At 43.7% G+C, this 115343-nt stretch carries 97 protein-coding genes and 6 pseudogenes (1 of these 103 running past the window's edge); 37 read left to right on the top strand and 66 right to left on the bottom strand.

The features are described from left to right. From thpR to BM122_RS04315, 7 genes are all read right to left on the bottom strand, one after another. A protein-coding gene (thpR, locus tag BM122_RS04345) for an RNA 2',3'-cyclic phosphodiesterase (RefSeq protein WP_083398332.1) crosses the window boundary here: on the bottom strand, positions 1-63 show its beginning. Its footprint begins 489 nt before the window's first position; the window shows 63 of its 552 coding nt (coding positions 1-63); its start codon is at positions 61-63; its stop codon lies beyond the left edge, outside the window. Continuing rightward, positions 56-553, bottom strand: coding sequence for a 2-C-methyl-D-erythritol 2,4-cyclodiphosphate synthase (ispF, locus tag BM122_RS04340; RefSeq protein WP_074903992.1), 498 nt, complete (start codon positions 551-553; stop codon positions 56-58). Before ispF ends, thpR begins: the two co-directional genes overlap by 8 nt. Next, positions 550-1254 carry a 2-C-methyl-D-erythritol 4-phosphate cytidylyltransferase gene (ispD, locus tag BM122_RS04335; protein WP_074903991.1) on the bottom strand — a complete coding sequence of 235 codons (705 nt, stop codon included), beginning with the start codon at positions 1252-1254 and terminating at the stop codon, positions 550-552. Before ispD ends, ispF begins: the two co-directional genes overlap by 4 nt. A 372-nt stretch (positions 1255-1626) precedes the next feature. Then, positions 1627-2964, bottom strand: a complete 1338-nt coding sequence (locus tag BM122_RS04330; RefSeq protein WP_074903988.1) for an ATP-binding protein — start codon at positions 2962-2964, stop codon at positions 1627-1629. Next, a complete protein-coding gene (locus BM122_RS04325; RefSeq protein WP_074903987.1) occupies positions 2961-3644 on the bottom strand; it encodes a response regulator transcription factor in 684 nt (227 codons plus the stop codon). The genes BM122_RS04330 and BM122_RS04325 overlap by 4 nt, the downstream gene beginning before the upstream one ends. 127 nt (positions 3645-3771) lie before the next feature. Continuing rightward, positions 3772-4056 (bottom strand): PepSY domain-containing protein, encoded by a 285-nt coding sequence (locus BM122_RS04320; RefSeq protein ID WP_074903985.1) that lies wholly within the window; start codon positions 4054-4056, stop codon positions 3772-3774. Between the two features lie 61 nt (positions 4057-4117). Further along, positions 4118-4456, bottom strand: coding sequence for a hypothetical protein (locus BM122_RS04315; protein ID WP_074903982.1), 339 nt, complete (start codon positions 4454-4456; stop codon positions 4118-4120). A gap of 467 nt (positions 4457-4923) precedes the next feature. On the opposite strand from BM122_RS04315, the gene BM122_RS04310 reads away from it, so the two are divergent. Both BM122_RS04310 and BM122_RS04305 read left to right on the top strand, forming a co-directional pair. Next, complete coding sequence (locus tag BM122_RS04310; RefSeq protein WP_074903980.1) at positions 4924-7419, top strand: 3-hydroxyacyl-CoA dehydrogenase/enoyl-CoA hydratase family protein; 2496 nt, start codon at positions 4924-4926, stop codon at positions 7417-7419. Positions 7420-7462: 43 nt separating this feature from the next. Then, entirely contained in the window at positions 7463-8662 is a 1200-nt protein-coding gene (locus BM122_RS04305) for an acetyl-CoA C-acyltransferase (RefSeq protein WP_074903978.1), read from the top strand. A gap of 161 nt (positions 8663-8823) precedes the next feature. Here BM122_RS04305 and BM122_RS23120 read toward each other — a convergent pair whose 3' ends face one another. After that, on the bottom strand, positions 8824-8997 hold the full coding sequence (locus BM122_RS23120; protein WP_177198044.1) for a hypothetical protein: 174 nt from the start codon (positions 8995-8997) through the stop codon (positions 8824-8826). A 43-nt stretch (positions 8998-9040) separates the two neighbouring features. Then, positions 9041-9202: a hypothetical protein gene (locus BM122_RS23115; RefSeq protein WP_177198043.1), complete on the bottom strand. Its 162-nt coding sequence runs from the start codon at positions 9200-9202 to the stop codon at positions 9041-9043. A 961-nt stretch (positions 9203-10163) separates the two neighbouring features. Here BM122_RS23115 and ettA point away from each other — a divergent pair. From ettA to BM122_RS04275, 6 genes are all read left to right on the top strand, one after another. Further along, positions 10164-11828, top strand: coding sequence for an energy-dependent translational throttle protein EttA (gene ettA, locus BM122_RS04300; RefSeq protein ID WP_074903976.1), 1665 nt, complete (start codon positions 10164-10166; stop codon positions 11826-11828). Positions 11829-12035: 207 nt separating this feature from the next. Continuing rightward, positions 12036-12818, top strand: a complete 783-nt coding sequence (locus tag BM122_RS04295) for an N-acyl homoserine lactonase family protein (RefSeq protein WP_074903974.1) — start codon at positions 12036-12038, stop codon at positions 12816-12818. Positions 12819-13072: 254 nt separating this feature from the next. Beyond that, positions 13073-14389 carry a 30S ribosomal protein S12 methylthiotransferase RimO gene (gene rimO, locus BM122_RS04290; RefSeq protein ID WP_074904045.1) on the top strand — a complete coding sequence of 439 codons (1317 nt, stop codon included), beginning with the start codon at positions 13073-13075 and terminating at the stop codon, positions 14387-14389. A 41-nt stretch (positions 14390-14430) separates the two neighbouring features. Beyond that, on the top strand, positions 14431-14889 hold the full coding sequence (locus BM122_RS04285) for a SixA phosphatase family protein (RefSeq protein ID WP_074903972.1): 459 nt from the start codon (positions 14431-14433) through the stop codon (positions 14887-14889). 26 nt (positions 14890-14915) lie between these two features. Next, positions 14916-15455 carry a pseudouridine synthase gene (locus tag BM122_RS04280; RefSeq protein WP_074903970.1) on the top strand — a complete coding sequence of 180 codons (540 nt, stop codon included), beginning with the start codon at positions 14916-14918 and terminating at the stop codon, positions 15453-15455. A 154-nt stretch (positions 15456-15609) separates the two neighbouring features. Continuing rightward, the gene (locus tag BM122_RS04275) at positions 15610-16800 is read left to right on the top strand and encodes a DesA family fatty acid desaturase (protein WP_074903968.1); all 1191 of its coding nucleotides are present in this window, start codon (positions 15610-15612) and stop codon (positions 16798-16800) included. A 100-nt stretch (positions 16801-16900) separates the two neighbouring features. On the opposite strand, the gene rng is transcribed toward BM122_RS04275, so the two are convergent. The 9 genes from rng to BM122_RS04230 all read right to left on the bottom strand — a co-directional run bounded on the left by rng (position 16901) and on the right by BM122_RS04230 (position 26615). Continuing rightward, positions 16901-18355 carry a ribonuclease G gene (gene rng, locus BM122_RS04270; RefSeq protein ID WP_074903967.1) on the bottom strand — a complete coding sequence of 485 codons (1455 nt, stop codon included), beginning with the start codon at positions 18353-18355 and terminating at the stop codon, positions 16901-16903. 34 nt (positions 18356-18389) lie between these two features. Continuing rightward, positions 18390-19013: a Maf family protein gene (locus BM122_RS04265; RefSeq protein ID WP_074903965.1), complete on the bottom strand. Its 624-nt coding sequence runs from the start codon at positions 19011-19013 to the stop codon at positions 18390-18392. A gap of 107 nt (positions 19014-19120) precedes the next feature. Further along, positions 19121-19588, bottom strand: coding sequence for a 23S rRNA (pseudouridine(1915)-N(3))-methyltransferase RlmH (rlmH, locus tag BM122_RS04260; RefSeq protein ID WP_074903963.1), 468 nt, complete (start codon positions 19586-19588; stop codon positions 19121-19123). A gap of 135 nt (positions 19589-19723) precedes the next feature. Next, positions 19724-20071, bottom strand: a complete 348-nt coding sequence (gene rsfS, locus BM122_RS04255; protein ID WP_074903961.1) for a ribosome silencing factor — start codon at positions 20069-20071, stop codon at positions 19724-19726. Further along, a complete protein-coding gene (gene nadD, locus BM122_RS04250; RefSeq protein WP_074903959.1) occupies positions 20058-20744 on the bottom strand; it encodes a nicotinate-nucleotide adenylyltransferase in 687 nt (228 codons plus the stop codon). The genes rsfS and nadD overlap by 14 nt, the downstream gene beginning before the upstream one ends. A gap of 76 nt (positions 20745-20820) precedes the next feature. Continuing rightward, a complete protein-coding gene (aceF, locus tag BM122_RS04245; RefSeq protein ID WP_074903957.1) occupies positions 20821-22203 on the bottom strand; it encodes a dihydrolipoyllysine-residue acetyltransferase in 1383 nt (460 codons plus the stop codon). 80 nt (positions 22204-22283) lie between these two features. Then, positions 22284-24941: a pyruvate dehydrogenase (acetyl-transferring), homodimeric type gene (aceE, locus tag BM122_RS04240; protein ID WP_074903955.1), complete on the bottom strand. Its 2658-nt coding sequence runs from the start codon at positions 24939-24941 to the stop codon at positions 22284-22286. A gap of 62 nt (positions 24942-25003) precedes the next feature. Beyond that, positions 25004-25861, bottom strand: coding sequence for a bifunctional methylenetetrahydrofolate dehydrogenase/methenyltetrahydrofolate cyclohydrolase FolD (gene folD / locus BM122_RS04235; protein ID WP_074903953.1), 858 nt, complete (start codon positions 25859-25861; stop codon positions 25004-25006). Between the two features lie 94 nt (positions 25862-25955). Beyond that, complete coding sequence (locus BM122_RS04230) at positions 25956-26615, bottom strand: hypothetical protein (RefSeq protein WP_074903951.1); 660 nt, start codon at positions 26613-26615, stop codon at positions 25956-25958. A 199-nt stretch (positions 26616-26814) separates the two neighbouring features. Between BM122_RS04230 and argS the strand changes: the two genes are divergently transcribed. The 3 genes from argS (at position 26815) to BM122_RS04215 (ending at position 29921) form a co-directional block, all read left to right on the top strand. Continuing rightward, positions 26815-28566 (top strand): arginine--tRNA ligase, encoded by a 1752-nt coding sequence (gene argS / locus BM122_RS04225; RefSeq protein ID WP_074903949.1) that lies wholly within the window; start codon positions 26815-26817, stop codon positions 28564-28566. 29 nt (positions 28567-28595) lie between these two features. Beyond that, entirely contained in the window at positions 28596-29207 is a 612-nt protein-coding gene (locus BM122_RS04220; protein WP_074903947.1) for an SPOR domain-containing protein, read from the top strand. A 72-nt stretch (positions 29208-29279) separates the two neighbouring features. After that, positions 29280-29921: a thiol:disulfide interchange protein DsbA/DsbL gene (locus BM122_RS04215; RefSeq protein ID WP_074903945.1), complete on the top strand. Its 642-nt coding sequence runs from the start codon at positions 29280-29282 to the stop codon at positions 29919-29921. A gap of 411 nt (positions 29922-30332) precedes the next feature. On the opposite strand, the gene BM122_RS04210 is transcribed toward BM122_RS04215, so the two are convergent. The 9 genes from BM122_RS04210 to ilvD form a co-directional block, all read right to left on the bottom strand. Then, entirely contained in the window at positions 30333-32477 is a 2145-nt protein-coding gene (locus tag BM122_RS04210; protein ID WP_371264891.1) for a RelA/SpoT family protein, read from the bottom strand. Between the two features lie 318 nt (positions 32478-32795). Next, a complete protein-coding gene (rpoZ, locus tag BM122_RS04205; protein ID WP_074903943.1) occupies positions 32796-32999 on the bottom strand; it encodes a DNA-directed RNA polymerase subunit omega in 204 nt (67 codons plus the stop codon). A 49-nt stretch (positions 33000-33048) separates the two neighbouring features. Continuing rightward, positions 33049-33654, bottom strand: coding sequence for a guanylate kinase (gmk, locus tag BM122_RS04200; RefSeq protein ID WP_074903941.1), 606 nt, complete (start codon positions 33652-33654; stop codon positions 33049-33051). A 59-nt stretch (positions 33655-33713) separates the two neighbouring features. Further along, positions 33714-33797, bottom strand: a complete 84-nt coding sequence (locus BM122_RS25860; protein WP_371264892.1) for a peptide-methionine (S)-S-oxide reductase — start codon at positions 33795-33797, stop codon at positions 33714-33716. Positions 33798-33970: 173 nt separating this feature from the next. Further along, a complete protein-coding gene (locus tag BM122_RS25855; protein WP_074903939.1) occupies positions 33971-34192 on the bottom strand; it encodes a peptide-methionine (S)-S-oxide reductase in 222 nt (73 codons plus the stop codon). Then, positions 34129-34281: a peptide-methionine (S)-S-oxide reductase gene (locus BM122_RS25850; RefSeq protein WP_083398331.1), complete on the bottom strand. Its 153-nt coding sequence runs from the start codon at positions 34279-34281 to the stop codon at positions 34129-34131. The genes BM122_RS25855 and BM122_RS25850 overlap by 64 nt, the downstream gene beginning before the upstream one ends. Before the next feature lie 166 nt (positions 34282-34447). Further along, positions 34448-34759, bottom strand: coding sequence for a c-type cytochrome (locus BM122_RS04180; protein WP_074903937.1), 312 nt, complete (start codon positions 34757-34759; stop codon positions 34448-34450). 21 nt (positions 34760-34780) lie between these two features. Beyond that, positions 34781-36850 (bottom strand): thioredoxin domain-containing protein, encoded by a 2070-nt coding sequence (locus tag BM122_RS04175; RefSeq protein WP_074903935.1) that lies wholly within the window; start codon positions 36848-36850, stop codon positions 34781-34783. A gap of 278 nt (positions 36851-37128) precedes the next feature. Further along, positions 37129-38802 (bottom strand): dihydroxy-acid dehydratase, encoded by a 1674-nt coding sequence (gene ilvD, locus BM122_RS04170; protein WP_074903933.1) that lies wholly within the window; start codon positions 38800-38802, stop codon positions 37129-37131. A 113-nt stretch (positions 38803-38915) separates the two neighbouring features. Here ilvD and lgt point away from each other — a divergent pair, with 113 nt between their 5' ends. From lgt to BM122_RS04145, 5 genes are all read left to right on the top strand, one after another. Further along, positions 38916-39731 carry a prolipoprotein diacylglyceryl transferase gene (gene lgt, locus BM122_RS04165; protein WP_074903931.1) on the top strand — a complete coding sequence of 272 codons (816 nt, stop codon included), beginning with the start codon at positions 38916-38918 and terminating at the stop codon, positions 39729-39731. A 669-nt stretch (positions 39732-40400) separates the two neighbouring features. Beyond that, a complete protein-coding gene (locus BM122_RS04160) occupies positions 40401-40748 on the top strand; it encodes a hypothetical protein (protein WP_074903930.1) in 348 nt (115 codons plus the stop codon). A gap of 26 nt (positions 40749-40774) precedes the next feature. Then, positions 40775-40993 carry a hypothetical protein gene (locus BM122_RS04155; protein WP_074903928.1) on the top strand — a complete coding sequence of 73 codons (219 nt, stop codon included), beginning with the start codon at positions 40775-40777 and terminating at the stop codon, positions 40991-40993. An 835-nt stretch (positions 40994-41828) separates the two neighbouring features. Then, positions 41829-42131 (top strand): sll1863 family stress response protein, encoded by a 303-nt coding sequence (locus tag BM122_RS04150; protein ID WP_074903926.1) that lies wholly within the window; start codon positions 41829-41831, stop codon positions 42129-42131. Positions 42132-42306: 175 nt separating this feature from the next. Next, entirely contained in the window at positions 42307-42615 is a 309-nt protein-coding gene (locus BM122_RS04145; protein WP_074903924.1) for a sll1863 family stress response protein, read from the top strand. Positions 42616-42830: 215 nt separating this feature from the next. Here the strand turns inward: BM122_RS04145 and BM122_RS04140 are convergent, their stop codons facing one another. Further along, positions 42831-43610: a Crp/Fnr family transcriptional regulator gene (locus BM122_RS04140; protein WP_083398330.1), complete on the bottom strand. Its 780-nt coding sequence runs from the start codon at positions 43608-43610 to the stop codon at positions 42831-42833. 618 nt (positions 43611-44228) lie between these two features. Between BM122_RS04140 and BM122_RS25845 the strand changes: the two genes are divergently transcribed. Then, a complete protein-coding gene (locus BM122_RS25845; RefSeq protein ID WP_074903922.1) occupies positions 44229-44444 on the top strand; it encodes a type II toxin-antitoxin system HicA family toxin in 216 nt (71 codons plus the stop codon). 68 nt (positions 44445-44512) lie between these two features. Here the strand turns inward: BM122_RS25845 and BM122_RS24815 are convergent, their stop codons facing one another. The 4 genes from BM122_RS24815 to BM122_RS04120 form a co-directional block, all read right to left on the bottom strand. Beyond that, on the bottom strand, positions 44513-44962 hold the full coding sequence (locus tag BM122_RS24815) for a kinase/pyrophosphorylase (protein WP_256211869.1): 450 nt from the start codon (positions 44960-44962) through the stop codon (positions 44513-44515). Positions 44963-44987: 25 nt separating this feature from the next. Beyond that, on the bottom strand, positions 44988-45242 hold the full coding sequence (locus BM122_RS24810; protein WP_256211868.1) for a kinase/pyrophosphorylase: 255 nt from the start codon (positions 45240-45242) through the stop codon (positions 44988-44990). A gap of 97 nt (positions 45243-45339) precedes the next feature. Next, positions 45340-47712, bottom strand: coding sequence for a phosphoenolpyruvate synthase (gene ppsA / locus BM122_RS04125; RefSeq protein WP_074904037.1), 2373 nt, complete (start codon positions 47710-47712; stop codon positions 45340-45342). A 247-nt stretch (positions 47713-47959) separates the two neighbouring features. Next, positions 47960-48985, bottom strand: coding sequence for a GlxA family transcriptional regulator (locus BM122_RS04120; RefSeq protein ID WP_074903920.1), 1026 nt, complete (start codon positions 48983-48985; stop codon positions 47960-47962). 156 nt (positions 48986-49141) lie between these two features. Between BM122_RS04120 and BM122_RS23995 the strand changes: the two genes are divergently transcribed. Beyond that, complete coding sequence (locus tag BM122_RS23995; protein ID WP_218151987.1) at positions 49142-49372, top strand: hypothetical protein; 231 nt, start codon at positions 49142-49144, stop codon at positions 49370-49372. A 7-nt stretch (positions 49373-49379) separates the two neighbouring features. Continuing rightward, positions 49380-49709 carry an OsmC family protein gene (locus tag BM122_RS23990; RefSeq protein WP_218151986.1) on the top strand — a complete coding sequence of 110 codons (330 nt, stop codon included), beginning with the start codon at positions 49380-49382 and terminating at the stop codon, positions 49707-49709. A gap of 205 nt (positions 49710-49914) precedes the next feature. Here BM122_RS23990 and BM122_RS04110 read toward each other — a convergent pair whose 3' ends face one another. The 8 genes from BM122_RS04110 to BM122_RS04075 all read right to left on the bottom strand — a co-directional run bounded on the left by BM122_RS04110 (position 49915) and on the right by BM122_RS04075 (position 60660). After that, the gene (locus BM122_RS04110) at positions 49915-50394 is read right to left on the bottom strand and encodes a hypothetical protein (RefSeq protein ID WP_256211867.1); all 480 of its coding nucleotides are present in this window, start codon (positions 50392-50394) and stop codon (positions 49915-49917) included. Positions 50395-50778: 384 nt separating this feature from the next. Beyond that, positions 50779-53355, bottom strand: coding sequence for a cyanophycin synthetase (cphA, locus tag BM122_RS04105; RefSeq protein WP_074903917.1), 2577 nt, complete (start codon positions 53353-53355; stop codon positions 50779-50781). An 11-nt stretch (positions 53356-53366) separates the two neighbouring features. Then, a complete protein-coding gene (locus BM122_RS04100) occupies positions 53367-55679 on the bottom strand; it encodes a cyanophycin synthetase (protein WP_074903915.1) in 2313 nt (770 codons plus the stop codon). A 614-nt stretch (positions 55680-56293) separates the two neighbouring features. Continuing rightward, entirely contained in the window at positions 56294-56764 is a 471-nt protein-coding gene (locus BM122_RS04095) for a cyanophycin metabolism-associated DUF1854 family protein (protein ID WP_074903912.1), read from the bottom strand. Continuing rightward, positions 56761-59058, bottom strand: a complete 2298-nt coding sequence (locus BM122_RS04090; protein ID WP_074904036.1) for a cyanophycin metabolism-associated ABC transporter — start codon at positions 59056-59058, stop codon at positions 56761-56763. Before BM122_RS04090 ends, BM122_RS04095 begins: the two co-directional genes overlap by 4 nt. Positions 59059-59345: 287 nt before the next feature. Further along, positions 59346-59732: a DUF3106 domain-containing protein gene (locus tag BM122_RS04085; RefSeq protein WP_074903910.1), complete on the bottom strand. Its 387-nt coding sequence runs from the start codon at positions 59730-59732 to the stop codon at positions 59346-59348. After that, positions 59711-60088 carry a DUF3619 family protein gene (locus BM122_RS04080; protein WP_074903908.1) on the bottom strand — a complete coding sequence of 126 codons (378 nt, stop codon included), beginning with the start codon at positions 60086-60088 and terminating at the stop codon, positions 59711-59713. Before BM122_RS04080 ends, BM122_RS04085 begins: the two co-directional genes overlap by 22 nt. Next, positions 60085-60660, bottom strand: a complete 576-nt coding sequence (locus BM122_RS04075; RefSeq protein WP_074903906.1) for an RNA polymerase sigma factor — start codon at positions 60658-60660, stop codon at positions 60085-60087. The genes BM122_RS04080 and BM122_RS04075 overlap by 4 nt, the downstream gene beginning before the upstream one ends. A gap of 239 nt (positions 60661-60899) precedes the next feature. On the opposite strand from BM122_RS04075, the gene BM122_RS04070 reads away from it, so the two are divergent. Beyond that, positions 60900-62012: an acyltransferase family protein gene (locus BM122_RS04070; RefSeq protein ID WP_074903904.1), complete on the top strand. Its 1113-nt coding sequence runs from the start codon at positions 60900-60902 to the stop codon at positions 62010-62012. Positions 62013-62032: 20 nt separating this feature from the next. Further along, a complete protein-coding gene (locus BM122_RS04065) occupies positions 62033-63043 on the top strand; it encodes a magnesium transporter (protein ID WP_074903902.1) in 1011 nt (336 codons plus the stop codon). 206 nt (positions 63044-63249) lie between these two features. On the opposite strand, the gene BM122_RS04060 is transcribed toward BM122_RS04065, so the two are convergent. Further along, the gene (locus BM122_RS04060; protein WP_256211865.1) at positions 63250-64272 is read right to left on the bottom strand and encodes a sodium:calcium antiporter; all 1023 of its coding nucleotides are present in this window, start codon (positions 64270-64272) and stop codon (positions 63250-63252) included. A gap of 302 nt (positions 64273-64574) precedes the next feature. On the opposite strand from BM122_RS04060, the gene BM122_RS04055 reads away from it, so the two are divergent. From BM122_RS04055 to BM122_RS04045, 3 genes are all read left to right on the top strand, one after another. Continuing rightward, the gene (locus BM122_RS04055) at positions 64575-64865 is read left to right on the top strand and encodes an HMA2 domain-containing protein (protein WP_074903900.1); all 291 of its coding nucleotides are present in this window, start codon (positions 64575-64577) and stop codon (positions 64863-64865) included. A 147-nt stretch (positions 64866-65012) separates the two neighbouring features. Then, positions 65013-65366 (top strand): DUF5132 domain-containing protein, encoded by a 354-nt coding sequence (locus tag BM122_RS04050; RefSeq protein WP_218151985.1) that lies wholly within the window; start codon positions 65013-65015, stop codon positions 65364-65366. A 4-nt stretch (positions 65367-65370) separates the two neighbouring features. After that, on the top strand, positions 65371-65871 hold the full coding sequence (locus BM122_RS04045) for an HMA2 domain-containing protein (protein ID WP_074903896.1): 501 nt from the start codon (positions 65371-65373) through the stop codon (positions 65869-65871). A gap of 102 nt (positions 65872-65973) precedes the next feature. Here BM122_RS04045 and metK read toward each other — a convergent pair whose 3' ends face one another. The 9 genes from metK to BM122_RS04000 form a co-directional block, all read right to left on the bottom strand. After that, positions 65974-67161 carry a methionine adenosyltransferase gene (metK, locus tag BM122_RS04040; RefSeq protein WP_074903894.1) on the bottom strand — a complete coding sequence of 396 codons (1188 nt, stop codon included), beginning with the start codon at positions 67159-67161 and terminating at the stop codon, positions 65974-65976. Beyond that, positions 67158-70355: a cation-translocating P-type ATPase gene (locus BM122_RS04035; RefSeq protein ID WP_143083308.1), complete on the bottom strand. Its 3198-nt coding sequence runs from the start codon at positions 70353-70355 to the stop codon at positions 67158-67160. The genes metK and BM122_RS04035 overlap by 4 nt, the downstream gene beginning before the upstream one ends. A 222-nt stretch (positions 70356-70577) precedes the next feature. Then, positions 70578-71387, bottom strand: a complete 810-nt coding sequence (locus BM122_RS04030) for an EcsC family protein (RefSeq protein WP_074903890.1) — start codon at positions 71385-71387, stop codon at positions 70578-70580. 199 nt (positions 71388-71586) lie between these two features. Further along, entirely contained in the window at positions 71587-72288 is a 702-nt protein-coding gene (gene phoU / locus BM122_RS04025) for a phosphate signaling complex protein PhoU (protein ID WP_074903888.1), read from the bottom strand. Positions 72289-72317: 29 nt separating this feature from the next. Beyond that, the gene (gene pstB / locus BM122_RS04020; RefSeq protein WP_083398328.1) at positions 72318-73217 is read right to left on the bottom strand and encodes a phosphate ABC transporter ATP-binding protein PstB; all 900 of its coding nucleotides are present in this window, start codon (positions 73215-73217) and stop codon (positions 72318-72320) included. Between the two features lie 23 nt (positions 73218-73240). Then, positions 73241-74539 (bottom strand): phosphate ABC transporter permease PstA, encoded by a 1299-nt coding sequence (pstA, locus tag BM122_RS04015; RefSeq protein ID WP_074903886.1) that lies wholly within the window; start codon positions 74537-74539, stop codon positions 73241-73243. After that, entirely contained in the window at positions 74532-75914 is a 1383-nt protein-coding gene (pstC, locus tag BM122_RS04010) for a phosphate ABC transporter permease subunit PstC (protein WP_074903884.1), read from the bottom strand. The genes pstA and pstC overlap by 8 nt, the downstream gene beginning before the upstream one ends. Before the next feature lie 60 nt (positions 75915-75974). Beyond that, positions 75975-77024, bottom strand: a complete 1050-nt coding sequence (locus BM122_RS04005) for a PstS family phosphate ABC transporter substrate-binding protein (RefSeq protein ID WP_074903883.1) — start codon at positions 77022-77024, stop codon at positions 75975-75977. A gap of 394 nt (positions 77025-77418) precedes the next feature. After that, the gene (locus tag BM122_RS04000) at positions 77419-78042 is read right to left on the bottom strand and encodes an Hsp20/alpha crystallin family protein (RefSeq protein ID WP_083398327.1); all 624 of its coding nucleotides are present in this window, start codon (positions 78040-78042) and stop codon (positions 77419-77421) included. Between the two features lie 1491 nt (positions 78043-79533). Here BM122_RS04000 and BM122_RS26520 point away from each other — a divergent pair. Next, positions 79534-80148 (top strand): annotated as a pseudogene (locus BM122_RS26520) (IS982 family transposase); the annotation flags it as partial. Positions 80149-80228: 80 nt separating this feature from the next. Here the strand turns inward: BM122_RS26520 and BM122_RS03990 are convergent. Next, complete coding sequence (locus BM122_RS03990; protein WP_074903881.1) at positions 80229-81557, bottom strand: PhoH family protein; 1329 nt, start codon at positions 81555-81557, stop codon at positions 80229-80231. Between the two features lie 844 nt (positions 81558-82401). On the opposite strand from BM122_RS03990, the pseudogene BM122_RS26515 reads away from it, so the two are divergent. Continuing rightward, positions 82402-82575 (top strand): annotated as a pseudogene (locus tag BM122_RS26515) (IS982 family transposase); the annotation flags it as partial. Between the two features lie 330 nt (positions 82576-82905). Here BM122_RS26515 and BM122_RS03985 read toward each other — a convergent pair. From BM122_RS03985 to BM122_RS03960, 6 genes and pseudogenes are all read right to left on the bottom strand, one after another. Next, complete coding sequence (locus BM122_RS03985) at positions 82906-83304, bottom strand: hypothetical protein (RefSeq protein WP_074903879.1); 399 nt, start codon at positions 83302-83304, stop codon at positions 82906-82908. Between the two features lie 676 nt (positions 83305-83980). Beyond that, positions 83981-84162 (bottom strand): annotated as a pseudogene (locus BM122_RS24805) (IS3 family transposase); the annotation flags it as partial. 16 nt (positions 84163-84178) lie between these two features. Continuing rightward, a pseudogene (locus BM122_RS03975) lies at positions 84179-84524 on the bottom strand (transposase); the annotation flags it as partial. Between the two features lie 341 nt (positions 84525-84865). Further along, positions 84866-86623 (bottom strand): bifunctional ornithine lipid synthase OlsF, encoded by a 1758-nt coding sequence (locus tag BM122_RS03970; RefSeq protein ID WP_074903875.1) that lies wholly within the window; start codon positions 86621-86623, stop codon positions 84866-84868. A gap of 155 nt (positions 86624-86778) precedes the next feature. Then, positions 86779-87543 (bottom strand): alpha/beta fold hydrolase, encoded by a 765-nt coding sequence (locus BM122_RS03965; protein ID WP_074903873.1) that lies wholly within the window; start codon positions 87541-87543, stop codon positions 86779-86781. Then, positions 87540-88568 carry a M14 family zinc carboxypeptidase gene (locus BM122_RS03960; RefSeq protein WP_074903870.1) on the bottom strand — a complete coding sequence of 343 codons (1029 nt, stop codon included), beginning with the start codon at positions 88566-88568 and terminating at the stop codon, positions 87540-87542. Before BM122_RS03960 ends, BM122_RS03965 begins: the two co-directional genes overlap by 4 nt. Before the next feature lie 394 nt (positions 88569-88962). Here BM122_RS03960 and BM122_RS03955 point away from each other — a divergent pair, with 394 nt between their 5' ends. After that, entirely contained in the window at positions 88963-89874 is a 912-nt protein-coding gene (locus BM122_RS03955; protein ID WP_143083306.1) for a patatin-like phospholipase family protein, read from the top strand. 59 nt (positions 89875-89933) lie between these two features. Here BM122_RS03955 and groL read toward each other — a convergent pair whose 3' ends face one another. Further along, positions 89934-91529 (bottom strand): chaperonin GroEL, encoded by a 1596-nt coding sequence (gene groL / locus BM122_RS03950; protein ID WP_074903868.1) that lies wholly within the window; start codon positions 91527-91529, stop codon positions 89934-89936. Positions 91530-91759: 230 nt separating this feature from the next. Then, positions 91760-92236 carry an Hsp20/alpha crystallin family protein gene (locus tag BM122_RS03945; RefSeq protein WP_083398324.1) on the bottom strand — a complete coding sequence of 159 codons (477 nt, stop codon included), beginning with the start codon at positions 92234-92236 and terminating at the stop codon, positions 91760-91762. Between the two features lie 554 nt (positions 92237-92790). On the opposite strand from BM122_RS03945, the gene BM122_RS03940 reads away from it, so the two are divergent. The 4 genes and pseudogenes from BM122_RS03940 to BM122_RS03925 all read left to right on the top strand — a co-directional run bounded on the left by BM122_RS03940 (position 92791) and on the right by BM122_RS03925 (position 96996). Beyond that, positions 92791-93777, top strand: coding sequence for a diacylglycerol/lipid kinase family protein (locus BM122_RS03940; RefSeq protein WP_074903867.1), 987 nt, complete (start codon positions 92791-92793; stop codon positions 93775-93777). Positions 93778-94221: 444 nt separating this feature from the next. Then, positions 94222-95063 (top strand): annotated as a pseudogene (locus BM122_RS25825) (GNAT family N-acetyltransferase). Further along, positions 95060-95986 carry a UDP-2,3-diacylglucosamine diphosphatase gene (locus BM122_RS03930; protein ID WP_083398323.1) on the top strand — a complete coding sequence of 309 codons (927 nt, stop codon included), beginning with the start codon at positions 95060-95062 and terminating at the stop codon, positions 95984-95986. Before BM122_RS25825 ends, BM122_RS03930 begins: the two are co-directional and overlap by 4 nt. Beyond that, positions 95983-96996 carry a glycosyltransferase family 4 protein gene (locus BM122_RS03925; RefSeq protein WP_074903865.1) on the top strand — a complete coding sequence of 338 codons (1014 nt, stop codon included), beginning with the start codon at positions 95983-95985 and terminating at the stop codon, positions 96994-96996. Before BM122_RS03930 ends, BM122_RS03925 begins: the two co-directional genes overlap by 4 nt. Positions 96997-97305: 309 nt before the next feature. Here BM122_RS03925 and BM122_RS23110 read toward each other — a convergent pair whose 3' ends face one another. Next, complete coding sequence (locus BM122_RS23110) at positions 97306-97473, bottom strand: hypothetical protein (protein ID WP_177198042.1); 168 nt, start codon at positions 97471-97473, stop codon at positions 97306-97308. Positions 97474-98252: 779 nt separating this feature from the next. Between BM122_RS23110 and BM122_RS23105 the strand changes: the two genes are divergently transcribed. From BM122_RS23105 to BM122_RS03905, 5 genes are all read left to right on the top strand, one after another. Then, positions 98253-98417: a hypothetical protein gene (locus tag BM122_RS23105; protein WP_177198041.1), complete on the top strand. Its 165-nt coding sequence runs from the start codon at positions 98253-98255 to the stop codon at positions 98415-98417. Between the two features lie 3 nt (positions 98418-98420). Further along, positions 98421-98693, top strand: coding sequence for a transposase (locus tag BM122_RS03920; RefSeq protein WP_074903863.1), 273 nt, complete (start codon positions 98421-98423; stop codon positions 98691-98693). A 244-nt stretch (positions 98694-98937) separates the two neighbouring features. Continuing rightward, positions 98938-100827, top strand: a complete 1890-nt coding sequence (locus BM122_RS03915; RefSeq protein ID WP_074903861.1) for a two-component system response regulator — start codon at positions 98938-98940, stop codon at positions 100825-100827. A gap of 43 nt (positions 100828-100870) precedes the next feature. Continuing rightward, positions 100871-105760, top strand: coding sequence for a HAMP domain-containing protein (locus tag BM122_RS03910; RefSeq protein ID WP_218151982.1), 4890 nt, complete (start codon positions 100871-100873; stop codon positions 105758-105760). Positions 105761-106348: 588 nt separating this feature from the next. Further along, positions 106349-106777 (top strand): rhodanese-like domain-containing protein, encoded by a 429-nt coding sequence (locus tag BM122_RS03905; RefSeq protein WP_074903858.1) that lies wholly within the window; start codon positions 106349-106351, stop codon positions 106775-106777. Positions 106778-106898: 121 nt separating this feature from the next. Here the strand turns inward: BM122_RS03905 and BM122_RS03900 are convergent, their stop codons facing one another. Both BM122_RS03900 and BM122_RS03895 read right to left on the bottom strand, forming a co-directional pair. Further along, positions 106899-107447: a glutathione peroxidase gene (locus tag BM122_RS03900; protein ID WP_074903856.1), complete on the bottom strand. Its 549-nt coding sequence runs from the start codon at positions 107445-107447 to the stop codon at positions 106899-106901. Positions 107448-107513: 66 nt separating this feature from the next. Beyond that, a complete protein-coding gene (locus tag BM122_RS03895) occupies positions 107514-109967 on the bottom strand; it encodes a Lon protease family protein (RefSeq protein WP_074903854.1) in 2454 nt (817 codons plus the stop codon). 551 nt (positions 109968-110518) lie between these two features. On the opposite strand from BM122_RS03895, the gene BM122_RS03890 reads away from it, so the two are divergent. Continuing rightward, positions 110519-111850, top strand: coding sequence for an MATE family efflux transporter (locus BM122_RS03890; RefSeq protein ID WP_074903851.1), 1332 nt, complete (start codon positions 110519-110521; stop codon positions 111848-111850). A gap of 96 nt (positions 111851-111946) precedes the next feature. Here BM122_RS03890 and BM122_RS03885 read toward each other — a convergent pair whose 3' ends face one another. The 4 genes and pseudogenes from BM122_RS03885 to BM122_RS03875 form a co-directional block, all read right to left on the bottom strand. Further along, positions 111947-113155, bottom strand: coding sequence for a Fic family protein (locus tag BM122_RS03885; protein ID WP_074903849.1), 1209 nt, complete (start codon positions 113153-113155; stop codon positions 111947-111949). A 435-nt stretch (positions 113156-113590) separates the two neighbouring features. Further along, on the bottom strand, positions 113591-114022 hold the full coding sequence (locus BM122_RS03880; protein ID WP_074903847.1) for a PGPGW domain-containing protein: 432 nt from the start codon (positions 114020-114022) through the stop codon (positions 113591-113593). Positions 114023-114228: 206 nt separating this feature from the next. Next, positions 114229-114378: a hypothetical protein gene (locus BM122_RS23100; RefSeq protein WP_177198040.1), complete on the bottom strand. Its 150-nt coding sequence runs from the start codon at positions 114376-114378 to the stop codon at positions 114229-114231. Positions 114379-114889: 511 nt separating this feature from the next. Next, positions 114890-115343: pseudogene (locus BM122_RS03875) on the bottom strand (transposase); the annotation flags it as partial.

Genomic DNA, 115343 nt, shown 5'->3' with positions numbered 1-115343 from the left:
ATCAGGCCAGACTGCAAAAAAAACTTTTATAGTCTCTTCGGGAGAAATATTTGCTTTAATCACAAATGTCGTCAGTTTTCGCGATCAAACAAATGGCTTCGGCCACAATCCCCTCACCCCGACCTACAAAGCCAAGCCTCTCCGCAGTTTTTGCCTTGATATTAATATCGCTGGTAGACATATCCAAATCCTGGGCAATGTTAGTCACCATTGCTAAGATATAAGGGGCCATTTTAGGTGCCTGAGCGATAATCGTTGCATCGATATTGATGACCCTGTAGCGCTTGCTGATCAACAAGCGTTGCACCTCACGTAATAGCACGCGGCTGTCAATATCTTTATAACGTGCATCCTTGTCGGAAAAATGCTGACCGATATCACCTAATGCAGCTGCACCAATTAATGCATCACACAGCGCATGCAGCAGAACATCTGCGTCAGAATGCCCCATCAGTCCTTTCTCGTAAGGAATCGCTACACCACCAATGATCAGATCACGACCTTCTACTAGTGGATGCACATCAAAACCCTGCCCAACTCTTATATTCTTCACTTTGTTTCCCTTTTTTGCAAAATAAGTTCGGCTAAGGCCAAATCTTGAGGATAAGTGACCTTGAAGTTATAAGCATCGCTCTGCACCAATCTGGGACGAAGACCTAAAGCTTCGATCGCGCTTGCATCATCCGTTATAGCGGCACTATTCACTTTACTCAGCGCATCCATTAACAAACCCAAGCGAAACATCTGCGGTGTTTGCGCTTGCCATAAGCCATTTCTGGATTTTGTACCCATCACACGTTGATTTGAATCAGCGCGTTTTAAGGTATCCGCAACTGGGATAGCCAATAAGCCGCCAACCTCGTCCAGTGCGAGTGTATCAATGAGTTGGTCAAGTTGAAAGATAGTCAGACAAGGACGTGCTGCATCATGTACAAGGATCCAATCATCATTACCGATAGATCCGTCTGCTTGCATTGCCTTCAATCCATTCAATACGCTGTCAGCACGCGTTGCCCCTCCACAATACTTCACGACCAATTTACCAGCAAAGGATGACCAATCGTAACAATTCCATTCATTATCATCCGGGGCGAGAATAACAAATACTCTAAAGATATGCGAGGAGTGGCACAAAGTATGTAAGGCATGATAAATCATTGGCTTATCCGCCAAAGACAAATACTGTTTTGGTAATTCATTATTCATGCGCGAGCCGCTGCCTGCAGCAGGAATCAATGCGATAAATCTAGGCATGCTTGGTTTTTCAACTGATTTAACTGGTTTAATGGGAATAAGGCTAGACGGTATTTAGGCTCTGTTTTTTCAGTTCAGAAATCAACAATACTTAATGCTGCGGATAGTTCATGGTATCTTATTATTCCATATCTACATCAAAACTGACTTTGTCGGCTTCACCTTGCCGTATTATTGATACTGTCTGCGACTCGCCTTCGTGTCATTTTTGATTTAGAAATGGAACTACTTGTTAAAGTATTTATGCGTAATTATCTCATATCCTTTCTTATCTGACGCCTTACAGCACACAGAATCCAGCAGACGAGCATTGCGCATCAATAAAAGATGCACAATTTAAGACTGAAATAGCCTGAATTGCAAGAATTTCTATTAACGCTTTATTCTGATGATAAAAGATGCTCCAATGTTCTTGCCCGGCTCGATAAATAAGACCCCATCGTATGCCTGAGCAATATCACGCACAATGGCTAAGCCAATGCCGTGGCCTGGCATCGCTTGATCAGCTCTGACTCCGCGTTCAGTGAGTCTGCCTATTTCTTCTTGCTTGATACCGGGGCCATCATCTTCTACTTTGAGCACGATATCATCGTGTGCGCACTGGGCTGATATGGTGACTGTCCGCCGACACCATTTGAAAGCGTTATCAATTAAATTCCCAAGCAATTCCATTAAATCGCCCTCATCCATTCTCAAACAAAACTCAGACCCAATTTCAATGATAATCTCCGGGCATTTCTCGTAATGAGCGCGATTAACTGTATTAACAATTTTCTCAACGACTGGGCGTAATGCAATTAACCTTGTTCCAGGCGAGCTGCCAGCTGTCGCAGCACGACGTAATTGATACTGAATAATACTATCCATTCGGTTGATCTGTTCATCGAGAACAGTTTGCATATTCTCTGAAAGCCTTTCGGTTCTGATTGTACCTCGTAGGATGGTCAAAGGTGTTTTAAGGCTGTGCGCTAAATCGGCTAGCGCATTGCGGTAACGCTTCTGATGTTTTCGTTCGTGTTGGATGAGCGAATTGATATTGTCGGTAAGGCGTTTTAATTCGACTGGATAGACTCCTTGTACACTTTCCTGCACGCCGGATTCAACGGCATTTAACTCAGATGAGACTTGACGCATCGGTCGAAGCCCCCAATGCAATGTTAGCGTCTGCATAATCAATAATAAGAATCCCATCACTCCCAACCAACCCCACAAGTCTGTACGATAGCTGTCTATTTGCGCCTCAAGCGACGTACTCTCCATGATCACATGAAAAATAAACGAATAGTCACCCCCATCTGTTTCCCAGGCTACAGCAAAACTATAGATAAAGTGTGGCTCATCATTAAGCGTGATCTGCTCGAATTTTTTCTCACCTTCTAATAGAGGAGCTCGTGATGGTATAGGAATACTCAAAGTAGAAAACGATTTCCAGACAAGGGTATTGGTATGATCCGTAATAAATGCATAAACGCCTGAATTGAGTTGCTCAAATTCAATCAGAGCTGGCAGTTCTTCTGGCATGGATACACTACCCTTCTCGTCAACTTCAACCTCTCCCATCAGCAGAAAAAGCTTGCCAAGCATCCGGTCTTGTAGTGCCCTTTGACCGCTGTCGTAAAAGGCTCGATCCAGCGTCAACGCAGTACCCACAATAAAGATAAAAAGTACTAATGAGGCACTGAATAAAATACGCTGATTGAGTGATTTCATGATGATGAGGATTTGATCGCAAAGCGATAACCACGTCCACGTAATGTTTCTATTGGGTTAAGCTTTCCGTCAGGATCAAGTTTACGGCGCAAGCGTCCAATCATAACCTCTAACACATTACTATCATGATTATCATCGTGGGAATAGAGATAATCAGTAAGGGTTTGTTTGGAAATGACCTCACCTTGATGACGCATTAAATGCTCCAGCAAGCGATATTCAAAAGTAGTCAGATCAACAATGTCATTACCTAATTTAACCGTTTGTTCGGCCGTATCCAGTGTAATAGGTCCAGACTTCAATGTTGTACTCGGTATGGCAGTTGCGCGGCGCAGAAGCGCCTTGAGTCTGGCCTGTAACTCTTCCATTTGAAATGGCTTGGCAAGATAATCATCCGCCCCCATCTCCAAACCTTTAACTTTATCTTGCCAGCTATTGCGTGCTGTAAGAATAAGTATGGGAAGCAAGCTTCCTCGCTTTCGTAAAGTAGCAATCACTTCAAGGCCAGATAAGCCAGGCAAGCCGATATCAATAATAGCTGCATCTAACGGATATTCACTTGCAATATACAAACCTTCCTCGCCGTTATCACAAGTATCGACCATATATCCATCTGCCTCCAGCTGCTGACTAATTTGCTTTTGCAGCTTGATTTCATCTTCAATAAGCAAGATTCGCATGATGTCAATCGGGTAGCTTAAATAGTCAGATATTGTGTTAAACCTAAAAATCTACAAACGTGATCATACATAGCTTATTTCACTCGATCATCTAGGTAGCCAGAATTGCATGGGAATGTTTTCTGTTCTAATGAGTAGCAATAACGGCGCCACTATTAGCATCTATGGTCACAATGCGCACAGTTCCTCTGTTACTTAAAATCTTGACACGATAACTATCAGGCACACGCTGAACAGATAGAAGACGGCCGGGAATATGCTGCTGTGCAATAGTAACTGCTTGCTGTTGGGAAATTTCCATGTGCTGATTGCTCGGTTGATAATAAAGAGAATCTTTCTGCGCAAGAGTAGCCGCAGGCATGATAAATAAAAAAAAAACAGCAATCACCAAGCAATATCGATAGGTCATCATTCTTTAATAGCTATAAGCCAGCCAATAGTAGAATAACGTTTTCTACTACCGGCCATGATGCTTAATAGCCTAACATAAAACGGGCATTTCCCGTGTTAATGCCAAAGAAAAAGTTTCTCGGTGCTACACCATAATAACTACCATAAACTGGTGGATAATAAGCAGGAGGATAGTAAGGTTGGTTGTAATAAATATTCCGTGTATTGTAATGATTATGATGGTGGTGGTGGCGATGATCATGATGATAATGGCGATAATGATCATGATGTTGGTGACGATGATGGTGGTGGTGGTGATGTCCTCTTCCAGCTTCAACCACGATGGGAATCACTAAAGCAATACTTAACAACATTCCAGATAATAATTTTATCGCTATGCCTGTTTTAGTTCTCGTTTTCATGTTACACCTCCTTAATTGTTTTTTTTATTGATCAGAATTTCTTCTGTTGATGATTACTTTATCCCGGGAATCATGAATACAAACTGAACAATTTAAAAAGAAATAAATAGGATGACAAATGCTTATACCTTAATTTTGCTTAAGGGCACCTCTAAAAATTCATATTTCGTCACAATACGTTGTTCGCAAAAACGTTTCCTCACATATCAATCATATGCAGTGCCAACATTTGTTGTTCTCGCCTCGTTTTGTTTAAAACTCTGAATTTTTAGAGGTGCCCTTAAGTAATTGACATCAATCTTTACAAAAATGAAACAACTCCCACTTGCTCTTTGAGGTTCATGCTTGTAATCTTTTGAGCAGAAAGCTTGAAATAGTCATCCAAATAGGATGTAATCAAGCAATTATGCAGAAATGTGCTGCATTAGCAGCTTCATCCAATAACCAGATCAGGCGGAGGGAGAAAATTGAGTAACTATCGCTTTATTGTACGCAAGGCCGCAGTGCTGGGAGCAGGAGTCATGGGAGCGCAGATTGCAGCGCATTTGGTAAACGCTAATATTGAAACACTTTTATTTGAGCTGCCTACTGAATCTGGCGATCCTAGTGCGCTTGCAACGAAAGCAATCGAAAAACTAAAAAAACTTGAGCCTGCTCCACTATCGGTAATTTCCAAAGCAGCTTGTATTCAGTCCGCCAATTATGATCAGCACCTCGGATTACTCACGGACTGTGATCTCGTCATCGAAGCGATCGCTGAGCGTATGGATTTGAAAACCGATCTGTATACCAAAGTTGCGCCTCATCTTGGTCCGCATACCATTTTTGCCAGCAATACATCCGGTCTATCGATCAATCAATTGGCGCAGGCTTTTCCTGAAGAATTACGTCATCACTTTTGCGGCATTCACTTTTTTAATCCCCCGCGTTATATGCATTTGGTCGAGATGATTCCTTGCAAGGAGAGCGATGCCGGAATACTTGATGATCTGGAAGCATTTTTAGTGACTTATCTGGGTAAGGGGGTCATTCGGGCGAAAGATACACCTAACTTTATCGCTAACCGTGTAGGTGTGTTCTCCATGCTGGCGATTATGCATCATGCAAAAGAATTTGGCTTAGGCTTTGATCTGGTTGACAAGTTGACGGGCCCCCTCATTGGGCGCCCCAAGAGTGCTACTTTCCGCACTGCGGATATCGTAGGTCTAGATATTCTCGCATATGTCATCAATACCATGCATAAAGCATTGAGCGATGATCCCTGGCATCGCTATTACATCATTCCCAACTGGTTACAGACCTTGATCGATCAAAGTGCACTCGGTCAGAAATCAGGAAAGGGAATCTATCGAAAAGTTAATAAAGAAATTCAGGTACTTGACCTAGCTACCAATACTTACCATCTTTCCGAAAGTACATTGGATAGTGATGTTGAATCGCTACTCAAGCAAAAGAATCCAGTTGAAAAATTTGCTGCTTTGCGACTCAGCGAGCATCCACAAGCTCAATTTTTGTGGGCAATACATCGTGATCTGTTACATTACTGCGCTTTTCATTTATCTGCAATTGCAGATAATGCGCGTGATCTCGATCTCGCGATTCGCTGGGGGTTTGGCTGGAATCAGGGGCCGTTTGAAATTTGGCAGACTGCTGGTTGGAACCAGATTACTGCCTGGATCAATGAAGATATCGCCGCTGGCAAAAGCATGAGCAACATTCCCCTTCCTGCCTGGGTACAAGAAGTAGGACAAAATGCGGCGCCAGGTGTACATACCACGCAAGGCTCCTACGCACCGGTAATACATGGGATGCAACCGCGATCAACATTGCCGGTATATCGCAGACAAGCATTTCCTGATCGCTTGGCGGGTGAAGAAAAGATATATGGTGAAACCATCTTTGAAACAAATGCAATACGCATGTGGCATACTGGAGATGAAATAGCGATTGTCAGCTTCAAGAGTAAGATGCATACGATTGATATCGAAGTACTCAATGGATTGCAGCGGGCAATCGAGGAAGCTGAGCGTCACTGGCGTGCGCTCGTGATTTGGCAAACCGAACCCCCTTTCTCGGCAGGTGCTAATCTGCAAAAAGCGACAGAGAAACCTAAAAGTGAGGAACCACCCTCCGCTTTTGATCAATTCGTGAAGAAAGTTAAGAAAACAGCTCAATCGACCATTCTGCAAGCCGCGCGAAGTCTGGATCTAGCAGATGCATTGATGGCTGGCAAACTCGCAGAAGTAGAAACGCTGATCACGCGCTTCCAGCAACTGTCGCAGCATCTCCGATACTGCATGATTCCAACGGTGGCGGCAGTCGATGGGCTTGCTTTAGGAGGAGGCTGTGAGTTTGCGATGCATTGCGATAGAACTGTTGCCACTTTGGAAAGCTATATCGGTCTGGTTGAGGCAGGCGTGGGCTTGCTACCGGCCGGCGGAGGATGTAAAGAACTGGCATTGAGAGCAGCACGAAATGCAATAGATGATGATCCTTTTCCCCAACTAAAACATTACTTCCAGATAGTCGGGATGGCTCAACTTGCAAAAAGCGCCGAGGAGGCAAAAAAACTGGGCTATTTGCTTCCGACTGATCCGATCATCATGAACCGTTTTGAACTTCTTCATGCAGCGAAAATACAAGCACTTGCGCTGGCAGAGTCAGGTTATCGTCCGCCTTTGATGCCGCGCGGAATTCCAGTAGCGGGATCTACTGGGATTGCGACATTCAAAGGAACATTAGTCAATATGCTAGAGGGGCACTTTATTTCTGAGCACGATTACCTGATCGGCAGCCAAATCGCTCATGTCATGTGTGGAGGCGATTTGACGCCGGGCAGTTTGGTAGATGAAGAGTGGTTTCTCAAGCTGGAGAGAAAAGCATTCATTGAATTGCTGGCAACAGAGAAAACTCAAGCGCGCATCGCGCACACCTTGAAAACAGGGAAACCACTCAGAAATTAGCCATCGTGATGAGATCCTTATTTAAAGATTGATGGAGAAAACCATGACCAAACAAACTCAGGATGCCTATATCGTCGCTGCTGTACGTACACCTGTTGGTAAAGCCCCACGCGGTATGTTTAAAAATATTCGCCCCGATGACATGCTTGTCCATGTTCTCCAAGCAGTATTGAAACAATGTGAAGGGCTTGATCCGGCTGCAATCGAAGATGTAATTGTTGGTTGTGCTATGCCGGAGGCGGAACAAGGAATCAATGTAGCACGTGTAGCATTGTTGCTGGCTGGATTGCCCAACAACGTGTCAGGCATGACAGTCAACCGCTTTTGTGCATCCGGGTTGCAGACAGTTGCATTGGCTGCAGACCGTATTCGCTTGGGGGAAGCGGACGTGATGATTGCAGGTGGCACTGAAAGCATGAGCATGATACCAATGATGGGCAATAAGGTTGCCCTGAATCCAGCTATGTTCATGCACGATGAAAATGTAGCCATTGCTTATGGAATGGGCATCACCGGCGAGAAAGTAGCGCAGCGGTGGAAAATCTCTCGGGAACAACAGGATGAGTTTGCGTTGACGAGCCACACACGAGCCTTAAAAGCAATTGAAACAGGCGAGTTCAAACAGGAGATTGCTCCCTACCCAATCGAAGAAAAAAGACCGGATTTAACTTCACACGAAGTCATAACTGTAAAATCTGTGAAAGACACTGATGAAGGACCTCGTGCCAATACCAGTTTAGAAGCGCTTGCGAAATTGAAATCAGTTTTTGCAGCCAACGGCTCGGTCACGGCAGGAAATAGTTCACAGATGTCTGATGGCGCAGGTGCAGTAGTACTCATGAGTGCCGCCGCATTACAACGCTTCAATTTAAAACCAATTGGAAGGTTTATTGGATACACGATAGCAGGCGTTCCACCTGAGATAATGGGAATTGGTCCAGTCAAGGCGATCCCTAAGGTATTGAAACAAGTGGGTATGAAACTGGATGATCTTGACTGGATTGAGCTGAATGAAGCATTTGCTGCACAAAGCCTCGCTGTTATCAATGAGTTAGGGCTGGATCGGGCCAAGGTAAATCCTCTAGGAGGAGCTATCGCACTTGGTCATCCACTTGGCGCAACAGGTGCAATCCGTGTCGCGACACTGCTGCATGGCTTACGCCGGCACCATCTGAAATACGGCATGATTACGATGTGTGTAGGCAGTGGAATGGGGGCAGCTGGGGTATTTGAAGCATTATAACTAGCCTGTGATTAGGCTACCGTTTCTTTGAGTCATTCCATTTCAAAATCAAACACGACGCGAAAGCGAGTCGCAGACAGGATAAATAATATGGCAAGGAGAAGCTGATAAAGTCAAGTTTGGTTTAAAAATGGAACAAAGAATCGAAGAAATTTATTTTTCTAATATGAGAACGTATTCATTTTTTGTAATTTTGCTTTTTTCTGAACGAATTCCACTTTATGAAAATATCCTCCCACAGCTTCCGCGACTCGCCGAAATTCAACAGCAGGAATATCTCGAGGAACAATAAATACTTGACTAGCACCTGATCTAAAATAAACCAGAACTCTCATAATATCTCTCCCTGTAGCTCGTTTTTTATTTATTTTATTTAATTTAATATTCCTCTTTGGGGAAAACTCCCCAAGTTTTCTTCTCATGGCCAAGATGAATGATGGCTTTTACCGTATTAACCGGGATTGAGTGAGCAGCACGTTCAGACACTATTTCTAAAAGGAATCTGATGACCTCAGACATGGCGGTTGGTAATTTACTCAAGTAGTTCACCCCATGATATATCACAATAATTCTTTATCTCAAGACCCACCTAAGTTTCTTGCTTGTTTTATTAGAGAATCAACGACCGAGCGTGAAATAAATTCAATAATAACCATATAGTAATTTTACTCATCAGGTGAATAGCTTTTTTCGTTAGAATTTCGTTGCAATAATCTGATCACTTATCAGTTCGATGTACACTGAGAGGTGAGATTGCTTGCTTTATGAGTTGAGTTGTTAAGCTAGCACATTTCTGATTAGCCATACTGTAATCGATAGATCTAAAAGATGTTCTCCTTGATCGAATTCAACCTTATCTCTATCAGCTGGTTCTGCACTCATAACATATCCTCATCTGGTAATCTTTTTTGTCTTGTGAAAACAGTGATATCTCGTGATCCAACTCAAATTGTTAAATATTAATGGTTAAAGATTAAATTAAAATTGGAAATGATTAAATACGTACAAACACGTAAGGATTAATCCTTATATGGCAAACTTTTTAACTGAGATCGGACCTGAGAAATCCGCATTAATATATAATTGATTTCATTGTTCTATTTATGGCTTTATCCAAAATTGGGAACATTTATGGTATTTGTGAATCTTAAGGCGATATTAGTATTAATATTGGCATCAGTCTCATGCAAGTCGGGAAAATAGCTCACAAAATCCTTGATAAAACATGATAATCAGCTACATATTCCAATGATTTCCTTTAGATCTTTCATAAATTGCAAGCCATTGAAAATCTAGATTTAATGGAGAGTAGCCAACAAACGCGTAATAATCAAATTAACTACCGTGAAATGGGCTGGTAAAATATACAATTTACCAGCTAGACGCGAAAGCAAAGTTCATTATTCGGTATCAGGCTAACCGGCAGCAACAAAAAAAGCCCAATTTTTAGAGTAACGATTAAATACAAGTTCCTAATCATCCATATCTTTTCTTACACTTTATGGCTCAATATGTTTTAACCATGAATCGTTTAAGCAAGGTTGTTCCACCGAAGCGCACGATTCTTAAAGATGTTTCACTCAGTTTCTTTCCCGGCGCAAAAATAGGATTGCTCGGCTTAAATGGCTCAGGTAAATCCACGTTATTAAAAATTATGGCTGGCGCAGACAAGGATTTTGAAGGTGAAATTACGCCAATGCCTCATCTCAAAATTGGGCATTTACCGCAGGAACCACAACTTAACCCGGAACAGACTGTACGTGAAGCCGTTCAGGAAGGGTTAGGTGATATATTCAGCGCTCAACAGAAATTGGAAGAAATTTACGCGGCTTATGCTGAACCGGATGCAGATTTTGATGCGCTGGCTGCAGAGCAGACACGGCTAGAAGCCATCATTGCAACGAGTGGGGCTGACACTGCCCAGCAAATGGAAGTAGCCGCTGATGCATTGCGTCTCCCTGAATGGGACGCTGTCATCAACAATCTTTCTGGTGGTGAGAAACGACGTGTAGCACTGTGCAGGCTGCTATTATCAAAACCGGACATGTTATTGCTTGATGAACCTACTAACCACCTTGATGCTGAATCTGTGGAGTGGTTGGAACAATTTCTGGTGCGTTTTCCTGGTACAGTAGTAGCTGTAACGCACGATCGCTACTTCCTGGACAATGCCGCCGAATGGATACTGGAACTCGATCGTGGTCAAGGCATTCCTTGGAAAGGCAATTATACAAGCTGGTTAGAGCAGAAAGAAGTCCGCCTCAAACAAGAGGAATCTTCTGAATCTGCCCGGCAGAAAGCGCTCAAAAAGGAACTGGAGTGGGTACGACAAAATCCTAAGGGACGGCAGTCCAAATCTAAAGCGCGGATTGCCCGTTTTGAAGAGCTCACCTCCCAGGAATATCAAAAGCGCAATGAAACACAAGAAATCTTTATTCCGGTGGCCGACAGACTCGGAAATGAAGCCATTGAATTTAATAACGTTTCCAAAGCATTCGGCGATCGATTGCTGATTGATAATTTGAGCTTTAAAATACCCCCTGGCGCAATTGTCGGTATCATTGGCCCCAATGGTGCAGGTAAATCAACGTTATTTCGCATGATTATCGGCCGCGAGCAACCTGATACGGGCAAAATCAATCTCGGCGAAACGGTCAAAATCGCTTATGTTGATCAGTCGCGTGATATCCTCGATAGCAATAAGACTGTCTTTGAAGCCGTATCAGATGGGAACGATATCCTCACAGTCGGTAAATATGAAACGCCATCTCGTGCTTATATTGGCCGCTTCAATTTCAAAGGGCCTGATCAGCAGAAAATGGTCGGACAGCTTTCAGGGGGGGAACGAGGACGCTTACATTTAGCCAAGACATTGATTTTTGGCGGAAACGTTTTGCTGCTTGACGAGCCATCCAATGATCTCGATGTAGAAACACTGCGGGCATTGGAAGATGCGCTGTTGGAATTTGCTGGCTGCGTGCTGGTTATTTCGCACGATCGCTGGTTTTTGGATCGTATTGCAACGCATATTCTGGCGTTTGAAGGCAATTCTCAAGTCACCTTCTATGCCGGTAATTATCAGGAATATGAAGCAGATAAACGCCAACGATTGGGTGAAGAAGGCGCAAAACCGAAACGGATCAGATATAAACCAATTACGCGCTAATAACGCCTTGAATAGGTGCCCTTACATGCCAATTGTTACATTAGACTGTACCCGCAATTTCGCTTATTTATCTGAATGTGGTTATAACCAAATTTCGTTTGCTCGTTTTCCGGGCTCAGGGTTCCGTCTACCTTGCGCTATATCTTCCTTGGCAACTTATTCTGAACTTTCTTGATTAACTCATTGGTCCAGGTTATTAGTAAGCATATGTCCCATGCGCTCAAAATCTGGACGTTACTCACCGGAAGCATACGCTATGAGAAAACCATTTCAACGCGTAATCGTGGCCAGGGGTGGTGGATTGAAGCACCTATTCTGGCTTATTTGATTGAAACATCCAATGGTCGCATCCTGTATGACGTAGGGTGCGACTATCGCAAATTGACCAACCCCGCTCTTCGTACACGCTATTTTGCTTCCATGTCCTCTTCTATAGAAACGCCCAGAATGCAAGCAGACCAACGTGTTCCCCATTATCTTGAACGACTAGGTTTAACGTCTTCCGATATTGATTTAGTATTTATCAGCCATTTACATTTCGATCATGCAGGCGGCTTGTGTGATCTGCCTGAATGCGAGGTTCACATCCATCGGGATGAGCTGACAGCAGCCAAGAGTGGGTTAGATAGCGGAGTATTTGCAGATGAGCTGGTTAAATCGGATCAGTGGTATTTACAAACAAGTGAATATGAAGTGGCGCCAGGAGTACAGGCTATTACTACGCCTGGTCACACTGCAGGGCACATGTCCCTGCTCATACGCTTGCCCAAAGGCCGCCCCGTCATTCTTTGCGGTGATGCGGCCGATCTGAATGAGAATTTATCCGATGAGATTGCACCTGGCTGCTGCTGGCAGGATAACGTTGAGCAGGCACTCGCTAGTATTCGCAAGCTTAAATCACTTGCTCTCATAGAGAATGCTCAGCTCTGGCCCAACCACGACCTTGCTTTTTTTAAAACTTTGCCTGAGTTTCCGCTATGGCGCGACTAATAACTCTGACCCCTATCATCACCTGTTTACCCACTCTTACCTTATAATTTTGCTCATGCTCGAATTACTTTATTATTCCATTTCCAAATCAAAAAGGACGCAAAGGTGGGCCGTAGACAGTATAAATAATACGGCAAGGCGAAGCCGGCAAAGTCAGTTTTGATTTAGAAATAGAATAAATTTTTATCTTTAATTATCCTGTTTTTTGTAACTTTAATCAGGTGATCTTCACCTTTAGCAAAAAATAAATGAATATGCATAATAAAATCCCACGCGTTGGTTTCGTTTCGCTTGGTTGCCCCAAGGCAACCGTTGATTCCGAGCGCATCCTGACGCGTCTGCGGACAGAAGGCTATCTTATTTCACCCAACTATGAAGATTCAGATTTAGTTGTGGTCAATACTTGTGGCTTTATCGACAGTGCCATTGCTGAATCGCTCGAGGCTATTGGCGAAGCGCTTACCGAAAACGGTAAAGTCATTGTTACTGGTTGTCTTGGCGCGAAAGGGGATATTGTGAAGCAAGCACATCCCAATGTACTGTCTGTCACAGGCCCGCAGGCAACTGATGAAGTCATGGAGGCCATTCATGCATATTTACCGAAATTGCACGATCCTTATGTTGATCTAGTACCCCCACAGGGGATAAGGCTGACACCTAAACATTATGCCTATGTAAAAATTTCCGAGGGCTGCAACCACCGCTGTACCTTCTGCATTATTCCCAGTATGCGTGGCAATCTGGTCAGCCGTCCAGTAGGTGATATCATGCAGGAAGCACAAAGCCTGGTGGATGCTGGTGTCAAGGAATTATTGGTTATTTCACAGGATACTAGCGCCTATGGGGTTGATCTGAAATACCGCAGTGGTTTCTGGAAAGGTAAATTTGTCAAATCGCGCATCACTGAACTTGTTCAAACTATGGGTGAATTGGGCGTATGGATACGCTTGCATTATGTCTATCCCTATCCTCATGTCGACGAGCTCATTCCGCTGATGGCAGAGGGCAAGATCGTTCCCTACCTGGATATCCCCTTTCAGCATGCAAATGCGCGTATTCTAAAGCTTATGAAACGCCCTGCGGATAGTGAGGATGTGCTTAGCCGTATCCAACAATGGCGCACGATTTGCCCTGATATCACGTTGCGCAGTACGTTTATCGTTGGTTTCCCGGGGGAGACAGAACAAGAATTTGAAGAACTAATGGATTTTCTTAAGGCAGCTCAACTGGATCGCGTCGGTGCGTTCATGTATTCTCCAGTTGACGGTGCAGTCGCCAATAGTTTACCCAATCCTATTCCACCCGAATTGCAGCAGGAACGTTTAGCACGTTTGATGGCGTTACAGGAAAAAATCAGCGCACAACGGCTTGCACAGAAAATAGGCAAAACTATCCAAGTGCTGATTGATGAGGCTGATAAGCAAGGTGCGGTTGCCCGCAGCCATGCGGATGCACCGGAAATCGATGGGCTGGTTTATATAGAGAATGGCCAGTCATTAAAACAGGGGGACGTCGTAACCGTACGCGTCACACATTCTGACGAACATGATCTTTGGGCGGAAATCATTTGATAGATCAGCATTAGCTGTTATCTTTGTTTAAGGAGAACAATTTGGAACTTATCCTATGGCGCCATGCGGAAGCAGAAGATGGATTTCCTGATGCCGCACGTAAACTGACTGAGAAAGGATTACAGCAGGCTCGCAATATGGCTAAATGGCTTAAACCAAGATTAATCAAGAACACGCGCATCCTGGTCAGTCCCGCAAACCGAACTCAGCAAACAGCTTTGGCACTGAGCAAAAATTTTGAAACCACACCGGAAGTAGGAACCAGTACTACTGCCGATAGAGTACTGGCCGCGGCTAACTGGCCTTACGAGGAAGGTATGATTCTGATAGTTGGTCATCAACCTACCTTGGGCAATGTTGCAGCTTCATTGATCTGCCCTAACCATACTGGTTTTAGCATCAAAAAAGGAGCAATCTGGTGGTTTAGCTATAAACAAAGTGCCGATACTGAAAATACCCTCTTGCGTGCCGTTATCTCTCCCGATATAGTGCAAGCATAACAATACATTTTCTCTGGAATTAAGACATGGCACACTTGATTCTTTTCAATAAGCCATACAGAGTAATTTGTCAATTTACACCTCAAGCTGGATATCAATCCTTAAAAGATTTTATTCCCATAGCTGATTTTTACCCAGCTGGAAGACTAGATGCTGATAGTGAAGGATTAGTCATACTCACTGATGCTGGAATATTACAGCGTAAAATGAGTGATCCCAGATTCAAGCAGCCAAAGAAATATTGGGTACAAGTAGAGGGTATACCCGATCAATCAGATCTCCAACCATTACGCGAAGGAATAATATTAAAATGTTATAGAACTCAACCTGCAAAAGTACGTCTAATACAACAACCATCTCATATTTGGTCACGAAACCCACCCATACGCTTTCGCAAAAATATCCCTACTTCTTGGTTAGAACTTATCCTTACCGAAGGCAAAAACAGGCAGGTACGTCATATGACAGCAGCGATCGGATTTCCTACCTTACGTTTAATTCGAATGACTATTGGCAAGTACACTCTGGCAAACCTTCCCCCAGGTAAGTGGAGGATTATTAAATAATTTTATACCACGATATCTAATGAAAAATTTCGTAAAAAAATCGCATAATTTCTGTAATAAATCGTCACGAAATATCTTGACTAACCTTATGCATCTCTTTAGATTGTATTATTCGACCACGCCCCGTTTTTAAAGGAGGAATAAAAGTAATATTATGGACATAGACATCGTTTCAGCATTATCGGGACTAATAGATTTACCGTGGTGGGGGTATATCGTTGTGACGCTAGTAATTACCCATATCACGATTGCATGCATCACCATTTATCTCCATCGGCATTCAGCTCACCGTGCATTAGATTTGCATCCTATCCCCAGCCATTTTTTTCGTTTCTGGCTTTGGTTGACTACCGGTATGGTTACTAAGGAATGGACCGCTATTCATCGCAAGCACCACGCAAAATGTGAAACTTTAGATGATCCACACAGCCCTCAAATTTTTGGAATTAAAAAAGTACTGACCGAAGGAGCCGAGCTTTACCGGTTAGAAGGAAAAAACAAAGAAACCTTGGAAAGATATGGGCACGGTACACCAGATGACTGGATAGAACGCAATATTTATAGCAGATTTAGCGCAAGTGGCGTTGGATTAATGCTAATTATCAATTTCATTCTATTTGGCCCTATTGGTATTACCATTTGGGCAATACAGATGATGTGGACACCTGTATTCGCTGCGGGAGTCATCAATGGCATTGGTCACTATTGGGGATATCGTAATTTCCAAGCAGAAGACGCCAGCCGTAATGTGTCTCCTTGGGGCATTTTGATTGGGGGAGAAGAATTACACAATAACCATCATGCCTACCCTACTTCAGCTAAACTATCCAATAAATGGTTTGAATTTGATATTGGCTGGTTATACATACGTATTCTAGAAATGATGGGATTAGCAACCGTCAAGAAAATTGCACCCAAGCTTAACATCAACAAAACCAAAACTCAGTGCGATTTCGATACCCTGCAAGCGGTGATTGCTCATCGTTATGAGGTGCTGGCGAAATATACCCAATCTCTCCAAGCAATGTTTAAGAAGGAAGTAGAGCATTTACGAGAAGTCGCTTCCCATCATGGGATAGATGGGAATACACTTAAACGTTGGGTATTGGCAGATGCGAAAACCTTGCAAGAAGAGGAACGTATTAAACTGAATCTAGTTTTAAGTAAAACCAAAAATCTTGATAAGCTTTATACAATGCGTGAAGAACTTGTAGCCATATGGCAACGCTCTACCGCTTCGAAAGATGAATTAGTTAGACAACTCGAAGATTGGTGTCATCGTGCAGAAGAAAGTGGAATTGAAGTCCTGGAAAAATTCTCACGTCGATTACGTTGCTATGCATAAATAAGCTATCACTCCCGGGCGAAGGCTTTGAGATTAATCTTACACCCTTTGCCCGGTAATCCTTGTAACGCAGCGACAATCTCAGCATTTATTCATATATTCAGATCAAAATAACATCATATTGCTCTTGTGTATAAGACGCCTCCACCTGCAAGCCAATAGGTTTTTCAATAAAATCAGCGAGTTGCGCCAAATTTTGTGATTCCTCATCCAAAAATAAATCGATCACCTGCTGCGAAGCAAGAATACGAAATTCATTAGCTTCAAATTGTCGTGACTCACGTAACAGTTCACGTAAGATTTCATAACAGATCGTTTGTGCTGTCCGGATTTGCCCTCGCCCGTGGCAAGTTGGGCATGGTTCACATAAAATATGAGCAAGGCTTTCACGCGTACGCTTCCTTGTCATCTCTACCAAACCTAAGGCAGAGAAACCATTGATCGTCATACGTGTCCTGTCCTTCATCAAAGCTTTGTTGAATTCTGCCAGCACTGCCTTTTTATGCTCTTCATCCTCCATGTCGATAAAATCGATGATTATAATGCCTCCTAAATTACGTAAACGAAGTTGTCTCGCTATGACTTGGGCTGCTTCCAAATTGGTCTTAAATATGGTGTCATTAAAATTACGCACACCAATGAAGCCACCCGTATTGACGTCCATGGTAGTTAGCGCTTCGGTCTGATCAATAATGACATAACCACCTGATTTGAGATCCACCCGCCGAGCAAGTGATCGTTCAATTTCTTCTTCGACACCATATAAATCGAAGAGGGGACGCTCCCCGGTATAATGATCGATTCTACTTGCAACATTGCTCATATAGTTTTGAGCAAAAATGATCAGCTTCAAGTAAGTTTCGCAGGAATCTACCAGAATGCGGTAAGTATCATCATCAACAAAATCGCGCAACATACGATGACTTAGATCTAAATCCTGATAAAGTAGAGCAGGAGCGCTAACTGTTAATGCTTTATTTTGAATATCATGCCAAAGCTTATGCAGGTACTCTATATCTGCATGCAGATCCGATTCGCTTGCTGCTTCGGCCATCGTTCGTATGATATAGCCTCCCTTGGCATCAACTGGAAGAATATGTTGCAGTTTCTCACGTAATAATTCACGTTCGACATTATCTTCAATACGCTGAGAAACACCAATATGAGATTCTTGCGGTAAATAAACAAGCATTCGCCCAGCAATACTGATTTGGGTAGAAAGTCTTGCTCCCTTTGTACCAATTGCATCTTTAATCACTTGAACGACAATATTATTCCCCTCGTGCAGCAATCTCTCAATGGGTTTATCCTCTGTACCATTTGAACTTAATTCCTTAATATCTCCTATATGGAGAAATGCGGCTCGTTCCATGCCAATGTCGATAAAAGCGGATTGCATACCTGGTAGGACACGGCTAACCCGACCACTATAAATATTACCAACAATTCCCAGGCTGCTCGCTCTCTCTATATGTAACTCCTGTACAACACCTTGCTCTATAACAGCAACACGTGTTTCCTGTGGGGTAACATTGACAAGAATTTCACTACTCATTTAGAAGGTATAGCTCAATCGATTTTCCTAGCTCTCAGGGAAACACTTTTATTCCGGACTCTTCCAGTAATTGGGCTGTCTCAAACAATGGTAGCCCCATGACCCCACTATAGCTACCAAAAATCTCAACAATAAAGGCTGCTGCCATACCTTGAATTGCATAAGCCCCTGCTTTATCAAAAGCCTCGCCACCTGCAATACATGCTTGAATTTCTCGTTTACCAATCTCACGAAAACGTACTGTAGTAATTGACAAACGATGCTTGATAGTACCCTGCAAATTCAGAGCAATAGCAGTCAAGACCTGATGCGTTCTGCCTGAAAGTGCAGTCAACATCTCCTCGGCATGAGTGGCATCCTTCGGCTTCCCGAAAATACATCCATCCAATGCAACGATCGTATCAGCCGCTAAGACAGGAAATAATGGCAACTTGCGCTGTATCAGACGTATCCTCCCTGCTTCCGCCTTGGCATGGGTAATACGATAAACATAATCAGTTGGAGATTCATCCAGAAGGGGTGTTTCATCAATATCAACAGCTCGAGATACTGTTTCTCGCATGAGCAACACACTATGTCTTACCCCAATTTGTTTCAGCAGTTCCCTTCTACGGGGGCTGCGCGAAGCTAGATAGATATAATGTCCAGCAAACGTCATGATGTTTAAAATTTATAGAGTAAGTGTTTTTTCAATTTATTCTTTAATAACTTCTTTTTAGACAGAGCCAGTAGACGCGTTACAACTTATAAACCCTCTACCGCAGGCTACATACGATGATAAGGATGCTGTCTGATAATTGATAAAGCTCGATAAAGTTGCTCTGCCAATAATACACGAACTAGACCATGGGGAAGTGTAAGCCTGGAAAGTGCCAGCATTTCATTAGCCATACTCTTGATATTGCGGTGTAATCCATCTGCACCCCCAATAATAAATACAACATCTTTACCATTTCTCATCCAATCAATCAGTGTCTCAGCTAACTGAATGGTAGTGAACTGTTTACCTCGCTCATCCATGACAACAATGTAACAAGCCGAGGGCATTGCTGCCTGAATACGTTCGCTTTCGGCAAATAACAACTGTTCATTTTGCTTACTGCCCCGTTTATCTGGTTTAATTTCGATCAGATGAATGGGTATTTCCCTTGGCATACGCTGGGTATATTCCATAAAGCCAGAAGCTACCCAAGCGGGCATTTTATTTCCTACGGCCAAGATATAGAGTTTCATTATTTATTCCATTTCTAAATCAAAACTGACTTTGTCGGCTTCACCTTGCCGTATTATTGATACTGTCTGCGGCTCGCCTTTGGGTCATTTTTGATTTGGAAATGGAATTAGATACGCTTGCTCTCCCATATTACCTCAAAGAATTTTTTTCTTGACTGCACTGGATTCTGCCCATAACGATTCCAGATCGTAGTATTCACGGATGGTAGGCTGCATGATATGCACCACGATATCGCCTAAATCTACCAATAACCATTCTCCAGCTTGCTCGCCTTCGATACTATAGACTTTACCTCCTGCAGCTTTCACTTTTTCCTGCACATGATGAGCTAATGCTTTGGTCTGGCGTGTTGAAGTTCCGCTAGCAATGATCATATAGTCAAATAATGAGGTAATTCTTCCTGCTTCCAATACAAGAATATTTTGTGCTTTCAAATCTTCTAATGCAGCAATGACTATCCTTAATAGCTCATCTGTTTTCATTTTTCCTCGTGTAAACATGATGTGTGCCAATGTAATTCAGTACATTATCGGGAAGCAGATAACGTGCACTTTTTTCTGCTGCGATATAGGCTCTGATGGTTGTCGAAGAAATATCCAATAATGTGGTCACTGCTGTAAAAACAAATCCAGATGATACACGCTTCAAGGCGTTTACATCATCTGTCCAGCGATCTAAGCATGCATCCTGTAACTTTGGTGGTAAGCACGCGTGATTCACAAAAGAAATATGACCTGGACGATTGACAATTACCAAATGACTTAATTCAAATAACTCACGCCAAAGATGCCAATTTGGCAGTTTCAGAAATGCATCTACTCCTATAATAAAACAGAATGCCGCCTTTTTTCCTTTGAATTCATCTCTTAATTCACGCAGTGATTCTACACTATAGCTTTCTCCAGAACGCCTGAGCTCCCGATCATCCAGAAAGAATTTTTTGTTATCACGAATAGCTTCATAAAGCATGGTTTTACGGTGATGCTGCGAAGCAATAGGTTCATTGCGCAAACGTGGATACCCTGCAGGAAGAAAACGAATTTCATCCAGTTGTAAAATTTCAATAAGCTCTTCTGCAACCCTTAAATGTCCAAAATGGACTGGATCAAATGTCCCTCCATAAATTCCAATTAGGGAAAACGTTTCATCAGACATCGCTTAAGAAGTGATTCAGAGGAGGAGATATTAAGAGATATGTGCTGCTAGCTGAATAATGCTATATCAGAAACTGTCAAAATAAAGCAAGGCGCATATCCGCCAATATACTCGCCAAATGTGAAGTAAAACGTGCAGCTGATGCCCCATCAATCACTCTATGATCATAAGATAGCGACAGAGGAAGAATCAGACGAGGAAGGAACTCGCCATTACGATAAATTGGCTTCAAGCTCGCCCTTGAGACTCCCAGGATGGCAACTTCAGGAGCATTGATAATAGGCGTAAAGGCCGTGCCACCTATCCCGCCAAGACTAGAAATAGTAAAACTAGCCCCTTGCATGTCAGTCGGTTTTAATTTTCCTTCTCGCGCAACTGAAGAAAGTTTCCCTAACTCATCAGCTATCGCAATCACACCTTTCTGATCAGCATCCCGAATAACAGGCACGACAAGACCATTGGGTGTATCTACCGCAAATCCTAGATGATAATAGCGTTTGAGTACCAGAAAGGATTCTTCGTTACGCCTATCCAAGGAGGCGTTAAACTCCGGATATTTTTTTAATGCTGCAGTCACAGCTTTCATGAGAAAAGCAAGTATGGTTAGCTTGATCCCATTCTCCTGCTGCCTTTCATTATATTCCTTTCTGAGCGCTTCTAGATCGGTAATATCAGCCTCGTCGAACTGGGTCACGTGTGGAATCATGACCCAATTACGGTGCAGATTAGCAGCTGAAATTTGCTTAATGCGAGTTAACGGCTTTAATTCAATTGGCCCGAATTTCGCAAAATCGACCTGAGGCCATGGTAATAAATCAAGTCTACCACCCAAACTCGATGTTTGTGATTTCATTAACTCTCGTTTGACAAAAGCCTGGATATCTTCCTTAAGTATCCGCTGTTTTGGACCACTGCCAACTATTTTGCTTAAATCTACACCCAATTCCCTGGCAAAACGTCTAACTGATGGACCAGCATGGGACTTAGCCGCAGTAGTAAGATTGGACTGATTCACTTCAGCATACTGTGCAGGCAACTGTAATGGCTTGCTTGAGTAGGTTTCTTGACTTGGAGCAGACATTTCTACTACGGTTTCAGGCTTAGCGCTCACAGTCTTGCGATCCGTTGCTGTTTCTTCAGGAATGGCTCCAGGAGTAATCGTTCTACTCTCTTCTTCAGAAATAGTTTCAGTAGCAGTTGCCTTATTCTCTTCTTCGGCAGAAACTTCCATGACAAGGATTTCTGAGCCTTCAGATACCTTATCACCTACTTTGACAGTAATTTCCTTGACAGTACCGGAATGAGGTGAAGGAACTTCAATTGTGGCCTTATCTGATTCCAACGTGATAAGCGAATCTTCTGCCTTGAGTTTATCCCCAACATTGACAAGAACTTCTACCACCGGCACATCCTTAAAGTCGCCAATATCTGGAATCCTTACCTTTTTGATCTCACTCACGCCCTATCCTCAATCTACATTTAATCTATCAAAGAATAACAAAAGACCACAATACTGTAGACAATCAATACACACGCTGTCTATTGCATAACGGGATCTGGTTTATCCGGATTGATGCCGAACGCCTTGATTGCCTGAGCAACTTGTTCTGCTGGAACCTTACCTTCTTCTGACAGAACATTCAATGCTGCAACGGTAATGTAATAGCGATCCACTTCAAAAAAATGTCTGAGTTTTTCGCGCGTGTCAGAACGCCCAAATCCATCCGTACCCAGCACACAATAGCGTCCTGGTATGAATGCTCGTATCTGATCCGCATAAATCTTCATGTAATCAGTTGCAGCCACCACAGGCCCTTCACGATCTTTCAGACAACTTTCTACATAGGGCACTCTAGCAGATTCATTCGGGTGCAGCATATTCCAGCGCACAATACTCAACGCCTCACGCCGCAATTCAGTAAAGCTGGTGACACTCCAGATATCTGCAACAACACCATAGTCCTTTTGTAAAATGTCTGCTGCCGCAATCACTTCCCGTAATATCGTCCCCGAACCAAGCAACTGGATACGTGCACCTTTATTATTTTTATTACCTTCACGCAGCAAATAAATTCCTTTCAATATTCCTTGCTCAACTCCTTTAGGAAGATCAGGCTGAGCGTAATTTTCATTCATCACAGTAATATAGTAAAACACATCTTCCTGCTCTTGATACATACGCCGTAAGCCATCCTGGACAATTACCGCCAGTTCATAGCCATAAGTAGGATCATAGGATATGCAGTTTGGAATAGTAGAAGCAGCAAGGTGACTATGGCCGTCTTCATGTTGCAGACCTTCGCCGTTTAATGTGGTCCGCCCAGCTGTTCCACCTAGCAGAAAACCACGGCAGCGCATATCGCCCGCAGCCCAAATAAGATCTCCCACACGCTGAAAACCAAACATGGAATAAAAAATATAAAAAGGAATCATCTGCACATGATGGGTGCTATATGCAGTGGCTGCTGCAATCCAGGAAGACATAGCTCCAGCTTCGTTGATACCTTCCTGGAGAATTTGACCGTGCTTATCTTCTTTGTAAAACATAAGCTGATCAGCATCCTCGGGGATATAGAGTTGCCCTACTGATGACCAGATACCGAGCTGACGGAACATTCCTTCCATACCAAACGTCCGTGACTCATCCGCGACGATAGGCACAATATGCTTACCGATATTTTTATCTTTAGTCAGAATATTAAGAATACGCACAAATGCCATAGTAGTAGAAGATTCTCTTCCTTCACCACCACCTTTGAGTAAGGTTTCGAATGCTGACAAAGAGGGTATTTGCAAGGCTTTTGCCTTCCGTTGACGATGATGTAAAAATCCACCCAAGGCTTTACGTCGACCTTGCATATAAGTAAATTCCGGCGAATCCTTATCAAATTTAAGATAGGGAATCTCGTCGATCTTATCATCCAGGACGGGTAAACCAAATCGATCACGAAACGCCTTGAGTGAGGTCGTTCCCATTTTCTTCTGCTGATGAGTGATGTTTTGCGCCTCACCTGACTCACCCATTCCATACCCCTTGACAGTCTTGGCAAGTATTACGGTAGGTTGCCCTTTATGTTTGACTGCAGCTGCATAAGCAGCATACACCTTGTACGGATCATGCCCACCCCGATTTAGTCGCCAAATATCATCGTCTGACATATTAGCAACCATTTCGAGTAACTCAGGGTATTTACCAAAAAAATGCTTTCTGACATAAGCCCCGTCTCGGGCTTTGAAAGTCTGGTATTCTCCGTCCACACATTCCATCATACGTTGTTGGAGAAGCCCTTTGATATCTTTTGCCAGAAGAGGATCCCAGTAAGAACCCCAAATGACTTTGATAACATTCCAGCCCGCACCTCTAAATGTTGCCTCCAATTCCTGTATGATCTTGCCATTGCCCCTGACAGGGCCATCCAAGCGCTGGAGATTGCAGTTCACTATAAAAATCAAGTTATCAAGTTTTTCACGTGAAGCAAGTGAAATGGCTCCCAGCGACTCAGGCTCGTCCATTTCACCATCACCTGTAAGAGCCCAAACTTTACGCCCCTCGGTATTAGCTAATTGGCGACTACCTAAGTATTTCATAAAGCGTGCCTGATAAATCGCCATATGTGGCCCCAATCCCATTGATACGGTTGGGAATTTCCAGAAATCCGGCATCAGCCATGGGTGTGGGTAGGATGACAGGCCTTTACCACCTATTTCCTGACGAAAATTATCAAGATACTCCTCAGTTAATACTCCCAGCAAAAATGCATAGGCATAAATTCCAGGCGATGAATGTCCCTGAACATAAACGAGATCAGCCCCCTTCTCCTCACTCGCTGCTCGCCAGAAATGATTGTAACCAACATCATATAAGGTTGCCGCTGAGGCGAAACTGGCGATATGCCCTCCCACGTTGGTATTTCGATTGGCGCGAGCGACCATCGCCATCGCATTCCAGCGTACATAAGAACGAATACGATGCTCTATGGCGTGATCACCAGGCGAACGCTCCTCTTTACCCACCGGAATTGTGTTGATATAAGCTGTATTAGCACTATAAGGAAGGTATGCGCCAGAACGCCGCGCTTTTTCAACTAATTTCTCCAATAAGTAATGTGCGCGCTCCGCTCCTTCATTGGTAAGAACAGACTCCAATGCCTCCAGCCATTCCTGTGTTTCCTGTGGATCAATATCTTGTGAATTCATATTGAGTAGCAGCTCCCGTATTTCAGTTTGGAAATAATATACTGGTCAATTTTAGACAAAAATTACATAGCCGCCCTAGCGCGCTCAGCCGCTTCAATGGTATTACTCATTAACATGGTAATCGTCATAGGTCCAACTCCTCCAGGAACAGGTGTAATATAGCCGGCTTTTTCCTTTATCGAAGTAAAATCCACATCACCGCATAGTGTCCCATCGTCCATACGGTTAATCCCAACATCAATCACAGTTGCGCCTGACTTGACCATTTCAGCAGTAATCATACGTGACTTCCCGGTGGCCACTACTAAAATATCTGCGTTCCGAGTATGTTCAGCCAAGTTTCTTGTTTTAGAACTACAAATGGTGACGGTCGCTCCTTTCTCCAGAAGCATCAATGACATTGGCTTACCCACAATATTACTGCGCCCCACAACGACTGCATGCTGTCCCTCGATTAATACATCGCGTTCTTTTAACATCATCATGACACCATAAGGTGTACAAGGAAAAAATAAAGCATTGCCAGTTACGAGTGCCCCGACGTTGCAAGGATGGAATCCATCCACATCTTTTTCAATCGCGATAGCAGCAATGATTCGATGACTTTCAAAGTGTAGCGGCAAAGGTAGTTGCACTAAAATTCCATGAATTTCAGGATTTGCATTTAATGCATGGATCTGCTGAAGCACGGTCTCTTGAGACGTTTTACCAGGAAAATTGTAAACCTCAGAGTGAATTCCTGAATCTCTACAGGCTTTGGCCTTATTACGCACGTAAATACCAGAAGCTGGATCATCGCCTATTAAAATAACAGCCAAACCAGGCTGCATCCCCTCTTTTGCAAGATTCTCAGCACGTATTTTTAATTCTGCACGGATTTTACTCGCTATGGCATTGCCATCAATGATATCAGCACTCATTACTTTGCAAGAAATAGGCTAAATTGAATAATTGTACAAAAAAGATCTTTTTAGATTCCAACTATGATTACCACAAGCACCACAACTGAATTTTTTATGCAGCAGGGGGTATTTCTGGATGTTTTCTTTTCTTGAATTTAATACGATAAATCAGTAGTCCAATTAAAGATACTGAAGCCACAAAAAGAAATGCGGTCAGCAAACCAAAAGCTAAAATAAAAATATCACTACTTTCAGGCAAAAAAATGGTGACAAACCATACCCCAGCAAAGCCCGTCAATAATCCACCAAATAATATGATTTTTTTTCCAAGATCATAATGCCGCCATAAAGAACCAGAAACTCCAATCTCATCAACATAATGATCAAAAATCTCAGCCAGACTCTCATCTCCAGGCTGCGATTCACGACCAATTGCTATCGCCAAAGCATCATCCCCATCTTCCAGTTTAGATATTTTTTTTAGAAAATCCACTTGTTTTTGTGCTCGCTTAGGTTTGATACCATCCTTAATCATCATTGAGCATAACGTTGAGAATGCTTTCTCACGAGCTATTTCTGTAAAATCATGCTTTTCATAGAACTGCCACATCACGCCAACCAGATAAAGCTGGATTGTCATCTCCTTGAATTGAGGAGCAAAATCATAACGTTTACTTTTGATATGCGCGATCTGTTCATCCAGCACTACTTTTGCATGCTGAATACAATCATCTAGTGTTACTGCTTCTTGATTGACTATTGAATCATTCATGCTTATAACCTTTATTTTTCCGAGCAAAATTTACAACCCTATACATTATAACCTGCTAGCGAACACTAAACCCAGAAAATACGAGACAAGCAAATTAAATATAATACTTATTGCACCTAGGGTATAAACCACTAATGCGATAGACTTAGCTTATCTCTTCCTCGTTATAATAACGCCTTATTAAATTGATTTTCTCATCATGACAGTATCAACTCAATGTAATTATAAAATCCATCTCTCCCAATTACTGCTTCTGGCAACCCAAAAGATTCTTCCTCAAAACTACGAAATTAATATTGAATTAGCGCGCCCCAAGCAAGCTAATCATGGCGATTATTCAAGTAATCTGGCAATGCAATTAACCAGGTATTTGCACAAAAACCCACGTGAAATCGCAACAGCACTTATTGATGCATTACCTGATTCACCTTATTTAGAAAAAGCTGAAATTGCAGGCAATGGATTTATCAATCTCTTCTTGAAAATTTCAGCAAAACAGCAGTTTTTATCCGGTGTGCTACTACAGGGCGATAAATTTGGCCATAATAATTCAGGAAAAGGAAAAAAAATTCAAATTGAGTTTGTTTCTGCCAATCCTACTGGGCCTCTACATGTTGGGCATGGCCGTGGCGCAGCCTATGGTGCCAGCTTGGCAAACATTATGGTGGCTAATGGTTATTCTGTCACTCGAGAGTATTATGTTAATGATGCGGGTAGACAGATGGATATATTAGCACTCTCAACCTGGCTACGTTACCTTGAGCTCTGCGGGTATACCTTCCCTTTCCCAGAAAATGCTTATCAGGGCAGATATGTAGCTGACATGGCCAAGTTAATTCATGAGGCGCATGGTAATCGCTATGTACACCAAGCTAATTCGATTCTGCAGGAACTCATCCAAATTGAAACAAGACTTGATGCTGATGAGCGTTTAGACAAGTTGATTGCTATCGCAAAACATACGTTAGGAGAAGATTACGCTTATATTCACAATTTTGTGCTGACTGAACAATTGGGTGATGGTCGCAATGATTTAATGGAATTTGGCGTGGAGTTTGATACCTGGTTTTCAGAACAATCGCTGTATGATAACGGCATGGTAATGCGTGCTATTCAATTACTTGATGAAAAAAATACTTTGTATAAGCAAGACGGTGCTACTTGGTTTCGCTCTACTTATTTTGGGGATGAAAAAGACCGTGTAGTACAACGCGAAAATGGGCAATACACTTATTTTGCTTCCGATATAGCCTATCATCTTAACAAATATGAACGTCATTTTGCCCATATCATCAATGTGTGGGGAGCAGATCATCATGGTTATATTGCGCGAGTAAAAGGCGCAATCCAAGCATTGGCACTTGATCCCGACAAACTTGAGATTGCTCTGGTTCAATTTGCTGTGCTCTATCGGAATGGCAAAAAAGTTTCTATGTCTACACGCTCTGGAGAATTTGTTTCACTACGAGAATTACGTCAAGAAGTTGGTAATGATGCGGCACGGTTCTTTTATGTATTACGTAAAAGTGATCAACATTTGGACTTTGACTTGGATCTTGCAAAATCACAATCCACTGATAATCCGGTATATTACGTTCAATATGCTCATGCACGCATAAATAGTGTACTCACTCAATGGGGGGAAAATGAAAACACACTCTCGACTACGGATACCGATTTGTTGACGAGCCAGCCGGAGCTGATGCTTCTACAAAAATTGATCGATTACCCGGATATAGTGGAAGCAGCAGGAAGGGAACGCGCTCCTCACCTGATTGCTTTTTATCTAAAGGAATTAGCTAGCGAATTCCATAGTTATTATAATTCGACTCGTTTTCTCGTGTTAGAAGAAACGCTTAAATTGGCGAGACTGGCATTAATTGCAGCAATTAAGCAAGTTCTGGCAAATGGGTTGAAATTATTAGGCGTAACCGCTCCCAGCAAAATGTAATACAAATCATATATAGTATAGGAATTTTCATGAGCAGAGACTATAAATCCAAGGGTATGGCAACCGCAAAAAGCAGTGGTTCACTTATTCTAGGACTCTTTATCGGCTATGCGCTTGGCATAGCAAGTGCAATAGGCGTATGGGCATTCATCAATCAAGCTCCAAGCCCGTTCCTAACTGAAGAAAAATCAGCCAAAACCAAGTCTCAAGAAAGTATTGCCAAAAATTCACAAAATGGTAGCACTCACAAGGAAACTGAGCAATTCAGTGCAAACAAGCCTCGTTTTGATTTCTATAATATACTTCCAGGTATAGATGAGCCTTCAGCCGAAGAGCCATTCAATCAAGGGAAGCGGCAATCACCATCTGCCGTAATAAATGACGCGGGTTCGGCAAGTGATTATTTCCTACAGATTGGCTCGTATAAAAATCCAGGTGATGCGGAAAGAATGAAAGCAGAACTGGCATTACTCGGTGTAATTGCTTCTGTTCAAACAGCAGAATCTTCTGATAAAGGTACGCGATATAGAGTACGTATAGGTCCTTATGCAAAAATTACCGAAATTGATCAAATACGAAGTTCATTACAAGAAAATGGAATAGAAGCCAGCTTTGTCAGAGTTCCTAAGAAAACACCATAACCATCATGATTCAGTAAATTTTATTACTGGATAGCCGTTAGCTAAACAATTTATAAAAGAGCATAATAAAATATGAATAAATTATTTAAATTTTTCCTAGTATTCATTGCCCTCAGTCTCTCAGGGATATTGCTTGCGCATGCAGAAATCATTGAAGGGCGCGATTATATTATTCTCGCAAATCCTCAGCCAACCGAAGATCAGCGAAGCATTGAGGTCATTGAGTTTTTCTGGTATGGCTGCCCGCATTGCTATGAATTACATCCACATATCGATAATTGGCGCAAGACTGCTCCCAAGGATGTAAAATTTCGATATGTTCCCGCAATTTTCCGTGCTAATTGGACGCCTGCAGCCAAAACTTTATATGCAATGGAAGCGTTAGGTATTACAAAAGAACTTCACGATAAGGTATACAAAGCGATTCATCGTGACAAAATTGATTTGTCAAAGGAAGCCGTACTATTTGATTGGATCGAGAAACAAGGAATTGAACGCGAAAAATTTATCAATGCCTATAATTCTTTTTCCGTTCAAAACCAGGTTGCTAGGGTCTCGCAAATGATAAGGCAATATAAATTAACCGGTGTACCGGCTTTAGTAATTGAAGGAAAATATATAACAAGTGGAAAGATGAGCGGCACACCGCGCGACACGATTCAGGTATTGAATGAATTAATCGACAAAGCGCGAAAAGAGCGAGCCTCGAATTAAACCTAAAAGAATTTCAGTTGACTACTTTATTGAAAAACTAAATCCAGATGATTTAAATATTGTTTTTGAAATTTTCTCACTCACCAGAATATTGATGCCGCTACGAGGCGCATAATATATTGCACCAGGCCCGGTACGAATACGGTCTTGCTTTTCGTTATTCCATTTCCAAATCAAAAATGACGCGAAGGCAAGCCACAGACAGTATAAATAATACAGCAAGGCGAAGCCGACAAAGTCAGTTGTGATTTAGAAATGGAATTACAGCGAGTGACCTACGTGCCTCATCACGCCTTGCTTTACATTTGGATCACTACCTGCTCCGCCCCGTCCAACTACGATTTTTAGGTTAAATTATCCAAAAATCATTAAAATGGTTACCTGCTGAGCTTTTTAAATAATAAAAAACGCCTAATTCTTCGCTCGACCAAGTTTCACAACTTCTTGAATATGCCTCAAACCTCGCATGATTTGAGCAAGATGTTGACGATTTCTAGCCTGCAGAATGAATTGCATCGTGGTGTAATCTTTATCACTTTCCATAGTAACATCATCGATATTTGAATCAGCTCTGGCAATTTCTGCAGCAATTCTAGCAAGCACACCACGTTGATTTACCGCTATCATGTTAATACTTACTTCAAAAGTTCTGGCGATCTCTTTGCCCCACGTCACATCCAACACATTCTCAGATTTTTTCTGGATTCTCATCACAACAGGGCAATCATGCACATGAATCACTAACCCCTGATCTTTTTTAATCAGCCCAACGATTGTATCCCCAGGAAGGGGATAACAGCATCGAGCAAACTGTACTGTCATACCTTCTGTCCCAAGAATCACAACGGGATGACTGGCACTAGTAACTTCAGATATGGATTCTCCAGGTACTACCAAACGTTTAGCAATGACCGCCGACAATTGCTTTCCTAAGGTAATATCAGCAAGCAAGGCTTTTTTTGACTTAGCACCGCTGTCCTTGACAAGTCTTTCCCATTGTATGTCAGTGATAGAATCAGGGTTGACCCCAAATGAGGATAGAGCTTGATTGAGTAAACGCTCACCTAACTTTACTGACTCTTCATATTGAATGGTTCTAAGAAAATAACGAATACTTGAACGCGCCCTTGCGGTAGCAACATAAGAGAGCCAAGCAGGATTAGGGTTAGCATAGGGCGCAGTTATAATCTCAACACGATCACCATTCATTAATTCAGTGCGCAATGGTATATTTTCCCCATTAATTTTAGCTGCAACACAACAATTACCCACATCTGTATGTATCGCATAAGCAAAATCCACTGCGGTAGAACCTCTTGGTAGCTCAAGTATTTTTCCTTGTGGCGTAAATACATAGACTTCGCCAGGAAACAGATCGACCTTGAGGTGCTCCAGAAACTCAATTGAATCGGAAGAATCGCTTAATGTTTCCAACAAGCTTTTTAGCCACTGATTAGTTTTTAGATGCAGCTCATTTACCTCTGCACCATTGTTTTTATAGAGCCAATGTGAAGCCACACCCATTTCAGCAATCCGATGCATCTCATAGGTTCGAATTTGTATTTCTATTGGCAATCCATAAGGCCCCAGCAAAGTATTATGAAGCGATTGATAGCCATTAAGCTTAGGAATCGCAATATAATCCTTAAATTTACCAGGAATAGGTTTATACAAACTATGTAAGGCGCCTAATGCCAAATAACATGAAGCAATATCCTTCACTAATACACGAAAACCATAAATGTCCAATACTTCCGAGAAGCTCAGATGCTTCTCAACCATTTTGTTGTAGATACTATAAAGATGCTTCTCTCTTCCGGTTACAATTGCATCTATCCCTGCATCTTTAAGTCGATTTTTTATCGCGTCGAGGATTTTGCCCACTATTTCGCGACGATTGCCACGAGCTGCTTTAGTTGCTTTCACTAGCACCTTGTAACGATTAGGGTAGAAATAACGAAAGCCAAGTTCCAGCAATTCTTGGTAAATACTATTCAAACCTAACCGATGAGCAATAGGCGCATATATCTCCAAAGTTTCCCGTGCAATGCGACGCTGCTTGTCAGGACGCAAAACTTCCAGCGTGCGCATATTATGTAAGCGGTCAGCCAATTTAATAAGGATAACCCTTACATCCTGTGCCATAGCTAATAACATCTTACGGAAATTTTCAGCTTGCGCATCAGCTTTGGTCTGGAATTCAATCTTCTTTAATTTAGAGACACCATCTACCAGCTCTGCAACTGATACGCCAAATCTTTCGGCAATTTCTTCCTTGGAGATAGCCGTATCTTCAACCACATCATGTAATAATGCAGCAGCAAGCGTGATGACATCTAGATGGAGTTCACAGAGGATATGAGCAACCGCCACAGGATGAGAAATATAAGGTTCCCCAGTCATACGGAATTGCCCAGAATGGGCACCTTGACTAAAAAAATACGAGCCCTTGAGTAAAGCTAGTTCTTCAGGCTTAAAATATTTCGATACCTCAAAAAATAATGACTCAGCTTCAGGCATTATTACATGAGAGTTCGATAATGAAAGCTCTGACATATAAGCATTTCCCAATTTTTTGCGGTGCTAATTCAACTTTATTTTACAAATAACAGGCTAAATTCTGTATTTGCCACTACAATGTTAGAATGATAACTATTTCCGATCAATTCGTTGGAGATAATAATCAGCATAATATATCCGGAATATCGGTGAATTTATAGCGATTTCTGTATTAGGTAAGATCGGAGGAGTGAAATAAAAAATTTAATAAATAATTTGATAATGCTATACGTTCTATCGCCAGAGAATCTGTTACTTACAATACAGATTACTTCAATTTTTTCTGTTACAGCTTAATTTTCTTACCGTTACCTTTTAACGTATGGTATTAAGAATTTCAAGCCCTACCTTTCCTTTAGCCAATTCACGTAGGGCAATGACAGTAGGTTTATCTCGAGCAGCATCGACCATCGGAGTAGAACCAATTGCTATCTGTCTTGCTCGCGCAGTCGCAGCCATTGTCATATCAAAGCGATTGGGAATAATTTTTAAACAGTCATCAACAGTGATACGAGCCATAATTCATTCCTTTTCTTTTTTATTTAAAAAATTTACTCAATAATATTATTTAAGCAAATTGTGCTAATAGCACATGCTGTTTAACTAGCTGATGCATCATTCTGAGGCGTTCTGCCCGAATAATACAACAAATATCTTTGAGTGCTTCATCCAATTCATTATTGATCACAGCATAATCAAATTTGTTCACCTGACTTACTTCTTCCCGGACTGCTTTTAGACGTCGCGCAATTGTCCCCGGATCATCTTGTCCGCGCTGTTGCAAGCGAGCTTTTAACGATTCTAGAGAAGGAGGCAAAATAAAAATGCTTACTGCTTCAGGAAAAATTTGACGTACCTGTTGCGCGCCCTGACAATCAATCTCCATCAAAACATCTTGACCTGACGCCATGGTATCCTTAACCCAAGGATATGAGGTACCATATAAATTTCCGTAAACTTCTGCACTTTCAAGAAATTCTCCTCGCTCCAACATCTGATTAAAAATATCCCGATCGATAAAAAAGTAATCTTGCCCATTTATTTCATTGGGACGTGGTTGGCGAGTGGTGTGTGAAATCGATAGACTCAAACCCATACGAGTCTTAAGCAATGCTTTAATCAGGCTGGTCTTACCAGCCCCTGAAGGAGCACTGATTATAAATAAGCTACTCATATCATGATTATATTGAATTTCTCCTACATTTTGAGAAAATAATTTCCATTAAAGATATTTTAATGCACTTCATGTTTTTCTAAATAACACTGGTGATATTCTTCCGCAGGATAAAACTCAGGAGCAGATAAAATTTCAGTTATGATCGGATCTCACCACTGCCTGCTTCGTTATTCCATTTCTAAATCAAAACTGTCTTTGTTGGCTTCACCTTGCCGTATTATTGATACTGTCTGCGGCTCGCCTTCGCGTCATTTTTGATTTGAAAATGGAATTACAATGCATTTCCGTGAAGCTATCGCAGCAGCTTTCTGCCTTAGCGTATAAAAAATATAGTCGATTGGTATTGAGAATCTATATCGCGTCCTTGATGATTAAGCGTAGTAAGATGAACACAACACCAGAAAGTATTAAGTAAATTTCCGAAAGAAACCAGTGAAGCATCATATTCTACCAGCACGGCTTCTGCGTGGCCTATCTGATCTGAGCAAACATCATGGTAATTAGGATAGCGATATGGCCATGGGCATACCCACACTTGACATTGACTACGCCAAGAACGCTATGAAACGTAGCTTCCACACCCCAGAAACAGCCAGTACCAAAGATAATTTTTTCGATGGTCATAGCCCAGAATACATTCCCTTGAATAACACTAGTTTTGAATGACGCTCATTCCAAAGAAAGTACTCCTAAAAAACCTTTTAGGATTTAGTGAGTATATTATCAGGGCAAAAAAAATAATAGGCCGATGTGCCTTTAACGCGCATCGGCCTTCCCTCCAAGATTCTTATTACTTAAGCGTCAGAATGAATTCCGCTAACTTTTTAGCGTTTTCATCGCTTACATTGGCGTTAGGCGGCATTGGAATAGTTCCCCATACTCCATTACTACCATTTTTAATTTTTCCTGCCAAGTAATCAGCTGCATCAGCTTGACCTGCATATTTCGCGGCAACATCTTTAAGTGCCGGGCCAACCAATTTGGTATCAACATTATGACAGTTTAGGCAACCACTGCTTTTTGCCAATTCAGCATCTGCTTGTACATTGCCAATCCATAATGCAGCAGATGCTGCCATTACACCTAACAACACTTTTCTCATCTTATTTTTTCCTTATTTGAATTATAAAGGGAATATCATTCTACCCTTAACTTTACAGGCTTGCAGCAATTCCTGTAAGTTTTTAATTTCAGGTAAACATTTCTCACCTTGACAAACCCAGGCATTGATACTTTGATCTACGGGCAAGGGTTTGTTCAAACTTTGTGGTAATCCAGCTAGCTCCATCGGTAATGCCAGCACAATGGTAGCTGGCGCATGCAATGTCAGTGCTCGATGCCACTCACTGAGGAGAGCACCTTGCCCACGCAAGATAACAATTTGTGGTGGCATAAGCCATTCTTTCAACGCAACCAATAAACTACAGTAAGCACTGGGATGGCGCTGTATTTCAGGATAAAACAATTTAAGTGCATGTTCAGCTGATTGCAAATAACGATATTCCCCGAGCAAATAACCAAGTCGCTGAAGCGATATCGCCGCCAAACCATTGCCAGACGGAATCGCATTGTCCTGACCTGCCTTAGGCCGATGAATGAGCTTTTCATGATCGCGACTCGTAAAAAAGAATCCACCTAACTGCTTATCTTCGAACTGATCTAGTAATACCTCTGCCAATGCTCTAGCAAATTCCAGATCAGACTGACGAAATTCCACTTGCATGAGTTCCAGCAAACCATCAAGCAAAAAGGCGTAATCATCGAGATAGGCATTGTGGCGCGCCTTGCCATCCTTGAAGGTAGCCAATAACCGGTTATTTTTCCAGAGGGTAGCGCTGATAAAATCTACCGCCAGCATGGCGGATTTTATCCATTCGCTTTGTTCAAAAACCCTGCCTGCTCGCACCATACCCTTGACCATCAAACCGTTCCAACTAGTCAGAATTTTTTCATCACGACCAGGATGAACGCGCTGCTCCCGTTTACTGAAAAGCTTGCACCGCGCTGATTCAACCCAATGTTGCACTTCCTCTTGGCTCATACCCATATCGTTAGCTATAGCTGTACTAGGCTGCATGATTTCGAGATGCCAATATTTATTTTCAAAATTGGGAAGCCGCGAAAGACCAAAGTAAGGTGCGATGGCAGCATATTCATCGGTTGTCAAGACACGCTCGATTTCATCTTTATCCCAAACGTAAAATTTTCCTTCTTCATGCTCCGAATCTGCATCCAAGGTCGCGAAATAGCCTCCTTCCTTTGGCCCGGATTGCATCTCACGCATCACCCAGGCAGCTGTCTCATGGGCAATTCGTTTAAACAAGGGATGATGTGTTGCAAGCCAGGCGTCGGCATAGAGTTGTAACAAGAGTCCATTGTCATACAGCATCTTTTCAAAATGAGGAATACGCCAGTACTGATCTGTACTATAACGATAAAATCCTCCACCTAATTGATCGTAAATACCGCCATTAGCCATTTTCTCCAAAGTATAAACTGCGATATACCAGACTTGCTTATCCCCTTCAGAAAAATACCGCTGCAGGCAGAATTTCAACTCTGCAGGATGAAAAAATTTTGGCGCAGAACCAAAACCCCCATGCGCTTGATCAAAGTTTTCTAGCAGCTGGGCACTTGCTTGCTCGATAAGATGGGAGGAAGATGGGGGAATATTGACACTAGTAGCGGGTAAAGTCTCAGCAAATAGTCCCAGTAGCGCGTTATTTTGCTGTTCAATATCTTCTCTGCGCGCATGATATAGCTCAGCAATTTTTGGCAGTAACTCAAGAAAACCGGGCATCCCATGACGAGACACTTTAGGAAAATAAGTGCCTCCAAAAAAAGGCTTCTGTTCTGGTGTAAGGAACATAGTCAATGGCCAGCCGCCATGGCGATGGTTAAGTATGTAATGCGCTGTCTGATATATTTGATCGAGGTCAGGGCGCTCCTCACGATCCACTTTAATATTAATAAAATATTCATTCATCGCTGCTGCCACTTCATGATCCTCGAATGACTCTTGGGCCATGACATGGCACCAATGACAGGCAGAATAACCAATAGAAAGTAGAATTGGCTTATTTTGAGTACGCGCCAGTGCGAGTGCCGCCTCTCCCCATGGGTACCAATTTACCGGGTTATCTGCATGCTGTAACAGATAAGGGCTTGTTTCACCTGTCAGATGGTTGGGCATAGCATTGTTCAATAAATGACTGAATCATGCATTAATAGGATGAGTAATATCCTTCCTCGTTGAGAAGCGATGAATAAATTTATTACACACTCCGATTGCTATGTTGGGCGATACCTGCTTCTTACCTATCTATTTGATAGGTAACTACACTGAAACTTTGATTGATCGAAACTTACTTCGTTCCTTTTCTCGTCACTGAGTTCCGTCCATCTTGCGCTTAGAGTGTCCGTTACATTTTTTGGCAAAAACCGCGTTTTCACAAGATTTGAGCCATTTCTCTAATCGGTAATCGCTCCCCGGCTAGCAGTCGATACCAGTTTTGCAAATTTTGCCAACACACCGCGTCTATAACGCGGCTCAGGCGGTTGCCAGGCTGCACGGCGTCGCGCGAGCTCATCTTCAGAAACATTAAGCTGCAAAAGACGCTGGTTCGCATCAATAGTAATGGAATCACCCTCCTTCACCAGCGCAATGGTTCCCCCAACAAAGGCTTCCGGTGCAACATGGCCCACCACCATGCCGTAGGTTCCGCCGGAGAATCTTCCATCAGTGATCAGCCCAACCGAATCCCCTAAACCTTCACCAATCAGTGCCGAAGTGGGCGACAACATTTCCCGCATGCCCGGCCCACCCTTCGGGCCTTCATAACGAATTACCACGACATCTCCCGGCCGTATTTCCTGGGCAAGGATGGCATTCATGCAGGCTTCCTCAGACTCGAATACACGCGCAGGCCCAGTAATTTTTGGATTTTTTACGCCGGTAATTTTGGCGACTGATCCTTCCGTCGACAAATTGCCTTTGAGGATGGCCAGATGACCTTGTGCATATAAAGGGTTGTCCCATTGTCTGATGACATCCTGATCTTCGCGTGGTTTCTCCGGTACATCACGTAATACTTCTGCTATCGTTTCACCGCTGATCGTCATGCAATCACCATGTAGCAAACCATGAACCAGTAGCATCTTCATGACTTGAGGAATACCCCCGGCATGATGTAAATCTGTGGTCACATAGCGTCCAGAGGGTTTCAAATCACACAATACGGGCACTTTTGCGCGTATTTTTTCGAAATCATCAATGCTCAGGTCTACGTCAGCAGCATGCGCTATTGCCAATAGATGAAGCACCGCATTAGTCGATCCGCCTACTGCCATTACCACAGAAATGGCATTTTCCATTGATTTACGCGTAATTAAATCGCGTGGACAAATTTGCTTTTTGATGGCGTTGACCAAAACTTCTGCCGAACGTGCGGTGCTGAGTCGTTTTTCTTCATCTTCTGCCGCCATAGTGGAGGAATAAGGCAAACTCATTCCCATGACTTCGATAGCCGACGACATGGTATTGGCGGTATACATACCACCACAGGCACCCGCACCGGGACAGGCATGCCGTTCCACTTCCAGTAATTCCTTCTCATCAATTTTGTGAGCAGTAAACTGCCCGACAGCTTCGAAAGCGCTCACGATGGTCAGAGTCCGCCCTTGGTAATGACCCGGTTTGATAGTGCCGCCGTAGACAAAAATAGCAGGCACATTCATTCTCGCCAGCGCAATTAGGGCACCAGGCATGTTCTTGTCGCAGCCCCCGATCGCAATCACGCCATCCATGCTTTCTCCCTGTACAGCCGTCTCAATGGAATCAGCAATGACTTCGCGTGATACGAGCGAATATTTCATACCTTCGGTTCCCATGGAGATACCATCGGAAATCGTAATCGTACCAAACATTTGCGGCATTGCCCCGACCTTTCTCAAGGCACGCTCAGCGCTGAGAGCCAATTCATTTAGCCCCATATTGCAGGGAGTAATAGTCGAAAATCCATTGGCAACGCCAACGATGGGTTTATCAAAGTCACCATCATTAAACCCCACTGCCCGCAACATGGCGCGATTGGGTGAACGTTTTGCTCCTTGAGTGATGGCTTGACTACGTTTATTGTCTGGCATGATTTCTCCTGAAAAACCAAAAATGCAATCGAACTAATTAAGCAATTGCGCACTGCTGCGACAGGCTTACTTACCGTATAATGCGCATTTTACCGTAAATCAGCACCTAACCCATGCTTATCCATCCCCAATTCGATCCGGTTGCAATCTCCATTGGTCCACTTTCCATTCATTGGTATGGATTGATGTATCTGCTTGGCTTCTTTCTGTTTATTGTGCTTGGCCGCCTTCGTATCAAGCAAAATCCACAAGCAGTTTTTACCAATACCCTACTCGATGACGCGCTCTTTTACGGCGTACTGGGTGTCATTCTGGGAGGAAGACTAGGACACGTGCTTTTTTACCAATTCAGTTATTACTTACAGCATCCGCTGGAAATATTCGCAATCTGGCAAGGCGGCATGTCATTCCATGGCGGCTTTCTCGGCGTCATAGTGGCGATGGCGCTGCTAGCCCATAAGCATAAACTGCAATGGCTTGCTGTGACTGATTTCATTGCACCGCTGGTGCCGCTTGGATTGGGAGCTGGTCGCATCGGCAATTTTATCAATGGTGAATTATGGGGACGCCCCACAGATGTTGCCTGGGGCATGATTTTCCCACACGTCGACAATCTACCGCGTCATCCTTCTCAACTGTATGAATTTGCTCTGGAAGGGATTGCATTGTTCATTTTGCTGTGGATTTATTCAAGCAAACCACGGCCAGTAGGCGCCGTCTCCGGTATGTTCTTGATCGGTTATGGCACCTTCCGCTCATTTGCAGAATTCTTCCGCGAGCCTGATGATGGCTTTATGGGGATATTAACTTGGGGTGTCAGTATGGGGCAGTGGCTATCACTGCCGATGGTTGCTGCAGGTATCGGGCTGCTGTTCTGGGCCTATCGTTCATCGAAGAAACCATTGCAAAAAACCAGAAGTCGTCGTTAGCAAGCCAGCAAAAATCAGATTTTCGCGCTCACTACACTGTTCCTTTGTTATCAGCGCATTACTATAATAATCGGTTGGCTGGCAGTAGCGTTATTCGTTAGACAAAACAATCTAAGCATTGAGAATAATAGTTAGGCATTACAAATAATCTGCACATGCAATCGAAGCTAGATGAAGTTATTTAAGTATCCGCGAAGCAGCTCGGGGAACATATAGATCGTCATAGAGACTCCTCAGAGGTGTCGTTCGCGACTCATATTCGAGCTAGGCGTTGCGAACGAATATCTCAAATTTCTTCAAAGCGCTTAATTTATCTAGATACGAATGCATGGAAGTGCCTTGCTGATTATCGGCTCAATAAACCGAGACTAACCGCGGAAATGATTGAGTTTGCTAGAGCCATAGAACACATCAGAATAAGTAAGATGTTCGTATTTCCTGTTGGACTATCTTCGTTCTTTGAACTTGATTCAATGGCTAATCAGGACACACATGAATCACTTGTAAAAGTCGTCGACGAACTTTCTCAAGGTTTCTGTATAGCCCCCTTCCAGGAGCATATCGGGCTAGAGATCGCATATTTGAGAGCAAGAAATTTTACAGAAGATAAAAACTTTTCAAATTTCCTATTTAGTCCAATAGTAACTGCTCGGCATTCCTGCTGCATCGTTGAGCAAACCATTACTCGACTTCGTAGATGAAGACACATTTAATAAAGCTCTTTTTGACACATTAACGGAATTACTATTCTCTGTGCAGCTTGCGATTGCTCGTTCAGCAAATGAGCCAAAATGGAATAATTCTCGAGTTATTCCAGAGTTAAACCAAGCCAAACAGAAACATCAATCCGATATTACATATCTTAACACTGGGATCTTTATTGAACTAAAAGGAGTTATTGAAGCGTGGTGCATAAACGAAGAGGTTAATCTCTCCCCGAAGAAATTATTTCGCTTACACTTTCCGCGCAGTACCACTGGCACGAATCACCAAAGTCAAGGGCTTTTCCTACCCTAAGGATACTTTCTGCTCTTTTTGGTCTTATGAGATACGATTACCAGCGCAAATACAAGGATGGCGATCTAGCGGATTTCTTGGCTGCTGCTTCTGCGTTACCTGTTGTCGAGGCGATGTTTACTGACCGGAAACTTGCATTTCTTCTTCGTGAATCACGAATCGCGCTTAAACATTTCACCAATTGTACGGTGGTTAACGGCTTCGATGAAATGGCTCGTTATATAAAAAATGGAGAGAATCGATAGTTTTCCTCGTCTCATGGCTTTCTGAAAAGGTACAAAAAGTGAAAAAAGTGTCTGCCATTGAAAGTGCAAGTGCATAAAGCAACCACATAAGGAATCAGATATCGCACACAAACAAGTGTCAAGTCTTGTGATGCAATATCTAACTTTTTGTTTTTTTAACAAACCGACTGACAGTAGCGTACTACAACCCGAATTCTTCCGCGATCTGTTCCTAGTACCGTAGGGTACAATAGGCGAAGCTGTATTGTGTCTGGCATGACAAAATTTAACATTCGGCGCTACACGAGCTGCTGGGCAGGCTCTCTCTTTGAAATATTGAAAGCAGACTGTATTTTCCATTATGTACGACACCGCACAGACAGCTTTTAACTTTGTTACCAAAATTAAAATGTTAGATGTGAGTTGAAGGGTATCGCTAATGAGGACACTTTACTACACCATATTTTTGAAAGTTAGCATTCAATGTCAGCGGCGGATTTAGACATTAGATTAGTTGTAATGCAAAACTCATCAATATAAATAAGTAAATTATTTTTTACTGCTGATTAACTAATAGATAAATCAATGGATTTTATGTGCTATTAATTTTTTCTTGTAATCGACGCATTGGCAGGTTAGTTGGCTGGACTTTTTCTGAAAGGAAGAAGCGGGATCTACTAAATACATTATTATTGAAGTCGTTGGCCTGATTGCTGGCGATTTCTTGTTTGATCTCATAGCACTCATCAGAACAATATTGGCAACCAAAGCAGGAGTTGTTGTGTTATTAATTTTGGTAAAGATTCTCATGAAGCCTAAGACTCAATCCTAAATTTATTGACAAAGGAGAGACATTATGAGCGAGCTAAATGCATATAAACAAAAGCTAGAAGCCGAGATAGAACAAGCAGAAGCCAAATTAAAGGACTTGGAAGCCGAAGCAAAGAGTTCTGCAGCCGATGCCAGTATCCGTATGCAATATGATCAGCGCACTAAAGATCTTGAGCAATGTATTGAGGCTGCGAAAGCCAAGCTGAAAGAGCTTGGACAAGCTCATGAGGACGCTTGGGATAACCTGAAGGACGGGGCAGAAAGCACTTGGAATACATTAAGAATTGCTGCTCGAGCGAAAGAGAAGTTTAACCAACCTATTGAGTAACATTATCATTGGAATCGTTGATGCTGCTATTGCTTCCGGCCTCTTGTTTGGTCTAATAATACTTCATCGGATCGATAATGACAGCCATAGCAGAAACTGTTATGTTATTAATTGTGGTGAAGTTCTCGTGAAGCATAAGAATCAATCCTAACTTAATTGACAAAGGAGAGACATTATGAGCGAAAAAAATGCATACAAACAAAAGCTAGAAGCCGAGATAGAACAAGCAGAAGCCAAATTAAAGGACTTGAAAGCTGAGGCGAAGAGTTCTGCAGCCGATGCCCAGATTCGTATGCAATATGAGAGGCGTACTGAAGAACTTGAGCAATATATTGATGATGCGAAAGCCAAGCTGAAAGAGCTGGGAGGAGCAAGTGAGGACACTTGGGAGGATATTAAGGACGGTGTGGAAAATGCCTGGAATTCATTAAGAAATGCTGTTCGAGAGGGTGCCGCCAAAGTGAAAGAAAAGTTTAAAGATTGAATGTCTCTCCATTATTAAAATTCAGGGCATCCTCAGGGGAAGGAGGCGATCGAATTCATTCTTGACTACATGGTAATATTCACAGACTCGCGCCTCCAGTCCCGGTCGATCGAGCACCTTAATGTGCCCGCGGCTGTAATGAATCAATCCTGCTTGCTGCAATTTTCCAGCAGCCCCCGTAACACCTTCTCAGGGTACATCCAGCATATTAGCGATCAATGCAGAAGGCGATCGAATTCATTCTTAACTACATGGTAACATTCACAGACTCGCGCCTCCAGTCCCGGTCGATCGAGCACCTTAATGTGCCCGCGGCTGTAATGAATCAATCCTGCTTGCTGCAATTTTCCAGCAGCCTCTGTAACGCCTTCACGGCGCACACCGAGCATATTAGCGATCAATTCTTGAGTCATTGTTAGTTCGTTTGAAGGAAGTCGATCAATGCTGAGCAGCAGCCTGCGGCAAAGTTGCTGGCCTACCGAATGATGTCGATTACAAACTGCCGTTTGAGCCATTTGAGCAATGAGCGCTTGGGTGTAGCGCAACAATAAATGAAGTAGTGCGTCGTGGCGGTCAAATTCCTGCATAAACAAAGGCTGCCGTATCCGATAGGCGTAACCCGCACTCTGCACTAAAGCCCGATTCGTCATGGTTCCGCCGCCCATGAATAGGGTAATCCCGATTGCGCCCTCATTGCCGATAACAGCGACTTCCGAAGACCCTCCATCCTTTATGGCGTGAAGCTGCGATACGATGCAATCGGTGGGAAAATAGACGAAATGTAACTTTTCTCCCGGTTCATAAAGAATGTCACCACAGTTCATCTGGACCAGCTCTAGATGAGGTAGAAGACGTTCATATTCGATTGAGGGTAAAGCATTGAGGAGTTGGTTTTGTCGAGCGCTCGGTTCGGTTGAGGGCAAAGTATTGAGGAGTTGGCTTTGTCGAGCGAGGAGTTGGTTTTGTCGAGCGCTTGGTCTTTGTATGTTAATCATAATTTCTACTCCTATCAATAAAGTAAGGTGCTAAGCCCTAATAAAACTTATTAAATTAGTAGAAAACTAAGGGCCTTGATTATGAATTAAACCCAGCTCTGTCCGTAACACAGAGCGTTCTGATCTTTAAGTTACCAATAGAGTATCAAGTCTCTGCCAAGGGTAGCGGCTCCTGGCAATCCAACTCAATCACCGTCAGTAGAATTATCCTAAAGAGTTTTTTGGATAATGTGTGATACCGTACAGATAATGCCCAATCATACCTTTAAACTGTTAGCATCATTTTGCCTCAAGGAGGTTTCATGAGTATCGCATCCTAACCTGCATTAATACTGATGAAAAGGATATTAATTTTGCTAGTGTCCAGATATTTTTAAATTATCTTGCGGCTGTCTATTTAATTGCTAATAAGTATTTGGGAATTAATATAGTATCGCTTTGGGTGAAGCAAGGCATTCCAAAAATACATAATACAAATTATGGGACAATACAATTTTCCGACAGTTCCATCTTTGTGTACTCATTTGCTTGAGATGCGGTTGCAATCTTTTTATTTCTATTGCTAAAGGATGAATAATAGAGAGCGATTTAGTTCTTGCTCTTGTCTGAGCACGCGGGATGCCACTGATTCTTTCCGGAAAGCAAGTTTGTATTATTCTTGCATGTGTTGGCTTTGTGGAAATACATCAGCGGGGCTGTCACATCGTCATGCAGAAGAGACTCCCGGGGAGAACGATTGCCGTGACAGTTCCAAATCCTGACGGACTCCGTATTAGTACGCTTCAGTTGACCATCCGTCAATCCAGCATCCTCAGGAGTGATCCCGAATCATGATCAAGTAAGAAACAAGAAAGTAAGAGAGCTTTGCCTTTTACCTAATAATGATTAACGAATTAAGTAAATCAGCCATATAACTGCCTTTTCAAACCACTGCGCTCAAAGATAATGGTGCTAATTTCTTCAATAGAAATGTGCGTCGTATCCAGGTAGGGGAGATGAAATAGTTGAAACAAGGATTCCTGCCATTGAATTTCGCGTTGACACTGGGTGAGCGATGCATACTGGCTATTAGGATGGCGTTCTAGCCGAATAAAGTGCAATTGTGCTTTGTTGAGTGTCAAGCCAAAGAGCTTGTCTCTGACAGATTCAAGCACTTTGGGAAATTGGTTAGTAGACATATCTTCCTGCATGAGTGGATAATTTGCGGCAGCAATACCGTATTGTAATGCTAGATAAAGACAGGTAGGTGTTTTACCGGTGCGGGAGACCCCCACCAGAATAATGTCTGCTTCGGTAAAATTTTTTGGATTAACGCCATCATCGTGCGCCAGCGCGTAATTGATTGTCGGCAATCCTTTTCAAATACGATAGAGGTTGCTAAAGACCATGAGAGCGTCCAGCCGCTCGGACAGATGGTTGCTGAAGTTCTTGCTCGATTGAGCTAATGAATGTTTCAAAAAAATCATACACTCGGCAGTTTGCCTGCTGGATCACTTCCAGGATATCCACTTTAAGCAAGGTACTAAAAACCAATGGCCGATAGCCATCACATTTTGCAGCACGATTAATTCGTTCCACCAAAGCCCGGGCTTTTGCTATATTATCCAGAAAAGGCACGTTGATTTTTTCCATTCGATCCCGTCAAACTGAGTTAATAAGCTATGCCCAAGCGTTTCCAAAGTGATGCCGGTACGATCCGATAAATAAAAGATAGTGGGCTTCTGTTTGGTCACTGTTTGTTCAATTTGGCAAGATGCAGCCAGGTATCCACAACGGTATCCGGATTCAGCGATAAGCTCCCAATTCCTTGCTCAACCAGCCAAACTGCAAAATCAGGATAGTCAGACGGTGCCTGACCACAAATACCGATATATTTATCTTGTTTGCGGCAGGCGTCGATCGCCATCTTCAGGATCTTTTTAACAGCTGCATTGCGCTCATCGAACAAATGGGATACAAGACTGGAATCGCGATCAATACCCAGCGCTAACTGAGTCATATCATTCGAACCAATGGAAAAACCGTCAAAATATTGCAAAAACTCTTCTGCCAGCACCGCATTGGAAGGAATCTCGCACATCATGATCAGGCGCAGACCATTCTCGCCCCGCACAAGTCCCTGCGAGGCAAGCAATTCTGTAACTTGCCGGGCTTCTTCCACAGTACGACAAAATGGGATCATGACTTCAACATTGGTCAACCCCATCTCATCGCGTATTTTACGCAATGCCAGACATTCCAGTTCAAAACAATTGCGAAATACTGTTGCCACGTAACGTGATGCCCCACGAAAGCCAATCATGGGATTTTCTTCTTGTGGTTCATAACGATCCCCGCCGAGCAGATGGGCGTATTCATTCGATTTAAAGTCGGATGTGCGTACGATCACAGGGTGTGGATAAAAGGCTGCGGCCAATGTAGCAATACCTTCCACTAGTTTATCCACATAAAAGCTGACTGGATCAGCATAACCAGTTATTCGTTGCCCAATCTCATCTTTCAATTCTTGCGGTAATTGCTCAAACTCCAGTAATGCTTTCGGATGGATGCCGATCATATTATTAATGATGAATTCCAGTCGCGCCAACCCAACCCCTTGGTTGGGCAAACGGGCAAAGCCAAATGCATGGGATGGGTTACCGACATTCATCATGATTTTAACGGGCAGATCGGGCAGCTTGCCGATATCGGCAGTCGTATGCTCAAACTTGAGTAATCCTTCATAAACATAACCAGTATCTCCTTCAGAGCAGGAAATGGTGGTTTCCGCTCCATCCTTAATTTGTGTCGTAGCATCGCCACAACCTACCACTGCCGGAATCCCTAGTTCGCGTGCCACAATCGCGGCATGACACGTGCGCCCACCTCGATTGGTAACAATGGCGGCTGCCCGTTTCATGATCGGTTCCCAATCCGGATCAGTCATATCGGTAACCAGCACCTCTCCTGTTTGAAGATTTTGCATCTGGTCAGTATGCATGATCAGACGTGCCATCCCCTGCCCTATTTTTTGCCCGATGGCGCGGCCTTCGGTCAACACCTTTCCTTGCTCACTCAATTTAAAATGCTCTACTGTGAGGCTCTTTCGGCTTTCAACCGTTTCTGGGCGAGCCTGGACAATATAAAGCTGCTTATCGAGTCCATCCAACGCCCATTCTATATCCATTGGACGACCATAATGCTTCTCAATGAGTAATGCCTGCTGTGCCAATGCTTCGACTTGTGCATCAGACAAGCAGAAACGCTGGCGGCGCTTGATCTCAACATTACATATCAGCGTAGATGCGCCCTGCTCACCTTTTTCATCATAAATCATCTCAATAGCCTTAGCACCTAAACGCCGCGAAAGAATGGCCGGACGACCTGCCTCTAACCCTCGCTTATAAACATAGAACTCATCTGGATTGACCTTTCCCTGCACAATGGTTTCTCCTAAGCCATAAGTTGCCGTAATGAAAATAACATCCCGAAATCCTGATTCGGTGTCCAGCGTAAACACCACGCCACTCGCGCCCAGGTCGCTACGCACCATTTTCTGAATTCCTGCGGACAGATGTACCTTGTCATGCTGAAATTTATGGTGAACGCGATAAGCAATAGCGCGATCGTTATATAGCGATGCAAACACAATTTTGATCGCCGCAAAAATTTGATCGAGGCCATGCACATTCAACAAAGTTTCCTGTTGCCCTGCAAATGAGGCATCAGCCAAATCTTCAGCCGTTGCTGACGAACGTACTGCAAATGAAATTGCATCATCACTATTAGCCACCAACTTCTGATAGGCCTGAGTTATTGCTTGCAGCAAAGCATCGGGCAATGCGGCAGCCAGTAGCCAACCACGAATCGTTTTGCCTGTAGCGGTCAGCGCGCTGATATCAGTGATATCTAGTTTATCCAGTAATTGCTTAATGCGCTCAGTGAGGCCATTACTTGCCAGAAAATCACGATAGGCGTGCGTAGTAGTGGCAAAACCATTCGGAACATTAACACCTGCTTCGCTAAGATGACTGATCATCTCACCTAATGAGGCATTCTTACCACCCACCATGCCAACATCATCCTTACTCAACTGGTCAAACCACCTAATATAATCATTCATCGCGACCTCCTGATTTTTGGGATAAAAATCTCCAGTTACAATCATTATAACTACGGATGCGAGCACTCCTTGAATATCTTCTAATTCAAAATGCGATCCGGCTAACAGTTCTTCTTGCACCTGATCTTTTTGAGAGCCATAGACTACTCATATCCTAGCGTCAAAAGCAGTCAGATTGGTGCGGCACAATTCACTTTTTAATTCTACAAAAGTTGATTCGGCAAGGTGCTCACTAAGAAATATCATGTCATGAAGTCAGTATTGGTTGGAACATTCGCCGGTACTGGCTTGGAGTGAGGCCCGTACTGCGTTTGAACAAGCGCCGGAAAAAGGAAGCATCTTCATAGCCGGCAGCGACACTGATCTCATCAATAGGCATCGTATCGGTACGCTCGAGCAGTGTTTTTGCATGCTCAACACGTAGATTCTGCAAATATTCTATGAGCGTTAATCCATTTGCCGTTTTAAAACGACGTTTCAATGTGCGTTCGGGTATCTTCGCCAGCGCCACAACATGAGCAATCGCATCCGTTTTCATGAAATGTTGGTGCAACCATTGCTGGCATGAACGAACGACCGCATCAGCATGAGGATCGTTTCGAACTAGACTTGCATACGGAAGTTGTCCCTCGCCATGTAGCTTCAGCAGATACACTTTGGCAATGCGCAGCGCTTCTCCTGGATTAGCATGCCGCGCGATGATGTGTATTGCTAAATCATGCCATGAAGTAGTACCGCCAGCAGTTACGATGCGCCCAGCAGGATCAGCAAATACGAGATTAGGCTCAGGACGGTAAGGTACCTTGGGATATTGCTTTCTAAAAAGATATTGATAACCCCAATGTGAGGTTGCTTCACAACCATCAAGCAATCCCGTCTCAGCCAGCATAATAACCCCAGAGCAAGCCGCATAGATCATCATCCCATAACGATACTGGATTCGAATCCAGTCCATTATCTCAGGATAGCGTCCATTGAATGTTTCATCTGGGCCGAGCCACAACTCTGGCAATATCAAAATATTTGCCTTGGGATCATCGTTAAGCGATACATCAGGCGTAACTGGTATGCCGTTCCCACACCGAAATGGTTCGCGTAAAGGTGCCATCAGTCGCACGCGAAATAAATTTTGCTGTGGCTCAGTCCTTATCAAACTTTGCCAGAGAGTGCCCGCTGCCGACAGGATATCAACCATTCCATAAAGTGCCGACCCAGCCGTTTCGGGGATTGCAGCTATCAATACTTCTATCGGTGTAGCGCTGGGATCGTTCAAATTACCTCCCAATTTGTGGCATAAATGGACTATTTATGGCACATCAGCATCTTATCAAATTTGCCTCAGGATTTTATCATCTTACTTACATAATCACTGTTTTCAATTGGTGACCTGACGAAACATATCGATTCTTATTTAAAAAGGAGAATAATTATGACTCAAGAAATAGCAAAAACAGAAACCGTTAATACCAATGGTGTGAATGTCAATGCGCTGTTTGAGACAATTGAAGCAGTCAAAAATGACCACGAGCTGGCAAAATTCAAATTCCGCGCCAAAATCATTGGTTTAGTGGTGGCTACAACCAATCCACCATCCAGAAGTTTTATGGTTGCAAAGCAGAAGATACGAACCGCACTATCCCCTTTGTGTTCGATGCCATGAACCCCCTTTGCTACTTGGGCAAGATGCAGGAGCCAATCCAGTAGAGTTTGTCCTCCATGCGTTAATCTCCTGCATGACGACTTCTATGGTCTATCACGCAGCCGCACGCGGAATCAAAATCGAAGCCGTCGATTCCAAACTTGAAGGGGATCTCGATTTGCGCGGATTCCTTGATCTTGCAAAAGATGTGCGTAAGGGATATCAAGAAATTCGTGTCAAAATGCGCGTCAAATCTCAGACGACAGCTGATACGCTAAAAGAGCTAATCAAATTTTCGCCTGTATTTGATGTGGTGTCCAATTCAGTCCCAGTAAAGGTCAAAATCGAGACTTACTAATACACTATCGGGGCAGATGCTGGTAAGTGAGACCAAAATCAAACATGGCATTACGGGATTGAGGAGAGGAGCTAGCCTGATTGAGACACCAATGGTGCAGCGAGTTTTTGGTCTCACTTAGTATGACATAAAAAAGCCTCCTGTTAACGGAGGCAATTAATTTTTCTTAAAATGACGATTAATCTGGTCTAATTACCTGGTTGATCTATTGGTAACGAGAACCAAGCCATTGGCGCCATCGCCCCGATTGTACCAGTCGATACATTAACCAAGATAAGAATAGCACTGCGATGAGAGGACCTGCCCAGGCACGTGCTATTTTTCCATAATCAATCATATCCACGCGAAGTTGATAAGAGTATTTCAAAGGCGGAATACCTTCTGCTGTCACCACTACTGAATAGAGCCCTTTATCCAGTCTACCTATTCCGCTGATAACACCGTCAGGATGATAATCAGCCTTTACCTGGGCAACTGTCTCACCCTCATTATCATCGCCACGAAAAACTTTTAAACTCACAGGCATCCCCCGCAAGGGCTGGTCGACCAGATCCACCACAAAATAAGTATCTCCTGCTACTGGAATCTCTGTACAGTATTGCTCCTGTTGGTCATACTGTGGCTGGTATGCACTTAAGTGCACCATATTTCCCCCTGCATGACGCGCACAGGGATCTTCTGCCATTGCAACTCTCCCATGCCCCATAGCTGTGCTTGCATAAAATGCCACAACTAAAAAACAAACCGCAACAATTGATTGTATTGACTGCTTACTCAAAGCAAACTCCCGTTAAAATATAATAAATAATAGTTCTTTTGCTATCCAAGCAAGAGATCACCTTCCATTTTTATCTGGCTTCTTTTATTTGATACTTTAAAATATTCTGACAATACAAGTTATGTTTTGTTTTGAGAAACAAATAATACCGGTCCCCTTCTGCCTTATGGCCAAATGCCACCGTACCCTGATTAAGGGGCAAAACGACTCTGCAGCAATGTAATTCCATAAAAAATGGTCAATCTATTAGTGCCCGCCTGGAAGCAGGCTTACCATTATTTAACCATTAATTTAGCAAGCGTTAGCTATCCGATTATGGATGTGCCCAAGCGCTTGTTCCACCTGATCAACCAGGATGAGGCAAAGTTCGCCTGCTTGCAGATTGGTCAGTGCCGTATCGATCGCTTTGAACTCCCCATGTATTTCGCTCACTTTGCGCACACGCTTGGCATTCTCCAACCCTTCTCGTAACAATCCTAGTACTTCACCGTCGTTACGTCCACGTTGGCATTTGTCTTGATAAAGCACCACTTCATCAAATATTTCTCCTAGAATCTGGGTTTGTAACCGAATATCTTCGTCACGGCGATCACCCGCAGCGCTGATGACAACCATCCGTCTTTTTGCGGGTATGCGATTTATCGCACTTGCCAGCGCTTCCATCGCATCCGGATTGTGCCCATAATCTGCGATCAATGTGGCATTCCGGTAATTGAAAAGGTTGAATCGCCCTGGAGCAGTTTGCGTATCACTAATAAAATTATTTAAACCGGCACGAATAACAGCCCATTCCAGCCCCAGCGCCCAACCCACGGCAATAGCTGCCATAGCATTTTCGATCTGAAAACTGATGAGACCATTTTTAGTAAGGGGGATCTCACTCAAAGATATTCGTTGCTCAACTTCTGCTTCTGATGCAACAATGAAATGATCCTCAAGATAAACGACGCGTTTACGTTGCGCACGTTGCGACAGCACCATCATATTATGGCTATCTCGAGAAAAGAACATAACAGTACCCGGACAATAAGCAGCCATTTTGACAACCTGAGGATCATCTGCATTGAGCACAGCGATACCTCTACCAGGTAAGACATTCTCTACAACAAGTCGTTTGACGGCTGCCAATTCGTCGATTGTATTGATATTAGCCAGACCGAGATGGTCACCCCTGCCGATATTAGTTACGACAGCCACCTGGCAATGATCAAAACCTAACCCTTCACGCAACATGCCACCTCGCGCGGTTTCTAGCACAGCAGCATCGACATCAGGATGGAACAGAACATTTCTGGCGCTCTTAGGTCCACTGCAGTCGCCAGTATCGATACATTGTCCATTGACGAACACTCCATCCGTACACGTCATGCCAACACGCAACTGGTTATTTTCCAAAATATTGGCTATCAAGCGCACCGTTGTCGTTTTGCCGTTAGTGCCTGTTACAGCAACAACCGGAATACGCGCATCATCACCTTGCGCGAACATATTATCGATAATTGCCTTTCCTACTGGACGCCCATTACCATATGAAGGCTGCAAGTGCATACGCAAACCGGGAGCTGCATTGACTTCGATAATTGCACCGCCTTGCTCCTCCAATGGTCGCATGATGCTCTCGCAAATCAAATCAATTCCGCAAATATCTAGCCCTGTCATTTGTGCAGCAGCAACCGCGTTTGCTGCAATTTCGGGATGAACATCGTCCGTTACATCAGTTGCCGTACCACCTGTGGACAAATTGGCATTATTGCGCAACACAACCCGCATGCCTTTAGCCGGAATAGATTCTGCTGTCAGTCCCTGGCTAGCAAGATGCGTCAGTGAAATCTCATCCAGGTGGATTTTAGTCAGTAAATTTGCGTGACCCTCACTGCGCAGTGGATCACGATTGATTTGCTCCACTAAGTGATAAATGCTATGAACGCCATCCCCTACTACCTGAGGAGGATCACGTCTCGCGGCAGCCACTAACTTTTTGCCCACAACCAGCATACGATAATCATGCCCGATCACATAGCGTTCAATCAGCACATTGTCACTAATTTCCGTGGCTTTCACATAAGCTGCTTTGATCTGTTCGCAATCAACGAGATTAGCGGTTACACCTTTGCCTTGATTGCCATCCTGTGGTTTAACCACTACTGGTGCACCAATTTCGCAGGCAGCAGCCCATGCATCCTCAGCATCGATAACTGGTCGCCCCACAGGAACAGGAATACCTGCCGCAAGCAAGAGTGTTTTAGTCAGTTCTTTATCTTGCACAATAGATTCTGCAACCGCGCTGGTTGAATCACTTTCAGAAGCTTGGATACGCCGCTGCTTGCTTCCCCAGCCAAACTGTACCAAACTTCCATTTGTCAAGCGACGGCATGGAATACCACGCGCAACAGCTGCTCGCACAATAGCACCAGTACTTGGTCCGAGACGGATATCTTCATAAAGCGTGTGTAAGCGGAGTAACGCTGTGGATAAATCAAAGGGTATATTTTCTATAACGGCGTGACAAAGTTCTAAAGAGAGTTCAAAAGCAAGCCTTCCCACTGCCTCTTCACTGTATTCAACGATAATCCGGAAAGTATTGGTTTCCGATGTCTGAGTAGTATGACTGAAGGTAACTGGACAACCTGCTTGCACTTGCAAACCGAGTGCAGCAAATTCGAGAACATGGGCCACAGTCGCCATTTTATAACGATCAGCGGGTAGGAGCTGTGCAATTTCAGGAAAGCGTTCACGCAGGCGCGTTTCAAAACCCGGGATTCTGTCGATAGTACATTCGTTCTCGCTAAATAAAACCGTTGCTTCAATAGATGTATGCTTACTCCACAGATTGGGACCGCGCAATGCACGGATTTGTATCACTTTCATAGTAAATTTCCTTAAATTTCTTGTTTTTCTGGAAAATGCTGATATTGAGCTTTACTTGTCTCTTGGCCGAATCCAAATGTTTCAATGCCCAGCCGAATAAACTCAAGCGAAATACCGAGTGCCCAGGCAGCGCCTACCGCAGCTAATACATGCTCTATTTCTCTCACTGCACGATCACCCACGGCAGGCTGCAGCTCAGCCAGTTTGATTAATGACATTTCATCAGACCCATTAGCCAATACAATTCTTCCATTACGAATAATGACAGCTCGTTTACCCTGGGTGGGACCTGTCCCTTGCTGGCGATGTAAGTTGACAGCGGGTAAGTCTGGATCACTGCTGAAGTAAATGACTTCACCATGGCATAATTCCGACATTTCGATCAGCATAGGATTTTTTGCATTCAGAACCGCTACTCCTGTCGGCAAAACCACCTCTTTCAGAACATCGCCAATGGCAGCTGCGGTCGGTGACACGACATCAACTTGGGTACGCAGTACAGTAAAAACTTGTTTAGATGTTTCAATACCATGCCGGCCATAATATAAAGTCGGCTCAACATTGGTCACGACCCCTACCTGACAGCTATCGTAAGCCAATCCTTCTTGCAGAATAGTTTCAAAGCCGTTCTCAAAAACTGCCGCTTCAACGGTACGATTCATTAAGGTGCGATTGGTTGCTTGCCAATTGGCACAATCACTCTTATCAATTTGCTTATGATCGATATAAAGCCCGTTGCTGCATGCCAACCCTGTACACTTACCTGAAAGCGTAAGTAATCGGGCTATAAGGTGAGCAACCGTGGTTTTGCCATAACTGCCGGTAATGCCAACAATAGGAATTCGACCATAGTCTTGATTCGGAAAAAGATGATCTACAATCGCCTGACCAACGGGTCTGGATTTTCCTACGGCAGGTTTGATATGCATCAGCAGGCTAGGACCAGCATTTACTTCCACAATTGCAGCACCTTGTTCTTCCAGTGAGCATGAGATATCACTGACTACCAGATCGATCCCGGCAATATCCAGACCCACCACACGCGCTGCTAAGGATGCCGTTTTGGCAATACTTGGATGAACATCATCCGTTACATCAAAAGCATGATTACCATTGCGTTGAATCAGCACTTTGACTCCAACTGGCACAACAGAATCAGGCGTATAGCCTTGATGAGCAATCTCCATCTTGGCTGCACTATCCAGCCGGATAATGTTGAGCGGGTGGTCTTCAGAAGTTCCGCGCCGTGGATCTGAGTTAATTTGCTTTTTAATTAAATCAATTATAGTAGAGACACCATCACCGGTGACCGATACCGTATCACCCCGCGTTGCTGCTACGAGTTGCCCACCAACAATGAGTAAACGATGCTCAGTCCCAGGGATGTAGCGTTCGACTAGTACGCCAGTTCCTTCTTCTAAGGCGATGGAAAAGGCGGATTCGATTTCTTCACGCCTGCTTAACTCAATAAACACGCCTCGCCCATGATTACCATCACATGGTTTGACGACTACCGGCAAGCCTATTTCCTTAGCCGCTTGCCATGCATCTTCTTGGCTGTTGACCATACGTCCTTCCGGAACAGGTACTCCACAGGAACGAAGCAATGTTTTGGTCAGATCCTTGTCACGTGAAATGCTTTCAGCAATGGCTGGTGTCCGATCTGTTTCAGCCGTCCAAATATGCCGACTGCGTGCACCATGGCCCAATTGAACGAGGTTTCCTTTGGAGAGTAATCGCATAACTGGAATATTGCGTGCGATTGCTGCATCTACAATACAAGCGGTTGAAGGTCCAAGCCATAACGAATCGACCATGTCGCGCAAATGCTCTATAGCTCCCTTCACATCATAAGATTGCTGATGCATATCAAATCCCATCGCTGTCAGAATGAGCTCCCGAGCCAAGAATAAAGCCTTCCGTGTAATCTCTGCATGCCAGGCACTCACAACGACTTTGTAGACGCCTCTAGTCGAAGTTTCACGCGCCCTGCCAAATCCACCACGCATACCTGCAAGATTTTGCAGTTCGAGCGTCACATGCTCAAGAATATGGCAAGGCCATGTGCCTTCCTTGACACGGCGCAAAAAGCCACCGCGTTCTTCATAGCTGCAGCGATGCTCAATCAGCGTTGGCAGCCACGAAGACAAGCGCTCATAAAAGCCAGGAATGATGTCTGATGGAAAATCCTCAAGTTCACCAATATCGACAATCGCTTCAAGCACCGGATAGTAGGTCCAGATATTGGGCCCATTTAAATGGCGGATTTCAAGAAATTTAAGATCTTTTTTACTGTTGCTATCCAAATTGGATTTATTTGACATAAGCTATAAGTTGAAATTGGGAATGAGTAACACTTCTATTAACGCCGCGGGCGTCAATCGGTTTACATCAATATAAAGATTTACGTTTTTTTCCTATAAATAGGAACGTAGATACAGAGGAATTCAGATACAGAAAAGCATTTATACAGAAAAACAAAAGCGTAGATTTAGTCTTCAGCATGATATTTTATGCCAATGTTATGCTATAAAATATCGAAAAACAGAAAGAAACTCAATACGTATAAATACGTACATCAAATGTTGTATTAAAAAAAATTATATGACTTTTGCATACAACAAACAATCATATTTCTAAAATAACTGGTGCGATGGCATTAAACCTAAAAGCAGTTTTTAGGTTTAAATAAATAATGATTTTCTTCACCCAAATTGCAATCCTTGACGCGGTAGGCAATAAGTCTGACTGGCAAAGAAAGAACCTGTAAAAATTCGCTGACTTATTATTGGTTCAATCCAATCGGAAATCTGATCCGCAAACGATGGTGAAACGGTAAAAATCATATGGCAAGGTAAAGCCGACACAGTCTTGATTTAGAAATGGAATTAACCAAAATCGTGCAAAAATCTTGGATAAATAGTATGGTTATCAAAAATTAAAGAAAACGATCCAGCAACTTGATACTGTGGCGATCAAGCATCAAACGATCGCGAATCAGGAAATTTATGCCATTACTATCAGCGATTAACAAAGCAGTAGGCGATAAACGGCGGATATCTTCTTCACCCCTGAGCACGAAGGCAGTCTCCCCTCGATCTGTTTTAACCCACCAGGTGCTCGGCGTGACAAAACTGGATACTTTATCAATATGCTTTATCTCTGGCATAAACTCACGATTAGCAAGCTCTGTCTCGATCAATTTACGAAATTCTTCGGGTAACTCAGCCAGACATTCGATCCAGGCTAATTCTTGACCATGTGCATTGACGAGCGCAATGCCCTGATCAGATGCTGTAATTGGAAATGCTCGTACTGGCACGATACCTTCATGTACCTGCTGGTCCTTGTCCGCGAAAATTAGCCGCCCAAAGGCATTTCGGCTCAGATGATAGTCAGGCTTACTCATGTCCGCTCTCCCTTGGCACCTCTTTCGGTATCCAACCTGAGTAAAGGAGACTCCGTATCAACATTCCGCGCCTGAGATTGGTAAAGATGGTAGTAAAATCCGTGCCGGTCCATCAATTCGGCATGATTACCCATTTCGATGATTTTTCCCCCATCAAGCACCACCAATCTATTGGCTTCACGCAAGGTAGACAAACGATGGGCAATGGCAATCGTGGTACGGCCATGGACCAGATTATTGAGTGCTTCTTGAATCTCTTTCTCGGTTTTTCTATCAACAGAAGAGGTTGCCTCATCGAGAATCAGGATACGAGGATCAATCAGCAAGGCACGGGCTATCGTAATACGCTGGCGCTCACCCCCAGAAAGCGCTTGCCCACGTTCACCTACCAGAGAATCGTAACCATGAGGTAGCCGCAGGATAAATTCATGCGCATACGCAGCGCGAGCCGCAGCGATAATCTGTTTGCGGGTTGCGTTGGGCTTACCATAAGCAATATTTTCTGCAATTGTGCCAAAGAAAAGAAATGGCTCTTGTAGCACCAAACCAATATGCTTGCGATATTCTGCTACAGGCAGTGAACGAATATCTACCCCATCGATCAGAATGGCACCTTCGCTCACGTCATAAAAACGGCAGATGAGATTAATAAGTGTACTCTTACCCGAACCGCTATGCCCAACCAAGCCAATCATCTCCCCGGGCTCAATTGTCAGGCTGATATCTTGCGTGACACTGCGGGTCCCATAGCGGAAACCGACATTGCGCAATTCAATGCGGCCTTTAATCACAGGTAAATGAACCGGTTTGGCGGGCTCTGGCACACTGGAAACATGATCAAGAATATCAAAAATACGTTTGGTTCCAGCAGCAGCCTTTTGCGTTACTGAAACTATCCGACTCATTGAGTCCAGTCTCAGATAAAAACGACCAATATAAGCTAGAAAAGCAGTCAGCACCCCGACAGAAATCTGATTCTCCGATACTTGCCAGATACCAAAAATCCATACCACCAACAAGCCAATTTCAGTTAATAACGTTACGGTAGGGGTAAACAACGACCAAACCTTGTTGACCCGATCATTAATTTCCAGATTATGCTGATTAGCTGCACGGAAACGTGCCACTTCCCGATCTTCTTGCGCAAAAGCTTTGACCACACGAATGCCGGGAATGGTGTCTGCCAGCACATTATTGACCTCTGCCCAAACCCGATCAACTTTCTCAAACCCAGTGCGCAATCTATCGCGAACCAGATGAATCAACCAGGCAATAAGTGGCAACGGACATAGTGTTACTAGTGCCAACCAGGGATTGATCGAAAATAGAATAATGGCCGTCATGCTCATCATAATCACATCTGTGGCAAAATCGAGCAGATGGAGTGAAAGAAAAAGATTGAGACGATCTGTTTCCGCACCGATACGCGCCATCAGATCACCTGTTCGCTTACCGCCAAAATATCTATGTGAAAGCTTAAGAAGATGCTCATACGTTGTCGTCCTCAAATCCGCACCTATCCGCTCGGATACTTTTGCTAACATATAAGTTCTTGTCCAACCCAATATCCAGGCAAGAAAAGCTGCTCCCAGCAAACCGGAAAGATACATGACGACAAGATCAACGTCGATCGGCTTACCGTTTTGATAAGGAATCAGCACGTTATCCATCAAAGGCATGGTCAGATAGGGAGGCACCAACGTGGCCGCCGTACTGCCTAGCATCAGCAGAAAGCCGGTGAGTAAGCGCCATTTATAAGGTCGCGCAAAGCGCCATAAACGAAATAGTGTCCATGTAGAAGGAGCAGCATGAGCATCCTGATCGCATACCGGACAAGTTTCCTGATCATGGGTTAAAGCTGTTCCACATTTTGGACACTTAGCTGCTATGGGCTGTATCTGAGTTTCCTCGGTTAACTGGGCATTAAGAAGTTGGGTGAATTGTGCGATAAGACGGCTCGCTCGAGCACCCTTGCTCAATGTATAGCACCAATGAGCCAGCCGTGCATGCACATCAAATAGCTCAAGATTACCTACACCGGCATAATCACGGCACACCAATACCCAACCCGATTGATAATTCCAGTCATGCCAATTTTCTTCTTCTGCCATTTTTGCTATCAGTCGTCGATTAGTTAATACGATAATGCCGGAAGAAAAATGTAATTGAATATCAAGATCAACTTCTAGCCAGGCCAATACGGTTTCTTCCCTTGTCAAATGCGCCTCAACTTGAGAAGCCCAGACAGAAGGAAGCGTAGCGTCACTATGCAATGGATAAAAATTCTGCTGCATTTTCTTAAGTACAATTAAAAAGAAGGAAAAGGCAAAATGGTTCAGGTAATTCCATTTCCAAATCAAAACTGACTTTGTCGGCTTCACCTTGCCGTGTTATTGATACTGTCTGCGGCTCGCCTGCGCGTCATTTTTGATTTGGAAATGGAATAAGATACTTTTTCACAGACAAAGCTTATCGCCACAGTACCTAACTACGAGCTCTTTTAACTCACTCAAGGCCTACTGCCTCATCATCGCGAGAAAGTAGTCATCACTCGAGCTTAATTTAATTGCTTCAATGATTACTATTTACCGTTATTTCCTAGTAACTCCTCCGGTTTGCGCCATTTTTGCTTAACTTCCTGGCGTTTGTCAGTCGGTAGTTGCTTTATTTTTTTATATCGTTCCCGAACCTGCTTTCGTTGTTCAGGAGTCAAAGCACTCCAGCTGCGCATCTGAGATTGTATCCGCTGTTGCTCCTGTGGCGTCTTCTCTAAATAATATTTAGTCATCTTCACCCATCTCTTTTTTTGGTCTGGTTCCAACGTATCCCAGTCCTGTTCGAGAGGATGCAAGATTATTTTCTGATAAGGTTGAAGCTCCGCCCATGAAGGCTGCTTTGATTGCGCTAAAGTTCCCGTAGAAAATGTAATACATACATACAACGCCACTAGCGAGGGGAATCGAGCCATAAATCAAACTCATCACTAAGATAAACATCAATGGGTAAATCGTCAGCGAGTAGCATCGTGTCGAGTGCAGCATTTTCATCAATATCGTAATTTGATTTCAAATAAAGGCTTACCATCAGAATAAGCAAAATAACTAATGAGAAAAGCAATTTGTTGGCATGAGCAAAAAACCAACCATACCCGCTATGTGCAGAGATTCCTCTACCAACATGAAATATCTGCTCGTTTGGTTGATAACTCTCTAGAACAGCTCTGCGTACCATTTGCAACCGATAAAGTGTATTCTGATCAATATCAGCTAAACTAAGATTCAATAGTTTGGCGACCTCATTTCCCGTTCTATCTTCTTCATTCATAATTTGACTCCTTTTTTCTCCAGTAGAGTAGCGAGTGTATGTACTGCACGAGAACAATGTGTTTTCACACTCCCCTCCGAACAACCCATCACCTTGGCGGTTTCACTCACATCCATTCCTTCCCAATAACGCAACAGGAAAGCTTCTCGTTGACGCGCAGGTAATGTTTCAAGACCCTTCTCGACGAAATTGATGAGTTGTGATTGCTCAAGCTCTTTATGTGGATCGTTACCCCCACAAGAATCTTCAGGTACTGGTAATGTTTCCAGTAAATCATAATCTTCATTTTCTTTTTCATCATGGTCGGATTTAAAAGCTGAAAATAGAGTAATCCACATTGATCTAGATTTCTGCCTTCGGTAATAATCACGAATGGTATTTTGCAAAATACGCTGAAACAAAGGAGGCAGCTCTTCGAGCGGTTTATCCGCATATTTCTCGATGAGCTTCATCATTGAGTCCTGCACAATATCCAATGCCACATGCTCATCAAATACTGCAAATAGCGCTTGTTTATATGCACGTAACTCAACCTCACTCAAGAAATCTGCAAATTCTTGTTGCGTAGCCAGAATGGTTTACCTTAAATGAAGAACTAGAATCAATTTTTAGGCGATATATTATCAAAATATTTTTGATTCTTTTCAGGAATAAATAATCTTAATACGGTCTGGTCTTGAAAGACGATTTGAAATAAATAGCATTAACATTCTAGCTTAAAAAAATGTAAGATATTTCCTTCTTCTTGTTACAAATAATAGCCGAATATTTCAATGACAAAATCATTTTTTTCTCCTGACCGATAACATCAATGCAAGCTGGCTCATCGAGAATACCGCTTATTGATACGCTCAAGGCGATTTCATGTTTACTGATTGTATCTCACCATTTGGCATGGTATGGTCCAATGTCGGATTATGCATATCCCTTAATCCCCAGTCTGATTAACTGGCTTCGCGAATATGGACGAATTGCCGTACAAGTCTTTTTTGTCACAGCAGGATTCTTGTCGGCCAAAAAACTTGCACCCGAGGGGATATCTCTTATCAATGATCCATTTCATCTCATCAGACAACGTTATCTTAGGTTGGTCATACCCTATCTTGCTGCACTCACTTTAGCAATCGGATGTGCAGCACTTGCGAGAGCATGGATGGTTCATGACTCTATCCCCAATCCACCTAATTTTTTCCAGCTCGTTGAACATATATTTTTGTTGCAGGATCTTCTCAATCAGGAAGCGCTCTCCGCAGGTATCTGGTATGTGGCGATTGATTTTCAATTGTATCTATTTGTTGTTACTGTGCTTTGGTTCACAAGCCGGATCGAAAACCGCAACCTCGATCTAAAATTAATCAACTCAATCTTGATTACTGGATTTACCTCGGTTTCACTGTTCATATTCAATAAAGACAATTATTGGGATGAAACTGCTTTCTATTTTTTTGGCTCATATGGTCTCGGCATTTTGGTCTATTGGATCTCCAGCAGACCCAACTATTTTTTCTGGCTAATGTTATTAACCTTATTGGTTATAGCAGCCTTACTAGTGGACTTTCGCTCCCGCATCGCGGTTGCTGGCATGGTAATGCTCATACTAGGGTTAGCTAAACCATTTGAAGCGCTGGAAAATTGGCTCACCCCAAATTTTCTGGTTTACCTTGGCCGTATTTCTTATTCCATTTTCCTTATTCATTTCCCATTATGCTTGATTATTAATGCAGTATTCTTTCGCTTTTTACCTCACCAACCCAGCATTAATTTATTTGGGATGATTCTTGCCCTGAGTGCCAGTATCGCGGGTGGCTATTTGCTATTCAAGTGGATTGAAAACCGCCCACTTACGAATCAGATTTATTTGTGGTGGCCCCTGGGTTTCATGACGAGCGGTCTTCTCGTAATGCTGGTAGGTCATTTGGGTTAGATGTCAAGTCCAGGATGATCATGAATAGGCGCAAAACAGAATCCACTCGCCAGAAATTATCGATATTCCGCCAACATTTTGAAGCAGCTGGTCGCTATTTGGTTGCATCCGTACCACGCGCACTTCCAACCGAAACCGTTGCCACTGTCTGTGCAAATTTATCTAAGCAAGCTTACGAAAATATTGAGCTGATATGTGTAACCGAGCCGACCGGCAAATTGGTTGGCGTTATTTCAATTTCCGAGTTGTTTGCAGCCGCACCCGATGCACATCTCGATGATGTCATGCACAAAAATCCGCCATACGTGTATCCAGAAGTTGATCAGGAACGGGTAGCATCGATCGCTTTGCATCATAGGCATAATGCTGTGGCCGTCGTCGACCATCATCACTTTTTGTTAGGCACTGTCCCTTCTGATGCGCTGATGCATATCCTGCGGCGCGAACACGTCGAGGATTTACACCGCTTGGTTGGTATCGGACGCGAGTCCGATGTCGCACGTGAGGCTCTCGAATTGCCGCCACTCCGGCGCGTGCGTCACCGTTTACCATGGCTGATCATCGGTTTGCTTGGTTCGATGATGTCAGCATTGCTGGTTTCATCATTCGAAGCGGAGCTGACCCGGAATGTTGCGATCGCGTTTTTCGTCCCGGGTCTGGTATATATTGCCGATGCAATAGGAACACAAAGTGAAGCTGTTGCAGTGCGCGGGTTATCCCTGTCTCAAGCTAATTTGCGGCATCTGGTGAGAGGTGAATCACGCACTGGGATGATTATTGGCGCTATACTAGGTTTGCTAATTTTTCCTTTCGTATGGATATTTTTTGCTGATTTCAATTTAGCGATAGCCGTCTCACTATCGTTGATCATTGCATCTTCGATAGCCTCAACGATCGGGATGGTTCTGCCATGGTTACTGCAGCGATTAGGCACTGATCCTGCCTACGGAAGTGGTCCACTTGCAACGATCATCCAGGATATTCTGAGTTTGCTGGTGTATTTCCTGATTGTAAGTATGTTTGTTTTCTAAGATAGGTGTTTCAGCATGACTCAAAACTCTACCGCTTATCGTGTTTGCTCATCCGAGCGATGGAAAACATTACAATCAATAAATTTGTCACTTTGATATGAAATGATGACGACAGCGCACGTGATCCTCAGTAGTAGACAATGCAGCTCGTGCTGGACATACCTGAATAAACGCAGGTGGAAGGAATACTGCTTCATTGCCCAGCATCAATGCTCATACAGATAGAGAATATACGTGTTGAACAGGTAGACAGCGAACATAAAGAGACTCGTCCAGCCGACAGTGTAGAGAACACGACCGTAGGGCCGATAGAAAAGCCCGATAATGGCCAGACTAGTCATCATCACTGCGGAAAATGCTGACACTCCATGTACAGCTGAAACATGCGCCAGTAATGGTCCACGAGTATAAAGTACATCGTCGATTGCAAGGATCAATATATTAAATAAGTTGCTGCCTAATAAACTGGCCACTGCCATATTCAGCGCACCAATGCGCATAGCAGCGATGGAAACCACAATCTCTGGAATAGTGGTAGCCAAGGCGATGAATATCGTACCGACGAAGCTCCGGTGCCAGCCCATATCCTGCGCAATATGCTCACCGACGAAAGGGAGCGCGATGGCCGCGACCACCACTAGTATAGCAGCGGCCGCAAAACGTGCCACAGACTGGAAGAGACTCAAGCCTGGGCGCCGATCTGGCCCATGATCGGCAAAATCTGCCATATGCTTTTTTTCATAGTGGAAGACACTGCGTATCACCACACCGTACATGATGACTATTATAAGAGTGTAAAGCCCCACGTGTCCGAAACTTAGCTGATAGCCGTTATAGGATAGCAAGAGACTGAAGCCAACAAAACTTATCATCAATACGCCGAAACTCGCCGAGAGGATGTGTCCCTGACTGGATTTCCGGAAGACAGACTCGCCACGATGCAAAAAATCCAGTAGCACAAAAACAAAAAGGTTGATGACACAAGCGCCCAAGGCGTTGCCCACGGCGATATCCGGCAGTCCAGCGACGCTCACGGAAATAGCGCCTGTCACCAGCTCAGGCAACGAAGTGACAGTAGCCAGCATTATCATACCCACCCAACTACCGCCCAGGCCGGTTTTGTCGGCGATCACATCGCCCAATACTGATAATTTGACACCGGCATAACCGATTACGATCAGGCAGAGCAGGAATTCCAGCCAAGGTGAAGCGTAAGTCGATATCAGCAAGCAGGTCCTCCCCTTCTTTACAAGGTATTGTACTTGGACGTCTATAAACAAAATTAAACGTCCTTTTGCTCTTTTAATCGAAGCTGAAAGTACTAAACTTGGATTGACTGCCAAACACACTCATGAGCATATAAATTGACAATGAGCTGTCTATTTATATACCATGATTTCATACAATATATCGATTGTTGATGATTAACAACAAGAAATCATTGTATAAATGCATACAATCGGCAACAATCTAGTTAACCACTTGCTCTTAACTTGCTCTTAAATTGAGTTAATCATTAAAGGATTCAATTATGCTCAGCTTTCCAGGCATCAAAATCATGCATTTCTTGCCAGGGCGTGTGCGTCTAAAAGTTGAGAAAATAAAAAATGATATAACTTTTGCAAAAAAAGTCGAAACAGAACTGTTGAACACATTGTGTATCACTGGAGTAGAAATTAATGTGCTGACAGGCAGCGTATTAGTCAAGTACGATAAGTGTGCTATTAAGGATACAAAAAATTCTAATCATTTATTAGTAACTTTGAAGAAATTATTTCCGGATTTAGATACGGAAAAATTACGGCCATATCTGGATGAATAAGTATAATTTATTGATATATATAAATTCGCGCAACGCTTGGTGAAGTAGGGAACATTCGCCTACAACGTATTGTCTTTAGGTTTATGCTAAAAATAATATTTTTAATTCATCGAATAAATACAGCACACTTTTTATTACGAGGTGATGATGGCAGTTGAAGATTTCTTTAAAAACAATACTGGAAAAGGTATTGCAATAGGCATTGCTGCAGCCATTCTGGCGCCAGCCATACTACCCGTGGTTGTACAAGCTGCAAGACCTTTAGCACGTGCAGCAATTAAATCCGGTCTCCTGTTTTTGAATAAGAGTCGCGAAACCGTGGCCGAAATGGGAGAAGTTGTTGAAGATCTGGTCGCAGAAGCTCGGGCAGAAATTGATGAGGAACGCACGAAAGCAAACTCTGCAACGGTAGCAACCGAGGATATTATCGAGGATAGCGTAGACATTGCTGAAGCAGAGTCTGAAGTAGTTTCAAAAAAGACGATCTCGCCATCATCCTAGTTTTATGAAACTATCCGCTCAAATCATTCATACCGCTCCAGGAAGAATTCGTTTCCGAGTACCCGCAAAACGTCGTGACACTTTTTTTTTTGAAGAATTGCAAAATGATTGCAGTGGCTTTAGTGGAGTAAAGCAGGTCTCGACGAATGTTTTAACGGGTAGTGTTTTGTTGCTATATGAAGATATCGAACAAGACGCACTGATTAGGCATATTAGAAACCACCCCTTACTTGACTTCGAATCTAAAGATTATCCGATCGGATCATCTGGCGAGGTATTGACAGCAACTCACCAACAAACTGCCGCGCAAAAAGCCTCAAGCATATATGCATCATTGGATTCTACTTTAAAGGAATTCAGTAATGGTTTTATAGACTTACGTTCCGTGCTATTTATTAGCCTCGTAATGTTTTCTGTACGGCAGCTCACACACGGCGCTGTGTTTGGTAACGCAATCACCCTGTTTCTGTATGCCCTTCAATTGATAAGACCTAAAGAGCCATAACATGGCGAAAAGGGTCACCCATTAATCACTGCAAATTTTCGAATATTCCCTAATGCAAGCAAGCTATTCCCCCGCAAAGGAACGAGTTTATGTTCTGGCACTCTAACCGGATAATAAATTAATTAAATCTGTTTTTTCCCAAGGCAGGTCGATATCATTCCTCCCCACATGCCCATACACCGCAAGCTTCCGATAGAAACCCTCTTTATTAGCGGGCAAGTTTCGCAAGTTGAACTGTTTAATCACAGCACCAGGTCGAAAATCAATGACATCGAGTAAACGCATCGTAATGTCATGATCGGAGACAGTGCCAGTACCAAAGGTATTGACTTGAACGGTTACTGGCCTCGCCTGACCAATACAGTAACTCACCAGCACTTCACACTCTTCAGCCAAACCTGCCGCAACGACATTTTTTGCTGCATAACGGGCGATATAATTGCCAGTACGGTCGATGCGCAATGGATCTTTGCCACTCAATGCAGCACTGCCCATGCGGCAATATTGACCATAGCTATCGATAGCGACTTTTCTGCCGGTAAGTCCAGAATGTATTTTTGGACCACCGCCGAAGAAAGGGCCTTGCGGATTGATATAAATATGAGTATCTTCATTAATACCAATACCATTTTGCTCGATGACTGGATCAACTACATGTTTGATTAATGCCGCATTTAAATCTTTGGCATTATCGCTATAAACCTCATTGTGACTGGCGACTAACACCATGCTGTGAATGCGTTCAGGCTTGTCGTTTATATATTCAATTGCAACTTCCGACATTCCATCGGGCAATAAACCGGATATAAGTTTACTTTCACGCACCAGCGACAATTGCCGCGCGAATTGATGTGCCAACCAGATTGGCATAGGTAGCATGGTTGGCGTTTGCTTACAGGCATAGCCAAACACGGTTGCATGATTTTCTGCAGTGACGTTGTCTAACTCCACATCACTCATTTGAGTTTCGTCACCTAATCTACATCCATCTGCAGGCAACTCAGCGAAATTGGTGAGTATGGTACAGTCTTTAGCATTAAAATCAGTTTGGTCGTAGCCGACATTTTCAATCACATGACGAGCAATCTCAGGAATGTCCACTACTGCATGCGACGCGAACCGCGCCGCAACGAATACCACACCACTCGCGACCGCACACTCTGCATTTATGCGTGAACAAGGATCTTGTTGCAGGAATTGATCGACAATAGCATCGCTGATTTGATCACATAGCTTATCAGGGTGTCCAGCAGTCACCGACGCGGAGGTAAATATGAAGTTTGCTGTCACGCTGCCGTCTCCTTATTTGTTTGTGAAACATTAGTGGTAGATGTGCATGTATCACTTTGATCATGTGGACTGTGTATTTCAGGTTGGAGGATATGCTTGAAACTGTCATTGATCAGCATGGGTGCCACAGCTCCTCCTGCAACGACCAGCAAATCGAGCACATTAAGTGGCGATGAACCGAGTCCACTGCGTAAACCAGGAATCAACATTGCCATCACTTGTAATAGGCCAGACCCGGCAATAGCATAATTCAAATAGGGATTACGCGGCAATGTGCCGCGACTAAATATGGAATGGCTTTCTGAGCGGCAGGTAATCGAATGGAGCAATTGAGCGAGTGTCAGCGAGTTGAAAAGTATGGTATTAGACTGCGGACCAATACCATAGCGTAAAAATCCATAGCCGTACGCCGCCATAGATCCTGTAGTAATGATTGTAGATTCCCGCGCCATACGTATTAAATCCTGGCGTCTGATGATTTTCTCTTGAGGATCACGTGGCGGCTGCCGTATTAAATCTGCTGCTGGCGCTTCCATGGATAAAGCAAGCCCAGGAAATATGTCAGTTACAAGATTAATCCACAGAAGTTGCTTCGGACTTAATACTTCACCTGCTCCCATTGCAATACCTGCCAGCATCACTTCGATTTCGGACATGTTGGTGGATATCAGATAGTGAATAGATTTGCGGATGTTGTTATAAATAGCACGCCCATGTTCCACAGCGGCAACCATGGTATGTAAATTGTCGTCTTCCAATACGACATCCGAGACTGAACGCGCCACATCGGAAGAAGCGCCACCCATAGCAACCCCGATATTAGCTGCTTTTAGCGCGGGACCATCGTTAATGCCATCCCCTGTCATTGCAACAATCTTGCCGCTCTTCTGGATAGCTTGCACAATTTGCAGTTTGTTGGCTGGGCTGACACGGGCAAACACATGCACATTGTGAATCAAGCCACTCAATATTTTTTGATCAAGTTTTTCCAAGCGGGTAGAATCAAGAATTTGCAGGGGCTTACCGTTACTTAAATTCAGTTGCTTGCCAATTGCATAGGCGGTACTGGATTGGTCTCCGGTAATCATGACGGTATGAATGCCAGCGCGGTGGAACAAGCGCATCAAATCGGGCATACCGGTGCGTAAAGGATCTGTCATTCCCACCAAACCAAGCCATATCAAATTGACAGGCGCCTCCTCGTCTTTTATTGGTCTGATTGGCCTTTCAGCGTAAGCGACAGCCAGCACACGCAGTGCATCTCCTGCCATTTGATTATTAATGTTGCTCATCGCTACACGGAACGCATCGTCTATGGGATGTATGCCGTCTTGATCCTGATAAGAATCACATAACATTAATACTTCTTGCGGACTACCTTTTACGGCAATCAAATGCCGTTTTCGCGGCAAACGGTGAAAAGTGTACATATATGGCCGATTTTCGGCGCGGTACTTGATTTTGTAGTGAGGGTAGCGCTGCCGCAGCGCGTCAATATCCAAATCACTCAATCTGGCAAGCTCCAGCAAGGCGTTTTCTGTCGGCGTGCCATTCATGCTAATCTGCTGCTTGCTATTCTGTTGTACTGCTTCATTGCACAAGCTGATAATCTCTAAGAAACGCCGATAGCTGTCATCAGAAAATCCGGCAAAAGGTTTATTCTCCACGAACAATTGCTCGCCTGACACAAAATAGTGCTTACCGCCCACATAAGCTGTAACAGCCGTCATACAGTTTAAAGTCAAGGTGCCGGTTTTATCCAGACAAAATACTTGCACCGAACCAAGTGTTTCCACTGCGTCAAGATGACGGACTGCTACGTTATATTTGCTCATCTTGCGGATACCGAGTGCAAGCGTGGTCGTGGCCACAGCAGGCAGTCCTTCCGGCACGGCTGCTACTGCCAGCGAAACTGAACTCTTCAGCATTTGTAATAGACCATAGCCACGTAACATGCCGAGGCCGAATACCCCCACACAAATCGCCCCACTAGTGAGCGCCAATTGGGTACCAATATGATCGAGTTCCTGCTGCATGGGAGTTTCAGGCGCATGCGCTTCGCCAACGAGACTTTGTATTTGTCCAATCTGTGTGTTAACCCCGGTCGCGATGACAATGCCTAGACCATTGCCGCCGGTTATCATGGTGCCCATGTACACCATGTTGCGCCGATCAGCGAGCGGTGTATCCTGCCTGTCAATGGGTGACGTATTTTTCGAAACGGGCATGCTTTCACCGGTTAAGGCTGATTCATCCAGGGTAAGCTGACTGGCTTTAATCACACGCGCATCGGCTGCAATAAAATCGCCCGGCTGTAACACTAACACATCCCCCACAGCCACATGCGCATGCGGAATCGATTGCAGTTCGCCATCACGTATCACTTGTGCATGCCGCGGGGTAATTTTTGTCAGTGAACTAATAATTCTTTCCGCCTGCATTTCCGTGAAAAAACCGATACTCGCATTAATCAGCACTACACCTACAATAATGCCCGCATCCAATATCCCGCCTGTTGCCAGCGAGACTAACGCAGAGGCTCCGAGTAATCCTACCGGCAACGTGAACAGCTGACTAAGAAACATGCTAAGCGGTGAACGTCGGGCAATTTCCGGCAATTGATTCAAGCCATACTTTTCCAGCGTGCGCTGCACCGCATGTTTATTCATGCCTTGGTGCGCATCAACCTGAAGTTTTTCAAGAATATGGTTTACCTCAAGGACGTGCCAATCGGTATTATCTTGAGGCGCCCTTGGGCTTACGGAGATGCCTCGCGTTGAAGCGAATAAGTTTTGCGTATGTCTCCACAGTGAATCGAAATAGGCTTTGAAATGGATTAACGCTTTGGTATCAGTTTTGGTTAGCGATCCAGTAAAGCGAAGACCTTTAATCGCTTGCTTGCAGGCTTCAAGTAGCAAATAAGGCAATTCATCCAGCGCGATATCTTTGCCATAAACAATCACCACCGATCCAGTCAAGCCATTCACTCTAATGGCCATAATGCCTGAGATCGCTCCCATTTGCTGCTCCAGCTGCTGCCCCAACGCACTCGCGCGGTGTAAGATATTGACGTGATAGCGCGCTCTACCAGGCACGCAAGTATGAACAGGTTTTATCCGAATTTTAACGGATGGTTTACCCAAACCAGGTGAGACTTGCGGCGTAGATTTAGATTCTGTATGGCTGATCATCATATAAAAGATTTTGTTGTACAGATGAGTTCACTGCATTGCTAAATCAAACCTGACGCAGGTACGCTGCAGACAGTATAGATAATACGGTAAGCACAAGCTGGTAATATCAGCCTTGAATTAGAAATAAATTATTGGTTGGACAACAACTACAGCGATTAATGTACCCATAAAAGGAGCTTGCTTTATAGTCTAGCTATTATCCTTTGACCTAGCCTTTTCTAATTATTTCCGCTCTGCCCGGCTGAAAATATCGTATTCGCGCCGTACCAGGTCGGGGCCGTATTTGCGCTCCAGTCGGCGCATCGTAAAGTGAGCACGAGCAACATCCTGAAAGTGCTGAATGAAGATAATATTCACCAATGCCCCACTCAGGGCGCCCAGGATGGGCACCATCTGAGCAGCCGCCTTTTCGGTAACCACGATCCCGAAACGGGCAGCAATAGCAGCAATCAATACCACCATGGCTGGGTGAGATGGCTCAAGAATGCCTTTTTCCAAGACCTTTTCCGGAACCTTGGATAAGTGCAGGGCCAAGGCTATGCGGATACCATAGTAACCGGTTTCTGCAGCGTCATCCTCCTCAGTGCGACCGCCCAGGGCCAGGACTTCCAGGCAAGCAAGGCGGGTATGCAAATCACCCAGATTTTCACCTTCACTGCGCGCGATATCAGCAATAGCCCGTAAAGTAATAATGGTAGACATAGGCAATTCGGCAATAACAGCGGGTAGACCAAAGAGACCACCAAGAGCCCCTGAGGTCGCCGCCAATAGCTTATGGTAGCCTTCTTGCGCAGCTATACCAGACTGACTATCGAGGGGGCTGATAACACTTTCCAGAGCAGTCAGCAGAGTACGGTTCATACCCTGACGCAAATTCTCGTACCAAGTCTTGGGCAGCAGCTTAAGACTGCGCTCAATCGGCAGGCCGACAAAATTAGTCAGGCGCGCGGCCATGCTGGGATGCTCCAGATACTTATAGGCAATACCGAGTGCCTTCACATCCTCAGGTGTGAGTTGCAAGGTAATAGTCATTTCTTACCTGGTAAATGAGAGATTTTCGACAATGCCTCTATATGTCATGAGTCTAGCCCTTTCCAAACAAGCGGCCAATTACGGCTCTTTAGTTGAATATTCATCACTTATCTTAGTAAAACCAGAACCAGCATAGCGATACTGAAGATAAATGAATATACTGTGAAAAAAATTCTAGACCAAACTATTCAGCATTGGTTCAAGTCTGTTCAATCTCGGCATGCCGAATATCCTCCCCGCTAACCATATACACTACATACTCCGCCAAATTGCGCGCGTGCTCACCAATACGTATCAGTGATTTCATGACGAGTACAATATTGATGATGTGCCCAACGTTTCGTGCATCTTCTAGCACGTATGTGGCAAGCCTTCGGAGGCTTGATTGGAATTCTTCGTCAAGATCATCATGACTGTTTAACAATTTTTCAGCTCTCTCCAGATCAAGAATATCCAGATTTTCAATCGCTTCTTTTAATAAAGCACATGCAAATTTACCCATTACCGTGATGTCGCGGAGTAAGTAATTACTTGGGTTAGAGTGCTCGTTGTTGTACAGGGTGGTAGTTATATAAGCTATTTTAGCAGCTTCATCGCCCAAGCGCTCAAGGTCGGTAACCAATTTTGAGAAAGCCATAATAACCCGCAAATCACGCGCTACCGGACAGCGTTTTGCCAATATTTCAGTAATTGTATTGTCTATACTTTTTTCCATAGCGTCTACCTGCGGTTCTCTTTCATTTACAACACGTATGATATCCAGCTTTTGTTGCTGAAAAGATTCCAGCGCCATCTGGATTTGATCATAAACAAGATCAGCCATTTGGAGTATCTCAGTATGAAGGCGAGCTAACTCGCCATCAAAACGTCGAAAGGTATGACCTTCAAGTCTGGTAGCCATGTTCATTCTCCTTGATTCGCTCTAAGCATTTACCCAAAACGGCCTGTAATATAGTCTTCAGTTAACTGATGCACTGGTTTGGTGAAAATCTGTTCTGTTGTACCGACCTCAATAAGATCGCCGAGATGAAAATACGCGGTACGGTGTGACACCCGCGCAGCCTGTTGCATGGAATGCGTTACAATAACGATTGAATAATCAGTACACAGTTGATCCATCAACTCCTCAATTTTGGTAGTTGCAATAGGATCAAGCGCAGAACAAGGCTCATCCATGAGAATGACTTCAGGATTAACCGCAATTGTACGCGCGATACACAAACGCTGCTGCTGCCCACCTGACAAGCTCGTTCCTGGCTGATCAAGACGGTCTTTAACCTCTTCCCAAAGCCCCGTTCTTTTTAAACTTGTCACTACGATTTCATCCAGCTCGACTTTGTCTTTGGCTAAGCCATGAATGCGTGGACCAAATGCAATATTTTCATAGACAGATTTTGGGAAAGGATTGGGCTTCTGGAAAACCATTCCAATCTTGGCACGCAAGGGCACCACGTCAATTGACTTATCATTGATATCCTGGCCATCTATCATGATACTTCCGGTCACACGACAACATTCTATGGTGTCATTCATTCGATTCAGACAACGCAGAAAAGTGGATTTTCCACAACCGGATGGGCCTATCATAGCAATAATCTCTTGGCAACCTATATCGAGTGTCACATTCCTGAGGGCAGGCTTGTCGCCATAAAAAACATTGACATCAGTGCAGTGTATACGAGGATCAGAGACAGTCGCCTCTCCCACGGTTCGTCTGTTATCACGGGAAACTGTGGCTCTTGATAGGTGTATTCTGGTGTGTTTTCTTCGGTCTCCTTTTCGCCGTTCAATCTGATTGCTTGGCTGTGCTATTTTAGCGATATCAGTCATCAACAACCCTTTCCTAAATAACCTTACCAGCGATGCTCGAATTTCTTGCGAAGAATGATCGCCAGCGCATTCATAACAAAAAGAAACCCCAGTAACACGATAATTGCTGCTGAGGTACGTTCAACAAATGCTCGTTCTGGGCTGTCTGCCCATAAGAAGATTTGTACTGGAAGTGCCGTCGCTGGATCCAATATATTTGATGGAATATCCACAATAAAAGCGACCATGCCGATCATTAACAACGGTGCTGTCTCACCCAATGCACGAGCCATGCCAATGATCACTCCTGTCAGCATTCCTGGGATAGCAAGCGGCAACACATGAAAATAGACTGCCTGCATTGTGGATGCGCCCACACCAAGGGCTGCTTCACGTATGGAAGGAGGTACCGATTTTAAGGCTCCACGGCTGGCAATGATAATTGTAGGCAAGGTCATGAAGGCGAGTACCAATCCTCCAACCAGTGGCGCTGAACGAGGAAAGCTCATGAAATTAATGAACACAGCCAGACCAAGTAGCCCAAAAATAATGGATGGCACAGCAGCAAGATTGTTGATATTAACCTCAATTAAATCTATCCATTTATTTTTGGGAGCAAATTCTTCTAGATAAACTGCTGTGGCAAAGCCTATAGGAAACGATAATATTAAGGTAACGATCAGCGTATAAATCGATCCCATCAATGCCCCCCATATTCCAGCGAGCTCCGGTTCACGTGAATCACCGTTGATAAAAAATGCCGTATTAAACTTAAGCGCCAGCTTTTCTTTGGCTTCTAACTGATCAAGCCATGCAATCTGTACATCGCGCAAACGGCGCTCTGCCTCAGGCACATCTCGCAGGGTATGTCCCTTAATTAACATATCGACCTCATCATCCACCGGCACCCATACCTGTTGGGTCTGCCCAATCAGAGCAGGGTTATCCATCACCCTCTCCCTCAACTGATAAGCCGCACCCGTGCTGACGAGACTATATAACAGGCGCTTTTCATTACGAGTAGTTACCTCAGGAAATAGTTTACTCAAGCTTGCTTTGATTAAACCACCATAATCGGCAGTCGAAAGCGCATCGCGGTGTCGTGTTCCTTCCGGATCGAGCAACCGTTCGTCAAAATTCACTTCCAGTTGAATAAATGTTTGCTGAAAAGCAGTGTAGCCTTTTGACACAATGGTGTAGAACAGCACAAACAGAAACATCAGACTTATTATGATCGATATTAGACCGATGCTGCGAAACACCTTTTCAGATAGGTGCCGTTTAGGCAGACTTGCCTTGACCTGATCAATTGTTTTCGGTCTGGAAGAGGCTAATTTATTCATATTGCTCACGATATTTTTTCACCACATATAATGCAATCACATTGAGTATTAGGGTAACCACAAAAAGCACCAGCCCCAGTGCAAATGCAGCGAGTGTTTTCGGACTGTCGAATTCCTGGTCGCCAACCAGCAGAGTCACAATTTGGACAGTTACAGTCGTAACGGATTCTAATGGATTGGTAGTCAAATTGGCTGCGAGGCCCGCTGCCATCACCACAATCATGGTTTCACCAATCGCACGCGACACTGCTAGCAGAATACCGGCGACAATTCCGGGAAGCGCTGCGGGTATCACGACTTTTCTGATGGTTTCAGATTGCGTCGCCCCGAGGCTATAAGCGCCATCTCGCAATGATTGGGGCACTGCATAGATCACATCATCAGAAAGTGAGGATACAAATGGGATAATCATGATACCCATCACCACACCTGCAGCCAAGGCGCTTTCAGATGAAATGTCCAGTCCCAGTAATTCTCCCCAGCCCTGGAAAAAGGGAGCAACCATTAACGCTGCAAAAAATCCATATACGACTGTTGGAATACCAGCAAGAATTTCAAGCACGGGTTTGCTCAAGGCACGCAAACGCGATGAGGCATACTCAGATAAATAAATGGCGGACATCAGGCCGATGGGCACAGCGACCATCATGGCGATGAGGGATATCAACATGGTGCCAACAAATAAAGGGACAGCACCAAATGCGCCCGATGCGCCAACCTGGCCGGGTCGAATAGCGGTTTGAGGGCTCCATTCCAGTCCAAATAAAAAATCGGTAAAAGGCACCGACTGGAAAAAGCGTATTGCCTCGAATAAAACTGATAATACGATACCCACCGTGGTAAATATCGCGATGGTCGAACAGACTATCAGAAAAACCAGTATCGTATTTTCAACCTTATTGCGTGCCCTCTGTTGCTGATCAATATGGGATAATGCATAGGTAGCGCCAGTCAGACCGAGTGCTATTATTACGACAAGTAATGCAATGTCACTGATAGTCTGCAAATCTCGATAATGGTCAGCCGCTGCGGCAATTTCCGGGCGAGTCATGTCAGCTACCATGTTTCCGCTTACTATGTTGCGAATTTCGTTGATTATAAGATTTAATTGCTGTCTTGAAAGTGAGGTGATATCTTCTGGAAGACCTGCAATAACTAAATTGGTAATAATCGCTGATTCAGAAAACTGCCAGAAAATAAAAATGATGAACGCTGGAATACCGCACCAAAGCGCTGTGTAGTAGCCGTAGTACCCGGGCAGTGAGTTTAGCATCCGAATATTGCCACTTGAAACCACCAAAGCACGTTGACGCCCAAAGTAGAAACTGGCTATCATCAATAAAAGTAAGATAAGAACAAGGGTGAGCGTATGCATATGCAATCTCAAGTCAGTAAGGATGGCACAGGTACAACTGCCCCATCCGATTACAATCAGTTAATTACAGATTATATTTACCCTTAGCTGCTTAACAGTCTGAACAACTTCAGCACGCTCGGCAGTTGACAAAGGAACCAGGCCTCTGTCTGACAAATAGCCATTATCGCCCCAAGCTTTCTCACTGGTAAACTCGTGCAAATATTCCTTAATTCCTGGAATCATGCCAACATGCGCTTTCTTTACATAAAAAAACAGCGGGCGAGCAACCGGATAGCTGTGATCGGCGATCGTATCAAATGTTGGCGTAATACCGTCAACGGTTGAACCCTGTACCTTGTCAATATTTTGATCCAGGAAGTTAAACCCGAAAATACCTAACGCTTTTGGATTTGCCTGCAGCTTTTGCAAGATCAGGTTATCGTTCTCACCCGCATCGACATAAGCACCATCTTCACGGATAGTTTGACAAATTGCCTTATATTGCTTTTCATCCTTTTTTTCAATCGCAGCAATCCAGTCAAACTTTTTACATCCCCCTTCCATGGCAAGCTCGACAAATGCATCACGGGTACCGGAAGTGGGGGGCGGACCCAGCACTTCAATGGCAACATTGGGTAATTTTGAATTGACCTGCTTCCAGGTCTTATAGGGATTAGAAACCAGTTTTTCGCCCCCCTTGGGATCGGGTACATTCTTGGCTAGCGCTAAAAACAGATCTTTCCGTGAAAGCTGTAATGCCGCAGTTTTCTTCGAATTGGCGATAGCAATACCGTCATAACCAATTTTTACCTCAATAACTTCAGTTACCCCGTTTGCTCCACACAAATCGATCTCTGATTTTTTAATCGCACGAGAAGCATTGGTGATATCAGGATGCGCCACGCCTATCCCGCCACAAAAGAGCTTAAAACCACCGCCTGTCCCTGTAGATTCAATTTTCGGTGTTTTAAACCCAGTTGTTTTACCGAAAGTTTCCGCCACTACTGTAGCGAATGGATAAACCGTGGAGGAGCCAACAATACTAATATAATCGCGCGCAGCTTGGGCTAAGCCTGAACTGGCAGAAACCATTAGGAAAACTGCCAGAATAAATAATTTTCTAAACATTTTTCTCCTTGGGAAAAAATACGCTGATCAGTTTCAGAATGGGCAAGTAAATGCCTCATTCACGACAAGGCTATACTGTATTTGTTACACAATTATGACAATATGAGCCCCCAGCGCATACAACATCCTGAAGCTCAGGACTTGCTTTCCCAACTATGAAATCACCTACCTGGAAGTTTGAAGTCTTAATCAGATAACTTCACTTAAGCACGGACATGTCATATCCAGACAGACATAAGTGTTCCTACTCTTGCCATCCACAAACAAAATAAGCCAATCTAAGGTTAAAGCAACTTGGTTAATTAATCTATATATTATTACCTACAGACTTAGGCGAAATTAGTTTGCTGTATAGGAAAAATCACTCCTTCTACAGGCAGGAGAATTTCCTTAGTTAATGGATTTCGAGTTCCTTGATAGCTTTCACATGTTTTTTTGGCATGGTCAATTCCAGTACACCATCTTCATATCTTGCCTCAGCCTTATTCACATCGATTTCTTCGTCCATTTTAAATGTCCGGGAAACGGGTTCCTGAGAACGTTCGAAAGAAATTATTTTTTCACCTTCTTTTTGGCCTACCTTTTCCTTTCTTTCAACACTAATGACAACACAGTTACTATCCAATTGGACTTTTATATCCCTTTTACTTACCCCAGGAATATCTGCATAAAGCGTATAAGCAGAAATGTTTTCAGTTAAATCAGCTTTCATTTTTGGAATCTCTCCTATATGTATACCTAAGTTATTGAGCCAATCTCCAAGCGTAACAAGTACGTCAGTGACATTACCGGGCAGCACTGATAATGGTTTTATAGTAGTCTCTTCACAAGGCAATGGCTTGGCACTTATCTCACGAGGAGATGGCTGTGGAGCTGTTATCTCGCCATGCGAACCAGAAGGTGACTTTTTGGCACCTGTTTCCTGTGTAGCTGTTGTCTCGCCATGTGAAGTAGAAGGTGACTTCTTGGTACCTGTTTCATGTGGCTGAGATGAAGAGTGGTGTTTGGTACTTGTCATAATCGTTCTCCTCTCATCTATGAAAAGCGACCCTTTCTTTAAATCAACGCGTTTCTTAAACTAAAAGCTTTAAAAAGAAGTATGAATTACCTCATCGTCTTCTTTTTATTCACAGCGAGGCCTTGATTTGAAATCACGCTATACCCTGTCAGATTCGACCCATCTTCAAATATTAACTGAAGAAGATTAGATGAAATAAGAGTCAAATACTGAAATTAAGATTCATAATATAAACATTCAAAAAAAAAAATACGTATTAATACTTATAAAAAAACAAATTCTGGATCTGTAGCAACTAATCTGCTCAGTTTTATCTGCCCTCTCCGCAAACTGCCAGGTCATATTTTGACCCGATATATTTGGAAATAGTGAATATGAGTTAAATCAAAACTATTAATAGGTCCAAATAGATTAACCCTACCTTCTCTATATCTCAGTCGGTGAGAAAAGGTTTTTCATTTCTTGCTTTTATATTTGCTATTTAGTTACCTGCAATGTTTGACCAAAATCATACCTTCAGGACCAAACCTGAAACCACTAGAATCACTATTTGCACAACCAATTTCAGATAACAGTAGACCATCGTCGTTATCTTTACTCTTGCTTTTATAGTCATTATTTCCTTATATAAAAGGTTTATCAGAATCACACGCTCAAGATTCAGCCGGAAACATTAAGATAGCTACTTCATGTGACTATTTAATGACGCATATAAAAATCATTAACCAATACATCGTCACTAGATGAATGCTATAGGGAAAACTGCCTGAATGCGCTGATGAATAAGCGATTTAGATTTACATTTATGTGAAAATCATACTGGTGGATACCGCTAGATAAAGTCATACGATAGACTGAGCAATAGTACAGCAGCCATTCACATTCAAGTTGGAATGTTAGGTGTTGCCTTCACTAGATCAGGCACTCATTGAATCTAAGAAAATTAGAAATGACTGGGACATTTGGGAAAAATATTTTTATCTAATGTGAGTTCGACATAAGAAAAGAAGTAAAAGGAATCTGAATTCCTTATGACTAAGCGATTTTCAAAAAGAATTTCATCATTAGAGGAGCCAGGTTCCAATAGATACGATAGCTATTTTTTGTGCGAGTGACGATTTTTGTAAAGGGTTTGAGCCGTGGTAGCACAGCAGCGCTTGTCGGAGTTATCGCTGAAACGGTGTCGGCGGCGAGGGGAGCTGTGTCTAAGCGAAGTCATGACCATCATGGTGGGGTTTCATCTGTCGAATTACCGAACATTTAAGCACTATTATCTGGATCACGTGTTGAGGTATCAGCGGTCTTATTTTCAAGGGTGAGGAGGTTATATAGCAAAACCAGCTAGAAATGATTCAAAGAGTATTCTCATTGTCTCATCTAGCATAAAAGGGCATACACCAAAGCACTGCGTAAACAACAAAACCAAACCGTTGAGATGCTCTTTTCAAAACCTATATATTCTGAATCATTCTTAACTGGTTACGCTATAGCAACCGCTTTGTTGAGTTGCTACAAGGTAACCTGGTGCTCTTATATTGCTTTCTGAGCAGCCGCTTTGGACGCTGCAGTTGGATCCTCCGGCTTCATGGATTTGACCTGGATCAGTGTATGCCACAATCGCCGCATTGGGTCGCATAAAGTAAGGCAGAGTTTGCTACTCGGGGAAAAACCAGCATGGGTTGGTTTTATGGGTTCAAGCTGCACCTAGTCATCAATGACCACGGGGAATTGCTGGGAGTAAATAAAACGGCGGGCAATATTGATGACCGTGATACGGTACCTGAACTGGGGCACGCTCCTTATTTGGGAAACTCTTTGCTGACCGGGGTTCCCTCTCGCAGTTACTCTTTAAGCAACTTTGGGAGCAATGCGTGCAGCTCGTTACCAAGGTGCGCAAGAACATGAAAAACAGGCTGTTGCCGCTTTTTGACAAGCTCTGTCAACGACCAATTGAAAAACATCTCGCAAATCGAGCATTCCCGCCATCGCCGCCCATTTAACTTCTTTGTTAATCTGATCGCTGGATTGGTGGCTTATACGTTCCGCGAGAAGAAACCCTCGCTTAATATCAGACTCCCTCAAGCTCTTCCATTCGTATCGGTATAATCCTCATGTCGAACTCACGTTAACTTAACAGTGATTTTTAGGTTAAAAGCACTTTTCCTAACTAACATACCGCATGAGAATTACAGCAGCTCGTTCGCGAGATTTGCCAGCGCTGAGCGCTCCCCTTTTTCAAGCCGGATATGCGCGAACAAAGGGTGTCCTTTCAAACGATCGATCAGGTAAGTAAGGCCATTTGATTGTTCATCCATGTAGGGTGTATCGATTTGGTTTATATCACCCGTGAACACTACTTTTGTTCCCTCACCGGCACGTGTGATAATCGTTTTAACTTCATGAGGTGTCAGGTTCTGCGCCTCATCAATGATGAACATGACATTGGACAAGCTCCGTCCACGGATAAAGGCCAGCGCAGTGATTGAAAGCTTACCGCTTTCTTCCATGTCATCCAAAATCCTGGATTTCTTTTCAGTAGTGCGGAATTGGCTTTTGATGTATTTCAGGTTATCCCACAATGGCTGCATATAGGGAGAAATTTTATCCTCAGCGCTACCAGGCAAGAATCCGATCTCGCGATTACTTAATGGAATAATAGGTCGAGCGAGAATGATCTGGTTATATTTATTTTTTTGCTCGAGTGCAGATGCTAGCGCCAATAGCGTTTTTCCGGTCCCGGCCACACCTTGAAGAGCAACGAGCTTGATATGGTCATTCAATAATGCATTTACAGCGAAAGTCTGCTCGGCATTTCTAGGTTTGATATTATAAACATAAGTTTTTTCGACCCGTTCTATCGTATCCAAAGCTTCATTGTATCGTATCAGAACTGAGTCACTACCATTTTTAATGATGTAATAACCATTGGCAGTTTTATGGTTACCGAGGAGATCTCCTTCATTAATGCTACCTTTTCTAAAAAGTTCATTAATCATATTGGAAGAGATATCTTCAATCACTGGAAAGCTAGTCGAAATATTTTTGACGTTTTTTACTTTGCCAGTTTCATAGTCTTCTGAAGGCAGCCCTATGGCCTTGGCCTTCAGGCGTAAATTAATATCCTTGGTGACTAAAATAACCTTGGCAGACTTTTCGGAATGAGCTAGCGTCAGCGCAGCATTAATAATCTTATGATCATTCTTTCCTTTTCCATAGATCTCTTCTGCATCCATTCCGTTAACCAGATTGGACATTACAATTTTCAGCTTTCCTTTTTTTGTTCCCAGCGCAATCCAGTTGTTAAGACCATAATTTCCTGAAAGTTTATCTATGAATCGAATGGCTTCTCTTGCTTCAAAGTTTTTTGTTTCATTTCCTACTTTAAAACGATCCAGCTCCTCCAAACAGGTAATGGGAATGGCTACATCATTTTCTTCAAAATTTTTAATGGAGTTGTGGTCGAAGAGTAAAACAGAAGTATCCAATACATAAATTTTTTTAACGCGTTTCGCCATAGTTTTGATGTGGTTGATTATCGCTAGAAGGGGGTTAATTCCATTTCTAAATCCAAACTGACTTTATCGGGTCCTCCTTGCCGTATTATTTCTACTGTCTGCGGCTCGCCTTCGTGTCATTTTTGATTTGGAAATGGAATAAGAAAATATACACCTATTCTTATCAGAAAAACCAGATAAAAACATTTTGCCCAAATGTCCTGGTCTTTTTTAATTTTCTTAGATTCAATAGGTGCTTGATCTAGCCATAGAAGTGCTTGATATTCCAACTTGAATCGCAACTGTGTTATTGCTCAGTCAATTGTATGACTCCCTCTGCCGGTGTCCGCCAGTATAATTTTGCATAAATATAAATATAAATCGCTTATTCATCGGCGCATTCCAGCAATTTTCCCTGTAGTAATTCATCTAGTGACGAAGCATTCTTTAATGATTTTTATATGCGTCATTAAATTGTCACATGAAGTAGCTATCTTAATGTTTCAGGATTAATCCTGAAGATATGATTTTGATAATTTTTTTATGTAAGGAAATAATGAATACAAAAGCAAGAGTAAAGATAACGACACTGGCATGCTGTTATCTGAAATTGGTTGCGCAAATAGTGATTCTAGTGGTTTCAGGCATGATCCTGAACGTATGATTTGACGGATAAAACTTTGCAGGTAACTAAATAACGTGAGTTCGGGATAAGAAAAGCAGCAAAAAGAACCTGAATTCCTTATGATGAAAGGATTTTCAAAAAGAGTTTCATCATTGGAGGGATCAGATTCCGATGGATACTATGATAGCGATTTTTTGTGCGAGTGACGATTTTTGTAAAGGGTTTGAGCCGTGATGAAATCAATGCTTATCGCAGTTATCGCTGAAACGGTGTCGGCGGCGAGGGGAGCTGTGTCTAAGCGAAGTCATGACCATCATGATGGGGTTTCATCTGTCGAATTACCGAACATTTAAGCACTATTATCTGGACCCCGTGTTGAGGTATCAACTGTTCTATTTCCCAGGATTAGGGAACTAAAACTGTTTTGTTGAGCTGCTACAAGGTGGCTTGTGGTAGCTTTGTGCTGTTAAAGCGAGCATTCCCCCCATCGCAGCCCATTTAACTTCTTTGTTAATCTGATCGCTGAATTGGTGGCTTACACGTTTCGTGAAAAGAAATCCTCTTTAATATCAGACTCACTCAAGTCTTCCAGATGTGGTGGCATAATCCTTATGTCGAACTCACATGTTTTAAGATTCTGGAGACTCGGTCAATTTTAAGCTGAAAGCTTTTAATATCGATAGTTTCCGTATTATTTGTCTCTAAAAATCACTTTAACTTTTCATATAGTTTACCAAAACACATTTAAGCTACTGTGTCATTCAGTTCGTTAGGTGTTTTTTCTTCCCATAAAAGATTTTCTAATTCAACCTCCTGAACAACCTTCTCAGCCAATTCATTAATTTCCTTCTTAGAGTCTTTTTCCAAATGACTGAGAAGGTATGCAATACCTATAGTCACCACTTCATTTGTCATCTCGTTTAGACTAATGCCCATACGTCTTGCCATCGCTTCGAGCATTGAATAATTAGCTAGTTTCAAATATAGGAAAGACTGGGAATTTGGCTCACGGTTTGCGCAAACTGTCGAAGATTGAGTATTCAACATATGCAAAATTGGCCCCAAAGAATGCATCAAAGTAAAATAATCAATTGGCCTGTTCTTAATTGATACTTGAGTAACTGAATCTGTACTTTTAATCATTTAATAACCCTTTCTATAACAAGTTATCGCTTATTGATCGGAATAGGTACGGGGTTAAATGCTTTTCACAACCTGATTCATAAGCGTATTTTAAAAATACCCGTCAAGGGTTATGCAAGTATGTATGCACTTCACCGGCTGCGTCTCTCTTGACGGTTTAAAATAGGTAGCTACCTGATGGGAGGAAATCATCTCGAGAGGATAGGTAGCTACCTATGGCTAGAAATCGATTCCATAATTCTCTGCCAATTCCTAGATGGCTTTTATAATACTGATGGATTATTGCAGTAATATGAAGCTAAACGATTTTTGGTACTAATTCCAATTCCTAATAAAAAAGTAAATAATTTTTTAAATAAAATTATTTCTTTACAAGATATTACGTAATTTTATAATTTATTTTTCTATTGCGAATTAGAATAACGAGGTAGGACTGACTAGAAACGATTTTTCATCTAGTTCATCTCTGCTTTCTTAGAAAGTTGAATGCTTCCGTTAACAAACACAAAAGTTTTATGTATGAATAACGATACATCCTCAAAGGCCGCTCTTACATCTTGGTGTGTCATTGACTTATCGGTTGATTCATTTGCTGGTGCTGCTGTGTTTTTCCATTACAATCCCATTAAACAAGCCTGAATCGCCCCGGTTTTTCCGGAGAATTTTTAGTTTGAGTCATGGCTGCATTAGCTGACTCCTTTAATAGCGATAATATGCCATTTCAAATTCTGCCGGTGGAATATTTCCGATCGGCTCCAGCAATCGGCGATGGTTGAACAAGTCGACCCATTCCAAAATGGCAGATTCCACTTCATCAATATTGCGCCAGGGGCCGCGATGCCGGATGACTTCTGCCTTGCCTCGTACTATGCTCCTTATGTTGATCGACAAATATAGCCACCACTTCGGTCGGCGGTCGAGCGTCCTTTCGCAAAATAGACTGATGCCTTGCGCAATATCTCATTTGCCTGCTTCAGTTCACGATTCTCACGTTCCAGTTGTTTGAGTCGCTCAAGATCCGAGGTTGACATGCCTGCTCGGATGCCCTGATCAGTCTCTGATTGTCGAACCCATTTGCGCAACGTCTCAGCAGTACAACCTATCTTGGACGCTATCGATTCCAGTGCCGCCCATTGCGACTCATACTCCCCTTGGTGTGCATACGGCAATCGGACAGCCCGTTCACGAACCTTCGGTGAATATCTTACTTGTTTTTTCATTACTCTATCCTCTCAAGAAATAGAGTTTTCTGTAAACCCGAGGCGATTCAATGCATCCAATCTGAATCTAATTGAGCGCTATTGGCGATTCTTCAAAAAAAGAAATTCTGTATGACAAGTATTATCAAATCTTTGCCTTGTTCAAGTGAGCTTGCGATGATTTCTTTGCAGCTTCCAAGTGCTATAAGGAAGTGCTACGTTCCTTGTTGACCGATAATTCCCAGATTCTCGATTGCGCTTGAGTGCCGAAATTTCAAGTGCGGCGAGTATAAATAATACGGCAAGATGAATCCGGCAAGGTCAGGTTTGATTTAGAAATAGAATTTATTCATACCCCCTTACTATGCAAAGCTAAGATTCTCAATAACTCTTGCATGACTTTCAATATAGCGTTGGTGTTTTTTTCCCTTAATGCTTTCGATATGAACAAGAATCAAAGCATCCACACAATTAGAAAAATCAGGATCAATATTAAAACCTAGAAATTCGCAGCCTCCTGGATGACATAACTCTACATACTGCTTATATAGTATGGGTATTTTTACACCTAAATCATCCAGCCGTTCTTTAAGAATGGCAAATGCATACTTGTATTCAATTTCATTTGATACCTTCTTAAAGGGTATAAAGTCCGTAATCTGTGTAAAATTAAATGGAAGTCTGGGAATGGAAAGCATTTGGTCATTGCCAAAAAGTTCTGTATAAAAACTTGCAATGACTTTTTGTGCGGGTTCAGGCAATGATGTGCTCAATGAAACAGGCCCAAACATATATTGTATTTCTGGATGCAGATAAAGATAAGCGCCAATCCCATACCAGAGATAATCCAGGCTACGTTTCCCCTGATATCTTGGCTGGATAAAACTACGTCCCAGTTCTATAGCATTTTCAAGATAGGGAATGAATGACTGATTAAATTTAAACAGGCTGTTAGTATACAGACCTGTTTCCCCATATTTTCTGAGAATCTTGGCCGCCTCCCCTATACGGTAGGAACCAATAATCTCCAGCTCATCCTCGTCCCATAAAATAAGGTGACGGTAATAGCGATCATAATTATCGATATCTAAAGAATTCCCCGTACCTTCCTGCACCTGGCGGAAGGATAATTCTCGCAGACGCCCAATTTCACGCATTACACTGGAATTGGAAATGTAATCGAATAGATAAATATGCTTGCCATCCTGTGTTTTACCGATTAATTGCGAAGCTTTTAGTTCTTTACGGATGAGCTTGGTTTTAACCGGATGGATAATATTCTCAATTGGCTTAAATAATTCCTTTTTTTTCTTCTTACCTAATAAGTAAACCTGTTTGCGCATTAATTTCGCAATGCTTTTTTTAGGCATATCCATTGCCGCTATGGATTCCCAGGGTATAGGCTTGCCAATCCTGAATGAAATTTCACAGCCTTTTTGATTAAACATTTCATTGACCAGCATCATGGTGCCCAACGGTTTATAAATACTGGAAAGGCCATAAAAAAGCATGGAATTTTTACCGCCAATATAGACAGGAACAATCGGTGTATTTGTTTTTTTAGCTAGAGATAAAAAACCGGTTTTCCACTTGCCATCACGAATCCCAAGAGGAGAAATACGTGAGACTTCTCCCGTTGGAAACATGATGACAGCTTGTTCTGCTTCCAGTGCTTCAACAATTTGAAGCATACTATCGCGGTGCTTCGCTGTTTTTGATAAATTATCAACCGAGAGAAATAAGCCTTGCAGGGGATCGATACAGCTCAGCAATGTAGTCGCAACAATTTTAACGTCGGTTCTGATCTCTGATATCAATTTAAGAAGCGCCAATCCATCCAGAGAGCCAAGTGGATGATTGGCAACAATCAATACACGACGCTGGTCAGGTATATAAGCCCGGTCTTTGCTAGATACCTGAAATGTAAAATTAAAATGTTCAAGAACGGCATCATTGAATTCTAATCCTTCCAGATATTGGTGAGTTTCAATAAAAGAGTTAATTTCATCCTGATGGAACAGTTTTTTCAATACAGAAGAAGCAACCTTTATCAGAGGCTTATCAATGTTCTCATCCACATTCTGAAAATAATCTTTCAGTAAGACATCAACATTAAGCATATACCTTCTCCCCACTATACAAATTTAATACTGGTTAAGATATATGATCAATATGACCAAGAAATGACGTAGAAATTACTCGAAGAAAATGTGCTCGAAGAATTGAACTCAGATTTTCCACTAGGAAGATCTTCTAATGAAAAATCTAGGCTTATTTAAACTCCAGCTGTTGAAGAAAGATCAGAGTTAAACCATTGCTTGATGATATTTGCCAGCCATTCTGGTTCATCCAGTGATAGATCATGGCCAGCCGTATCATGCTGTGCATAGTCTGTTTGCCAAGTCTGCGCCAATTTCAGACTACAGCGATAATCAACCAAGCGATCAGCTTGACTGGTTACAATGAGTACTGGTTGCTTCGGTTTAGAAGTTACCGAAAATTTTAACGCAGCCAGGAATTGGTTTCTGGCACTGACAGTTGACACTGGGTTTTCTTGTTGCCATTGTTGCCAGGACGCAAGCAATTTACTGTTGTGGCTGTGGCGGTTTGAAGTCAGAGTCAGAATATCTGATTCCTTCTGCAAAGCTGACCGAAAAAACATTTTTATCACATAGGGGTAAATCGTCCAGCGTAAACGGTGGTAAAACGGAGAAAGCGGTCTGGCACTGGTATTGATTAAAACTGCCGCTTCCACTTCATCCGGGTAGCGCATCATCCAATCAATCGCGATCATCCCTCCCATGGAAAGTGCAATCAGTCTGAGCGGCTGACTTTTGGACACTTTCTCACGCAATGCTTCTGTCATGGCTGTAATCGTTTTTGGGCTAGTGGCATGATACAACCGACCATTACCAGGAATATCCAGCCTAATAATATTCGCATGGGGGAACTGTTGCTGCAGATACTCGGGAAACACCCCCCAATGTCTTGTTTCACGCAACAGTCCCCGAATCAATACAAAATGCTCGCAATACCTCATGTGTACCACAACGTTCGCGCCTGCTGCTCTAATTCCAATGAATCACTCTTAATAAGCCAGTTTTCATAAGATAAAGTCGCGTGCAGCAGAAATTCCATCAGTATTAAATGACCCCTCAGCACTCGGTTAAGCCGGTGTGGTTTTATCGGATGATAAAGACCCTGTAATTGGCGTAACTGCAGCGGATTCTTGCGAATCCACCGCCAAGACCCCATTTCTAGCGTTAATGGCAGAAAAATATTATCACTTGCCAACGATTTTAAATAAAGAAAATCCCAAAGATCACCATGTACCAAATAATGTTGTGATTGTGGCTCAAAAAGATAATCTTGATAAGGATAAGTCTGCATGAAAAGCTTACGCAGATAAAAAACTTCTTTTAAATGTTTAATAGGTTCAAGCCGGCTTCTGGCATAAGGAAACCAGATCTGATTACGAGTGCCAAAACCGGAATGACAGTCCAGAACCAGGCTGAACGGCGCAGGGAAAACCTTCTGGGTAATAAAATCACATAACGCTTGTGCTTCAGGCTGCATCCCCTCAGAAATCTTTCCACGGTACCATGGCAAATAAGATGAAATCCGGTGCCCCCCTGCCAGCCAGATTGTCTTTTCATGGCTATCTATGGGTGCATTACGCATCAAATCGACACCTCGTCCATTCGCGCGGGTATAGTTAAGCATACCAACCGGATTGATAAGCGGTAAAAAATTGATGCGTACCCGTTGCAGAATATCAACCAAAACCTGATCCCATTTTAAACGTTCTAGCAGACCTTCTAGAAATGCAATGACTACTTGCGTCCCAATGCGTTCTAGCCCATGGATACCTGCAACATAGGTAATGGACGGCACTTCTTTTGCGCTATTCCCTAGCGTTAAAACATAAATTGGCAACATGCCACCATCACAAGATACATGACAAAGCACTTCACTACATAAATCTGTTTTATTACCCAAATGAACAATTTCCTCAATTTGTTGTAGCTCAGGTAATAGCTGTTTTAAGGTATTAGTAGTACTCATAAAAACTCATTATCGGCAAAGCATTTCATCTGTGATAGATCATTTTTTCCTAACGAAGATTGCATCCATATTTAACATAAACTTCAAGAAAGTTTAATCAATTCTTTTTAAACTTCATTTCCCCATTCAACTTTTTAAAAAGAGACTTATAGGGTAATAATGAAAAGTATAGTTCTCCTTCAAAAGTTTTGCTGTACTGCAGAATTCAGCAGCTATGGGTTGCAAAATACATCCACTTTGCAGCTAATTCCATTTCTAAATCAAAAACGACTCAAAGGGGAGCCGCAGACAGCATAGATAATACGGCAAGGTGAAGTCGACAAAGTCTGTTTCAATTTATAAATGGAATAATAACCTGCTTCTCATATGTAACATAAACCCTGGGAGACCTGTTGTGCAAAACAAATATGTTTTAAGTTTAGATGGAGGCGGTAGCCATCTGTTAATTCAACTTAGCGTTTTGGCTTGTCTAGAAGAGGATAGCGGTTCTTCCACTTACGATTTATTTGACATGGTTGCGGGCTCATCATCTGGAGGGCTGATTGCATGTTTAATTCTGGGTCGAACATTGAATGCCAGAGAGATAATCCATACTGTTCTACAAGAGAAAATGTTAGAAAAAATGATGACAGAACATAGGATGAGCAGATTGCTAAATCTCCTGCAAATTCGCCCCAAATATAAAGGTACCTCAAAAAGCCTAGTATTAAAAAAGGAATTAGGAAACTTAAGGCTCTCATCCCTTAACAAACGAATATTGATTCCTAGCTTCAACCTTAACCGGGATCAATTAGAAATTTTCACCAATGAGAGTCAGCCGGATTTTCTTCTTAGCGAAGTGGCAGATGCTTGCACGGCTGCACCAGCATATTATCCTCCAGTACAAATGGAAGATGGAAGCTGGCGAATCGATGGAGGTATAGGTATGAATAATCCAGGTCTTAGTGTCTATCTTCATGCTAAGAGGTTTTGGAATGATTCCGATATAAAAGTGCTTTCCATTGGATCAGGCTGGCGCAGTTTCGCTATAAATGGCATTAAAGCCTGTGGATATGGCGGAATTCAATGGTCAGTAAAAGGGGTAGCTTCATTAATACTTAGAGAGAAAATGATTACAAATGTCAAAATTACTGAGGAGATATTGGGTGATCGTGTGTTATATATTAATCATTATCTAAAAGACTATGATATGCCTGGTAATATGGATTCTGCAAATAATCCGGCATTCCAGCAAAAAGCATTAGAAATTGGCAGGATCTGGTATGCGCAATATCGGGAACAGATTCAACAATGGCTGCAAATCTGATTAATCACAAGCGCCACAATCCCAAAAGCGATGTATCTGTTTAATCTATTTATCTTGCTTTATACCGCTTGAGTCTCTTCAGATAATCCAGCGATCATGACATCGGCACTAAGAATCAGACCCGCAATCGAAGCAGCATTCTGCAAGGCACAACGTGTCACCTTGGTGGGATCGAGAACGCCCATTTCCAAAAGATTACCGTATTCCCCAGAGGCTGCGTTATAACCAAAGTTGCCGCTATTCTTCAACACATTGGCCAGCACGCTAGAGGGCTCACCTCCCGCATTGGTTACAATTTGCCGTAGAGGCTCTTCTAGCGCCCGCAGTACAATCTGAATACCAGCATCCTGCTCAGAATTATCACCTTTTAGTACACTGATAGCAGCTCTGGCTCGTAATAAGGCAACCCCTCCACCTGGTCCAATCCCCTCTTCCACAGCAGCGCGAGCTGCACGCAAAGCGTCTTCAATCCTGCTCTTTTTCTCTTTCATTCCCGTTTCAGTAGCGGCACCCACTTTGATGACTGCCACTCCGCCAGCAAGCTTGGCGAGACGTTCCTTCAATTTTTCCTTATCGTAATCGTTTGAAGATGTTTCAATCTGTTGGCGAATTTGTTTGACACGACTGTGAATCTTTTCAATCTTTCCCATTCCGCCAATCAATGTAGTATTTTCCTTATCCACTTCGACACGCTTGGCCTGGCCAAGATCTTGCAGCGTCATCTTTTGAAGTAGAAGACCGGTTGTCTCAGCGACTACCGTGCCCCCAGTGAGAATAGCCATATCTTCCAGCATAGCCTTGCGTCGGTCACCCAATCCCGGCGCTTTGACGGCTATAGATTTAAGAATACCGTGAATATTATTGATCACCAGTGTTGCCAGCGCTTCTCCCTCAACATCCTCTGCAACGATCAGTAATGGCCGATTAGCCTTGGAGACTTGCTCCAGCAACGGTAATAGGTCATGGATATTGCTGATTTTCTTTTCAGACAGAAGGATATAAGGATCATCCAGTTCTGCCTTCTGCTTGTCTGTATTATTGATAAAGTAGGGAGATAAGTAGCCTCGATCAAACTGCATTCCCTCCACTATCTCCAATTCGTTTTCCAGGCTCTGGCCATCTTCGACCGTAATGACCCCTTCCTTGCCTATTTTTTCCATGGCTTCAGCAATAATTTCACCCACCTCAGTATCCGCATTAGCAGAAATTGTCGCCACCTGAGCAATTTCTTTTCGGGTTGAGCAGGGTTTGGATACTTCCTTGAGTGCTTTCACTATCACCGTAACCGCTATGTCGATGCCGCGCTTCAAATCGATCGGATTCATTCCTGCTGTAACAAACTTCATCCCTTCGTGCACGATCGCCTGGGCCAGAATGGTTGCAGTGGTGGTACCATCACCAGCCACACTGGATGTTTTGCTGGCAACTTCTCTCACCATCATCGCACCCATATTTTCAAATTTGTCTTCAAGCTCGATTTCCTTCGCCACCACTACGCCAGAATTGGCAACAAGAGGTGGGCCATCAGGGCGCTCGAGAATGACATTGCGGCCCCACGGGCCTAGTGTAATCTTGACTACATTGGCCAGAATATTCATGCCCCTGACAATCTTGCAATATACAGCATCATGAAACAAGATTTGCTTTGCCGGCAACGGAATCTCCTGAATGAATTTTTTATGATCTTGATCTGATTATTTCACTACAATATAACCATCGGATAAACTGATGCAAGAGTCTAGTTTATCTTCTTCACCAAATCATAATTTTTACTGAAATTTGCGCAAGATAAAATCAAAGTAACACGTAGCTCAAGTTTGTACGGTGTAATTTCATACTAGGCATAACTACCTTGGCAGAGTAGAAAATGCTCACCTCTCTTTAATTACTTGATCTCAAGCTGCTTAACAGCTTTCACATGTTTCTTTGGTATTGTCAATCTTAGCACACCATTTTCATACTTGGCTTGAGCTTTGTTCACATCTATTTCCTCATCCAGCCTGATAGAACGGGTGATAGATTCAAAGGAACGTTCTCTAGAGATGAGTCTTTCACCTTCTTTTTGTTCCGTCTCTTTCTTTTTTTCAACCTTGATCGAAATACGGTTACTTTCTAAATCAACTTTTATGTTCTCTTTATTTACACCGGGGATATCAGCAAGAATAGTGTATTCAGTATCACTTTCTGATAAATCGACTTTCATTACTGACAATTCGCCTATACGTATGCCTAAGTTACCAAGCCAATCCTCAACAGTAGCAAGCAGATCAGATCGAGCAATGATACTAGGCTGAGTTGAAGATGGTTGCGTAGCATTTGATTCACTTTGCAGAGATGAAGATGATTGCTGGGTACTTTTCATGATAGTTCTCCTTATCTAAAGGGACGAAATTTCTCGGAAGCTTGGCCAATCAGTATCCATAACGCTAGCGACTGATGAAACTTGCATAAATTACTCAATCGCTGCTCTATCATGCTCTATCAATTAGCAACGTAATCCTGACTGACCCTCTTGCTATCTACTTTTTCTTTCATCTGCTTATGCCTGTTCATACGATTTTCTCTGCATGCTTATAAGATGCAGGAAAGATCAATAACCGAGACATGGTTTATCTTAGATTACCAACGAGAAACAATAAATAAGTAGAAACACGTATTCCTGATGAAGAAAAAAATACCGAGGTTTTTTCTCATTTCGATTGATCGTTTATACACGAAACTTTCACCATCCTGTCATTTGTTTGTCATCATCAACTGTTAGCGTTCCGCTAGCATTCATATTATGGCTTACGTTGATTTCAACGAATATATCTGGCTGCTTAAAGAGGGGTGTAATTTATCTCATGGTATTTACAAAATAAATTACTCCACTAATTTAATAAAGTAATTAGTTAATTAAATAACTATTAATTTTCCGTGAAAAATGAAAGCTCATTTCTGCAAAAGGGAACACTGATTAACATTCCCTCACCCCAAAAAGTATTAATTATTTTCAATCCTATCTCCAGTGCTGGCAATACCGAGTCATTAGCCCATGAATACGGGAAATTCCTTGCTAATCATGGGATGGCTGTGGAAGTTTGCGAGTCAAAGAAAAAAATGAAATCATACAAGCTTCTCGAGACAGCCATGACAGGGCATGATCTTATAGTAGTGGTCGGGGGTGATGGAACAGTCAGAAAACTCCTTCCTTTGCTTAGTAAAACAAATACCCCCGTTTACATGGTTCCCGGTGGAAACGAATCCTTATTTGCCCATTCCTATGGAATGAGTGCAAACCCAGAGGATTTGCTGCAAGCTATAACTTATGGAAGATGCCTGGAGCAATTTTATGGCCTGATCAGCGGCAATGGGATTCAGGGAGAAAAACCCTTCTTTATTATGGCCTCGATGGGTTTTGATTCACTAACCATCAAGCGGATTGGCAGACGAAAAGGACCGATCAATGATTCGACTTACGTTTGGAGCGGATTTAATGCGTTAGTTTCTTTACACCATCCTATCGTGACGGTCCATATTAATGGGCAAGCTGTCATTGATCGCAAATCAGGCTATGTCATTGTGGCTAATAGCGCAGCTTATGCAAGAAATTTACAACTTGTTCCTACCGCTAGCCCATCTTTAAAAAAGCTTGTCCTTGGTTTTTTACCTGGGGCAAAACGTCAACATGAATTGATCAAAGCATTACGAATGCTTCGACACAAGCCTGCGGGATTTCCTCTACAATATTTTTCAGGAGAAAGCATATCACTTACCTTACATGAACCCTCCTACCCTCTTCAGGTAGATGGGGATTATTTTCGCAACCGTGATATTGAAGCTGGAAGCACAATAAAATTCAGTATCAGTCAAAAACCCATCAGAGTATTGATTCAAACAGCCCAGCCCCCTGCGCTTAGCTGACTATTGAAAAACGTATTCTGCGCCAAGCTAATATCCGTGAGTATTGGCGCGAAGCGGGAGCGGAAAAATACTACAAATCTCCCGCTAACGTCCGCGAAAGCCAATGGTACCAATTGGGTTTGCGAAAATTTGTCCAGAAACGTTTGTTCTCCGGATTAATTACTTTATTCCATTTTCAAATCAAATATGACACGAAGGTGAGCCGCAGACAGTATAAATAATACGACAAGGCGAAGCAGACAAAGTCAGGTTTGATTCAGAATTGGATTACCCTTAGATAGCCCTACCATAATCATCATTGCTTAAAGAATTGACTGAGATTAATAAGTCCGCCAAAGGAATTTCATAAAAGCGACATAATAAATTCATGAAATTCCTAAAAAATGCTAGGTAATTAGTGAGCCCAATAATCCAATAACCTAACATTAATAAAAGGAGTCAAACATGATTGCGCCACTCAATATCCAATCCTATATTTCTACACAAAAAATAATTCCAGCTCCCAGAGCTGCGCCACTCGCTTCTACAGATAGAGTGAGAAAGCCAAATATCGTGACCACATGGGCAAAACGTCAAAGTGAAATTCGTGAAGCACAGAAGTTGCGATATGCCGTTTTCGCTGATGAAATGGGTGCAATTCTTCCAACTCATATTCCTGGTTTTGATATCGATGATTTTGATGAGTATTGTGAGCACTTACTCGTGCGAGATCGTGAACTTGGCAGGTCATTGGCACTTGCCGCGTATTGACGCCCCAACAAGCCCAGCTTGCAGGAAGAACATACATCGAAGGTGAATTTGATTTATCTTCCTTGCAACCATTGCGAGAGCATATGGCTGAATTAGGCCGAAGCTGCGTGCACAAAGATTATCGTAATGGAAGTGTTATCAAAGCGTTATGGACAGCATTGATCAGTTTTATGGCATTTAAGAAGTTAAGCTATCTGATAGGTTGCGTTAGCATACCGATGAATATGAGTTTAAGTGGCAATAAGCGAATATGTTCGGGGGATGCAGCTGCAAGTATTTGGCGCCAGGTCCGGGATCAGTATATGGTGAGTACCCACTATCAAGTCAGACCACGTTTTCCTTTGCCAATTGATTGCTTGGATCAAACTTTAAAAATTGACCCACCTACCCTGCTTAAAGGTTATCTCCACTTAGGAGCAAAAGTATTAGGAGGGCCTGCCTGGGATCCTCACTTTAATACTGCTGATTTACCTATGTTATTGCAAATGAAAGATTTACCAAACCGCTACCGCAAACATTTTCTGGGGGTATCATGAATAAGCTCAATGGTTATTTTTATGCTAATACTTTAAAAGCTTCAATCCCAGACAACGAAGATTCTTCAGCAATAATTACTAAACCAAGAGTTCGTACGGTTTTTATCTCGGATATTCATCTGGGTACCCCAGGTTGTCAGGCACAAGCCTTGCTGGAGTTTTTGAGAGCATATCCAAGCGAACAGCTTTATCTAGTAGGAGATATTATCGATGGCTGGCAGTTACGCCAAGGTTGGTATTGGCCACAGGCTCACAATGATGTTATACAAAAATTACTACGCCGTGTCCGAAAGGGTTGCAAGGTAGTGTATGTTCCAGGTAATCACGATGAGTTTGCCCGTCAGTTTTTGGGTCATTCTTTTGGTGGTATAGAAGTAGTAGAGGAAGTTATCTATCAGACTGTTGATGGTCGGAAATTCTGGATAATACATGGTGATTATTTTGATGGCGTTGTGCAATGTGCTAAGTGGCTTGCTTACGTCGGGGATAATCTTTACGAATTAACCTTAAAGCTTAATCGATATTTGAATTCTCTGCGCGCTCGGTTAGGTATGCCCTATTGGTCACTTTCTCGCTATCTTAAACATAAAGTCAAAACAGCAGTGAGCTATGTCACTTCTTTTGAACAAGCCGTGGCTACGGAAGCACGTCGTCGTGGGTTGGACGGTGTCATCTGTGGGCATATACACCACCCCGAGATACGCGATATCAATGGTATTACATACTGTAATGATGGAGACTGGGTCGAAAGCCTTTCTGCATTAATAGAACACTTCGATGGACGAATCGAGCTTGTTCACTGGCCTCAGTGTCAGCTAGAGCTGGAGAATCAAAGTTCGACTAGTGTGGATGATACTTTGGTTATCCCTGACAATATGCCTGCTACGGCAAAAGTCAAAGAAAAAGATGAGGTACTTGCATGAGACTTGCTTTAATAACGGATGCATGGCATCCCCAAGTTAATGGTGTGGTAACCACTCTGATAGAGCTGGTTAAAGAGCTCGAAAAACTCAATCATAGTGTGAAAATCATTCACCCAAACCTTTTCAGTACTCGTCCTTGTCCAGGTTATCCAGGAATTGATCTGGCTATTCGCCCAAAAAAGGAAATGTCGCAAATACTAAAGACACTTAGTCCTGATGCCATTCATATTGCTACTGAAGGTTCGCTGGGCTGGGCAGCTCGCTCCTTATGCTTGCAATCAGGCTGGCCTTTTACCTCTGCATTTCACACAAAATTTCCAGAAATCTTTAATGCATCGGTCAAAGTCCCCGTTTCCTGGGGATATGCTCTGCTTAGACGTTTTCATCAACCTTCAGCAGGTGTGATGGTTCCTACACAATCTGTTTTATCTGGTTTGCAAAAGCGAGGTTTCCAGAATCTCAAACCCTGGACGCATGGAGTAGATACTGATTTATTTAAATATCATACTCGGTCCATTTTTTTCCCAACTTTAGGTACTATCCCCAGGCCTGTCGCATTATATGTGGGCCGTATTTCATATGAAAAAAATATTGAAGCATTCCTGGAAATGGATCTTCCAGGAAGTAAGATAGTTAGCGGTGCAGGACCACTGGAGAAACAACTCAGGCAACGCTTTCCTGAGGTATATTGGTTGGGAATATTGCCACGTAATGAACTAGTCACATTATATGCCAGTGCTGATGTTTTTGTATTCCCTAGCAAAGCGGACACCTTTGGATTGGTTTTACTTGAAGCAATGGCAACAGGCACACCTGTCGCTTGTTATCCTGTTGATGGTCCGTTAGAGGTTATTGGTAATAGTGGCGGAGGAATCATGTCAAATGATCTGGAAGATGCCGTTTTAAAAGCCCTACAAATTTCCCGAGAGGAAGCACGAGCAAGAGCTGAAGCTTTTAGCTGGTATGCTGCTGCGAAGAATTTTATTGATCATTTAGAACCTATTCGGTAATAAAAAATATTTTATCCTTTAAGGCTCTGAATAAAAAAAATCCATGGAAGGTTGGGCATGCGTAGCATCGTAGCCAAATAAATTTTTTCAGTAAAGTAACTGCCAACGATGCGGGCGAACTAACTTACATTAAATAATGTCTATTTTACCTATATCGGCAAATATATTCCCTTTAGTCAGGAACATTGATCTCCATTCTCGGTCCCAAAATTATCCCAGATTTTCCATTAAGGAGGTTGTTTAATGGAAACTATTAGAATAATAAATTGTTAAAAATAAGGATAACTTGTTAAGTTAAGGCAGTTTGGTTCATGCACATTTTTCTTCTGGAGGATCTTCGTGGATTTTGAGCTTCGCTTTACTAATAAAGAAATAACGGCTTGGGGTGACATAGGGTTGATGAAGTAAATGCGGGGCTGAATTGAGTTCAATAAAGCTGTGGTTTGCCGCAACTTGGCAGTAATCGAGGTGATGCATTGATTCTGTTCCTTTTGCCGTTCATGTTATCAGTCTAGTGTGGAGCAAACTGTTTTGAACAGGCAAAAGTAACGCCATATGATCCTGTGCTGAAGAAGCTGTTTGGTTTTAAACGAATGGTCAATTTCAAAGCAACCACGCGGTTATGCAGGAAGATTGATCAAAGCATGAACACGTGGGTATTGGGTAATTTATACCGCTGGTTCTTTGGCAATCTTCACGCTGACGGATTTACATTGGATCTAGATTCAACAGTCATGCCCCCCGATGACAATAGGAAGGCGCGGCGCAAGTTAACATCTACAATCCGCGCAAGTACAGGCGCTATTTTCATCACCCTTTGATGGCTTTTACCGCAAATATTTACATAGTAGCCAAATTTGCATGGTAGCCAATTTATGGCTAAGGTTCGGCAACAGCTATAGCACTAATAATGCATTGGCTTTTCTGGACGACAGTTTAGATAAGCTGGGTGCAAGCAGATCGCGTTGCTGTGGACAGAGATAGTGGTTTGAGTGATACTGCGTTTCTGGATGATTTATTCCATTTCTAAATCAAAACTGACTTTGTCGGCTTCACCTTGCCGTATTATTTATATTGTCTGCGGCTCGCCTTCGCGTCATTTTTGATTTGGAAATGGAATTAGACCGGCATGGCATGGATTATTTGATTACTTTGCACCTGAATCAGCTAATATAACAAGCGCTGGTAGAAGAGACAGGTTGGTGGCCACTCGATGATGGCATAAAGCTAATCGCTTTGGACTATCAGGTGCGAAGTTGGGAAAACTATGCCGAGTGATAGACATTCGGCAGAAAATCGATGAGTGGCCTGATGCCAAAAACAAGACATTGTCTTTATTTGCCGACGATCCGGTTTTTGTTCCTCAATACCGTTACAGTATATTGGTTACGAATACAGGTTCGTCTGCAGCAGAGCTTTGACGTTTGAATCGTGGCCGTGTTGACGGAGAAAACCGTATCAAAGAACTCAAATATGATTTTGGTGAAAAAAGTTTTAATCTCAAGGCTTTCCGGACCACTGAAGCTGCTTTACTGACAGCCATGCTGACCTACAATTTGATGAGTTTGTTTCGCCAAATAATATTACGAAGTGATAGGATTTCAGGCAAACCTGACGTTCAGCATACCTTCAAAACGCTGCGGTATAAGTTCTCTGCTAAAGCTGGCTATATTATCCACAAGGGCCGAAAAAAATGATTAACCTGGCCGTTGTGCTATGCAGCAACGTGAATAAATTAATGCTCTGCAGGACAAGACTAATACATTGATGTTTCTGTTAAATTCAGCCCAATATTCCCCCCCTTAATCGCTTCTAATGGAAAATCCGGGATTATTTATGATGCTCGAGTGGCAAGCTGACGGCAAATTGCCTTGGTAAATTTAATTGGCATTTACTTTGCATCATATAAAAAGACTAATCATATTATAAAAGACCAATCATATGCTCAGACCAAAAGTTCTCATCGTTAATGACCACCCAGCTAGTTTGTTGGCATTGGAAAGTCTCTTAACCCACACAGCGAAAGAAAATGGATTTGACATAGTTACTGCACAATCTGGTAGAGAAGCCTTGCGGCATGTACTGCATCATCAGTTCGCCACCATTTTGCTCGATATCAGCATGCCTGAAATGGATGGTTTCGAAACCGCGGAGATCATTCACTCGCATCCGCGCTCGGCATCAGTTCCCATTATTTTTGTTACGGCGCATCATGATGACGAAATGAACCGACTTAAGGGGTATCAGAAAGGTGCGGTTGATTACCTTTTTATTCCTGTAATTCCCCAGGTATTGCAAAACAAGGTGTTGGTGTTCGTCGAGCTTGCCAAGAAAAACCTGCAGCTGCAATATCAGACTAATCAGCTGGAAGAGCTCAATCGTGATTTGCAGGTAAAGCAGATGCAGGATCTCAAGAAAATTAATGCCGCGCTGGAAGCCGAGATCATTGAGCGCCGCCAAGCGGAAGAACGTGCACATAACCTGGCGACTCGGGACGCGCTTACCGGCTTGCTGAACCGCCGCTCGCTGGTGGAACATCTGAAAGAGGCGATCGCGCGCGCCAAGCGGCAAAAGAAAAGCCTGGCGGTGTTATTCCTTGACATGGATCGCTTCAAAAGTATCAATGACACACTCGGCCACGATGTCGGCGATGATCTGCTGATACAAGTGGCAAAACGGATTAACGGCGCTGTCCGCGGGTCCGATATAGTTGGGCGACTGGGAGGCGATGAATTTGTGGTGTTGATGGAAGGCATGCAATCTTATCAGGACGCGGCGGTGTTGGCAAAGAAGATTGTGCAAGCCAATACGCCACCATGCGCCATCGGCCTACATAGCCTCAACACCTCGGTAAGTATCGGCATCAGCCTGTTTCCACAGGATGGGGATACGGTACAGACCTTGATGAAAAATGCCGACCTGGCGATGTATCATGCCAAGCAGCAAAGTCGCGGTAGCGTGCAATTCTTCCACGAAGAGTTGAACAAGCGCCTGCTTGAGCGCATACAGCTTGAGCAGGAAATGCAATACGCATTGGAAAAAAATGAATTTGAGCTGTATTATCAGCCCAAAGTGGATATTCTTTCTAACCAGATCATCGGCATCGAAGCGCTACTGCGCTGGCATCATCCACGCCTCGGACTGATTACTGGAGCCGACTTTATCTCCGCAGCCGCTGACAGCGGGCAACTCATATCGATAGGTGAATGGGTTATGAATGCTGCTTGCGAACAAGCCAGACACTGGCATGACAATAACTCTGACCTGGGCGGGCTACCGATCGCAATCAATATCGCGATTCCGCAGGTCTATGCGGGACTCCCCTCCACACTCCATAGAACGCTTCACAAGTACGATATTCTCCCGTCATTGATACAACTGGAAATTACTGAATCGCTTTTGATCCGCGACCTGGAAATGGTGACATCTGTGTTGCGCGAAATTAGCGAAAGCGGTATTTCAATCGCTATCGATGATTTCGGCACCGGCTATTCATCGCTTTCGGTGCTGAAAGCACTGCCGATCGATATTCTGAAAATCGACCAGTCCTTCATCCGCGACCTGGGTAAAACCCACAGCGATACTACCATTGTGGCTGCCATCATCAATATGGCACGCGCACTTGCAGTACGTGTAGTAGCTGAAGGCGTGGAAACCAAGGAACAACTGGCGATACTCAGATCGCTCGAATGCGATGAAGTTCAAGGTTTTTATATTTGCCAGCCACTGCCAGCCGATGCGCTGGCACAGCAATTATTGCAAACAACCAGCGTATGTGTCGAGCAGCAAATGAACCTTCACTCATCTTTTTGCTTAAAGCACATACTCTAATCAACTGAAAAACAAGGCACGCTTGATGGATATGAGGACAGATTTGACTGAAGAGTTGGATATAAAGCTCTTACTTAAAGTATTGACCGCTCTCAAAAAGGGCAATTTCTTTATTCGTATGCCATCCGACTGGACCGGCTTATCTGGCAAGATCGCCGATACGCTGAACGATATTATCGAAATAAATCAGCAAATGGCAAAAAGCATCACACATGTCAGCCGGATAGTGGGACGTGAAGGGCAGCTCACGCAGCGCGTCTCGGTCCCGAATGTGGCAGGCGGCTGGGCTGACAAAATCAAAGCCGTCAATATATTGATTGATGATCTGGTTCGCCCGATCACAGAAATGGCGCGTGTGGTCAGCGCGGTCGCCAAGGGTGACCTTTCGCAAACGGTAGCATTGGATATTAACGGGCAACCGCTCAAGGGGCAGTTCCTGCGCGCAGCCTCTACCGCAAATACGATGGTGGACCAGTTGAATTCGTTCGCCTCGGAAGTAACGCGAGTAGCGCGTGAAGTGGGCACAGAAGGCAAGCTGGGCGGCCAGGCCCATGTACCTGGAATCGCTGGTACATGGAAAGATCTGACCGACAGTGTAAACTCGATGGCTGGCAATCTTACCTCCCAGGTGCGCAATATCGCGGAAGTGACTACAGCGGTGGCGCGCGGAGATTTATCGAAAAAAATCACCGTGGATGTGAAAGGCGAAATCCTGGAATTGAAAAATACCATCAATGTGATGGTGGACCAATTGAATTCGTTCGCCTCCGAAGTAACGCGAGTAGCACGTGAAGTGGGCACAGAAGGCAAGCTGGGCGGCCAGGCCCATGTACCTGGAATCGCTGGCACATGGAAAGATCTGACCGACAGTGTAAACTCGATGGCTGGCAATCTTACTTCCCAGGTGCGCAATATCGCGGAAGTGACCACAGCGGTAGCTAATGGCGATTTATCGAAAAAGATCACCGTGGATGTGGAAGGCGAAATACTGAAATTGAAGAATACTATCAATGTGATGGTGGACCAGCTCTCCTCATTTGCATCGGAAGTGACGCGAGTTGCGCGCGAAGTGGGTACCGAAGGAAAACTGGGCGGTCAGGCGCAAGTCAAGGGTGTGGCTGGTACTTGGAAGGATCTAACCGATTCAGTAAACTCAATGGCGGGCAATTTGACTAGCCAGGTGCGAAATATTGCGGAAGTAACGACTGCGGTAGCAAATGGTAATTTGTCGAAAAAAATTACCGTGGATGTGAAGGGTGAGATACTGGAATTGAAGGACACAATCAACGTGATGGTGGACCAGTTGAACTCGTTTGCATCAGAAGTAACTCGAGTTGCACGAGAAGTCGGTACCGAGGGACGTCTGGGTGGCCAGGCTTATGTGCCAGGAGTAGGCGGCACATGGAAGGATCTGACTGACAATGTCAACTTTATGGCATCCAATCTGACCTCGCAGGTGCGCAATATCGCCGATGTGACGAAGGCGGTGGCCGCCGGTGATCTGTCCAAGAAAATCACCGTGGATGTGAAGGGCGAAATTCTGGAATTGAAAAATACCATTAATGTGATGGTAGATCAGCTCTCCTCGTTCGCCTCGGAAGTGACGCGGGTGGCGCGCGAAGTCGGTACTGAAGGCAAGCTTGGCGGCCAGGCCTATGTGCAGGGCGTGGCCGGCACCTGGAAAGACCTCACGGACAACGTGAACTTCATGGCGGGTAACCTGACCTCGCAGGTGCGCGGTATCGCCAAGGTGGTGACTGCAGTGGCCAACGGCGACCTGAAACAGAAGCTGACCGTGGAAGCCAAGGGCGAGATCGCCTCTCTGGCGGATACGATTAACTCGATGACCGACACGCTTGCAATCTTCGCCGACCAGGTGACGACGGTAGCGCGCGAAGTGGGCGTAGAAGGCAAGCTGGGCGGCCAGGCCAAGGTGCCGGGCGCGTCGGGCACATGGAAGGGCCTGACGGAGAACGTGAACCAGCTTGCCGCTAACCTCACCACGCAGGTGCGCGCGATTGCCGAGGTGGCGACTGCCGTGACCCAGGGTGACCTGACGCGATCCATTTCGGTGGAAGCGCAAGGTGAAGTGGCAGTGCTGAAGGACACCATCAACGAGATGATCCGCAACCTGCACGACACCACGCAGGAAAACATGGAACAGGACTGGCTCAAGACCAACCTGGCCAAGTTCTCGCGGATGCTGCAGGGCCAGCGCGACTTGGTCACGCTAGGTCACCTGATCCTGTCTGAACTAGCTGCAGTGGTGGGCGCGCAGCGGTCCGAGTTTTACGTACTGCACTATACCCATGCGCAGCCCAAGCTGGTCCTGATGGCGTCGTACGCTTCGGACGGCCACAGCACTTACGGTAAGGAGGTCAAGCTGGGGCACGGCCTCGTCGGCCAAGCGGCTTTCAACAAGAAAAAGATTTTACTTACATCGAGCTTTCCGGAGACGTTGAAGATCATTTCCGGCCTCGTAGAAAGCGCGCCGCAGAACGTGCTGGTGCTGCCGATCAGCTTCGAAGGTCAGGTCCTCGGTGTAATCGAGCTGGCCTCGATTGAACCCTTCAGCTCGACGCACCATGCCTTCCTGGACCAGCTGACGGAATCGATCGGCCTCGTGATTAGCACGATCGAAGCCAACAGCCGGACTGAAAGCCTGCTGATGCAATCGCAATCACTGGCGCAGGAATTGCAGCAAACCAACCATGAACTGGGGGAAAAAGCGCGCCTGTTGTCCGAACAAAACTTTGAAGTAGAACGCAAGAACCGCGAGGTCGAGCAAGCCAAGCTCGCGCTCGAGGAAAAGGCGGCGCAACTGGCGCTGTCCTCCAAATACAAATCGCAGTTCCTGGCTAATATGTCGCATGAGTTGCGCACGCCATTGAATAGCTTGCTGATCCTGGCTCAGCAGTTAAGCGACAACCCCACAGGCAATCTGACCCACAATCAGGTCGAATTCGCCAAGACCATTTACAGTTCAGGCAATGACTTGCTGACGCTGATCAATGACATTCTCGACCTGTCGAAAATCGAGTCGGGCACGGTTACGCTGGACGTCAGCGAATACCACTTCCAGAACCTGCGCAATTATGTGGAGCGAACTTTCCGCCATATGGCCGAAGCCAAGGGCATCAGTTTCTCGGTAGAGCTGGCCGAGGACTTGCCATTCTCATTGATGACAGATATTACCCGCTTGCAACAAGTACTAAAGAACCTGTTGTCCAATGCATTCAAGTTCACCGCCCGTGGCAATGTATCACTGAAGATAGCGCCGGTACGGGAGGGCTGGAGCATCGGTCATCCCATTCTGTCGAAAAGCGCTATAGTAGTTGCCTTTTCCGTGACCGATACTGGAGTAGGGATTACGGCTGATAAACTGAAACTGATTTTTGAAGCCTTCCAACAGGCGGACGGCAGCACGGCACGCAAATATGGCGGCACCGGACTGGGACTGTCGATCAGCCGCGAACTGGCGCGCCTGCTAAATGGCGAGATCCGGGTGCAAAGCGAACTTAACGTCGGCAGCACATTCACCTTATTCCTGCCTTACAACAGCCATGTTTCCGTCAATGATAAATTGGTGGACCAGTCGCCGCCGCAGGCGACAACGCTGACTACCGGTGTCATCTACACGCCCGAAAAAGCGTTAGACCATGCCGAACCGGCCAGACCGGAACACTCCATCGCCAATCCGACAGTAATGACCACGGCAGGGGATGCAACCTTGGATGACAGGGCGCTGGTTGCATCCGGCGGTCCGTCCATCTTAATTGTAGAAGACGATCCCCGTCTAGCCAAAACCCTGTTAGATTTCGCTCACGAAAAGAATTTCAAGGGTATCGTGGCCGCGTATGGTGATTCTGTACTAACCCTGGCGCGGGATTACCTGCCGACCGCGATCCTGCTGGATATCGATCGGCCCGAGGCTGATGGACTGTCGGTGCTTGACCGCTTGAAGCGCGACCCGGTCACCCGCCATATTCCGGTCCATGTCCTCTCAAACCAGACGGAAGGCGAGCGTAGTCTGCGGCTCGGCGCCATCTCTTACCTGGCCAAACCGGTGAGCTTGCAACGACTGCAGGAAGAATTCATCCGCATCCAGCAATTCCTATCCAATCACAAGCGAAGCCTGCTAGTAGTGGAGAATGACCAGAAGCAGCGCGACGCCATGATTGACTTAATTGGCGAGTCCGATGTGCATATCCTCACTGCCGAAACCGGGCAGCAGGCGCTGGAAACACTCCAATCCGATCATTTCGATTGTATGGTGCTGAACCCCACCCTGCCGGACATGAATGGCTTTGACCTGCTTGACATGATAAGTAAGGATGAAAGCCTGCGCACCATGCCGGTCGTGATCTACGCAGTCAAGAAACTCGAGCGCAAAGAAGCGGCAAAACTCAAGCGTATCACTAAAACCATCGTGGTCAAGGAGGTCCGTTCGTTGGAACATCTGCTGGATGAGACCGCGCTATTCCTGCATCTTTCTCTAGCCAACCTGCCTGAGTCGAAGCAGCGCATGCTGGATGAGAGCCAGGTTGCCGATAACGGACTGAGTGGACGCCAGGTCTTGATTGTCGACGATGACTTGCGCAATATCTTTGCACTAAGTTCGGTGCTGGAGCAACAGCATATGAAGGTATTGTTTGCCGAAAACGGCAAAGATGGCATCGAAGTTCTGGAAAACAATCCATCGATTGAAATCGTGCTGATGGATATCATGATGCCTGAGATGGATGGCTATGATACGATGCAGGCAATCCGCCGCATACCACGCTTCAAGCAATTGCCCATCATTACGCTGACCGCCAAGGCTATGAAAGGCGACCGTGAGAAATGCATTGCGGCCGGCGCATCCGACTATATCACCAAGCCGGTTGATATTGCTCGATTACTTTCAGTGATGCGAGTATGGCTGCATAAATAACTACCGGCTGGCATACCGGCATCGCATCGCTTTGGCACACAACCTGCAACCGCTTTGCCTTTGCCGGCGGTTTCAGGAGGGTATCCATAATAAATTTCTCATAACACCCCATTTGCTGTTTATGGAAAACAAGATGGCTTTGCTGGTTATCCTCTTGGCTAACAGGTAAGAGAGACCGGCATAAACTGATTTATTGGATGTTTTAGATGGGAAATAATACTATAAAAAGAAGCTAATAAACTCTTTCCCCTTAACTTGCTCCCTTGAAAAACAAAACCACCACGATTCAGATAAATATTGCCATTGAAGAATACGAAATGTGCTAGAAGTGAGATATAAAAATTTTTAGTGCTACTTTGAGTATTGAAAAGAAAGCGCTACGCTCTCCCAACAAATGAATTAGCAATGTTGCTCAAGCACTATTCTGTTGGAGGAAAACCATTAATACGATATGCTTTGTAAGCAAACGCAGAATTTACTGCTCAGTCTGAACGTCGCTTATATAATGTTCTATAAAGTATTTCCAGAAATTACGGCAAGAATTTGTGGTTTATTTTCGTTTTATTAGAAAATAATATAGGAAATAACATGAAAAAATATTTATATGCTTTGCTGTTCTTATTTCTGCCCGCTGTGAGCGCCATCGCTACAGAGAATAACGCACCTGAAGAAGTTATTGGAGCGGTTACCGTAGACACAGCGACCGCTAAATGGTTATATGATCAAGGCAATATTTTTATTGATGTGCGTAATTTGGAATATTTCAATTATGAACATATCCGAGGGGCCAAGCATCTGGATGTCAATAGTGAACTTTTCACGGCCGGCGATTTGAATATCCTTGCCGAGAAGGGTCAAGGCGTTGTTTTTTATTGCAATGGGATTCATTGCCTGGGCAGCTCTAAAGCCAGCAAAAAAGCAGCAGAATGGGGATGGCACAAAATCTATTACTATCGAGAAGGATTTCCGAAATGGAAAGAAGCTGGCTATCCTACTGCATCTTTTGAATATCCATAGAGCTTACAGCACTGACTCACTCTATAGAGCACATTTTGTAGGGTTTTATCTTAAGTCAGCTAACCTGGGTAGCTCGCCAGGTTAACATAGAGTCGCTCAAACTGGCGGTTAGATTCATTCATTACTTGGACGTTTGCTGGAGCGTTCGCTCGATCGTTGCCACGATTTCCGAATCAAAAGGTTTCGTATGGGGACTAAATTGCTTGATCAGCTTACCATCCCTACCAATCAAAAATTTATGAAAATTCCAGGTAGGATAAGTGCCAGAAACTTCTGCGAGCTGCTGAAAGAGTGGGTGAGCATCTTCTTTCTTAACAGTTATTTTCTCAAACATAGGAAATTTGACGCCATAAGTTAGCCGGCAAAAATCCTGTATTTCTTCCTCCGTGCCAGGCTCCTGCCCCATAAAATCATTGGAAGGAAAGCCAAGTACTGCGAATCCTTGTTTCTCATATGTCTCGTGCAATTTCTCCAAGCCATCATATTGAGGTGTATAACCACATTTACTGGCAGTATTCACCACGAGCAGCACCTTACCAGAATAGGCATGACATAAGTTAACAACCTCACTGCCTGCGAGCTTTCTAAAATTCTGATCGAGTAAGCCATCCCGACAACTGAAAACAGGTTGAACAAAACAAATTAACACGAATAGCAAAATAATACGCATCAATGTCTCCTTCTGTAAAAATTGATCCTATGGCGCACTTACTGCAAATAATCGTGATTCCTCGTCCTATCTTTCAGCGGACCCAATAAACCGCCTGCGCTCTGTCTTAGTGTGCTGGGTAAGTTGGCAAGCAATACGGTAAGTACGAAGTACTTTTTGCGCATATCCCAGCACGCTGTCATAAGGATAATGAATCACTTCATTCACATCTGCTTCAGGCGCAAAGCCAGCCGGGAAATCGGTTAGCAACTCAATCCCTTCACTCACATGTTCTGCAGTATAAACATGAAACAAGCCTTGAGTAACTGCTTCGATTACATGATGTGACAGCATGAGATGCCTGCGGTTGCGATGAGGAATCAGCACCCCATGCGTCCCATCTAACCCCGCTTTCTCACAAACATTAAAGAAACCTTCTATCTTTTCATTGATACCTCCTACCGGCAGGACTTCACCATACTGATTAATTGCACCCGTCACTGCAATCCCCTGTTTGAGTGACACGCCCGATAATGCAGAAAGTAAAGCATACAATTCTGCACACGAGGCAGAATCTCCTTCTATTCCATTGTACTCCTGTTCAAATACGATAGAAGCACTGAGTGCAAGCGGTGCGATATGCGCAAACAAGGCCGCTAGGTAGCTTTGCAAGATGAACATGCCTTTATCGTGAATCGGGCCGGAAAGCCCTACCTCGCGCTCGATATTCAACACTCCCCCATTCTCACCCGCGAACGTGTGCGCGGTAATACGCACCGGCGCGCCAAAACAATGATCCCCCAAATCTATTTGCGTCAGACCATTAATCTGCCCAACCTTTTTTCCTTCGATCACGATCATGACATCCCCATCGGCGATCGATTCCTGCAAACATTGATCTGGATAATTATGCCGATGGATACGTGATTGCAGCGCATTCTCGACATCAGCCACATCCACGAGGCAACCGGTATGGGCTTTGCACTGAGCTGCGCTCTCCAATACCAGTGTTTCTGTACGGCTAAAAATAGCACTCTGACGAGATTGATCGTTAGCTTCCCGGTGGCAATCTTCCAATAAACGCGCAACCGCAGCTGCGGTAAAATGAGGCAAACCCGCTTCATGACAGGCGTGCGCCACAAAAATGGAAGAAGCAAGGCGGCTTTGCGCGCTGGCTAGGAAGCTATCAGCAAAATCAACCTTGATACGAAAACGCCTGGCAAGCTCTGGATTTTCTTCCTGTAATATATAGTACTGTTCACGCGAGCCGATCAAAATAATCTTAACCTGAATCCGCACTGCTTCCGGTTCGAGCGAAACAGCTGGAATCTGGGTTAAGGTCGTTCCGGGTTCTTCAATTTGTAGTAGATGGCTACGCAGCAAGCGGCATAATTTCTCCCAAAGCAGGCTGTCCACTAACACATCATCGAGGTGCAGCATGAGAAATCCTCCATGTGCCTTCAGCAAACTGCCCGCCCGAATACGCGTAAAGTCCGTCTCGAAAACGCCTTCGATTGATTGATACTCGATGCTGCCAAATAGTGAGCGAAGAGATGGACTTTCTTCAATAATAACCGGTGCTCCCTTCAAATCGTGATTATCTACCACCAGATTAATCTGATAGCGTGCTAATAAGGATTTAATTTCCTCTTTGCGTTTTTCTTCGTCAGCATCAGAGAGTTTGAATAACGCTACATTCTCGAGAATATCCTCTTCCATCTTCACCAGATAGAGGTCAAATTTGCTTCGGTCTTCTGCGGATAATTTCAGCATACTGCGAATTGCCTTTAATTCACCCTCCAGTAGCAACTTGACCTTATTGCGCTGCAACGTCACCAAAGCTTCATCTTTGCTTCGTTCCAAAGGACGTATCTTCTCAAAATAGCGTGCAATTTCAGCCTGCAAGGCTTGTTCTACTTCCTCAATTTCGACTCTTCGCTCCTTAGGTAACGCCAACACTTGGGGTTCAGTTAAAATTTTCCCAGATTTATCCATTAGCGTGAAAACCATACGGCCGGCTTCCCGCTGAATAGCGAAACGATGTTTCTCAGCAAACGCATCAAGCTCGGCAAAAGCTTTAGCTTCTTCCAGTTTAAAGTTTTTTTCAATCCGCTTGCTTTCCGCCTTGAGTTCAGGCTCCTCAAGACATCGGGGTATTTCTGTCTGCAGATATTTCACTAGCTGTATCAGCTTTTGGCGCAACAAACGCCCCTCGCCTGCCGGCAAACGCAAGGCAAGGGGTCTTTCTGGCACACCGAAGTGATGCAAATAACACAAATCAGGCGGAACAGGCCTGTTTGACGCTACTTTCGCCATCGCCTGCCGTAGCAATGAAGACCGTCCACTCCCTACTTCCCCAAGCACGAATAAATTATAATCCGGCTGCTCCATTTCGAGTCCGAAGTAAGCAGCCTTTTCGGCACGCTCTTGCCCGATCCAGGAGAATGGCTGACCGACCAGTTCTGAAGTATCAGTAAATCCAAGTAAATCAGGATTAATCGTCAGGCGAAGCTGGTGCGGAGTCAGTTCAATAATTCGCATTTATCAGTATTTTTATTGTTAGAAAGAAATCCAGAATTGTAACCGTTTAATCACTATTCCTGACAGGAACAATAACAATAACCATGTCACCATCACGTGCCATATTATTTCAGGTTGTGCTATTTTATTAGATAAGCAACACACTTCCGATTCCATTTCCAAATCAAGTATGCTCGAAAGTCAGCCGCAAACAAGTATCAATAATCGACGAGAAAAATCTGAAGAAAACCAAGCTTGATTGGCAATAGGAAGAAGTAGCAGGCGGTTGAAAAATGTATCCAAAGCAATTGATGATAGGCAAAAAAAGCGGATTTATTTTATACCTGATAAATGAGCATTTTGAGTTTTTTTAATACCACAACGGCAACGTAGATCATTTTTCAAAAGCCTGTTATTTCATTTCCAAATCAAACATGACGCGAAGGCGAGCCGCAGACAGTATCCATAATACGGCAAGGTGAAGCCGACAAAGCCGGTGTTGATTTAGAAATGGAATTAGCACTGTTACGGATACTCTCTGCCTAACTACCATTCATTAAAATTGAAATACCATGACTCATCCTACTCGGCCTTTTACTGTTAACCACCGTCTGGTCTTCGGCCTTGCCGCCCCAATGATCCTCGCTTACCTGACGACACCTTTACTGGGGGTAGTCGACACGGCTGTGGTGGGCAGATTAGGAGAAGCTTTCATGATTGGTGGGCTGGCTGTTGGCGCTATTTTAGTTGATGTGATTTTTACTACGTTTAACTTCCTGCGTTCTGGCACTACCGGTCTGACTGCTCAGGCCTATGGCCGGGAGGATGAGATTGAAATTCAGACAACGCTGCTGCGCTCACTGATAATAGGGGTTGCCAGCGGAATCATTTTACTCATGTTTACCCCGCTGCTGTTATCGCTTGGCCTTTATCTGATGGAACCAAGCGAAACGGTTGCTATTGCCACGCAGCAATATGTGCTGATCCGTATGCTGGGTGCGCCAGTGACCTTGGGAAATTACGCCTTGTTAGGCTGGTTCATAGGGCTGGGCAAGACCCGGACTGGGCTACTGCTACAGATTGTGCTCAACGGCAGCAATATTATTCTTTCCATCTTTCTTGGTCTGCATCTGGCGCTAGGGATCGAAGGCGTCGCCGCCGCAACTGTGATGAGCGAATTATTGGCTTTCCTGCTCGGCTTACTGATTTGTTATCCATATTTCAAATGCAGCACATGGCCATCCTGGCTGCGATTGATGGATCGGGCTGCGCTCTGGCGCTTTGCCAACCTCAACTTTGATATTATGCTGCGTTCCTTTGCGCTACTGTTTGCTTTTGCTTTTTTTACTACACAAGGGGCCTATTTGGGCGAACAAACGCTGGCAGCCAATGCCGTGTTGATGAATTTTTTCATGCTGGCCAGTTATTTCCTGGACGGGCTGACATCTGCTGCAGAACAACTTGCTGGTCGCGCCATCGGTGCAAATTATCGCGACGGCTTCATGCGCAGCCTAAAGCTGACCCTAGGCTGGAATATTGTTATGGCAAGCTTGTTGGCGACGATGCTCTGGATCTTGGGTGAGCCCATGATCGCGCTCATTACTACACTAGAATCAATACAAATGGAAGCAGCACAATATCTGCTGCTGGTAGCCCTGTTACCTCTCACTGGAGTGCTTGCCTTCCAAATGGATGGCGTCTTCATAGGCGCTACCTGGTCACGCGACATGAGTCGGATGATGCTGGTTTCGCTCGCTGCTTATCTGGCGGCATGGTGGTGGCTACGTGATTTTGCGAATGATGGCTTGTGGCTCGCTTTGCATGTATTCCTGCTGGTACGTGGCCTTACTTTATCTGCACGCCTGCCGGTAAGAATAAGGCAGGCATTCAGTCAAACCAAATGAAACCCATCCTCTCATTGCATTTCCAAATCAAAATTTGCGCGGAGTTGACACGAAGGCAAGCCGTAGAGCGTATGAATATAATATGAGAAAGTAACTTCATATTTGCTTTTTACTCAACGGCTTGATGTTTTGCGGTCTGATTACTCCTGGCCAAAGGTTATGATGGGTATCCAGGAAAACCAATTCCATTTCACGCAGATGACGTAAGTCTCGTTGCCGTGTCTTATCATTTAGTTTTAAATACAGGCCTGTGTACCAGGGTGCTTGACGGATTTCATCCAGTGGCATTGCGCGACGCCTGCCCAGCAATTGGGAAATAATCGTATATTGACGTACATTGATTCGTTTTTCCTCGAGTAAGCGGTGAAGCTTACTTTCAAACAGCAACAGTGCCGTCATCTGGTTTACCCTGTCTTGCAGCGTATTGATCGTCTGACGAACCCCTTCCAGGTAAAACTCGACAAATGCGTGATTAAGCCACACCTGCCCTTTTTCTGCGGCCTTGCGGCAGGTATTAAATAACGTGAAATAAGTATCGATATGGGCGAGATAATAGCGCGCCAAGGCAAACGGCGCATAGCGATAACCTGCCGCTTGCAGCAAAGTGGCTTCGATTACCCGGCCTACACGGCCGTTACCGTCCCAGAAAGGATGAATGAGCTCATAATAGAGGTGCACCAGCGGCGCCCGAATCAATGCAGGAACGCCTGATCTTTCCATTTCCGCATGCCAATCGATAAGCGCATCCAGCAGGCGATCAATATCCTTACCATATTGAGGTGGCTTATAGCGTCCACCGTGGCCCTCGTCACCAACATAAGTAATATAGTGCTTCGGATTATTGCGAAGCTTGCCAGGCTGATTATTGGGATGGGGAATTTCCAGCGTAATGAGGCGATGCACCTCAAGAATGAACTCCCGATTCAGGGACCACCCGGCAGTTCGGGCAACCTGTTGCGATAAGTCATAAGCAGCCTTGATATTCACTGCACGCCGCTGTTCAATTTCCTTGACCTGCGTTGGATCAAGCATTAAAGCATTTGCAGTTTCATCTTCACTCAGCTTGCCCCCTTCGATGGTATTTGTTCCAAACACACTGCTGACCACCACTTCTCGCTCCAGCTGATTAGCTACTTGAGAAAAAGGTGAGGCAATAAAACGGTCATGCGTATCTTCAGCGCGCTGAAGTGCCAGTTTGATCCGAGCAGCTTCCACTCCCACCTCGAAAACAAACGGACCAAAACGATCCGTGTCAACGCGACGTGTTAAACATTCCAAGCCCGGAGCCAATTCGATGTCAGGCATAATGTCCTCACAAATGTCCTTTTACTTTATAATCAATTCACATATTATTCAGTATATTACATTAAAAAATAGATTATTAATGATTATATAATGTCCATCTGTTACGAATCTATTTGTATAGCTTGCTCGATGAAACGTTTTCCTGGTACGCGGCAGTTTCACCTACCAGGGAACACTATCAGAATCATTCATGCAGTCCTTTAACGGACATATAGCAAGTCAGCTAATTTCATCTCCAATCAAACATGACACGATGATAAGCCACAGGCAGTACAAATAATAGGGCAAGAAAAAACCGACAAAGTCAGATTTCCTTTAAATGGAATAAGAAATTCAGCTACTCTTTTATTGATCAAGTTTTCCAGCTCATAGGAAGTAGTTAACAGTGCTGGGTAACCAAGTAAGCGCGAGATTATTTCTCGCTTTCAGATATTATTAAGAACGAGGCGCCAAAATCAGAGGTGGTTTATTAAACCTGTGGCGGATGGAATTAATTGCTTTCAATATACTGTGTTGACTAACAATTCTAGCTTCCAACTCACGCTTTTTGGGAAAATCCAGTAAAGAAATGCCAATCAGCATAGTCAGTACGCCCTGCCCTGGCACGAATAGCATAATAAGCCCAGCCAGAACGAACACACTACCGACCAGGTTTTTAATGATTAAGCCCATTACCCGTAGCACTGGATGATGATCTTTCATCCAATGGCGAGGGGTGCGCGTGTCAAAATAGTCCGCTGGCAAGCGGATCAGAATGATGGGAATAGCGATCAAGGTACCAATAAAGCCAATAATTGAAGCTATAGTGATGCCAATCAGGATATCGGCCGGAATCCATTGTTGAATTACTTTAAATATTTCACTCATAATGCATATCTTAGCATTTCTTCCAGTTACAAATGAAGGATTCAGCGGTCAGACAACATGATCCGTAATGAAGTGCAGTACTAGCATGATTATTGTGCTGTAATTGCGCTCAAAACAAATAGGTCGTTCTGACATAACGTTTACCAAAGTGCCGTCCGGACCGAGCTGTGAGAAGTAAAAGGTTTACTGTAACGATCTCTATTAGATTAAATACCTATTTTTATATCCTTAATAGTGACCGCTTCCAAAGCATCGAATTTGATAGGATTCATCATTTCTTTTAACAAGTTTTTGATATCTTCCAGACTAGCTTTAGATAAATTGATGTCTAATTCAACGGTTACTTCAACTTTCATTAATAGCCTCCTTTAATAATTTCTTTGCACCTTCTATGGCTCTTCTTTGTTCAAAAAGAATTTGAATTAATTCACCTGGAACCTGCGTTTAGGGTTTCAAAATGATAATTACGGTATCGTGCACCTGTGCATACAACCTCCCCAGTTATCTCCCTCGGTAAAAATCGGTTGATCCCATGCGCAAGTAGTATACCCCCCCTTCTGACGCTTCTTTGACCAGAAAAATAATTTCTCAAGTTTCGGGATTCAATCTTGGCAAAGAAATCAGCATAACCTATTGATTAATATATAACAAAGTCTAAAAAGTGGTAAAATTTAGTTTGCTTGACGAACTTAATTCACCACAAGGAGGCTTTGATGAATCGTGACACAAAACCATTACGCTTGCCAAATTTAATTGGCGATTTACTAGAGTTTAGAGTAAACCATCCCCCACAGCTGGGATTTTTTCCAACTTAAATGACGTAAAGCACTTGATCTTTTTGACGTATTACCTGTTGTTGCGTTATTCCTATCCTGAATTCCAATTTTTATTCCAATCTGGTGGTATGAATTTTTATATTTTGCATGCCACCATGACCGAATAGCGATATGTCTTAAAATATTGACCAGTCCTTTACGAATCTGCCCGGCAGTTTGAGGCTGATGCTTGCGCCATGGGGAATGCTGACACAGTACTGCCACTGCCTGGCTGTTCAAGCCACTCAATAGCTGTACCAAGCCGTAACCCGCCATGGTAATGTGTATCCAGCGATGAAGTGTTTGTCGTGTTTGCTGCCATGCCTCTTTCATTCCCCAAGCCTGTTTCAGTTGATTGAACATGGGTTCAATCGACCAGCGCAGGCTATAGCTTTCTACGATCTGTTCTGCGGTTAACGTGGTATCAGTGCTCAGCAGAAGACTGGCTGTTTTCCATTGGCCAGGCTTATGGTCATTTTCAAACTCGCACCAGACAACCCGAACCA

This window comes from Nitrosomonas communis, assembly GCF_900114745.1.
Lineage (GTDB): Bacteria > Pseudomonadota > Gammaproteobacteria > Burkholderiales > Nitrosomonadaceae > Nitrosomonas > Nitrosomonas communis_A.
The sequence above is the reverse complement of the archived record's forward strand: the minus strand, read 5'-3'. Positions and strand labels throughout refer to the sequence as shown.

Excerpts from the sequence above, each read along its gene's own strand:
- ispD (WP_074903991.1), bottom strand. The coding sequence starts at position 1,254 with ATGCCTAGATTTATCGCATTGATTCCTGCTGCAGGCAGCGGCTCGCGC.
- BM122_RS04330 (WP_074903988.1), bottom strand. The coding sequence starts at position 2,964 with ATGAAATCACTCAATCAGCGTATTTTATTCAGTGCCTCATTAGTACTT.
- BM122_RS04325 (WP_074903987.1), bottom strand. The coding sequence starts at position 3,644 with ATGCGAATCTTGCTTATTGAAGATGAAATCAAGCTGCAAAAGCAAATT.
- BM122_RS04320 (WP_074903985.1), bottom strand. The coding sequence starts at position 4,056 with ATGATGACCTATCGATATTGCTTGGTGATTGCTGTTTTTTTTTTATTT.
- BM122_RS04315 (WP_074903982.1), bottom strand. The coding sequence starts at position 4,456 with ATGAAAACGAGAACTAAAACAGGCATAGCGATAAAATTATTATCTGGA.
- BM122_RS04305 (WP_074903978.1), top strand. The coding sequence starts at position 7,463 with ATGACCAAACAAACTCAGGATGCCTATATCGTCGCTGCTGTACGTACA.
- BM122_RS23120 (WP_177198044.1), bottom strand. The coding sequence starts at position 8,997 with ATGAGAGTTCTGGTTTATTTTAGATCAGGTGCTAGTCAAGTATTTATT.
- ettA (WP_074903976.1), top strand. The coding sequence starts at position 10,164 with ATGGCTCAATATGTTTTAACCATGAATCGTTTAAGCAAGGTTGTTCCA.
- BM122_RS04295 (WP_074903974.1), top strand. The coding sequence starts at position 12,036 with ATGTCCCATGCGCTCAAAATCTGGACGTTACTCACCGGAAGCATACGC.
- rimO (WP_074904045.1), top strand. The coding sequence starts at position 13,073 with ATGCATAATAAAATCCCACGCGTTGGTTTCGTTTCGCTTGGTTGCCCC.
- BM122_RS04280 (WP_074903970.1), top strand. The coding sequence starts at position 14,916 with ATGGCACACTTGATTCTTTTCAATAAGCCATACAGAGTAATTTGTCAA.
- BM122_RS04275 (WP_074903968.1), top strand. The coding sequence starts at position 15,610 with ATGGACATAGACATCGTTTCAGCATTATCGGGACTAATAGATTTACCG.
- rng (WP_074903967.1), bottom strand. The coding sequence starts at position 18,355 with ATGAGTAGTGAAATTCTTGTCAATGTTACCCCACAGGAAACACGTGTT.
- BM122_RS04265 (WP_074903965.1), bottom strand. The coding sequence starts at position 19,013 with ATGACGTTTGCTGGACATTATATCTATCTAGCTTCGCGCAGCCCCCGT.
- rlmH (WP_074903963.1), bottom strand. The coding sequence starts at position 19,588 with ATGAAACTCTATATCTTGGCCGTAGGAAATAAAATGCCCGCTTGGGTA.
- rsfS (WP_074903961.1), bottom strand. The coding sequence starts at position 20,071 with ATGAAAACAGATGAGCTATTAAGGATAGTCATTGCTGCATTAGAAGAT.
- nadD (WP_074903959.1), bottom strand. The coding sequence starts at position 20,744 with ATGTCTGATGAAACGTTTTCCCTAATTGGAATTTATGGAGGGACATTT.
- aceE (WP_074903955.1), bottom strand. The coding sequence starts at position 24,941 with ATGAATTCACAAGATATTGATCCACAGGAAACACAGGAATGGCTGGAG.
- folD (WP_074903953.1), bottom strand. The coding sequence starts at position 25,861 with ATGAGTGCTGATATCATTGATGGCAATGCCATAGCGAGTAAAATCCGT.
- BM122_RS04230 (WP_074903951.1), bottom strand. The coding sequence starts at position 26,615 with ATGAATGATTCAATAGTCAATCAAGAAGCAGTAACACTAGATGATTGT.
- argS (WP_074903949.1), top strand. The coding sequence starts at position 26,815 with ATGACAGTATCAACTCAATGTAATTATAAAATCCATCTCTCCCAATTA.
- BM122_RS04220 (WP_074903947.1), top strand. The coding sequence starts at position 28,596 with ATGAGCAGAGACTATAAATCCAAGGGTATGGCAACCGCAAAAAGCAGT.
- BM122_RS04215 (WP_074903945.1), top strand. The coding sequence starts at position 29,280 with ATGAATAAATTATTTAAATTTTTCCTAGTATTCATTGCCCTCAGTCTC.
- BM122_RS04210 (WP_371264891.1), bottom strand. The coding sequence starts at position 32,477 with ATGTCAGAGCTTTCATTATCGAACTCTCATGTAATAATGCCTGAAGCT.
- rpoZ (WP_074903943.1), bottom strand. The coding sequence starts at position 32,999 with ATGGCTCGTATCACTGTTGATGACTGTTTAAAAATTATTCCCAATCGC.
- gmk (WP_074903941.1), bottom strand. The coding sequence starts at position 33,654 with ATGAGTAGCTTATTTATAATCAGTGCTCCTTCAGGGGCTGGTAAGACC.
- BM122_RS25850 (WP_083398331.1), bottom strand. The coding sequence starts at position 34,281 with ATGACCATCGAAAAAATTATCTTTGGTACTGGCTGTTTCTGGGGTGTG.
- BM122_RS04180 (WP_074903937.1), bottom strand. The coding sequence starts at position 34,759 with ATGAGAAAAGTGTTGTTAGGTGTAATGGCAGCATCTGCTGCATTATGG.
- BM122_RS04175 (WP_074903935.1), bottom strand. The coding sequence starts at position 36,850 with ATGCCCAACCATCTGACAGGTGAAACAAGCCCTTATCTGTTACAGCAT.
- ilvD (WP_074903933.1), bottom strand. The coding sequence starts at position 38,802 with ATGCCAGACAATAAACGTAGTCAAGCCATCACTCAAGGAGCAAAACGT.
- lgt (WP_074903931.1), top strand. The coding sequence starts at position 38,916 with ATGCTTATCCATCCCCAATTCGATCCGGTTGCAATCTCCATTGGTCCA.
- BM122_RS04155 (WP_074903928.1), top strand. The coding sequence starts at position 40,775 with ATGAGATACGATTACCAGCGCAAATACAAGGATGGCGATCTAGCGGAT.
- BM122_RS04150 (WP_074903926.1), top strand. The coding sequence starts at position 41,829 with ATGAGCGAGCTAAATGCATATAAACAAAAGCTAGAAGCCGAGATAGAA.
- BM122_RS04145 (WP_074903924.1), top strand. The coding sequence starts at position 42,307 with ATGAGCGAAAAAAATGCATACAAACAAAAGCTAGAAGCCGAGATAGAA.
- BM122_RS04140 (WP_083398330.1), bottom strand. The coding sequence starts at position 43,610 with ATGATTAACATACAAAGACCAAGCGCTCGACAAAACCAACTCCTCGCT.
- BM122_RS25845 (WP_074903922.1), top strand. The coding sequence starts at position 44,229 with ATGCCACTGATTCTTTCCGGAAAGCAAGTTTGTATTATTCTTGCATGT.
- BM122_RS24810 (WP_256211868.1), bottom strand. The coding sequence starts at position 45,242 with ATGGAAAAAATCAACGTGCCTTTTCTGGATAATATAGCAAAAGCCCGG.
- ppsA (WP_074904037.1), bottom strand. The coding sequence starts at position 47,712 with ATGAATGATTATATTAGGTGGTTTGACCAGTTGAGTAAGGATGATGTT.
- BM122_RS23995 (WP_218151987.1), top strand. The coding sequence starts at position 49,142 with ATGACTCAAGAAATAGCAAAAACAGAAACCGTTAATACCAATGGTGTG.
- BM122_RS04110 (WP_256211867.1), bottom strand. The coding sequence starts at position 50,394 with ATGGCAGAAGATCCCTGTGCGCGTCATGCAGGGGGAAATATGGTGCAC.
- cphA (WP_074903917.1), bottom strand. The coding sequence starts at position 53,355 with ATGAAAGTGATACAAATCCGTGCATTGCGCGGTCCCAATCTGTGGAGT.
- BM122_RS04100 (WP_074903915.1), bottom strand. The coding sequence starts at position 55,679 with ATGTCAAATAAATCCAATTTGGATAGCAACAGTAAAAAAGATCTTAAA.
- BM122_RS04095 (WP_074903912.1), bottom strand. The coding sequence starts at position 56,764 with ATGAGTAAGCCTGACTATCATCTGAGCCGAAATGCCTTTGGGCGGCTA.
- BM122_RS04090 (WP_074904036.1), bottom strand. The coding sequence starts at position 59,058 with ATGCAGCAGAATTTTTATCCATTGCATAGTGACGCTACGCTTCCTTCT.
- BM122_RS04085 (WP_074903910.1), bottom strand. The coding sequence starts at position 59,732 with ATGGCTCGATTCCCCTCGCTAGTGGCGTTGTATGTATGTATTACATTT.
- BM122_RS04080 (WP_074903908.1), bottom strand. The coding sequence starts at position 60,088 with ATGAATGAAGAAGATAGAACGGGAAATGAGGTCGCCAAACTATTGAAT.
- BM122_RS04070 (WP_074903904.1), top strand. The coding sequence starts at position 60,900 with ATGCAAGCTGGCTCATCGAGAATACCGCTTATTGATACGCTCAAGGCG.
- BM122_RS04065 (WP_074903902.1), top strand. The coding sequence starts at position 62,033 with ATGAATAGGCGCAAAACAGAATCCACTCGCCAGAAATTATCGATATTC.
- BM122_RS04055 (WP_074903900.1), top strand. The coding sequence starts at position 64,575 with ATGCTCAGCTTTCCAGGCATCAAAATCATGCATTTCTTGCCAGGGCGT.
- BM122_RS04050 (WP_218151985.1), top strand. The coding sequence starts at position 65,013 with ATGGCAGTTGAAGATTTCTTTAAAAACAATACTGGAAAAGGTATTGCA.
- BM122_RS04045 (WP_074903896.1), top strand. The coding sequence starts at position 65,371 with ATGAAACTATCCGCTCAAATCATTCATACCGCTCCAGGAAGAATTCGT.
- BM122_RS04035 (WP_143083308.1), bottom strand. The coding sequence starts at position 70,355 with ATGATGATCAGCCATACAGAATCTAAATCTACGCCGCAAGTCTCACCT.
- BM122_RS04030 (WP_074903890.1), bottom strand. The coding sequence starts at position 71,387 with ATGACTATTACCTTGCAACTCACACCTGAGGATGTGAAGGCACTCGGT.
- phoU (WP_074903888.1), bottom strand. The coding sequence starts at position 72,288 with ATGGCTACCAGACTTGAAGGTCATACCTTTCGACGTTTTGATGGCGAG.
- pstB (WP_083398328.1), bottom strand. The coding sequence starts at position 73,217 with ATGACTGATATCGCTAAAATAGCACAGCCAAGCAATCAGATTGAACGG.
- pstA (WP_074903886.1), bottom strand. The coding sequence starts at position 74,539 with ATGAATAAATTAGCCTCTTCCAGACCGAAAACAATTGATCAGGTCAAG.
- pstC (WP_074903884.1), bottom strand. The coding sequence starts at position 75,914 with ATGCATACGCTCACCCTTGTTCTTATCTTACTTTTATTGATGATAGCC.
- BM122_RS04005 (WP_074903883.1), bottom strand. The coding sequence starts at position 77,024 with ATGTTTAGAAAATTATTTATTCTGGCAGTTTTCCTAATGGTTTCTGCC.
- BM122_RS04000 (WP_083398327.1), bottom strand. The coding sequence starts at position 78,042 with ATGACAAGTACCAAACACCACTCTTCATCTCAGCCACATGAAACAGGT.
- BM122_RS03990 (WP_074903881.1), bottom strand. The coding sequence starts at position 81,557 with ATGGCGAAACGCGTTAAAAAAATTTATGTATTGGATACTTCTGTTTTA.
- BM122_RS03985 (WP_074903879.1), bottom strand. The coding sequence starts at position 83,304 with ATGATTAAAAGTACAGATTCAGTTACTCAAGTATCAATTAAGAACAGG.
- BM122_RS03970 (WP_074903875.1), bottom strand. The coding sequence starts at position 86,623 with ATGCTTAATGTTGATGTCTTACTGAAAGATTATTTTCAGAATGTGGAT.
- BM122_RS03965 (WP_074903873.1), bottom strand. The coding sequence starts at position 87,543 with ATGAGGTATTGCGAGCATTTTGTATTGATTCGGGGACTGTTGCGTGAA.
- BM122_RS03960 (WP_074903870.1), bottom strand. The coding sequence starts at position 88,568 with ATGAGTACTACTAATACCTTAAAACAGCTATTACCTGAGCTACAACAA.
- BM122_RS03945 (WP_083398324.1), bottom strand. The coding sequence starts at position 92,236 with ATGAAAAGTACCCAGCAATCATCTTCATCTCTGCAAAGTGAATCAAAT.
- BM122_RS03930 (WP_083398323.1), top strand. The coding sequence starts at position 95,060 with ATGAATAAGCTCAATGGTTATTTTTATGCTAATACTTTAAAAGCTTCA.
- BM122_RS03925 (WP_074903865.1), top strand. The coding sequence starts at position 95,983 with ATGAGACTTGCTTTAATAACGGATGCATGGCATCCCCAAGTTAATGGT.
- BM122_RS23110 (WP_177198042.1), bottom strand. The coding sequence starts at position 97,473 with ATGCATCACCTCGATTACTGCCAAGTTGCGGCAAACCACAGCTTTATT.
- BM122_RS03915 (WP_074903861.1), top strand. The coding sequence starts at position 98,938 with ATGCTCAGACCAAAAGTTCTCATCGTTAATGACCACCCAGCTAGTTTG.
- BM122_RS03905 (WP_074903858.1), top strand. The coding sequence starts at position 106,349 with ATGAAAAAATATTTATATGCTTTGCTGTTCTTATTTCTGCCCGCTGTG.
- BM122_RS03900 (WP_074903856.1), bottom strand. The coding sequence starts at position 107,447 with ATGCGTATTATTTTGCTATTCGTGTTAATTTGTTTTGTTCAACCTGTT.
- BM122_RS03895 (WP_074903854.1), bottom strand. The coding sequence starts at position 109,967 with ATGCGAATTATTGAACTGACTCCGCACCAGCTTCGCCTGACGATTAAT.
- BM122_RS03890 (WP_074903851.1), top strand. The coding sequence starts at position 110,519 with ATGACTCATCCTACTCGGCCTTTTACTGTTAACCACCGTCTGGTCTTC.
- BM122_RS03885 (WP_074903849.1), bottom strand. The coding sequence starts at position 113,155 with ATGCCTGACATCGAATTGGCTCCGGGCTTGGAATGTTTAACACGTCGC.
- BM122_RS03880 (WP_074903847.1), bottom strand. The coding sequence starts at position 114,022 with ATGAGTGAAATATTTAAAGTAATTCAACAATGGATTCCGGCCGATATC.
- BM122_RS23100 (WP_177198040.1), bottom strand. The coding sequence starts at position 114,378 with ATGAAAGTTGAAGTAACCGTTGAATTAGACATCAATTTATCTAAAGCT.